The 112,936-nt window shown below is 60.9% G+C and carries 112 protein-coding genes, 2 tRNA genes and 1 riboswitch (2 of these 115 only partly in view); of the genes, 54 read left to right on the forward strand and 60 right to left on the reverse strand.

The annotated features are described in order from the left end of the window. A protein-coding gene (gene cysK / locus ACQKKX_RS13710; RefSeq protein ID WP_427571281.1) for a cysteine synthase A crosses the window boundary here: on the forward strand, positions 1–755 show its 3' portion. Its footprint begins 211 nt before the window's first position; the window shows 755 of its 966 coding nt (coding positions 212–966); the start codon falls outside the window, past its left edge; its stop codon occupies positions 753–755. 56 nt (positions 756–811) lie between these two features. On the opposite strand, the gene ACQKKX_RS13715 is transcribed toward cysK, so the two are convergent. The 10 genes from ACQKKX_RS13715 to rsmI form a co-directional block, all read right to left on the reverse strand. Then, a complete protein-coding gene (locus ACQKKX_RS13715) occupies positions 812–1,405 on the reverse strand; it encodes a YdeI/OmpD-associated family protein (protein WP_427571283.1) in 594 nt (197 codons plus the stop codon). A 158-nt stretch (positions 1,406–1,563) separates the two neighbouring features. Continuing rightward, positions 1,564–3,102 carry a YifB family Mg chelatase-like AAA ATPase gene (locus tag ACQKKX_RS13720; protein ID WP_427571284.1) on the reverse strand — a complete coding sequence of 513 codons (1,539 nt, stop codon included), beginning with the start codon at positions 3,100–3,102 and terminating at the stop codon, positions 1,564–1,566. Positions 3,103–3,372: 270 nt separating this feature from the next. Continuing rightward, entirely contained in the window at positions 3,373–4,326 is a 954-nt protein-coding gene (gshB, locus tag ACQKKX_RS13725; RefSeq protein ID WP_427571286.1) for a glutathione synthase, read from the reverse strand. A gap of 85 nt (positions 4,327–4,411) precedes the next feature. Beyond that, entirely contained in the window at positions 4,412–4,921 is a 510-nt protein-coding gene (locus ACQKKX_RS13730; RefSeq protein WP_427571287.1) for a cupin domain-containing protein, read from the reverse strand. A gap of 104 nt (positions 4,922–5,025) precedes the next feature. Further along, complete coding sequence (locus ACQKKX_RS13735) at positions 5,026–6,129, reverse strand: sn-glycerol-3-phosphate import ATP-binding protein UgpC (protein WP_427571289.1); 1,104 nt, start codon at positions 6,127–6,129, stop codon at positions 5,026–5,028. A gap of 1 nt (position 6,130) precedes the next feature. Beyond that, positions 6,131–6,979, reverse strand: coding sequence for a sn-glycerol-3-phosphate ABC transporter permease UgpE (gene ugpE, locus ACQKKX_RS13740; RefSeq protein ID WP_427571291.1), 849 nt, complete (start codon positions 6,977–6,979; stop codon positions 6,131–6,133). A gap of 9 nt (positions 6,980–6,988) precedes the next feature. After that, the gene (gene ugpA / locus ACQKKX_RS13745; RefSeq protein WP_427571293.1) at positions 6,989–7,873 is read right to left on the reverse strand and encodes a sn-glycerol-3-phosphate ABC transporter permease UgpA; all 885 of its coding nucleotides are present in this window, start codon (positions 7,871–7,873) and stop codon (positions 6,989–6,991) included. A 99-nt stretch (positions 7,874–7,972) separates the two neighbouring features. Next, positions 7,973–9,286, reverse strand: coding sequence for a sn-glycerol-3-phosphate ABC transporter substrate-binding protein UgpB (ugpB, locus tag ACQKKX_RS13750; protein WP_427571599.1), 1,314 nt, complete (start codon positions 9,284–9,286; stop codon positions 7,973–7,975). Between the two features lie 129 nt (positions 9,287–9,415). Further along, positions 9,416–9,796, reverse strand: a complete 381-nt coding sequence (locus ACQKKX_RS13755; RefSeq protein ID WP_427571295.1) for a YraN family protein — start codon at positions 9,794–9,796, stop codon at positions 9,416–9,418. Continuing rightward, positions 9,771–10,700 (reverse strand): 16S rRNA (cytidine(1402)-2'-O)-methyltransferase, encoded by a 930-nt coding sequence (gene rsmI, locus ACQKKX_RS13760; protein ID WP_427571296.1) that lies wholly within the window; start codon positions 10,698–10,700, stop codon positions 9,771–9,773. Before rsmI ends, ACQKKX_RS13755 begins: the two co-directional genes overlap by 26 nt. 253 nt (positions 10,701–10,953) lie before the next feature. Between rsmI and dnaN the strand changes: the two genes are divergently transcribed. The 20 genes from dnaN to ACQKKX_RS13860 all read left to right on the forward strand — a co-directional run bounded on the left by dnaN (position 10,954) and on the right by ACQKKX_RS13860 (position 29,216). Beyond that, a complete protein-coding gene (gene dnaN / locus ACQKKX_RS13765) occupies positions 10,954–12,072 on the forward strand; it encodes a DNA polymerase III subunit beta (protein ID WP_427571297.1) in 1,119 nt (372 codons plus the stop codon). Between the two features lie 139 nt (positions 12,073–12,211). Beyond that, positions 12,212–12,805 (forward strand): phospholipid N-methyltransferase PmtA, encoded by a 594-nt coding sequence (pmtA, locus tag ACQKKX_RS13770; RefSeq protein ID WP_427571298.1) that lies wholly within the window; start codon positions 12,212–12,214, stop codon positions 12,803–12,805. A gap of 5 nt (positions 12,806–12,810) precedes the next feature. Further along, on the forward strand, positions 12,811–13,404 hold the full coding sequence (locus ACQKKX_RS13775) for a histidine phosphatase family protein (RefSeq protein WP_427571300.1): 594 nt from the start codon (positions 12,811–12,813) through the stop codon (positions 13,402–13,404). Then, complete coding sequence (gene pyrF, locus ACQKKX_RS13780) at positions 13,401–14,111, forward strand: orotidine-5'-phosphate decarboxylase (RefSeq protein ID WP_427571302.1); 711 nt, start codon at positions 13,401–13,403, stop codon at positions 14,109–14,111. The genes ACQKKX_RS13775 and pyrF overlap by 4 nt, the downstream gene beginning before the upstream one ends. 26 nt (positions 14,112–14,137) lie before the next feature. Then, positions 14,138–14,425: a DUF1330 domain-containing protein gene (locus ACQKKX_RS13785; protein WP_427571304.1), complete on the forward strand. Its 288-nt coding sequence runs from the start codon at positions 14,138–14,140 to the stop codon at positions 14,423–14,425. A gap of 188 nt (positions 14,426–14,613) precedes the next feature. Continuing rightward, positions 14,614–15,594 (forward strand): complex I NDUFA9 subunit family protein, encoded by a 981-nt coding sequence (locus ACQKKX_RS13790; protein ID WP_427571306.1) that lies wholly within the window; start codon positions 14,614–14,616, stop codon positions 15,592–15,594. Positions 15,595–16,251: 657 nt separating this feature from the next. After that, positions 16,252–16,944, forward strand: a complete 693-nt coding sequence (locus tag ACQKKX_RS13795) for a glutathione S-transferase family protein (protein ID WP_427571307.1) — start codon at positions 16,252–16,254, stop codon at positions 16,942–16,944. Next, positions 16,925–18,136, forward strand: coding sequence for a tRNA epoxyqueuosine(34) reductase QueG (gene queG, locus ACQKKX_RS13800; protein ID WP_427571309.1), 1,212 nt, complete (start codon positions 16,925–16,927; stop codon positions 18,134–18,136). The genes ACQKKX_RS13795 and queG overlap by 20 nt, the downstream gene beginning before the upstream one ends. Then, on the forward strand, positions 18,136–19,008 hold the full coding sequence (locus ACQKKX_RS13805) for an SDR family oxidoreductase (protein WP_427571310.1): 873 nt from the start codon (positions 18,136–18,138) through the stop codon (positions 19,006–19,008). Before queG ends, ACQKKX_RS13805 begins: the two co-directional genes overlap by 1 nt. 395 nt (positions 19,009–19,403) lie before the next feature. Next, a complete protein-coding gene (locus ACQKKX_RS13810; RefSeq protein WP_427571312.1) occupies positions 19,404–19,808 on the forward strand; it encodes a septal ring lytic transglycosylase RlpA family protein in 405 nt (134 codons plus the stop codon). A gap of 155 nt (positions 19,809–19,963) precedes the next feature. Then, the gene (locus tag ACQKKX_RS13815) at positions 19,964–21,241 is read left to right on the forward strand and encodes an RsmB/NOP family class I SAM-dependent RNA methyltransferase (RefSeq protein ID WP_427571313.1); all 1,278 of its coding nucleotides are present in this window, start codon (positions 19,964–19,966) and stop codon (positions 21,239–21,241) included. A 150-nt stretch (positions 21,242–21,391) separates the two neighbouring features. Continuing rightward, complete coding sequence (locus ACQKKX_RS13820) at positions 21,392–21,847, forward strand: TspO/MBR family protein (RefSeq protein WP_427571315.1); 456 nt, start codon at positions 21,392–21,394, stop codon at positions 21,845–21,847. 113 nt (positions 21,848–21,960) lie between these two features. Continuing rightward, positions 21,961–22,410 (forward strand): PaaI family thioesterase, encoded by a 450-nt coding sequence (locus ACQKKX_RS13825; RefSeq protein WP_427571317.1) that lies wholly within the window; start codon positions 21,961–21,963, stop codon positions 22,408–22,410. Next, positions 22,407–23,060 (forward strand): 5'-methylthioadenosine/S-adenosylhomocysteine nucleosidase, encoded by a 654-nt coding sequence (locus ACQKKX_RS13830; protein WP_427571319.1) that lies wholly within the window; start codon positions 22,407–22,409, stop codon positions 23,058–23,060. The genes ACQKKX_RS13825 and ACQKKX_RS13830 overlap by 4 nt, the downstream gene beginning before the upstream one ends. An 83-nt stretch (positions 23,061–23,143) precedes the next feature. After that, positions 23,144–24,721, forward strand: a complete 1,578-nt coding sequence (gene guaA, locus ACQKKX_RS13835; RefSeq protein ID WP_427571321.1) for a glutamine-hydrolyzing GMP synthase — start codon at positions 23,144–23,146, stop codon at positions 24,719–24,721. A 244-nt stretch (positions 24,722–24,965) separates the two neighbouring features. Continuing rightward, positions 24,966–25,077: riboswitch (TPP riboswitch) on the forward strand. Continuing rightward, positions 25,069–25,677: a YkoF family thiamine/hydroxymethylpyrimidine-binding protein gene (locus ACQKKX_RS13840; RefSeq protein WP_427571322.1), complete on the forward strand. Its 609-nt coding sequence runs from the start codon at positions 25,069–25,071 to the stop codon at positions 25,675–25,677. (Overlaps the previous riboswitch by 9 nt.) Before the next feature lie 36 nt (positions 25,678–25,713). Next, a complete protein-coding gene (locus tag ACQKKX_RS13845; RefSeq protein ID WP_427571324.1) occupies positions 25,714–26,532 on the forward strand; it encodes an ABC transporter permease in 819 nt (272 codons plus the stop codon). Next, a complete protein-coding gene (locus tag ACQKKX_RS13850; protein WP_427571325.1) occupies positions 26,529–27,320 on the forward strand; it encodes an ABC transporter ATP-binding protein in 792 nt (263 codons plus the stop codon). Before ACQKKX_RS13845 ends, ACQKKX_RS13850 begins: the two co-directional genes overlap by 4 nt. Before the next feature lie 204 nt (positions 27,321–27,524). Further along, positions 27,525–28,478, forward strand: a complete 954-nt coding sequence (locus tag ACQKKX_RS13855; RefSeq protein ID WP_427571600.1) for an ABC transporter substrate-binding protein — start codon at positions 27,525–27,527, stop codon at positions 28,476–28,478. Positions 28,479–28,625: 147 nt separating this feature from the next. After that, the gene (locus ACQKKX_RS13860) at positions 28,626–29,216 is read left to right on the forward strand and encodes a YqaA family protein (protein ID WP_427571327.1); all 591 of its coding nucleotides are present in this window, start codon (positions 28,626–28,628) and stop codon (positions 29,214–29,216) included. A gap of 75 nt (positions 29,217–29,291) precedes the next feature. Here the strand turns inward: ACQKKX_RS13860 and ACQKKX_RS13865 are convergent, their stop codons facing one another. Beyond that, positions 29,292–29,462 (reverse strand): hypothetical protein, encoded by a 171-nt coding sequence (locus ACQKKX_RS13865; protein ID WP_209018569.1) that lies wholly within the window; start codon positions 29,460–29,462, stop codon positions 29,292–29,294. Between the two features lie 167 nt (positions 29,463–29,629). On the opposite strand from ACQKKX_RS13865, the gene ACQKKX_RS13870 reads away from it, so the two are divergent. From ACQKKX_RS13870 to ACQKKX_RS13880, 3 genes are all read left to right on the forward strand, one after another. Beyond that, positions 29,630–29,989, forward strand: a complete 360-nt coding sequence (locus tag ACQKKX_RS13870; RefSeq protein WP_427571328.1) for an ArsC family reductase — start codon at positions 29,630–29,632, stop codon at positions 29,987–29,989. A gap of 3 nt (positions 29,990–29,992) precedes the next feature. Continuing rightward, entirely contained in the window at positions 29,993–30,469 is a 477-nt protein-coding gene (ybaK, locus tag ACQKKX_RS13875) for a Cys-tRNA(Pro) deacylase (RefSeq protein ID WP_427571329.1), read from the forward strand. Positions 30,470–30,536: 67 nt separating this feature from the next. Beyond that, positions 30,537–31,787, forward strand: coding sequence for an aminopeptidase (locus ACQKKX_RS13880; protein ID WP_427571331.1), 1,251 nt, complete (start codon positions 30,537–30,539; stop codon positions 31,785–31,787). Positions 31,788–31,870: 83 nt separating this feature from the next. On the opposite strand, the gene ACQKKX_RS13885 is transcribed toward ACQKKX_RS13880, so the two are convergent. Beyond that, a complete protein-coding gene (locus ACQKKX_RS13885; protein WP_427571332.1) occupies positions 31,871–33,160 on the reverse strand; it encodes a sugar MFS transporter in 1,290 nt (429 codons plus the stop codon). A gap of 274 nt (positions 33,161–33,434) precedes the next feature. Here ACQKKX_RS13885 and ACQKKX_RS13890 point away from each other — a divergent pair, with 274 nt between their 5' ends. Beyond that, positions 33,435–34,586, forward strand: coding sequence for a GH25 family lysozyme (locus tag ACQKKX_RS13890; RefSeq protein WP_427571333.1), 1,152 nt, complete (start codon positions 33,435–33,437; stop codon positions 34,584–34,586). 266 nt (positions 34,587–34,852) lie between these two features. Here the strand turns inward: ACQKKX_RS13890 and ACQKKX_RS13895 are convergent, their stop codons facing one another. After that, positions 34,853–38,020 carry a PAS domain S-box protein gene (locus ACQKKX_RS13895; protein WP_427571335.1) on the reverse strand — a complete coding sequence of 1,056 codons (3,168 nt, stop codon included), beginning with the start codon at positions 38,018–38,020 and terminating at the stop codon, positions 34,853–34,855. 308 nt (positions 38,021–38,328) lie between these two features. Between ACQKKX_RS13895 and ACQKKX_RS13900 the strand changes: the two genes are divergently transcribed. After that, on the forward strand, positions 38,329–39,222 hold the full coding sequence (locus ACQKKX_RS13900; RefSeq protein WP_427571336.1) for a DMT family transporter: 894 nt from the start codon (positions 38,329–38,331) through the stop codon (positions 39,220–39,222). Positions 39,223–39,258: 36 nt separating this feature from the next. Here the strand turns inward: ACQKKX_RS13900 and lepA are convergent, their stop codons facing one another. Further along, positions 39,259–41,085 (reverse strand): translation elongation factor 4, encoded by a 1,827-nt coding sequence (gene lepA, locus ACQKKX_RS13905; protein ID WP_427571338.1) that lies wholly within the window; start codon positions 41,083–41,085, stop codon positions 39,259–39,261. Between the two features lie 81 nt (positions 41,086–41,166). Beyond that, positions 41,167–42,432: an MFS transporter gene (locus tag ACQKKX_RS13910; protein WP_427571339.1), complete on the reverse strand. Its 1,266-nt coding sequence runs from the start codon at positions 42,430–42,432 to the stop codon at positions 41,167–41,169. 279 nt (positions 42,433–42,711) lie between these two features. On the opposite strand from ACQKKX_RS13910, the gene ACQKKX_RS13915 reads away from it, so the two are divergent. Beyond that, complete coding sequence (locus ACQKKX_RS13915) at positions 42,712–43,230, forward strand: N-acetyltransferase family protein (RefSeq protein WP_427571340.1); 519 nt, start codon at positions 42,712–42,714, stop codon at positions 43,228–43,230. A gap of 33 nt (positions 43,231–43,263) precedes the next feature. On the opposite strand, the gene ACQKKX_RS13920 is transcribed toward ACQKKX_RS13915, so the two are convergent. Then, on the reverse strand, positions 43,264–44,343 hold the full coding sequence (locus ACQKKX_RS13920) for an alpha/beta hydrolase family protein (protein WP_427571341.1): 1,080 nt from the start codon (positions 44,341–44,343) through the stop codon (positions 43,264–43,266). A 203-nt stretch (positions 44,344–44,546) separates the two neighbouring features. Here ACQKKX_RS13920 and ACQKKX_RS13925 point away from each other — a divergent pair, with 203 nt between their 5' ends. Next, entirely contained in the window at positions 44,547–45,770 is a 1,224-nt protein-coding gene (locus ACQKKX_RS13925) for an MFS transporter (protein ID WP_427571343.1), read from the forward strand. Positions 45,771–45,776: 6 nt separating this feature from the next. Here ACQKKX_RS13925 and ACQKKX_RS13930 read toward each other — a convergent pair whose 3' ends face one another. After that, the gene (locus ACQKKX_RS13930) at positions 45,777–47,012 is read right to left on the reverse strand and encodes an MFS transporter (protein ID WP_427571345.1); all 1,236 of its coding nucleotides are present in this window, start codon (positions 47,010–47,012) and stop codon (positions 45,777–45,779) included. A gap of 29 nt (positions 47,013–47,041) precedes the next feature. Then, the gene (locus ACQKKX_RS13935) at positions 47,042–47,674 is read right to left on the reverse strand and encodes a TetR/AcrR family transcriptional regulator (RefSeq protein ID WP_427571347.1); all 633 of its coding nucleotides are present in this window, start codon (positions 47,672–47,674) and stop codon (positions 47,042–47,044) included. Between the two features lie 544 nt (positions 47,675–48,218). Here ACQKKX_RS13935 and ACQKKX_RS13940 point away from each other — a divergent pair. Continuing rightward, a complete protein-coding gene (locus tag ACQKKX_RS13940; protein WP_427571348.1) occupies positions 48,219–48,800 on the forward strand; it encodes a J domain-containing protein in 582 nt (193 codons plus the stop codon). Between the two features lie 85 nt (positions 48,801–48,885). Here ACQKKX_RS13940 and pheT read toward each other — a convergent pair whose 3' ends face one another. The 7 genes from pheT to infC form a co-directional block, all read right to left on the reverse strand. After that, positions 48,886–51,321, reverse strand: coding sequence for a phenylalanine--tRNA ligase subunit beta (gene pheT / locus ACQKKX_RS13945; protein WP_427571350.1), 2,436 nt, complete (start codon positions 51,319–51,321; stop codon positions 48,886–48,888). Positions 51,322–51,359: 38 nt separating this feature from the next. Continuing rightward, positions 51,360–51,635, reverse strand: a complete 276-nt coding sequence (locus tag ACQKKX_RS13950) for a DUF2442 domain-containing protein (RefSeq protein ID WP_427571352.1) — start codon at positions 51,633–51,635, stop codon at positions 51,360–51,362. Further along, positions 51,616–51,852, reverse strand: coding sequence for a DUF4160 domain-containing protein (locus ACQKKX_RS13955; protein ID WP_427571354.1), 237 nt, complete (start codon positions 51,850–51,852; stop codon positions 51,616–51,618). The genes ACQKKX_RS13950 and ACQKKX_RS13955 overlap by 20 nt, the downstream gene beginning before the upstream one ends. Before the next feature lie 2 nt (positions 51,853–51,854). Further along, positions 51,855–52,937: a phenylalanine--tRNA ligase subunit alpha gene (pheS, locus tag ACQKKX_RS13960; protein WP_427571356.1), complete on the reverse strand. Its 1,083-nt coding sequence runs from the start codon at positions 52,935–52,937 to the stop codon at positions 51,855–51,857. A gap of 129 nt (positions 52,938–53,066) precedes the next feature. Continuing rightward, positions 53,067–53,471: a 50S ribosomal protein L20 gene (gene rplT / locus ACQKKX_RS13965; RefSeq protein WP_112729594.1), complete on the reverse strand. Its 405-nt coding sequence runs from the start codon at positions 53,469–53,471 to the stop codon at positions 53,067–53,069. Positions 53,472–53,512: 41 nt separating this feature from the next. Continuing rightward, on the reverse strand, positions 53,513–53,716 hold the full coding sequence (rpmI, locus tag ACQKKX_RS13970) for a 50S ribosomal protein L35 (protein WP_112729593.1): 204 nt from the start codon (positions 53,714–53,716) through the stop codon (positions 53,513–53,515). A 210-nt stretch (positions 53,717–53,926) separates the two neighbouring features. Continuing rightward, a complete protein-coding gene (gene infC, locus ACQKKX_RS13975) occupies positions 53,927–54,463 on the reverse strand; it encodes a translation initiation factor IF-3 (protein ID WP_427571602.1) in 537 nt (178 codons plus the stop codon). A gap of 209 nt (positions 54,464–54,672) precedes the next feature. Between infC and ACQKKX_RS13980 the strand changes: the two genes are divergently transcribed. The 4 genes from ACQKKX_RS13980 to ACQKKX_RS13995 all read left to right on the forward strand — a co-directional run bounded on the left by ACQKKX_RS13980 (position 54,673) and on the right by ACQKKX_RS13995 (position 58,398). Continuing rightward, positions 54,673–55,521, forward strand: a complete 849-nt coding sequence (locus ACQKKX_RS13980) for an alpha/beta hydrolase (protein WP_427571358.1) — start codon at positions 54,673–54,675, stop codon at positions 55,519–55,521. A 120-nt stretch (positions 55,522–55,641) separates the two neighbouring features. Beyond that, a complete protein-coding gene (locus tag ACQKKX_RS13985; RefSeq protein WP_427571359.1) occupies positions 55,642–56,256 on the forward strand; it encodes a transglutaminase-like cysteine peptidase in 615 nt (204 codons plus the stop codon). 274 nt (positions 56,257–56,530) lie between these two features. Next, entirely contained in the window at positions 56,531–57,664 is a 1,134-nt protein-coding gene (locus ACQKKX_RS13990) for a TRAP transporter substrate-binding protein (protein ID WP_427571361.1), read from the forward strand. A 98-nt stretch (positions 57,665–57,762) separates the two neighbouring features. Then, entirely contained in the window at positions 57,763–58,398 is a 636-nt protein-coding gene (locus tag ACQKKX_RS13995; RefSeq protein WP_427571363.1) for a hypothetical protein, read from the forward strand. On the opposite strand, the gene ACQKKX_RS14000 is transcribed toward ACQKKX_RS13995, so the two are convergent. The 3 genes from ACQKKX_RS14000 to ACQKKX_RS14010 form a co-directional block, all read right to left on the reverse strand. Then, positions 58,395–58,619, reverse strand: coding sequence for a DUF3072 domain-containing protein (locus tag ACQKKX_RS14000; protein ID WP_427571364.1), 225 nt, complete (start codon positions 58,617–58,619; stop codon positions 58,395–58,397). The two genes, ACQKKX_RS13995 and ACQKKX_RS14000, sit on opposite strands and share 4 nt — an antisense overlap. 63 nt (positions 58,620–58,682) lie before the next feature. Continuing rightward, a complete protein-coding gene (locus ACQKKX_RS14005; protein WP_427571366.1) occupies positions 58,683–59,681 on the reverse strand; it encodes an aldo/keto reductase in 999 nt (332 codons plus the stop codon). 65 nt (positions 59,682–59,746) lie between these two features. After that, on the reverse strand, positions 59,747–60,706 hold the full coding sequence (locus ACQKKX_RS14010; RefSeq protein WP_427571367.1) for an aldo/keto reductase: 960 nt from the start codon (positions 60,704–60,706) through the stop codon (positions 59,747–59,749). 177 nt (positions 60,707–60,883) lie between these two features. Between ACQKKX_RS14010 and ACQKKX_RS14015 the strand changes: the two genes are divergently transcribed. Further along, the gene (locus ACQKKX_RS14015; protein ID WP_427571368.1) at positions 60,884–61,870 is read left to right on the forward strand and encodes a Gfo/Idh/MocA family protein; all 987 of its coding nucleotides are present in this window, start codon (positions 60,884–60,886) and stop codon (positions 61,868–61,870) included. Between the two features lie 8 nt (positions 61,871–61,878). Here the strand turns inward: ACQKKX_RS14015 and ACQKKX_RS14020 are convergent, their stop codons facing one another. Together ACQKKX_RS14020 and ACQKKX_RS14025 are read right to left on the reverse strand one after the other, a co-directional pair. Then, positions 61,879–62,259: a GtrA family protein gene (locus ACQKKX_RS14020; protein ID WP_427571370.1), complete on the reverse strand. Its 381-nt coding sequence runs from the start codon at positions 62,257–62,259 to the stop codon at positions 61,879–61,881. Then, positions 62,256–63,293, reverse strand: a complete 1,038-nt coding sequence (locus ACQKKX_RS14025) for a glycosyltransferase (protein ID WP_427571371.1) — start codon at positions 63,291–63,293, stop codon at positions 62,256–62,258. Before ACQKKX_RS14025 ends, ACQKKX_RS14020 begins: the two co-directional genes overlap by 4 nt. Positions 63,294–63,421: 128 nt before the next feature. Here ACQKKX_RS14025 and ACQKKX_RS14030 point away from each other — a divergent pair, with 128 nt between their 5' ends. Then, positions 63,422–65,248 carry a hypothetical protein gene (locus ACQKKX_RS14030; RefSeq protein WP_427571373.1) on the forward strand — a complete coding sequence of 609 codons (1,827 nt, stop codon included), beginning with the start codon at positions 63,422–63,424 and terminating at the stop codon, positions 65,246–65,248. A 91-nt stretch (positions 65,249–65,339) separates the two neighbouring features. On the opposite strand, the gene ACQKKX_RS14035 is transcribed toward ACQKKX_RS14030, so the two are convergent. Next, positions 65,340–65,567 (reverse strand): hypothetical protein, encoded by a 228-nt coding sequence (locus ACQKKX_RS14035; protein WP_427571374.1) that lies wholly within the window; start codon positions 65,565–65,567, stop codon positions 65,340–65,342. Between the two features lie 248 nt (positions 65,568–65,815). On the opposite strand from ACQKKX_RS14035, the gene xseA reads away from it, so the two are divergent. From xseA to ACQKKX_RS14050, 3 genes are all read left to right on the forward strand, one after another. Continuing rightward, positions 65,816–67,435 carry an exodeoxyribonuclease VII large subunit gene (gene xseA / locus ACQKKX_RS14040; RefSeq protein WP_427571376.1) on the forward strand — a complete coding sequence of 540 codons (1,620 nt, stop codon included), beginning with the start codon at positions 65,816–65,818 and terminating at the stop codon, positions 67,433–67,435. A 23-nt stretch (positions 67,436–67,458) separates the two neighbouring features. After that, a complete protein-coding gene (locus ACQKKX_RS14045) occupies positions 67,459–67,809 on the forward strand; it encodes a SelT/SelW/SelH family protein (protein ID WP_427571378.1) in 351 nt (116 codons plus the stop codon). Between the two features lie 89 nt (positions 67,810–67,898). Continuing rightward, positions 67,899–67,985 (forward strand) — tRNA-Leu (locus ACQKKX_RS14050). Positions 67,986–68,206: 221 nt separating this feature from the next. On the opposite strand, the gene ACQKKX_RS14055 is transcribed toward ACQKKX_RS14050, so the two are convergent. From ACQKKX_RS14055 to ACQKKX_RS14070, 4 genes are all read right to left on the reverse strand, one after another. Next, complete coding sequence (locus ACQKKX_RS14055) at positions 68,207–68,554, reverse strand: hypothetical protein (protein ID WP_427571380.1); 348 nt, start codon at positions 68,552–68,554, stop codon at positions 68,207–68,209. 98 nt (positions 68,555–68,652) lie between these two features. Next, positions 68,653–69,501: an NlpC/P60 family protein gene (locus tag ACQKKX_RS14060; RefSeq protein WP_427571382.1), complete on the reverse strand. Its 849-nt coding sequence runs from the start codon at positions 69,499–69,501 to the stop codon at positions 68,653–68,655. A gap of 6 nt (positions 69,502–69,507) precedes the next feature. Continuing rightward, positions 69,508–69,858 (reverse strand): MarR family transcriptional regulator, encoded by a 351-nt coding sequence (locus ACQKKX_RS14065; RefSeq protein ID WP_427571603.1) that lies wholly within the window; start codon positions 69,856–69,858, stop codon positions 69,508–69,510. A 97-nt stretch (positions 69,859–69,955) separates the two neighbouring features. Continuing rightward, on the reverse strand, positions 69,956–71,344 hold the full coding sequence (locus ACQKKX_RS14070) for a leucyl aminopeptidase family protein (protein ID WP_427571384.1): 1,389 nt from the start codon (positions 71,342–71,344) through the stop codon (positions 69,956–69,958). A 124-nt stretch (positions 71,345–71,468) separates the two neighbouring features. Between ACQKKX_RS14070 and ACQKKX_RS14075 the strand changes: the two genes are divergently transcribed. Then, positions 71,469–72,308, forward strand: coding sequence for a tetratricopeptide repeat protein (locus tag ACQKKX_RS14075; protein WP_427571386.1), 840 nt, complete (start codon positions 71,469–71,471; stop codon positions 72,306–72,308). A gap of 99 nt (positions 72,309–72,407) precedes the next feature. On the opposite strand, the gene ACQKKX_RS14080 is transcribed toward ACQKKX_RS14075, so the two are convergent. From ACQKKX_RS14080 to ACQKKX_RS14120, 9 genes are all read right to left on the reverse strand, one after another. Continuing rightward, positions 72,408–73,388 (reverse strand): type II secretion system F family protein, encoded by a 981-nt coding sequence (locus tag ACQKKX_RS14080; protein WP_427571388.1) that lies wholly within the window; start codon positions 73,386–73,388, stop codon positions 72,408–72,410. A gap of 10 nt (positions 73,389–73,398) precedes the next feature. Beyond that, complete coding sequence (locus ACQKKX_RS14085; protein ID WP_427571390.1) at positions 73,399–74,412, reverse strand: type II secretion system F family protein; 1,014 nt, start codon at positions 74,410–74,412, stop codon at positions 73,399–73,401. A gap of 1 nt (position 74,413) precedes the next feature. Then, positions 74,414–75,910, reverse strand: a complete 1,497-nt coding sequence (locus ACQKKX_RS14090) for a CpaF family protein (protein WP_427571392.1) — start codon at positions 75,908–75,910, stop codon at positions 74,414–74,416. A gap of 32 nt (positions 75,911–75,942) precedes the next feature. Further along, positions 75,943–77,226, reverse strand: a complete 1,284-nt coding sequence (locus tag ACQKKX_RS14095; protein WP_427571605.1) for an AAA family ATPase — start codon at positions 77,224–77,226, stop codon at positions 75,943–75,945. A gap of 34 nt (positions 77,227–77,260) precedes the next feature. Beyond that, a complete protein-coding gene (locus ACQKKX_RS14100) occupies positions 77,261–77,950 on the reverse strand; it encodes a CpaD family pilus assembly protein (protein WP_427571394.1) in 690 nt (229 codons plus the stop codon). 59 nt (positions 77,951–78,009) lie between these two features. Continuing rightward, positions 78,010–79,410 carry a type II and III secretion system protein family protein gene (locus tag ACQKKX_RS14105; RefSeq protein ID WP_427571606.1) on the reverse strand — a complete coding sequence of 467 codons (1,401 nt, stop codon included), beginning with the start codon at positions 79,408–79,410 and terminating at the stop codon, positions 78,010–78,012. 71 nt (positions 79,411–79,481) lie between these two features. Further along, a complete protein-coding gene (cpaB, locus tag ACQKKX_RS14110) occupies positions 79,482–80,270 on the reverse strand; it encodes a Flp pilus assembly protein CpaB (RefSeq protein ID WP_427571395.1) in 789 nt (262 codons plus the stop codon). Positions 80,271–80,388: 118 nt separating this feature from the next. After that, complete coding sequence (locus ACQKKX_RS14115) at positions 80,389–80,901, reverse strand: A24 family peptidase (protein WP_427571397.1); 513 nt, start codon at positions 80,899–80,901, stop codon at positions 80,389–80,391. A gap of 116 nt (positions 80,902–81,017) precedes the next feature. Further along, on the reverse strand, positions 81,018–81,194 hold the full coding sequence (locus tag ACQKKX_RS14120) for a Flp family type IVb pilin (RefSeq protein WP_427571399.1): 177 nt from the start codon (positions 81,192–81,194) through the stop codon (positions 81,018–81,020). Positions 81,195–81,639: 445 nt separating this feature from the next. Between ACQKKX_RS14120 and ACQKKX_RS14125 the strand changes: the two genes are divergently transcribed. From ACQKKX_RS14125 to upp, 6 genes are all read left to right on the forward strand, one after another. Next, a complete protein-coding gene (locus tag ACQKKX_RS14125) occupies positions 81,640–82,014 on the forward strand; it encodes a pilus assembly protein N-terminal domain-containing protein (RefSeq protein ID WP_427571607.1) in 375 nt (124 codons plus the stop codon). 215 nt (positions 82,015–82,229) lie between these two features. Next, on the forward strand, positions 82,230–82,856 hold the full coding sequence (locus ACQKKX_RS14130; RefSeq protein WP_427571608.1) for a TadE/TadG family type IV pilus assembly protein: 627 nt from the start codon (positions 82,230–82,232) through the stop codon (positions 82,854–82,856). After that, complete coding sequence (locus tag ACQKKX_RS14135; protein ID WP_427571400.1) at positions 82,853–83,500, forward strand: TadE/TadG family type IV pilus assembly protein; 648 nt, start codon at positions 82,853–82,855, stop codon at positions 83,498–83,500. The genes ACQKKX_RS14130 and ACQKKX_RS14135 overlap by 4 nt, the downstream gene beginning before the upstream one ends. Before the next feature lie 107 nt (positions 83,501–83,607). After that, positions 83,608–84,828: a phosphopentomutase gene (locus ACQKKX_RS14140; protein WP_427571402.1), complete on the forward strand. Its 1,221-nt coding sequence runs from the start codon at positions 83,608–83,610 to the stop codon at positions 84,826–84,828. Continuing rightward, positions 84,828–85,850 carry an adenosine deaminase gene (locus tag ACQKKX_RS14145; protein ID WP_427571403.1) on the forward strand — a complete coding sequence of 341 codons (1,023 nt, stop codon included), beginning with the start codon at positions 84,828–84,830 and terminating at the stop codon, positions 85,848–85,850. Before ACQKKX_RS14140 ends, ACQKKX_RS14145 begins: the two co-directional genes overlap by 1 nt. 66 nt (positions 85,851–85,916) lie before the next feature. Beyond that, positions 85,917–86,546, forward strand: a complete 630-nt coding sequence (gene upp / locus ACQKKX_RS14150; protein ID WP_427571405.1) for a uracil phosphoribosyltransferase — start codon at positions 85,917–85,919, stop codon at positions 86,544–86,546. 148 nt (positions 86,547–86,694) lie between these two features. Here the strand turns inward: upp and deoA are convergent, their stop codons facing one another. The 9 genes from deoA to ACQKKX_RS14195 all read right to left on the reverse strand — a co-directional run bounded on the left by deoA (position 86,695) and on the right by ACQKKX_RS14195 (position 95,421). Beyond that, a complete protein-coding gene (deoA, locus tag ACQKKX_RS14155; protein ID WP_427571407.1) occupies positions 86,695–88,002 on the reverse strand; it encodes a thymidine phosphorylase in 1,308 nt (435 codons plus the stop codon). 6 nt (positions 88,003–88,008) lie between these two features. Further along, a complete protein-coding gene (deoC, locus tag ACQKKX_RS14160; RefSeq protein WP_427571408.1) occupies positions 88,009–88,779 on the reverse strand; it encodes a deoxyribose-phosphate aldolase in 771 nt (256 codons plus the stop codon). A gap of 184 nt (positions 88,780–88,963) precedes the next feature. After that, entirely contained in the window at positions 88,964–89,779 is an 816-nt protein-coding gene (locus ACQKKX_RS14165) for a purine-nucleoside phosphorylase (RefSeq protein WP_427571410.1), read from the reverse strand. Positions 89,780–89,790: 11 nt separating this feature from the next. Continuing rightward, positions 89,791–90,183, reverse strand: a complete 393-nt coding sequence (locus tag ACQKKX_RS14170; protein ID WP_427571411.1) for a cytidine deaminase — start codon at positions 90,181–90,183, stop codon at positions 89,791–89,793. 1 nt (position 90,184) lies between these two features. Further along, positions 90,185–91,156 (reverse strand): ABC transporter permease, encoded by a 972-nt coding sequence (locus ACQKKX_RS14175; protein WP_427571413.1) that lies wholly within the window; start codon positions 91,154–91,156, stop codon positions 90,185–90,187. Between the two features lie 5 nt (positions 91,157–91,161). After that, entirely contained in the window at positions 91,162–92,280 is a 1,119-nt protein-coding gene (locus ACQKKX_RS14180) for an ABC transporter permease (RefSeq protein WP_427571415.1), read from the reverse strand. A gap of 7 nt (positions 92,281–92,287) precedes the next feature. Next, positions 92,288–93,814: an ABC transporter ATP-binding protein gene (locus tag ACQKKX_RS14185; protein WP_427571417.1), complete on the reverse strand. Its 1,527-nt coding sequence runs from the start codon at positions 93,812–93,814 to the stop codon at positions 92,288–92,290. Positions 93,815–93,898: 84 nt separating this feature from the next. Continuing rightward, positions 93,899–94,891: a BMP family lipoprotein gene (locus tag ACQKKX_RS14190; RefSeq protein ID WP_427571419.1), complete on the reverse strand. Its 993-nt coding sequence runs from the start codon at positions 94,889–94,891 to the stop codon at positions 93,899–93,901. 176 nt (positions 94,892–95,067) lie between these two features. Then, positions 95,068–95,421, reverse strand: coding sequence for a hypothetical protein (locus ACQKKX_RS14195; RefSeq protein WP_427571421.1), 354 nt, complete (start codon positions 95,419–95,421; stop codon positions 95,068–95,070). A 186-nt stretch (positions 95,422–95,607) separates the two neighbouring features. Here ACQKKX_RS14195 and ACQKKX_RS14200 point away from each other — a divergent pair. Next, a tRNA-Ser gene (locus ACQKKX_RS14200) sits at positions 95,608–95,697 on the forward strand. Between the two features lie 93 nt (positions 95,698–95,790). Here ACQKKX_RS14200 and ACQKKX_RS14205 read toward each other — a convergent pair. Both ACQKKX_RS14205 and ACQKKX_RS14210 read right to left on the reverse strand, forming a co-directional pair. Beyond that, positions 95,791–96,051, reverse strand: a complete 261-nt coding sequence (locus ACQKKX_RS14205; RefSeq protein WP_427571423.1) for a hypothetical protein — start codon at positions 96,049–96,051, stop codon at positions 95,791–95,793. A gap of 164 nt (positions 96,052–96,215) precedes the next feature. After that, positions 96,216–96,470, reverse strand: a complete 255-nt coding sequence (locus ACQKKX_RS14210) for a DUF6074 family protein (RefSeq protein ID WP_427571424.1) — start codon at positions 96,468–96,470, stop codon at positions 96,216–96,218. A gap of 240 nt (positions 96,471–96,710) precedes the next feature. On the opposite strand from ACQKKX_RS14210, the gene ACQKKX_RS14215 reads away from it, so the two are divergent. The 4 genes from ACQKKX_RS14215 (at position 96,711) to glgB (ending at position 105,849) form a co-directional block, all read left to right on the forward strand. Next, positions 96,711–96,932 carry a DUF982 domain-containing protein gene (locus ACQKKX_RS14215; RefSeq protein ID WP_427571426.1) on the forward strand — a complete coding sequence of 74 codons (222 nt, stop codon included), beginning with the start codon at positions 96,711–96,713 and terminating at the stop codon, positions 96,930–96,932. A 105-nt stretch (positions 96,933–97,037) separates the two neighbouring features. After that, positions 97,038–100,280 (forward strand): alpha-1,4-glucan--maltose-1-phosphate maltosyltransferase, encoded by a 3,243-nt coding sequence (locus ACQKKX_RS14220; RefSeq protein ID WP_427571427.1) that lies wholly within the window; start codon positions 97,038–97,040, stop codon positions 100,278–100,280. A 54-nt stretch (positions 100,281–100,334) separates the two neighbouring features. Continuing rightward, positions 100,335–103,649, forward strand: a complete 3,315-nt coding sequence (gene treS, locus ACQKKX_RS14225) for a maltose alpha-D-glucosyltransferase (RefSeq protein WP_427571429.1) — start codon at positions 100,335–100,337, stop codon at positions 103,647–103,649. Further along, on the forward strand, positions 103,639–105,849 hold the full coding sequence (glgB, locus tag ACQKKX_RS14230) for a 1,4-alpha-glucan branching protein GlgB (RefSeq protein WP_427571431.1): 2,211 nt from the start codon (positions 103,639–103,641) through the stop codon (positions 105,847–105,849). The genes treS and glgB overlap by 11 nt, the downstream gene beginning before the upstream one ends. Positions 105,850–105,862: 13 nt before the next feature. On the opposite strand, the gene ACQKKX_RS14235 is transcribed toward glgB, so the two are convergent. After that, entirely contained in the window at positions 105,863–106,258 is a 396-nt protein-coding gene (locus ACQKKX_RS14235; protein ID WP_427571432.1) for a response regulator, read from the reverse strand. Positions 106,259–106,617: 359 nt separating this feature from the next. On the opposite strand from ACQKKX_RS14235, the gene ACQKKX_RS14240 reads away from it, so the two are divergent. Next, the gene (locus ACQKKX_RS14240; protein ID WP_427571434.1) at positions 106,618–106,827 is read left to right on the forward strand and encodes a hypothetical protein; all 210 of its coding nucleotides are present in this window, start codon (positions 106,618–106,620) and stop codon (positions 106,825–106,827) included. Between the two features lie 16 nt (positions 106,828–106,843). On the opposite strand, the gene ACQKKX_RS14245 is transcribed toward ACQKKX_RS14240, so the two are convergent. Together ACQKKX_RS14245 and ACQKKX_RS14250 are read right to left on the reverse strand one after the other, a co-directional pair. After that, on the reverse strand, positions 106,844–107,944 hold the full coding sequence (locus tag ACQKKX_RS14245; protein WP_427571436.1) for an NADH:flavin oxidoreductase/NADH oxidase: 1,101 nt from the start codon (positions 107,942–107,944) through the stop codon (positions 106,844–106,846). A 128-nt stretch (positions 107,945–108,072) separates the two neighbouring features. Then, positions 108,073–108,591, reverse strand: coding sequence for a Dps family protein (locus ACQKKX_RS14250; RefSeq protein ID WP_427571438.1), 519 nt, complete (start codon positions 108,589–108,591; stop codon positions 108,073–108,075). Between the two features lie 500 nt (positions 108,592–109,091). On the opposite strand from ACQKKX_RS14250, the gene ACQKKX_RS14255 reads away from it, so the two are divergent. Beyond that, positions 109,092–109,412 (forward strand): hypothetical protein, encoded by a 321-nt coding sequence (locus tag ACQKKX_RS14255; protein ID WP_427571440.1) that lies wholly within the window; start codon positions 109,092–109,094, stop codon positions 109,410–109,412. Positions 109,413–109,579: 167 nt separating this feature from the next. Here the strand turns inward: ACQKKX_RS14255 and ACQKKX_RS14260 are convergent, their stop codons facing one another. Further along, complete coding sequence (locus ACQKKX_RS14260; RefSeq protein ID WP_427571441.1) at positions 109,580–110,575, reverse strand: MDR family oxidoreductase; 996 nt, start codon at positions 110,573–110,575, stop codon at positions 109,580–109,582. A 184-nt stretch (positions 110,576–110,759) separates the two neighbouring features. Here ACQKKX_RS14260 and ACQKKX_RS14265 point away from each other — a divergent pair, with 184 nt between their 5' ends. After that, positions 110,760–111,698, forward strand: a complete 939-nt coding sequence (locus ACQKKX_RS14265) for a nucleoside hydrolase (RefSeq protein ID WP_427571443.1) — start codon at positions 110,760–110,762, stop codon at positions 111,696–111,698. 185 nt (positions 111,699–111,883) lie between these two features. Beyond that, entirely contained in the window at positions 111,884–112,279 is a 396-nt protein-coding gene (locus ACQKKX_RS14270; protein ID WP_427571445.1) for a DUF1236 domain-containing protein, read from the forward strand. A gap of 74 nt (positions 112,280–112,353) precedes the next feature. On the opposite strand, the gene pncB is transcribed toward ACQKKX_RS14270, so the two are convergent. After that, on the reverse strand, positions 112,354–112,936 hold the final stretch of the coding sequence (gene pncB / locus ACQKKX_RS14275) for a nicotinate phosphoribosyltransferase (protein ID WP_427571446.1). 722 nt of this gene lie beyond the right edge of the window; the window shows 583 of its 1,305 coding nt (coding positions 723–1,305); its start codon lies off the right edge, out of view; the stop codon is at positions 112,354–112,356.

The following is a 112,936-nucleotide window of genomic DNA, read 5'->3' on the forward strand; positions in this document are numbered from 1 at the left end:
TTGCGCCCGAAAGGACGGTTCTGATCGAGCCGACCTCGGGTAATACCGGCATCGCGCTGGCCTTTGCCGCCGCGGCCAAGGGCTACAGGCTGATCCTTACCATGCCGGAAACCATGTCGATCGAACGGCGCAAGATGCTAGCGCTTCTGGGCGCCGAACTGGTGCTGACCGAAGGCGCCAAGGGCATGAAGGGCGCCATCGCCAGGGCCGAGGAACTGGCCGCATCAACGCCGGATGCCATCATTCCGCAACAGTTTGAAAACCCTGCCAATCCCGAAATCCATCGCAAGACGACGGCGGAAGAGATCTGGAACGATACCGAGGGCCAGGTTGACATCTTTGTCGCCGGCATTGGCACGGGCGGCACGATCACCGGGGTTGGCCAGGTGCTGAAGGCGCGCAAACCTGACGTGAAGGTGATTGCCGTCGAGCCGACGGAATCGCCGGTACTTTCGGGTGGCGAACCGGGCCCGCACAAGATCCAGGGCATCGGTGCCGGCTTTGCGCCGAAAATTCTCGACACGGAGATCTATGACGAAATCGTCACCGTAACCAGCGCCCATGCGATGAAGACGGCGCGGCATGTGGCGCGCCTGGAAGGCGTGCCAGTCGGCATTTCGTCCGGCGCGGCGCTCAAGGCCGCAATCGAGATCGGCAAGCGGCCGGAAAATGCGGGCAAGACGATCGTGGTGATCATTCCATCCTTTGCCGAGCGCTATCTTTCGACGGCCCTGTTCGAAGGTCTCGGCGGCTGACCAATGCCGGGAGGCCGACCCGGTTGACGGTCGCGTCGTAACAAGCGGCGACACCGTCAGTCGTTCAGCCCCTTGCCTTCAAGGATACGCGGCACGGCCTTGTCGATCCGAGCCTGCCGGGTCTTCGACTGTTTTGGTGCTGCGAAATTGAGAAGATAGGCGCGCTGCCGGCCCGGCGTCAGCGCTTCGAAGGCAGTCTTGAGTTCGGGCGCCGCTTCGAGCCGTGCCTGAAACTCCTGCGGCACCGGAAACTCTTCCGTCTTGCGGTACGCGACCTTCAGCCCCGCCTTCTCCACCGTTACCGCCTCCTGCACATAGGCGATCAAGACATCGCGCATCCGCGCGATTTCAACAGCTTGGGTGAAACGGATCTGACGGGTGGCCTGAACGTTCTTGGTCTGCTGGATGAGGATGTTTTGCGGATCCTTCATCAGCACGCCCTTGAAGAACAACAGCGCGCAATAATCATTGAAACCGTGGATGATGATCGCGTTCGCGCCCTCCACGGTATAGCAGGGCTCGCCCCATTTCAGCTGCTCCACCAGCCCGCATTCCAGCACGATCTCGCGCAGAACCTCAAGTTCCTCGCGCCAATGCGTCTGCCGCTCGAAATAGGCATCGACGTCCGGGTTCGTTGCTGCCTTGACCATCACCCCTCCCGTGCCCTGTCCATGCCCCGCCCAAGCTTCGATCGGGTCCTTGCCTGCCTCCCGTAAGACCTGCGCCTCCATGGCCGTGCGGCCCACCGCGTGCCCCTCGATAGTATGACTGCAGTGTTTGCGCCGGTACCGGCAGGATGCGAATGCTTTCAAGCGGGAGCTGGTGCCGGACGCTCTCCAGCCATGCGATAGGAAATGGCCTCGGCAAGGTGAATGCGACCAACCGTATCATGATCGTCAAGATCGGCAAGGGTGCGCGCGACCTTCAATACCCGGTGATAGCCGCGCGCGGAAAATTTCAACTTTTCGGCGGCATCGCGCAGCAATTGCAGCCCTGCCGGATCCGGCGCGGCAAATGTTTCGATCATGGCTGTCGAGCAGTGGGCGTTGGTGCTGGTGACGCCGCCCTGCCCGGCCGCCGCGTAACGTTCCTGCTGGCGGGCCCGGGCGCGGGCGACCCGACGCGCGACGTCGGCGCTACGCTCGGCCGGCACCGGACGGATCAGATCGACAGCGGAAACCGCCGGCACTTCGATACGGATATCGATCCGGTCCATCAGCGGTCCTGAAATGCGCGCCTGATAATCGGCGGCGCAGCGCGGACCGCGGGCGCAGGTGTGGCCCGGTTCACCTGCCATGCCGCAACGGCAGGGGTTCATCGCGGCGATCAGCTGTATGGCCGCCGGATAGGACACCCGGTGATTGGCCCGGGCGATGACGCATTCGGCCGTTTCCAGTGGTTGGCGCAGCGCATCCAGCACTTGCGGCGAAAATTCCGGAAACTCGTCGAGAAACAGCACGCCGTGATGGGCAAGCGACGCCTCACCCGGCCTTGCCCGCAGACCGCCACCGACAAGGGCCGCCATGGTGGCCGAATGATGAGGAGCACGATACGGCCGCCGATCCGACAGCTTGCCGCCCGACAGCTGGCCTGCAATCGAGTGGATCATCGAAACTTCAAGGAGTTCGGCCGCGGCAAGCGGCGGCAGGATGGAGGGCAGGCGTGCCGCCAGCATGGATTTTCCCGAACCCGGCGGGCCGATCATCAAGAGGTTGTGCCCGCCGGCGGCGGCAACCTCAAGCGCCCGCTTGGCGCTCTCCTGGCCTTTGATATCGGCCAGGTCCGGCAGATCGGCGGCCGGTGCCCGGATCGCCGGCTGCGGACGCGACAGAACCTGGGTGCCGCGAAAATGGTTGGCAAGCGCGACCAGGCTGCGAGGTGCGAGGATATCGATCTCATCGCCTGCCCAGGCGGCTTCCGCGCCGCTCTCGGCCGGGCAGATCAGCCCCTTGCCGAGCGCGTTCGCGCCGATCGCTGCCGGCAACGCGCCAGCTACCGGCGCCAGCGTGCCGTCAAGATTGAGTTCGCCAAGAACGGTATAGCCGGCCAGCGCATCGGCCGGGATGGCGCCGAGCACGGCCATCAGGCCGAGCGCGATCGGAAGATCGAAATGCGAGCCTTCCTTGGGCAGGTCGGCCGGGGCGAGATTGATGGTGATCTTCTTGGGCGGCAAGGCAAGCCCGGAAGCATGAAGCGCCGCCTGCACCCGCTCGCGGCTTTCGGCGACGGCCTTGTCCGGCAGGCCGACGATATGCATGTTGATCTTGCCCGGCCCGATCATGACCTGCACATCGACCGGAACGCCTTCAATGCCCTGAAACGCCACAGTACCGACACGCGCCACCATTGCCCAGTTCCCTCTTGCCGGCAGGGCGACACACGCCTGACGCGACCCCGGTTGCAATCAAGCATAGAATGAGGTCGCAGACAAGAACATCAAAGGAACAAATACTCTCTTTACGTTCATTCTGGTTGCATCTGGTTGCAAACCGCGAACAAAGGCGAGAGAAGACGGGAACGAACCGGGACGGCCCATCATCGGCGATCGCTCATCCCTTTCACAACCCGGCACCAGACGCGTTTTCGGCCAAATGTTCCACTGGGAATGAGCGCAGGGTCAGGCGTTGCGCTTGGCTTCGATCGCATCCCAAAGCAGGCTGGCGACATCAGCGCCGCCAAACTTCTTCACCTCGCGAATGCCCGTGGGCGACGTGACGTTGATCTCGGTCATGTAATCGCCGATCACATCGATACCCACGAAGAGAAAACCGCGCTCGCGCAGGGCAGGTCCGATGCGGGCGCAGATTTCCCGCTCGCGCGCCGTCAGCTCGGTGGGTTCGGCGCGGCCGCCGACATGCATGTTGGAGCGGCTGTCGGTTTCGGCCGGCACACGGTTGATGGCGCCAACCGGTTCACCATCCACCAGCAGGATGCGCTTGTCGCCCTTGCGAACTTCCTTGAGGTAGCCCTGGGCGATATAGGGTTCGCCGCGATACATCTGGCCGAACATTTCGAGAAGCGAAGTGAAGTTGCGGTCGTCGCGGGCCGAGTGGAACACGCCGGCGCCGCCATTGCCATAGAGCGGTTTGAGAATGATATCGCCCAGTTCCTGGCGGAAGGCGGCGATTTCGGCCGGATCACGCGAGATCAGTGTCGGCGGCATCAGGTCGGCGAATTCGGTAACGAAAATCTTTTCAGGCGAGTTGCGCACCCAGGCTGGATCATTGACGACCAGCGTCTTGGGATGAATGCGCTCAAGCAGGTGGGTCGAGGTGATATAGCCCATGTCGAAAGGCGGATCCTGGCGCAGGTGGACCACGTCGATGGTTGACAGATCGACCCGCTCCTTGTCACCGAGCGTATAGTGATCGCCCTTGACGTCGCGCAACTGCATCGGCTCGAGCGCGGCGAAGATGCGGCCGTCGCGCATGGTCAGCCGGTCCGGCGTATAATGGAAGACCTGATAGCCGCGCGTCTGCGCTTCCAGTGCCATCGCGAATGTTGAATCACCGGCAATATTGATGCCGGAGACATGATCCATCTGGAACGCGACTGTCTTGATCTTCGCCATAGGCCACCCTTTGAAAATGCCCGCCTGATGTAAGACGACGGGGCAAGGATGGCAACCGCTTCGGCAGCCTTATCGTTACCGGTCTTCAGGCCGCCAGAGCAGCCTTTTTCTTCGGCATGAACTTTGCCCACGCGCGAAAAGCGTAAGACAGCGGCATGGGCAGCGGCTTGCGCACGAAGGCGATCTTTTTCACGTAAGTGTCGATATGCCAGGTGGCCCAGGTGCCGCCGCGGAAATAGCCGACATCGCCGGGCCCGAGCGTGCGCTCGCTACCGTCTTCGGCGCGGATATGCACTTCGCCTTCCAGAATGACGACGGTCTCGTCCCAGCCGAAATACCAGCGGAAGGTGCCGGCCGTGCAATCCCACACACCGGTGGCGGCGAATTTGTCAACGGCTTGCGAGTGGGCGCAGTAGCGCGCCTGCGGATCGCCGGCGATCACCCAGTCGGGCTCGATCGGAAGCGGCGTCATCTCCGCCGTGGCCGAGCTGCCGCCGACGAAGGGCGACGGCGCGGCAGCAAAGGTCGGCCGGCCCTGCCCCTTGTAACGAATACCGACGGCAGCGACTGCAAGGCCAAGATAATGCAATGCCATATCAATCCCCCTGATCCTGATCGGGGACAATGATAGGGCAGGAGCGTCTATCGGCGGTTGCGCAAATCGTTAAAATTGCAGCAACCGCGCCAAGTTTGTCTGGCTTAGCCGACCGGGGCCGGGCTCGGCATGTCGATCACGGCCTTGGGCTGGCCGGACACGGCAATCCGCCTGCCATCTTCGGCCGAGAAGAAGTGCAGTCTTGCCGGATCGACGCCGATGCGCATCGTTGCCGGAATATCCGTTTCGCCCGACAGGGTGATCGTCAGCGGCTGATCGCCGACCAAGCCGTGGACGAGGCGCTGCGAGCCGAGTTCCTCGACATATTCTACCCCAAAGGGCATGCCTTCCTCGCCGGAAACCACGCGCAGATCTTCGGCGCGCAGACCGACGGTGACGGGGCCGGAGGTCGGCGCATAGCCGGCGAGCGAAATCATCGCCGGGCCGATCGCCAGCCGGTCGCCTTGGCACTCGCCCTTGACCAGGTTCATGGCCGGCGAGCCGATGAAACTGGCGACGAAGGTGGAGGCCGGCGTGTGATAGACTTCGAGCGGCGAACCCACCTGTTCGATCCGCCCGCCATTCAGAACCACCAGCCGGTCAGCCAGCGTCATCGCTTCCAGCTGGTCGTGGGTGACGTAGATCGAGGTCGTTCCGAGACGGCGCTGCAGGCGCTTGATCTCGCCGCGCATCGATACGCGCAGCTTGGCATCGAGGTTGGAGAGCGGCTCGTCGAACAGGAAGACCGAGGGCTTGCGCACGATGGCGCGCCCCATGGCGACACGCTGGCGCTGTCCGCCGGACAAGGCACGCGGTTTGCGATCCAGATACTGGGTGATTTCCAGCATGCGGGCGGCCTCGGTCACGCGCGCGTCGATCTCGGCCTTCGGTGTCTTGCGGTTTTTCAGGCCGTATTCGAGGTTCTGGCGCACCGTCATATGCGGGTAGAGCGCATAGTTCTGGAACACCATGGCGATGTCACGATCGGCCGGTTCGACCCGGTTGACGACACGCGAACCGATCTTAACCTCGCCTTCGGAAATGGTCTCAAGGCCTGCCAGCATGCGCAGAAGCGTGGACTTGCCGCAGCCGGAGGGGCCGACCAGAACGATGAACTCCCCGTCCTTGATCGCAAGGTTGATATCGGTGACAGCCCTAACGCCGCCGGTATAGATCTTTCCGACTTTTTCGACGTCGATGGATGCCATTTTACTTCTCCGTTTCTGTCAGGCCGCGGATGAAAAGCCGCTGCATGAAAATGACGATCAGGATGGGGGGCAGCATGGCCAGAACCGAGCCCGCCATCACGTAATTCCAGGCGATCACGCCGTCCTGCGCCGTGACCATGCGCTTCATGCCCATCATCAGCGTGTAGTAGCTGGTGTCGGTGGTCACCAGGAGCGGCCACAGATACTGCACCCAGCCATAGATGAAGAGGATGACGCAGAGCGCGCCGATATTGGTGCGCGACAGGGGAAGCAGGATGTCCCAGAAGAACTTCATCGCGCCGGCACCGTCTACCCGCGCCGCTTCCAGGATCTCATCCGGGACGGTCATGAAAAACTGGCGAAACAGGAATGTCGCGGTGGCGGATGCGATCAGCGGAATGGTAAGGCCGGCCCAGGAGTTCAGCATGCCGAGATCGGCGACGATCTTGTAGGTGGGCATGATGCGCACTTCGACGGGCAGCATCAGCGTCACGAAGATGATCCAGAAGGCGAGCACCCGGAAGGGAAAGCGGAAATAGACGATCGCGAAGGCCGAGGTGATCGAGATCAGGATCTTTCCGACGGTGATGACCACCGCCATTACCAGCGAGTTCAGCGCCATATGCGAATAGTTCGGCAGGCCATGGGCGGCCGAGACATTGGTCAGGATGGCCGAATAGTTCTCGATGAAATGCGATCCCGGCAGCAGCGGAACGGAGCCGGTCAGCAGGGTCTGCAGGTCATGCGTGGAAGCGACGAACGCGACATAGACCGGCAGCGCCACGACGGCAAAGCCGAGGATCAGGAACGCATGGGTGAGAAAGGTCAGGAATGGGCGGTTTTCAACCATGGTCGATCCTCAATATTGCACGCGGCGTTCGACATAGCGAAACTGCACGAAGGTCAGCACCATGACGATCAGCATCAAGAGAACCGATTGGGCCGAGGACGAACCGAGATTGAGGCCGATGAAGCCATCCTGATAGACCTTGTAGACCATGATGTTGGTCGACTGGGCGGGGCCGCCATTGGTGGTCGCATCGACGATCGGAAACGTGTCGAACATGGCGTAGTTCACATTGATGATGAACAGGAAGAATGTGGTGGGCGATAGCAGCGGCAGGGCGATGGTGAAGAAGCGCTTGACCGGACCGGCACCATCGATCGCGCCCGCCTCCATCAGCGCATGCGGCACCGATTGCAGGCCGGCGAGGAAAAACAGGAAATTGTAGGAGATCTGCTTCCAGGCGGCGGCGATGATGATGAGAATCATCGCATGCGTGCCGTTGAGATCATGGTTCCAGTTGATGCCGAACCGTGACAGGAAAAAGGGCATGATGCCGGTCGAGGTGTTGAACAGGAACCACCAGAGCACGCCGGCAATGACCGGGGCGACAGCGTAAGGCCAGACGAGCAATGTCGTGTAGATGCGCGACGTGCGCGTGAGCCGGTCTACGGCGGCGGCAAAGGCGAGGCCAAGCCCCATCGATAGGATCGTGACGGCAACCGCGAAAACGCTGGTGCGCAGCAGGCTGTCGAGATAGTTCGGATCGGCAAGAAGCCGCTTGTAATGGGTCAGCCCGACAAAGACCGTCGAGAAACCAAAGGGGTCCTCGCGCTCGACGGAGGATTTGACCGCCTGCGCGGCCGGCCAGATGAAGAACACCAGGGTGATGATCAGCTGTGGTGCCAGAAGAAGATAAGGCAGCAGCTTGTTGTTGAATGTCGTTCGTTTGGTATCCATGCGTCCGTCCGCTCGAGCCTGCATCGTCAGGTTGCGATGTCCCGCAAACAAGGAGAGGACCGGCCAGGCCGGTCCCCTCCCTCATGTCAAAGCCAATGATCAGTTGGCGGCCTGGAACTCGCGCAGGATGGTGTTGCCACGCTCGACGGCACTGTCGAGAGCCTGCTTGGCGTCCTTCTTGCCCGACAGGAGCGACTGGAACTCTTCATCCACGACGGTGCGGACCTGAGCGAAGTTGCCGAAGCGAACGCCCTTGGAATTTGCCGTCGGCGTGCCGCGCATGATCTGCTTGATCGAGACGTCCGAACCCGGGTTCTTTTCGTAATAGCCTTGGCTCTTGCCAAGCTCGTAGGCAGCGTTGGTGATCGGCAGGTAACCGGTGAACTGGTGCCAGTCGGCCTGGACTTCCGGCTTCGACAGGTAGGAGAAGAACTTTGCAACGCCCTTGTAGGTCGCATCGTCCTTGCCGTTCAGGACCCAGAGGGTGGCGCCGCCGATGATGGAGTTTTTCGGCTCCTTGGTCTCATCGTCATAGTAAGGCAGCGGCGCGAAGCCCGGCGTGAAGTTCTTGGCGTTGTTGATGACGCCGGCGCGACCCGCCGACGAGTTCATCGTGATGGCACATTCCTGGGCGTAGAACATGGTGGCTGCCTGGTCGCCGCCGACCGGGCCGCCGTACTTGAACAGGCCTTCGTCCTGCCACTTCTTCAGGTTGGCCCAGTGCTTGACCTGCAGGTCGCCATTGAATTCGAACTTGGTGTCGAAGCCGCCAAAGCCGTTTTCAAGCGTGCCGAACGGCTTGTCGTGAATGGCCGAGAGGTTTTCGGTCTGAACCCAGGTGATCCAGGCGGAGGTGAAGCCGCACTTGGCAGCGCCGGAGGACACGATTTTCTTGGAGAATTCCGCGACTTCGGCCCAGGTCTTCGGAGCGACTTCCGGATCGAGGCCAGCCTTCTTGAAGACGTCCTTGTTGTAATACATGATCGGGGTCGAGGAGTTGAAGGGCAGCGACAAAATGTTGCCCTCGGTATCCGAGTAGTAACCAGTGACCGGCGCCAGGAAGGACTTGGTGTCGAAGGCTTCGCCCTGATCGGCCATCAGCTTGTAGACCGGGTAGACGGCGCCCTTGGCGGCCATCATCGTGCCGGTGCCGACTTCGAAAACCTGCACGATGGCCGGCTGCTGCTTGGCGCGGAAGGCGGCGATCGCTGCGTTCAGGGTTTCCGGATAGGTGCCCTTGTAGGTCGGAACGACTTTGTATTCGGACTGGCTTTCGTTGAACTTCTGGGCAACTTCTTCCAGCTTCTTGCCAAGCTCGCCACCCATGGCGTGCCACCAGGTGACTTCGGTCGCTGCCAGCGACGTGGTTGCAGACAGCGCGACTGCGGCAGCAGTCAGAACAAGCTTCTTCATCATGGGAAAGACCCCTCTCCGCCGGTTAATGGTGAGGGAGGGATAGTGGCCTTGTGTGACGGCAAAGCTACGAATTCATGACAGAAAGATTACAAGACCTCGAGCCCCTTGCACAGCAGTGCATTTCTTTCAGAAAGCATCTTGAAAGTGCTGCGGAAAACGGCCGGGCAGCACGGCGATCACGTCGTAGCGCAGGGTGAGACGATGGGTGTCCTGCCTGCGCGATAGCCACTGATGGGAGGCGGAACGGATGCGGTTCTGCGTCTCGTAACCCACCGCATCGATCGCAAGGCCTGCCTGTCGGCGCGCCTTGACCTCGACGAAGACAACGAGATTGCGGCTGCGGACGATGAGATCGATCTCGCCGCCCCGGGTCCTGTAGCGCATGGCCAGGACCCTGTAACCCTTAAGCACGAGGAAAAGCGCCGCCAGATATTCGGCCCAATGGCCGCGGCGTTCGGCGCGACGGCGATCCTGCCGTCGATCAGGTTTCCGACTGGCCCGGACCATCCTCTCCCTTCAGGGCGATCAGGCGCCCATAGAGATCCTTTTTCGACAGGCCGGTGAGACGCGCCGCCTCGGCCGCCGCCTTCGATGTTTGCATGGTGGTGGCGAGCTCGCGCAGCAGAACGTCCACTTCAACGGCACCCGGTACGTCGTCGTAATCCGGCGGACCGATGACGAGGACGATCTCGCCCTTCACCGTGCGGTCGTCGTCATTATAATAGTCGGCCAGTTCGCCAAGCGTGCCGCGGCGAAACTCCTCGAATGTCTTGGTCAGCTCACGGCAGACGCAGGCCTCGCGGTCGCGGCCCAGAACGTCGGCGGCCGAAGCAAGCGTTGCAGCGATGCGGTGCGGGCTTTCAAAGAAGATCAGCGTCGAAGGGATCTTCGACAGTTCGGCAAGACGGTCGCGACGGCCCTTTTCCTTGACCGGCAGGAAGCCGGCAAACAGAAACGCATCCGAGGGCTGGCCTGAGCCGACCAGTGCCGCGAGCGGCGCAGACGCGCCAGGGATGGGGACAACGCGAAAACCGGCCGCAATCGCCAGCTGCCCCAGCCGATAACCGGGATCGGAGACCAGTGGCGTGCCGGCATCCGAAACCAGCGCCACCGACCTGCCGCCTTCCAGCGCCGCCAGCAGTTTTGGTCCCGCCTCGTCGGCATTGTGCTCGTGATAGGCATAGGGCTTGTTGACGATGCCGAAACGGTCGAGCAGCACGCGGGTGACACGCGTATCCTCGCAGGCAAGAACATCGGCTCCGGCCAGGGTTTCGAGCGCGCGTAGCGTGATATCGCCAAGATTGCCGATCGGGGTTGCGACCAGATAGAGCGCGGGCTCCAGCGGCCGGGCGGGCACGAATGTGTTTGCGACCCGGTAACCGCGCGTTGCCGTCTTCGTCTCTTCCGTCAATTTCGTCTCGCTTTCATGCTGTCTTTCCGCCTTTATGGGCGAGCCGCCGTGGTTCGGCAAGCCGGGGCTGGCGCCGGTTTTCTGTGCGCATCATCCGCCCCGGCGTCGAATTGGCACGGCCGGTGCCGCCACCCTCTTGCGTTTGCGCGCCAATGTCTGCCATTTTGCCCCTCCACATCCATCCGCCGACCGGCGGACGACAATAACATGCGGTCCGGTTCCCGGTCCGGCACGGTCGAAAGCGATAGCGTCCATGCGTATTACTCTTGAGCGGTCCAACCTTCTGAAGTCGCTGAACCACGTTCACCGCGTGGTCGAGCGCCGGAACACGATCCCGATCCTGTCGAACGTGCTGATGCGCGCATCCGGCGCCAATCTCGAACTGAAAGCCACCGACCTCGATCTCGAAATCACCGAGGGCGTCCCGGCGATGGTGGAACAGGCGGGCGCAACCACCGTGCCGGCGCATCTTCTTTACGAAATCGTGCGCAAACTGCCGGACGGTTCGGAAGTCATGCTGGCAACGACGCCGGATGGCGGCTCGATGACGGTGCAGTCCGGCCGTTCGAAATTCTCGCTGCAGTGCCTGCCGGAATCCGATTTCCCCGATCTGACTGCCGGGACTTTCAGCCACACGTTCAAGCTGAAGGCGACCGATCTGAAGATGCTGATCGAGCGCACCCAGTTCGCGATCTCGACGGAGGAGACCCGCTATTACCTGAACGGCATCTTCTTCCACACGATCGAGGCTGCGGGTGCACTCAAGTTGCGCGCGGTCGCGACCGATGGCCACCGTCTGGCACGCGCCGACGTCGAGGCTCCGTCCGGGTCGGAAGGCATGCCTGGCATCATCATTCCGCGCAAGACCGTCGGCGAACTTCAGAAGCTTGTCGACAACCCGGAAATCGTCGTCACCGTCGAACTGTCGGATGCAAAGATCCGCCTGACGATCGGCGAGATCATCATGACCTCGAAGCTCATCGATGGCACGTTCCCGGATTACCAGCGCGTTATCCCGACCGGCAACGACAAGGAAATGCGCGTCGATTGCCAGAGCTTTACCCGCGCCGTCGATCGCGTTTCGACCATCTCGTCGGAGCGCGGTCGTGCCGTCAAACTGGCACTGACCGAAGGCCAGTTGACACTGACCGTCAATAATCCGGATTCGGGCAGCGCCACGGAAGAAGTTGCTGTCGGCTATGAAAACGATCCGATGGAAATCGGCTTCAACGCCAAATACCTGCTTGACATCACCGCCCAGCTGTCCGGCGAGGACGCCATCTTCATGCTCGCCGATGCGGGTTCACCGACGCTGGTGCGCGATACGGCGGGCGACGATGCGCTCTATGTCCTGATGCCGATGCGCGTCTAGGATCCTTCAAAGGCGGCTTTGACAGCCGCCTTTTTCGCGCCGTTTTCTTCCCCCTTCGTACGGCCGGTCGCTTCGCGCCTTGTTTTGGCGACATTTGCGCCCACATAAAACACTGCGAAACAGCGAGGAGACAGCCGGGATGGAACTGCGTTTGAAGGAACGGCTCGGCCGCAGGTTTGACGAGGAAATCCGTTTCTTCAAGGGCTGGATGGATGGTCCGAAAAGCGTTGGCGCGATCTGCCCGACCTCGTCCGTCACCGCTCGGCGCATGGCCAGCGTCATCACCCCCTCCTCCGGCCTGCCCGTTCTCGAACTCGGGCCCGGCACCGGCGTCATCACCAAGGCGATCCTCGAGCGCGGTATCGCGCCTGAAAACCTGGTGTCGATCGAGTTCTCGACCGATTTCTACCAGAACCTGGTCAAGGAATATGACCGGGTCCACTTCATCAATGGCGACGCGTTCGATCTCAGCAAGACCTTGGGCGACAAGAACGGGGTGATCTTCGACAGCGTCATCTCCGCAATCCCGCTTCTGAGCTTTCCGATGGAGCGCCGCATCGCCCTGATCGAGGATCTTCTCGACCGCATGCCGGCGGGCCGGCCGGTGATCCAGATTACCTACGGCCCGGTTTCGCCGGTCATAGCCAAGCCAAGCAGCTACAAGATCAAGCATTACGATTTCGTCGTGCGCAACATTCCGCCGGCGCAGCTCTGGGTCTATAGCCGCGACTGAACGCGTTGAGTTTCGCGCTTTACATCACGCACCCGCAGGTACGGATCGATCCGACCGTGCCGGTGCCCCTTTGGGGCCTTTCCGATCTCGGACGGGCGCGGGCCGAACAGGCCGCCCGTTGTGGCTGGGCAAGACAGCTGGGCCGGGTCATTTCCAGCGACGAAACGAAAGCCATCGAAACCGCCGCGATCCTGGCTGCCGCCGCCAATGTCGCGACGATGATCGTTCCCGACACCCGTGAGAACGACCGCTCCGCAACCGGCTTCCTTTCGCCGCCGGAGTTCGAAAAGGCCGCCGACCTGTTCTTCGCCCATCCGAACGACAGCTTTAGGGGATGGGAACGGGCAATCGATGCACAGGCGCGGATCGTGTCCGCCCTCGAGCGTATCCTTTCCGATCACGATCCGGACGTCCCGATCGCCTTCGTGGGCCATGGCGGCGTCGGAACGCTTTTGAAATGTTATTTGGCCGCCAAGCCCATTTCCCGCGACGGTGACCAGCCTGCCGGCGGCGGCAATCTGTTCTGCTTTGATCTTGCGAACCGCGCCATCTCGTGCGACTGGACCCCAATCGAAAGCTGGCAGGGAGTTAGGCCATGAGCGCGCGTGACCGATTGATCGTAGGCCTGGACATTCCCACGATCGCCGAAGCCGAAGCGATGGTTGTGACCCTCGGCGACGCCGTTTCCTTCTACAAGATCGGACATCAGCTGGCCTTTATCGGAGGTCTGGAACTGGCCCGCGATCTTGCCAAGGACGGCAAGAAAGTCTTTCTCGACATGAAACTGCTCGACATCGACAACACGGTGGCGAAGGGTGTCGAGGCGATTGCCGGCATGGGCATGACCATGCTGACGCTGCACGCCTATCCGAAGGCGATGCGCGCCGCCGTCGAGGGTGCCAAGGGCTCCGATCTCTGCCTTCTCGGCGTCACCGTGTTGACCTCGATGGATGCTGGCGACCTGACCGAAGCCGGTTATGCGCATACGCCGCAGGAACTGGTTCGCATCCGTGCGACGCAGGCTCGCGAAGCCGGCATGGGCGGCGTTGTCTGTTCGGCAGAGGAATCCGCGATCGTGCGCGGCATTGTCGGCCCGGACATGGCGATCGTCACGCCCGGCATTCGCCCCAAGGGCGCCGAAGCTGGCGACCAGAAGCGTGTCGTAACCCCCTACGACGCCCTGAAAGCGGGTTCGACCCATCTCGTCGTGGCCCGCCCGATCGTCAAGGCCGCCGAGCCGAAGCAGGCGGCCCAAGCCATTCTGGAAGAGATGCAGCAGGCGCTTCAGCCTGCGAACGGCGCCTGAGCGCCAGACCGAGCGAGGAGAAGGCAATGCCGAAAGGATACTGGATTGCCCGCGTCGATGTGCGCGATGCCGAACGCTACAAGGATTATGTCGCAACCGCCAGGCCTGCCTTCGAGCGGTTCGGGGCGGTCTTCCTTGCCCGCGGCGGTCCGGTCAGCCATCTCGAGGGCGAGGCCCGCAGCCGCAATGTGGTCATCGAGTTTCCCTCCGTTCAGGCGGCGATCGACTGCTACAATTCGCCGGAATACCAGGCGGCCGCGAAAATCCGCCAGGAGGTCGCCGACGCCGACATGCTGGTCGTCGAAGGCGTCTGACGCGCGAGCCATTGCGCTCGAGCGCCGCCGGCATTGGGGCGCTGCATCAAGGCGCATGACCTTCAGCCGCGCATCTTCACGAATGCCTGACATTGCATTCGCAGGCGCCACGCAACCACTTCACCTGTCGTCGCGTTTCCGCTAAGAGAATGCGACAACCCGCCACAGGCCCATTCCCGGAGCATGCCATGACCGTGTCCAATCTTCCGCCGCTCGTCACCGTTTTTGGAGGTTCGGGCTTTGTCGGGCGTTATGTCGTGCGGGCTCTGGCGAAGCGCGGCTACCGTATTCGCGTGGCAGTGCGCCGTCCCGATCTTGCGGGCTTTCTGCGTCCCGATGGCTATGCCGGCCAGATCGCGCTGATGCAGGCCAATCTGCGCAATCGTCAATCGGTGGAGCGTGCCGTCGCCGGCGCCTCGCATGTCGTCAACTGCGTTGGCATCCTGTTCGAAAGCGGAAAGAACGGGTTTGATGCGGTTCAGGATCTGGGCGCCAAAACCATTGCCGAAGCAGCAGCGTCCGCCGGTGCCAGGCTTACCCATATTTCCGCCATCGGCGCCGATGTAAAATCCGCCTCATCCTATGCCCGCACGAAGGCCCGCGGCGAGCTGGCCATTCTGGAAGCGTTGCCGGAGGCGGTGATCCTGCGTCCGTCGATCATCTTCGGCAAGGAAGACAATTTCTTCAACAAATTTGCCGCCATGGCCCGCAACCTGCCGTTCCTGCCACTGATCGGCGGCGGAAACACGAAATTCCAGCCGGTCTTCGTCGGCGATGTCGCGGAAGCCGTGGCCCGGACGGTCGACGGCACGGTCGCGTCCGGCCTGACCTACGAGCTCGGTGGACCGGAAGTGATGACCTTCCGCCAGTGTCTTGAGACGATCTTGCGCGTCACCTGCCGCAAGCGCGGTTTCGTGTCGCTGCCGTTCGGCATCGCTTCGCTGATCGGCGGCGTCGCTTCGAAAATCCCGTTGATCACGCCACCGCTGACGGCAGATCAGGTCACGCTGCTGAAGACCGACACCATCGTTTCCGAGGCGGCCCGAAGCGAAGGCCGTACGCTTGCCGACATGGGCATCCAGCCGACGCTGCTTGGCAATGTGCTTCCCCATTACGTGGTGCATTACCGCCCGCAGGGCCAGTTCACCAATACCGGCAAGGCGGCTTGACGCGCCATTCGATCACGGCGGCAGAATCTAGAGCGCAGGCAAACCATGCCTGCGCTTTGTGCGTTCTACGCGGGACAGTGTGATAGAAACAACGCTTAGAGAAATAGGATCGCCTTAACCATCGATTCAGTAGAATTCCCTATTGTGTGTTTGAAATCCGGGCAATAAACCGCAGGCTCCCGGATTTCAGGAAAGCCATTCTTACCGTGACAGACGTACCTTCCTCCGAAAGGCAAAATTCCATGGGCAAGTCCATCGCACTGTTTTTTGCGTGTGCGGCATTGATCATTCTCGCAGGCTCTTTCATGGCGCCCGGCACGGTTGCCGCCGGAAAGGGTTCCTGCGCACCCGCCTATGGTGTAGACCCCTGCAGTACGGGGTCGATCGCGCGCTGAACGCGCTGACAGCACGATTTCGATCAAAAAGGGTAAGCGGTGTGCCGCTTGCCCTTTTCTTTTGGCTGCCGACTGCATGATTATTAACGCCACCATATTTATCTTGACCATTTTTTTGAAAAATTAACTTAAAGCCGCGACACTTGCTCCTTACGGCCGCTGGTCTGGTAATTGGGCACAGTCGCCTTATGTCAGCCACATTGGGGATCTGGAGCTGTTCTCCCGCTTCCACTGATAATTGCAGTCCAACAACCGAGTCCCGATGCCCACGCTCTACCATCACCCCATGTCGTCTGCGTCCCGGTTCGTACGGCTTATCCTCGCCGAATACGGTTTTCAGACCGACCTCGTGGAAGAGCAGACCTGGGAAAAGCGACGGGAATTTTTGGCGCTTAATCCGGCCGGTACGCTTCCTGTTTATGTCGATGACAATATGCGGGTCCTGAGCGGTCCGAACGTGCTGCTTGAATTTCTCGATGAGACCCACGGCGTTCTGAAGCGCGAGCGTCGGCTGCTCGCCGAAGATCCTTTTCAGCGCGCGGAGATCCGCCGCCTGACCGAATGGTTCCTGTTGAAAATGGAACGCGACGTGACGCTGCCGCTGACCCGCGAACGGGCCTACAAGCTGCAGATGACGGCCGCGCAGGGTGGCGGTGCACCGGATTCGAAAGTGCTGCGCACCTCGCGGGCCAATATTCGCCAGCATATGAAATACCTGTCCTGGCTGGCCGGCTCCAGGCCTTGGCTTGCTGGCGAACGGCTGTCCTATGCCGATCTTGCCGCAGCCGCCTCGCTCTCGGTTCTCGATTATCTCGGCGAGATCGATTGGCAGGAGACACCGATCGCCAAGGAATGGTATCAGAGGCTGAAATCGCGGCCGTCCTTCCGGCCGCTTCTTGCGGAACGTGTCCGCGGCCTAACCCCGGTGTCCCATTATGCGGATCTCGACTTCTGAGACGAAACAGCAGGCCGCGCGGGCAGAGGCTCCGCCGCGGCAGGATGTTCGCTCGGAAAAGGATCGACTGTACGCCAGCCGGCTAACCGCCCTTATCCGCGCCGAGGCGCAGGCGCAGGGTTTTGACCTCTGCCGCGTCACCGCACCCGACAGCATTCCGCAGGCCCCTGCCCGCCTTGTCGAATTCGTCGACGCCGGCCGGCATGGCACGATGAGCTGGATGGAGGAAACAAGCGAACGTCGCGGCGATCCCAAGGTTCTGTGGAGCGATGTGCGCTCGATCGTGATGTTCGGCATGAATTATGGTCCGGACGAGGACCCGCGCGCACTTCTGTCCAGGCCCGACCGGGGCAATATCTCCGTCTATGCCCGCAATCGGGATTACCACGACGTCATCAAGGGACGCTTGAAGGAAATCGCCACACGCTTTGCCGCTCGCGCCGGTGTGGATGTGAAAGTGTTCGTTGACACGGCGCCGGTCATGGAAAAGCCGCTGGCGGCTGCCGCCGGGCTTGGTTGGCAGGGCAAGCACACCAATCTCGTTAGCCGCACGCATGGCTCATGGCTGTTTCTCGGCAGTCTTTTCACCACTGCCGATCTCGATTTCGACGAGCCCGAGCGCGATCACTGCGGCTCCTGCCGCGCCTGTCTCGATGCCTGCCCGACGAACGCCTTTCCCGCCCCATACCAAATCGACGCCCGGCGCTGCATTTCCTATCTGACGATCGAGCATAAGGGCTCGATTTCCCCGGACCTTCGGCCGCTGATCGGCAACCGCATCTATGGCTGCGACGACTGCCTGGCCGCCTGTCCGTGGAACAAATTTGCTGCCAGTGCCAGCGAGATGAAGCTGCGGGCCCGCGAGGACCTGAAGGAACCCTCTCTGGCCTTTCTGCTGACCCTCGATGATCCGCAGTTCCGCAGCTTCTTCAGTGGCTCGCCGGTCAAGCGCATAGGCCGCGCCAGATTTGTGCGCAATGCGCTGATCGCCGCCGGCAATTCGGGCGAGCGCAGCTTCATCGACATCTGCATCGCGTTGTCCCGCGACCCTTCAGCGACCGTGCGCGGCATGGCCGTCTGGGCATTATCGCGATTGATGACGCGTGACGAATTCGAACGGTTCGCCGCTGCCCGCGTTATCGACGAGGATGCCGAAGTCGAAGCGGAATGGGCGATCGCAGGAGCGGCGTGATGCAGGTCATGATCTTTGGGGCGGGTTATTCCGGGCAGGCGATAGGCGCGGCAACCCTTGCCCGAGGCAAGGCCGCGGCAGGCACCACCCGCGGCCCTGACAGACTGGCGCATCTCGGCAGCCGCGGCATCATTCCTTATCTCTATGATGGCGAGCATTTGTCGCCCGTGTTGCGCGGCGCCATGCTTACCACTACGCATCTCGTCCAGTCGATCCCGCCAGGATCCGGGGGTGACAGCCTGCTGCGGCTGACCGAAGGCGATCTCAAGCGGTGGTTTCCGGCTTTGACCTGGGTCGCTTACCTCTCGACCGTCGGCGTCTACGGCAACCACGATGGAGCCTGGGTCGACGAGACGACGCCCTGCCAGCCCAAATCCGCACGTGCGGTGGAGCGGGTTAGGGCCGAAGCGGCATGGCGTGAGGCTGGACGAGCAGCCGGCATCCCCGTTGCCATCCTGCGGCTTGCCGGCATTTACGGTCCCGGCCGCAACGCGCTGGTCAATCTCCATCGCGGCACGGCGCATCGCATCATCAAGAAGGATCAGGTCTTCAACCGCATCCGGGTGGAAGACATCGCCAACGCGACGATGTTCTTGGCCTCTTCCAACCGGGCAGGCATTTTCAATGTCACCGACGACGAACCGGCCCCGCCACAGGATGTGGTGAGTGAAGCTGCTCGCCTGATGGGCGTGCAGCCGCCCCCGGAACAGGACTTCGAGACCGCCGACATGCGGCCTATTGCGCGCTCCTTCTACGGCGATAACAAACGCATCTCCAACGCGGCTTTGCGCAACCTTGGATTTCAATTTGCTTTCCCGAATTACCGCTCGTCGCTGGCCGAGCTATGGTCGTCCGGTCGCTGGTTTGGGTGATTGTTGCGGCCATGCTGCCCGTGGTAAAATCGCAGGGACTGGATGGATTTTCTCCCCAAAGCCTTCGCCGCGGTCATAAATTCTTAAAGATCTGGGCGGTCTCCCACAGAAAATCCATAAGTGGGGCAGTTTGAAACGGCCTTACGCAAAATTTTTTTCAGCGTTTTCTGTGAACGGCGGCGGCGGCGGGATCCGAGTGAATGGTTTTGCGATATCTACTGATTTTACTGCGATTCTGGCGGGTCCGTTCATAATTCATCAACCATAAAGGACATCACGATTGTTACAACGTGTAATGTTCCGTGAATGGATTGCCCACTTTTTCGCCTTTTTTGACCCCGCTTTACCGTCGCCGCCCGCTTTTGCGGCTCTTCGACCACAGGGGACAATACGATTTGAATTTCTTCCGACGCTCACTTTCCATCGCAGCTGCCGTGGCTGCTCTCAGCAGTTTCGGTGCCGCGCAGGCAAATGCTGCGCCCGGTTGTGGCCATGCTTCCTGGTATGCGCTCACATCCAAAACCGCCTCCGGTGAACGCATGAATGCCAGCCTCATGACGGCGGCACATCGTTCGCTTCCCTTCGGCACCAAGATTTTGGTGACCAACAAGAAGAATGGCAAAAGCGTCGTCGTGCGCATCAACGACCGTGGCCCGTTCATCCGCGGCCGGATTATCGATGTCTCCAAGGCCGCTGCCCGCAATATCGGCATGGTCAATTCCGGCACCGCACAGGTCTGCTACCAGATCGTAGACGGCGGCAGCCAGAAGAGCGCAGGCAAGGGCCTCAAGGAAGGCTGATCTTCAGCCCCGAAGGCTGCCGCTTCCGGAGCGCAACTGGTCGCATTCGGTCTCGCACCTGCCAGCCATCGGCGATTGCGGTTCCGCCTCTTGCCCTGACACCAAAACCTCGGTACGACCCCGGCCATACGGGTTCAACCGATACGGAGTGTGACATGCGACTGGGCGGACGAGTAGCCGGAGCCATCGAGGTTCTGACCGACATAGAGGCGCGCAAGCGCCCTGTCGCAGACGCCCTCAAGGACTGGGGCCTGTCCCATCGGTTTGCCGGATCCGGCGACCGCGCAGCCATCGGCAACATCGTCTATGACGCTTTGCGCATGCGCCTGTCGCATGCCTGGCTGATGGAAGACGACAGCCCGGCTGCACTGGCCTTCGCCGTTCTGGTACGCCAATGGGCGTATTCGCGCGACACGCTCCAGGCCGAACTGCTGGACGACAAGTTCGCGCCCGATCTCCCATCTTTCGCACCGCTTCTGAGCCGCGACCTTGCTGACGCTCCTCTTCACGTCCAGGGCGATATTCCGGACTGGCTGCAGCCGTCCTTCGAAGCCGGTTTCGGCGAGGACTGGCTGGCCCAGGCCCAGGCGCTCGCCGGGCGACCGACGCTCGATCTGCGCGCCAATACCCTGAAGGCGACCCGCGACAAGGTCGTCAAGTCGCTTGATCGCTCCGCAGCTGCGGCCTCACCGATTGCCAGAAACGGTGTCCGGATTGCCGCCGGGGAAGGTCCTTCCCGCCTGCCCAACGTCACCGCAGAACTTTCGTTCCAGAAGGGCTGGTTCGAAGTGCAGGACGAAGGGTCGCAGATCGTCGCGGATCTGGTCATGCCTTCGGAAGGCGCGCAGGTTCTTGACTATTGCGCCGGTGGCGGCGGCAAGACGCTGGCGATGGCAGCCGCGATGCACAACAAGGGGCAGATCCATGCCTATGACACGGACCGCAAGCGTCTCGCGCCGATTATCGAGCGGCTGAAACGCGCAGGTGTGCGCAATGCGCAGGTACATGATGATGTACGCCGCATGGAAAGCCTCAAGGGCCGTCTCGATACCGTCCTGGTCGATGCACCCTGCACCGGCACCGGCACATGGCGTCGCCGTCCCGATACCAAATGGCGGCTGACCCCCCGGAATATCGAGGAACGGATCGAGCAGCAGCAGGCAGCGCTGGCCGAGGCAGCCACCTATGTGAGGCCGGGCGGCACGCTGGTCTATGTCACCTGTTCGGTTCTGCCGGAGGAAAACGATCTGCAGGCGAGACGCTTCGTTAAGAGCGATCCCCGGTTTTCGATCGAACCTGCAGGTCCGGCATGGACCTCCCTGTTCGGCGACACAGCTTTGCGGCCGCATTCGCGCGATGGCGCGACGTTGACGCTCACGCCCGCCCTGACAGACACCGACGGCTTCTTCTTCTGCCGCATGCGTCGCAATTGACCGCGACGGATTGATCTGGGTTTGGCGCTTGCAGGAGTTTTCAGGACCCCTCTGTGCCGTTTCGCGGCAACGGAAGCCGCTACTCAGCGGTATATATCATTTCGCTAAAGTGAGCCTTTACTCGCGTGCGCATGGCCCTATGTCAGCCAGATGCGAAAACTGATTACCTATATTTTATTCGTTGCAGCATGTGTGGCCATCGGCGTTTTGAGCGGTATCGCCAACATGCCGGGTGAGTGGTATCAGAACCTGCAGAAGCCACCGCTCAATCCGCCGAACTGGATTTTCGGACCTGTCTGGGCGGCCCTCTACGTCATGATTGGCACGGCGCTTGCTGAAACCTGGTTCGATCGAAACAATCGCAGCCGGCTGGTCATCTTCGGTTTGCAGGGTATTCTTAACCTCGGCTGGTCGCCCGCCTTTTTCGGCTTGCAGAACGCGCCCCTCGGACTGGCCATCATCGTGCCCATGCTGTTCTTCATCCTGCTGTTTATCGCAGCCAGCTGGAATGCCAACCGCAAGGCGGCGCTGCTCTTCGTGCCCTATGCCGCATGGGTCGCCTTTGCCACCTACCTCAACCTCGCCATCGTGCTGCTGAACCCCTGAACCCTGTCTTTCTTTTCCCGTGCAGACCCTCGGCAATGACCGACGCGGCACAAGGCGCGCTTGCGGGCGGGGCCTGCCTTGTGCAAATCTCGCGGCGGCCAACAGGAGCAGACATGACGGTGATCGATCCCGGCGACTTTGAAAGACGCATCAAGAAAAGCTTTGCAGGCCAGCCGACCATGGCCATGCTCGGCGCCGAACTGACACGCGTCGAGCGTGCCATTGTCGAAATCGAAATGCCGTTCGACGTGAAACTGACGCAGCAGCACGGGTTCCTGCATGCCGGCGTCATTGCGGCCGGACTCGATTCGGCCTGCGGCTATGCCGCCTATACGCTGATCGAGCCCGAAGCCTCGATCCTTACCATCGAATTCAAGATCAACCTAATGTCGCCGGGCCGCGGCGAGCGTTTTCTGTTTCGCGGCGAAATCACCAAGCCGGGCTCTACCATCATCGTGGCCGATGGACGCGCCTATGCGGTGGGTGACGGGCCGGCCAAACTGATCGCCTCAATGAGCGGCAGCATGATGGTGATCCGTGGTCGCGAGGACCTTGTCGAATGATCCGCCCGCTTGCGCTTGCTCCGACAATACGGATTGCCGGAAAGTCGGTGCTGTTCGTCATGGCGGTGGATGCCGAATATGGGCCGCATCTCAAAAGCCGCATCACGCCGCTGATGACCGGTGTCGGCCCCGTGGAAGCCGCAGCCGTCCTGTCACGCGAACTGGCGCTGCTCGAAACCGCCGGTGGTCTGCCGGATCTCGTCGTCTCACTCGGATCCGCCGGTTCGCGCAGCCTCGAACAGACCGGCATCTATCAGGTCTCTTCCGTCGCCTATCGCGACATGGATGCCTCACCGCTCGGTTTCGAAAAGGGTGCGACCCCGTTTCTCGATCACCCCGCCATCCTGCCACTGCCATTGAAAATCCCCGGCCTTGCACAGGCCTCGCTGTCCACCGGCGGCAATATCGTATCGGGCTCCGCTTACGATCTGATCGCCGCCGATATGGTGGACATGGAGACATTCGCCGTCATGCGCTGCTGCCAGCTGTTCGGCGTCCAACTGATCGGCCTGCGCGGCATTTCCGATGGAAAGGAGGAGCTGAAACATGTCGGAGACTGGACGGAATACCTGGCCGTGATCGACGAAAAGCTGGCCGACGCCGTCGACAAGCTGACGGGCGCCATCGAAAGCGGCCACCTTTCGCTATGAGGCCAGTGCGAATCCGCTATGCAGCGGTCATTTTCGGCGTTTGTCCGGTTGCCAGAAATGCCAGTTTTCTCTAAAGGCTCGCCATGACCCAGATAGCGCATCCCGACAGCATCCTCATCATCGATTTCGGCAGCCAGGTAACGCAGCTGATTGCGCGCCGCGTCCGCGAAGCGGGCGTCTATTGCGAAATCCATCCTTTCCAGAGTGCCGCCGAAGCCTTCGACAGGCTCGCGCCGAAAGGCGTGATCTTTTCCGGCGGCCCGGCTTCGGTCACGACCGAAGGCAGCCCGCGCGCACCGCAGGCGGTTTTCGACAGTGGCGTGCCGATTCTCGGCATCTGCTATGGCCAGCAGACGCTCTGCACCCAGCTCGGCGGCGTCGTCGAAGGTGGCCATGCCGCCGAATTCGGTCGCGCAGATGTCGAGATCAAGAAGGCCAGCCCGCTGTTCGACGGTTTCTGGGCTGAGGGTGGCCGTTATCCGGTCTGGATGAGCCACGGCGACCGCGTAACGCAGCTGCCGGACGGTTTCGAGGTCATTGCGACATCGGAAAACGCGCCCTTCGCCATCGCCGCCGACGAGAGCCGTCATTACTACACGACGATGTTCCACCCGGAAGTGGTGCATACGCCGGATGGCGCCAAGCTTCTCTCCAACTTCGTGCACAAGATCGTCGGCCTGAAATCCGACTGGACCATGGCCGCCTACCGCGCCGAAATGATCCGCAAGATCAAGGACCAGGTCGGCACCGAGCGCGTCATCTGCGGCCTGTCCGGCGGCGTCGACTCCTCTGTTGCCGCCATCCTGATCCATGAAGCGATCGGCGACCAGCTGACCTGCATCTATGTCGATCACGGCCTGATGCGTCAGGGTGAGACCGAACAGGTCGTCGGCATGTTCCGAGACCATTACAACATTCCGCTCGTGGCCGTGGATGCCTCCGACCTGTTCCTGACCCAGCTTGCCGGCGAAAGCGACCCTGAAGTCAAGCGCAAGACGATCGGCCGCCTGTTCATCGAGGTTTTCGAGGCGGAAGCGGCAAAGATCGCTGCCGACGGCAAGGGCGAACCGCGCTTCCTCGCGCAGGGAACGCTTTATCCGGACGTTATTGAAAGCGTTTCGTTCTCCGGCGGCCCGTCGGTCACGATCAAGAGCCACCACAATGTCGGTGGCCTGCCCGAGCGCATGAACATGCAGCTCGTCGAGCCCTTGCGCGAACTGTTCAAGGACGAAGTTCGCGCGCTTGGCCGAGAACTCGGCCTGCCGGAAAGCTTCATCGGCCGCCACCCCTTCCCGGGTCCGGGCCTCGCCATCCGCTGCCCAGGCGGCGTCACTCGCGAAAAGCTCGATATCCTGCGCAAGGCCGATGCGATCTATCTCGACGAAATCCGCAAGGCCGGTCTCTATGACACGATCTGGCAGGCCTTTGCCGTGCTGCTGCCGGTGCAGACTGTCGGCGTCATGGGCGATTACCGGACCTATGATTTCGTTTGCGCCCTTCGTGCCGTCACCTCGGTCGACGGCATGACGGCGGATTTCTATCCCTACGACATGAACTTCCTCGGCCGCACCGCGACCCGCATCATCAACGAGGTCCGCGGCATCAACCGCGTCGTTTATGATGTTACCTCCAAGCCGCCGGGCACGATCGAGTGGGAATGAACCGGAGCGGTCCGTAGACGCGACAATGGGAAGGAGGGCGAAAGCCCTCCTTTTTCGTTGCCGGGTTGCTGAACTCTCGGATTCCATTTTGCGGTAATCGCCGTGAGGTACCAGTGCCATGGCCCAAGAGAGGCTGACGTGATGGCTTTGCCAATATTGATGAAGCCTGAATGGGCTTGCGATCCGCCTCGCCATTTTTCTCGACAACCCACCTTGCCATCCGTCCCCAATCCGGTCTAACTAGCCGCGATTACAGGGGTGCTCCGTAAGGCCGGGGCTGAGATATGGTCGCATGACCGTGGACCCTTCAGCTGATCTGGATAATGCCAGCGGAGCGAGGTAGAGCGATGTTTTCCGGCGCGCAGATTTCTTTGTATCCGATGACCGACGATTTCGTCGGCGTCATCACAGACGCGCTGTCGGCGCTCGAGCCCTATCGCGAAAAGCTGCGGATCGAGACGGACGATATCTCCACGCTGCTCGTCGGCACACCTGATATCGTGTTCGCCGCCATGCGCGACCTGTTCGCGGCAGCGTCGAAGAGTGGCAAGCATTGCGTCCTGCATGCGACGATCTCGCGCGGATGCCCGGGCGAGCCGGACGACCCGATCTGCCAGACACCGGAATTTTCCGGACCGCTGGCGCCGCTTGCCGAGCGCAAGCTGAAGGCGCATCTGGCGGTCGGCGATGCACCGGTGATCGGTCAGGAGGCGGCGGCGCAGTTCTCGCTATACACGCTCGGCATCGACGGCCACATGGATGAGATCTATGGCTGCATCGATTTCGTGAAGAATTCCGGCACGTTTGAGAAATCCAAGAATTTCTGCACCAAGCTGCGCGGCGACACCGGTGCGGTCTTCTCCACCGTGCATGAGGCGCTGGTGCGTTTCGGGCCACCGGCCGGACATGTGACGATCGACCTGACGGTCTCCGCCAACAGCCCCTCCGCGCGCTGATTTTCCACGCGTCCTGCGAACGGCCGAGGCATGTTCATGTTGTTTTCGCACCCCGTGCGCGGGCGGCCCGCCGTCTCGATATGGCTTCATCTCCGTAATGCCCTGCCGGCTGTTATGGCTGTCGGCGGTCTGGCGTTGATCTTTGAAACCTATGCACTCTTTTCCGGCGTCTCGCCCACGACCTTGCCGGCGCCGTCGCGGGTTCTCGCGCAAGCCTATCAATACCGGCAGGCTCTGCTCGACAACGCCATCCCCACGCTCAGCGCCACGCTTGCGGGTTTTTCGTTATCGCTTGTCGCAGCCTTCCTTCTGTCCGTCATCGTCGATTTCGTGCCGGCGCTGAAGCGGGCGCTTTTTCCCGTCTTCATCGTCAGCCAGACCTTGCCGCTTGTGGCGATCGCGCCCCTGGTCGTGCTGTGGTTCGGCTTCGGGCTTTTGCCAAAAATCCTGCTGGTGGCGCTGGTCACCTTCTTTCCCATGCTGGTCGCGCTTTCGCGCGGTTATGAGGCGACCGAACCTGAACTCGAACAATTGCTGACCTCGATGGGCGCCGGGCGTTTCAAACTTTTCCGTGTCGCCCGCCTGCCCTCTTCCCTGCCCTTCTTCTTCGCAGGCCTGCGAATCTCGATCACCTATGCCGTCGTCGGCGCGATCTTTTCCGAGTATGCCGGTGCCGCCAAAGGTCTCGGCATTTATATGCTGAATGCCAAGAACAATTTCCGACCCGACCTCGTGCTGGCCGCGGTGCTGGTAAGCGCCGTGCTGACGCTCTGCCTGTTCGGGCTTGCCGTTCTTGCGGAAAGGCTCTCGATGCCGTGGACGCGCCGGGGTTCCGTCGGAGGTCAGGAACGATGAACGTACCGCGTCTGAAACTCGATGCCGTCAGTTGCCGTTACGGCGACCTTCCGGTGCTTGCCGCTATTTCCATGACGGTGCAGCCCGGGGAATTCGTCTCCATTCTCGGCCCCTCCGGTTGCGGGAAATCCACGCTTTTCAAGCTGTTGACCGGGGGCATCGACGCGGATGCGGGTGCGATCGAATTCGATGGGCAGCCGCTTGCGGCAGCCGGACGTCCGTTCGCCTTCATGCCACAACGCGATGCGCTGATGCCGTGGCGCAGGATTCTCGACAACACGACGCTCGGCCTTGAAGTGCAGGGCATGCGCCGCAGGCATGCGCGCGAGCGTGTGGCGCCGCTGTTTGCCGAGTTCGGCCTTTCCGGCTTCGAAGAGAATTATCCCGCCGAACTGTCCGGCGGCATGCGCCAGCGCGCAGCCCTGCTGCGCACCGTCGTACAGGACAAGCCGATGCTTCTGCTCGACGAGCCGTTTGGCGCGCTTGATGCCCTCACACGCGCCGGTATGCAGCGTTGGCTCGAGCAAATGTGGAAAAAACACCGCTGGACGGCCATGCTGGTGACCCATGATGTGCGCGAAGCCGTGCATCTGTCCGACCGCATCTATGTGCTCTCGCCTCGCCCGGCTCGGGTGATCCGCGAAATCGAGGTCGACCTGCCGCGTCCGCGCGGCCGCGATGCCGCAACCCAAACCCGCGCGGCGGCGATCGAAGCCGACCTTCTCGAAACGCTGCTCGACCCCGGCCAGCCGGGCAGCCGTACCCATCCGGCCTTTGCGGCGAAATAGCCGCATGTTTCCGCAGGATTGAATGCCATGACGCAACCCCTACTCTCGCCTCAGTCCCCAACCCTTCCCAGTGCTTCGGATCACGAGGATCGCTTGGCGGCCTCCCTGTCTCAGCCTTCAGCCTTAACGGTAGTGCCAACCGCCACCCTGCTGACGCGCCGCAGCGCCCTTGCAGCGGCTGCCGGTCTGGCGCTGTTGCCGCTTATGAGCCGCCCGGCCCGCGCTGCCGATCGGATAGTGAAGGTTGCACTCGACTGGACGCCGAACACCAATCATATCGGCCTGTTCGTTGCACGCGACAAAGGCTTTTATGCCGAAGCGGGTCTTCAGGTCGAAATCTTGCCCTATACCGACACCTCGGCCGGTACGCTGGTGGCCAACAGGGTCGCCGATTTCGGCGTCATCGGCTCGATCGGCCTTTTCACTCAGCATTCGGCCGGCGCCGACCTGATCGGCGTTTACGCGATCGTCCAGCACGAGACAGGTCGCGTCGTGTTCAAGGCCGACCGCGACGACATCAAAAGCCCGAAGGATCTCGACGGCAAGACCTATGGTGGGTTCGGAAGCGACTGGGAAAACGCGCTGCTCGGCGCAATGATCCGCCACGATGGTGGCAAAGGTGAATTCCAGACCGTGACGCTCGGCACCTCCGCTTATCAGGCCTTGGCCAATGGTTCCGTTGATTTCACGCTGGAAGTCTACACCTGGGAGGGCGTACAGGCCGAACTGGAAGGCTTGAAACAGAAGGCTTTCCGATATGCCGATTACGGTGTGCCGGACGAACATACCGCGCTGCTCGGCTCCAACCGCGCCTTTCTGGATGCCAATCCGGATACGGCCCGGGCATTCCTACAGGCAACCCGCCGGGGCTATGCCTTTGCCGTCGACCATCCGGACGAGGCGACCGATCTTCTGATTGCCGCCAACCGCGATGCGCTGACAGACCGCCCGCTGGTCCGCGCCTCGCTACAGGCGCTGATCGACGGGTACTACTTGCGACGGCAAGATGGGGTCGTGGGGACGATGGAAGCGGCCAAGATGGAGGCGATCGGCGACTACCTCTTCAACGCGAAGATCCTGAAGGACGGCAATGGCGGGACGCTCGAAGCCCGGCCAGATGCGACACGCTATTTCACCAATGAGATCCTTGGCGACTAACGGTCGCCCAAGGCCTCTGCGAATGCCCGTCACCCCTCGGGCATTCGCTTTCATCAAACCGGAACGGTCATTTTGCATTGCAGCAAGTTTACAAGCCGGTCCGGCGCCGATAGACCTCGCAGCAAGACTGATCGGGAAACCTCTTGCATGCTGCGCAGACTGTACGACTGGACGATGGCGCTGAGCGCCCGCAAGGCCGCATCCGCTTGGCTTGCCCTCATTGCTTTTGTGGAGAGTTCGGTCTTTCTGGTGCCGGCAGACGTGCTTTTCCTGCCCATGGCACTGGCGCGCCCGCAACGCGCATGGCGCTACGCGCTGATCGCCACCGTGGCTTCGGTTCTCGGTGGCATTGCCGGATGGTGGATCGGCTATTACGCCTTCGATGCGATCGCAAAACCCATTCTGGAATTTTATGGCAAGCTCGACACGTTCGAGGACCTACGCTCGGGTATCAGCTTCGAAATGGTCATCCTGTTCCTGGTGACGTCGGGTCTGGCGCATCTGCCGCCGATCAAGGTCGTGACCATTCTGGCTGGCGCGGCACATGTGAACATCTGGCTGTTCATCGGCTCCGCTATCATTGCCCGCGGCGCACGCTTCTACCTGTTGGCCTGGCTGCTGCGGCGCTATGGCGAGAGCATCCGCCACTTCATCGAACACCGTCTGGGGCTAATCACAGCCATCGGCGCCGGTATCGTGCTCGTCGGCTATGTGGCCTACAAGTTCCTGACGCATTGATAGTCTGAACCTGGCCTTTTCACAGCCCCGGACTGCCCCTATCCGATACGGGGCAGCCGATCATCAAATCGGTGTTTAGAACTGGACGCGGTCGAAAGCCTTCGGGTCGATTCCCAGCGTTGCAAGGTCTCGCGCCTGCGGCTTGCGACCGCCTTCAACGGCGGCGGAAGCGGCGGTGGCAGCACCGAAAACAGCGATGGCACGGCCAATGAAACCACCGCGCATGTTCTTGAGGTTCGTGGACATGTGCATCTCCTTTTGTTGATTAGAATATGCTCCCGAGCCCGTCTGCATACAATGCACAAGGGCGGATGGGAGCCATGCAGAACGATGCGACCTGCCGGTGTTTGCGCTTGTCCGCTGCCGAAATTGAAGGCATTCCAATAGCCGAGTTTCTACACGGGAGAGATCAGATGAGCGTTACCATCTTCGGTATCAAGAACTGCGACACGATGAAAAAGGCGCGTACCTGGCTGGACCAGAACGGCATCGATCACACATTCCACGATTACAAGGCATCCGGCATCGATCTGGCGCATCTTGAGGTTTGGACGGACAAGGCGGGATGGGAAACGCTTCTCAACCGGGCCGGCACGACCTTCCGCAAACTCCCCGACGAGGCGAAGGCAGACCTGGACCGGGACAAGGCGATCGGCCTGATGCTTGAGCATCCATCGATGATCAAGCGTCCGGTGCTGGAAAAGGACGGCACGGTCGTTGTCGGTTTCAAGCCTGATGTCTACGCCAGGAGCTTCGGCAAAGGGGACGAGTGACAGATGTCGAAGACGACGCGCGCCACCCAGACGCTGTCGAAAGCCGGCATCCGTTTCGAGACCGTGACCTATGATTACGACCCCCATGCCGAACGTATCGGGCTACAGGCGGCGGCCGCGGTCGGCGAGGCACCGCATCGCGTTCTCAAGACGCTGATGGCCGAACTCGATGGGAAACCGGTCTGCGTGGTCGTTCCCTCCGACCGGGAGGTGTCGATGAAGAAGCTGGCAGCCGCTTTCGGTGGCAAGTCGGCGCAGATGATGAAGCCCGCCGATGCCGAGCGCCTGACCGGTTATCACGTCGGCGGCATCAGCCCTTTCGGCCAGAGGAAGCTTGTACCGACGGCGATAGAGATCGCCGCTATGGATGAGGATATGGTCTATATGAACGGCGGCCAGCGTGGACTGCAGGTACGGCTGCCGCCTAAGGATGCGCAACGCGTTCTGAAGGCGATTGTCGCGGCCTTGGTGGCGGACTGAGCTTCAAATCCGGTGCCTTCGGGGCTATGTCTGTTCCATCGTGTTTTGAAAACAGGCAGGCATCTTCATGAATATCCATTCCGATATCGCCACGGTCGATCCCAAGAAACTGGAAAAGCTGGCCGAAGTGGCCGTGAAGGTAGGCTTGCGGCTCGAAGCAGGACAGGATCTGGTGATGACGGCGCCGCTCGCCGCCATCCCGCTGGTCAGGATGATCACCCGCCATGCCTATATGGCCGGCGCCGGACTGGTGACGACCTTCTATTCCGACGAGGATACCACGCTCTCCCGATACCGCCATGCGCAGGATACGAGCTTCGATAGGGCGTCCGGCTGGCTTTACGAGGGCATGGCCAAGGCTTTTGCCGGCAACGCTGCGCGTCTGGCGATCGCCGGCGACAACCCCATGATGCTGGCCGGCCAGGACCCGTCAAAGGTCGCGCGTGCAAACAAGGCGAATTCGATGGCCTACAAGCCGGCGCTCGAAAAGATCTCCAATTTCGATATCAACTGGAACATCATCTCCTACCCCAATCCGGCCTGGGCAGCACAGGTCTTTCCTGAGCTCGGCGAGCAGGAAGCCATCAAGAAACTGGCCGATGCGATCTTTGCAGCCTCGCGTGTCGATCTCGACGATCCGGTCGCAGCGTGGGCGGATCACAACGCCAATCTGCGCAAGCGCTCTACATGGCTGAACGGTCAGCGTTTTTCGGCACTGAAATTTACTGGCCCCGGAACGGATGTGACGATCGGGCTGGCTGACGACCACGAATGGCATGGCGGCGAATCCACTGCCAAGAACGGCATCACCTGCAACCCGAACATTCCGACCGAGGAAGTGTTCACGACTCCGCATGCATTGAAAGTCGAGGGTTATGTCTCGAGCACCAAGCCGCTCTCGCACCAGGGCACGCTGATCGACGGCATTCAGGTCAAATTCGAGGGCGGTCGCATCGTCGAGGCCAAGGCGACCAAGGGCGAAGAAGTGCTCAACAAGGTTCTGGATACGGATGAAGGCGCGCGGCGTCTCGGCGAAGTGGCGCTGGTGCCGCACTCCTCGCCGATCTCTGCCAGCGGCATCCTGTTCTACAACACGCTGTTTGACGAAAATGCCTCCTGCCACATCGCGCTTGGTCAGTGCTATTCGAAATGTTTCCTCGATGGCGCTTCGCTTACCCAGGACCAGATCGCAGCCAAGGGCGGCAATTCCAGCCTGATCCACATCGACTGGATGATCGGTTCCGACAAGGTCGATATCGATGGTGTGCGGGGCGATGGCTCGATCACGCCGGTCATGCGAAAGGGCGAATGGGCCTGATCCAGGGTGACTGCTGAATAGGCAAAGGGCCGGTCTGCTTGCGCCGACCGGCCCTTCCTTTCACTGGGATCGAACTGGCTACATCAGGCCGGCTTGTGGCCCTTCAGACCGTAATAGGCGATGTAGACGTAGCAGACGATCGGCATGATGAAGGCCATCTGGATGCCGATCGTATCGGCAAGCGCGCCCTGCACGAGGGGCAGAATGGCACCGCCGACGATGGCAAGGCACAGAATGCCGGACCCCTGGCTCGTGTGACGGCCAAGGCCGTGCAGCGCCAGCGAGAAGATCGTCGGGAACATGATCGAGTTGAACAGGCCGATGGCGAGGACCGCCCACATGGCAACAGCACCGCTCGACATGATGGTGACGACCAGGAGAATGATCGAGGCCGCCGCATTGAAGGCAAGCGCCTTGCCATCGTCGACGTAGCGCATCGCGGCTGCACCGATGAAGCGGCCAACCATCGCGCCGCCCCAGAAATAGGCGACGTAATGCGCGGCGTCGGTTTCCGGAATGTTGCCAATCGTCGGCTCTGCCAGGAAGTTGACAAGGAAACTGCCGATCGAGACTTCCGCGCCTACATAGACGAACAGGCCGACGGCGCCGAGCACCAGGTGACGATAGCTCCAGGCCGATCCCTCAGCATGACCGGCGATCGCGGTCGGCTCTTCCTCCTGAACCTGCGGCAGCTTCAGTGCGGCGAAGATGGCGGCAAGAACCAGGAAGGCGACTGCGAGCAGCATATAGGGAAACTGCACCGCATTGGCTTCGGTCACGCGCAAAGCCTCGACCTGCTCGGGCGTGGCATTTTCCATGCCGGCGGTCGCCGCCGAGAGGATGAGGACCGCACCGAACAGCGGGGCGAGCGTGGTACCGAGAGAGTTGAAGGCCTGTGTCAGCGTCAGTCGGCTGGCCGCCGTTTCAGGCTTGCCGAGAACCGTGACGTAAGGATTTGCGGCAACCTGAAGGACGGTGACGCCTGCGGCAAGCACGAACAGCGCCCCCAGGAAGAGCGCGTAGACGCGGTAGCTTGCAGCAGGAATGAACAGCGCGCAGCCGATGGCGGCGATCACCAGACCAACGACGATGCCCCATTTATAGCTGATCCGCTTGACCAGCGCGCCGGCCGGCAGCGAGACGATGAAATAGGCGCCGAAGAAGCACAGCTGAATTAGCATGGACTGCGTGTAATTCAGCGAGAAAACGCTCTTCAAATGCGGAATGAGGATGTCGTTCAGGCATGTGATGAAACCCCACATGAAGAACAACGAAGTGAGAGCGACAAGCGCAAAACCATAATTTTCGGTGCTCGAAACGCCGGAGGAGCGTGCTCCTGCGAGATCGGCGCCGTTGCCTGTATAACCAGCCACTTGGCAGAACCTTTCAAACACATTCAGACAGCCGGACGCGACAGGATGTCGTGCTGCACTGCGGGAGAAATCCCATCGCCGCTATATGCTGCAGCTGCGCGATTTTGGAAGTGACTTCGAATTAAAACAGTTGGCAATACACCTGAATTTTGCGCGTGCTCATCGCCAGGCTGTAAAGATTGCATTCAGTCTTTTCCGGTAATCTTCCATTAGCACTGTTTCCAATGGTTCCGGCAGGCCGATGGCTCCGGACATGTGATGCGTATGGACGCCGATGCACAAAGCGATCAGACCAGCATTTATGTTGACCACGATGTTCCTCGGTGGTTGTTCGTCCGGCATGACGCCAGAGGGGTTGGTGCCCGCCCGTCCGTCGCGCGAAATCACCAGTTCGGTCCAGCAGAGCCCGGCGCCTGTTCCGACCGTCGGTGTCGGCACCTCTGGCATGGTGGCTGCGGCGTCCGGCCCAGCGCCACGCCCGCAAGCGTTGTCCTGGGCGGGTCCGACGCCGGGCGACCATGGCGCTTCCCCCATCGCTGCGCCACTCGCCGTCCCGAACGATGTCATGCCGGCGTCCCGTCCGTCCGGTCTTTCCGCTGCCCAAACTACGGTCGGCATGCCGGCGCAACCCCTGCCGATCGCGCGTCCCGCCGGTCTTACGCAAACCGCAGCCTTGTCCACCGGCACGATGAGCAGCGCGGCCCGCTCGCGCATCTACAGCCGCCAGTTTCGTGATGCAAAGCCGATCAATTTCGGCAAGGTTCAGCCCCGCCATTATGCCGTTCACGGCGTCGACGTCTCCCGCTGGCAGGGCGAGATCGACTGGCCCAAACTGAGAAGCCAGGGCGCCAATTTTGCCTATATCAAAGCGACCGACGGCGGCGACCATCTCGACCCGATGTTTGCGACCAACTGGCGCCGCGCCAAGGACGCCGGCATTCGCCGTGGCGCCTACCATTTCTTCTACTGGTGCCGCACCGCAGGCGAACAGGCCGACTGGTTCATCCGTAACGTGCCGCGCGATCCCGACGCCCTGCCGCCGGTAATCGACGTCGAATATAACGGGGAATCTGCATGCAAGATGCGGCTTTCAAAGGCCCGCGTCGTCGAAAAGATGCAGGTATTCATGGACAAGCTGGAGCGCCATTACGGCCAGCGTCCGGTCATTTATACCGCCCCTGATTTCTACAAGGACAACCTGCGCGGCGAGTTCGAGAACTACCCGTTCTGGCTGCGTGCCGTCGCCCAGCATCCATCGGTCGTCTATCCCGGCCGCAAATGGGCCTTCTGGCAGTATTCGGGGTCCGGCCTGTCGCATGGCGTGACCGGCAAGATCGACCTCAATGTCTTCAACGGCAGCGAGGAGCAATGGCATAACTGGCTGAACCGCCAGCGCGGTGGTGCTGGCACGATGGCGAGCCGTTGATCGCCGCTGTTCAGTAAGAGGGCTTCTTGAGGGGGAGCCGGCAGCCCAGGGACGGCCGGCATGGGACGCCGAACCCAACACTATAGCCGGCGCCGGAAGGCCAGTCCCCTGCTCTGCACCTGAACCCCCGCCCGGACCACCCGGGGACCGCCTATCAAGATGACGGATAAACGCACACACTGAACCCTGCGGGGTCAGAAAACATCGCGCTAGGCGTATCTGCGGCCTTTGTCTTGACGCGCGTCGATGTACGGCGGCTTTGCGGCTCAGCTGGCCAGTCGTCTTGGCCTGTTGCGGACCGAAAGTTCGGGGATTTCCTGCAAGAGCTCGCTCACCTGCTCTGCCCTGAGCGGCCGCGCCAGAAGAAAACCCTGCACTTCATTGCACTGGTCGGCCGTCAAAATGGCCAATTGTTCGTTGGTTTCCACACCTTCGGCAGTCACGGAAATGCCAAGCGCACGGCCCAGCCCGAGAATGGCCTGCACGATCGGGCGCGCGCTTTCCTTGCGATCGAGGTCCGAAATGAAGCTGCGATCGATCTTGATGACGTCGAAGGGATAGTTGCGCAGATAGCTCAGCGACGAATACCCAGTACCGAAATCGTCCATGGCAAGGGTCACCCCGGCCTTCTTCAGCTCCTTGAGCAATTCGATGGCGCGGTCGGCGTCTTCCAGCAGAATGCCTTCGGTCACTTCCAGCTCGAGCAGCGAGGGTTCCAGACCCGTCTCCGCCAGGCAGTCGCGCACCTTCTGCACGAAATTGGCGTCGCGGAACTGCACCGGCGACACGTTCACGGACACGCCGATACCATGCCAGTGCTTGGCCGTTTCGCAGGCGGTGCGCAGGATCCAGTCGCCGAGCGGCACGATCAGCCCGTTCTGCTCCGCCAGCGGGATGAATTCCGCCGGGCTGATACGGCCGCGTTCCGGATGCGCCCAGCGCACCAGCGCCTCGACGCTGCGGATATGCCTTGCCCGCGCGTCAAAACGTGGCTGGTATTCGAGATAGAATTCGCCAGCGGCAAGGCTGTTGCGCATGCCTTCCGTCATCTTGCGCTGCACTGCGACCTTGCAGTTCATGTCGGTCGAAAAGAAACTGTATTGCCCGCGGCCGTTTTCCTTCGACTTGTAGAGCGCAGCATCAGCAGCGCGCAGCAATTCGTCCGGGGTGGTGCCGTCGGAAGGCGAAATCGCCACGCCGATCGATACGCCGACGGACAGTTCGACACCCTCGTGGCGGATCGGTTCGGTGACAATTGCGTGGATATGCGCGCAGAACCGTTCGATCGCCTCGGTCGGCATGCCGGGTGCGGCAATCACGAACTCGTCGCCGCCGACGCGTGCGACGATCTGGTCATCGCGCAGGGCTCGTCGCATGCGGTCGGCCACTTCGCCAAGCACCCGGTCTCCCACGTGATGGCCGTAGGTATCGTTGATCGGCTTGAAGCGGTCGAGATCCAGATAGAAGACGACCATGCTGCCAGCGGGTCCGGCGAGGCAGTTTTCCATGAAGGCCGAGAGCTTGATCCGGTTCGGCAGCGACGTGGCGGAATCATGCTGTGCCTGGCGCCGGGCATCGTCGAACGCCGCCGCCAGTTCCACGTTCGAACTGACATCGGTAGCGTATTTGATGACCTTGGTCGGCTTGCCGTTCAGATCGAAGATCGGGTTGTAGCTCGCCTGGATCCAGATTTCCCGACCGTCCTTGCCCACGCGCTTGTACATGCCGGAATGATAGCTTCCCGAGCGCAGCTTGTCCCAGAAGCCGACATAATCAAGGCTTGCGGCTTCGTCGCGGGCGATGAGGACCGAATGGTGGCGGCCCTTGATCTCATCGAGCTGATAGCCGAGCATGGACAGGAAATTCGGGTTGAGATCGATGACGGTGCCATCGAGATCGAAGACTGCGACGCCTTGCGACTTGTGGATCGCCTCGATCTGACCCTGGTAATCCGCCTGGCGCAGTTTCGCTTCGGTCACGTCGGTCGCGTATTTGACGACCTTGAACGGCCGTCCATTGAGGTCCTTGATCGGATTATAGGTGGCCTGCAGCCAGACCTCATGGCCATTCTTGCCGATGCGCTTGTATTCACCCGCACGGAAATGGCCTTTGGCAAGATCCTCCCAGAAAGTCCGGTATTCCTCGCTTTCGGCCTCTTCCGGCTCAACGAACATGCTATGATGACGCCCGCGCACGTCGACGAACTTGTAGCCGGTCGCGGCGAGGAAATTTTCGTTGGCCTCGATGATGGAGCCGTCAAGATTGAAGGACACGACGCATTGGGCGTTGTGAATAGCGGCGATCTGGCCTTCGTGCTCGGCCTGCACGAGGCGCTCGTCGGTGACGACGGAAGCATATTTGACCACCTTGACCGGTTTGCCATTGGCATCGAAGATCGGGTTGTAGGTGGCCTGAAGCCAGATTTCCGAACCATCCTTGGCAAACCGCTTGAACAGACCGGAACGATGCCGACCCTTGCGCAGGTCGTTCCAGAAGGCGGCATATTGCGTGCCATGCGCGTGCGACCGCTCGACGAACATCTTGTGATGACGGCCCAGAATCTCGTCAAGCGAATAGCCGACGGCCTCAAGGAACTGTTCGTTGGCATCGAGAATCGTGCCGTGCATGTCGAAAGTAATGACGCTGTTCGACTTGTGGATGGCGTTGATCTGCCATTCGTAATCGGCCTGGCGCAGCTTCTGGCTGGTCACATCGGTGGCGTATTTCACGATTTTCATCGGACGCCCGGCAGGATCGAAGATCGGGCTGTAGACGGCCTGTAGCCACACATCCTCGCCATCCTTGCGGCGACGGCGGAATTCGCCACTCTTGTGGTCCCCTCGCGCCAGCGAACGCCAGAATTCCCGGTATTCGACCGTGTCCGGCTCATGCACGAACATCGAGTGGTGATGCCCCAGGATTTCGTTCAGCGTATAGCCGGTAACATCGAGGAAGCGCGCATTGGCATCGAGCACCGTGCCGTCGAGCGAGAAGTGGACGACCGCCTGATTGGCATTGATGGCGGCAATCTGGCCGCGCTCATCGGCCTCGCGCGCCTTTTCGCGGGTCACGTCGGTGACGATCTGCAGGATTTCCTTAACCGTCCCGTCTTCCGACAGGATCGGGACATAGCGCGACTGCAGCCACAGCTCCGCCCCGAGCTTGGCAATCCACAACGAGATGGTCTCGTGTTGTTCGCCGGAGCGCAGCCTGTCCCACAGATCCTTCTGGCGCCTGCGGTCGCCGGACTTCGACAGAAAGACGGAATCGGTACTGCCCAGCAATTCGATGAGATCGTAGCCCAGCATGCGCAGGAAATGCGGATTGGCCGCAGTTATCTTGCCATGGACGTCATATTTTACCGTGGCGAAAAGCTGATTGAGGGCCCGAACCTCAGTCGAAAGGTTCAGATAATCTGCGACGGGCTGCGGCATCTGCGAATACACTGAGCTGTTGAACTGCCGGCAAATTACACCACCGCCTCTAAAGGTAGCGTAAACAATTGAAATCATTATTCTTATAAGTAATAGTCAGATTTCCCTATGCTTAGGGTGGAGCGTTGGCCGCAAAGCGCGCTCCGGTTGCCGCCCTTATCTCTCTTCACGACAGATAGTCCCGTCCAAAGAAACCCAGCCCGGATAGACAGGTCTTCCCCCAATCAGGCCTCGCCAGCGCTGAATGCCGGTAGACATGGCACCGATCAAAGGCCCATAGCTGATGCAAAGGGATGGAGGTCTCAGAAATGACGGCAGACAACAGACTCACCGCGACCGGTGGAGGACGCGCTGAATTCGGCCAGGGCCTGTTATGGATGGCCGGCAGCATGGCATCCTTTATTGGCATGTCGATCGGCTCGCGCGAAATGGCGCAAACGATGTCGATCCAGCAGGTGATGTTTTTTCGCGCGCTGGTCGGCCTCTTGGTCATCCTCGTGGTGGCGCGAAACCTGTTTCCGCAGGTGCGGCAGATGACGATGGTGAAACTGCATCTGTTGCGCAATGTCGTGCATTTCACCGCGCAATATCTCTGGACGGTCGGCATCGTTTTCCTGCCGCTTGCCTCGGTCTTCGCGCTGGAATTCACCATGCCGATCTGGGCCGCCTTCTTTGCCTGGATCTTTCTGAAGGAAAAGCTGACCACGCCGCGTATCATTGCAACGATCGGCGGCTTTATCGGGGTGCTGGTCATCGTGCGGCCGGGTCTGGGTCTGATCCATCCCGCCGCCGGACTTGTGCTGATCGCTGCTGCGGGTTTTGCCATCGCGCTGATCGTGGTGAAGGAACTGACGCGACACTGCTCGCCGGGCGTCATCGTCGTCTGGATGATCCTGATCCAGCTGCCGCTCGGCTTTGTCACGGCACTGACCGACTGGCAACCGGTGCAGATGGTCTCCGTGCCATGGATGTTCGTATCGGGCATTGGCGGACTGACCGCGCATTATTGTCTGGCACAGGCGCTGAAACGGCTGGAGGCCTCAATCGTCATGCCGGTCGACTTTCTGCGCGTGCCGCTGGCGGCGATCGTCGGGTATTACGCCTATGCGGAAGCAATCGACCTGTTTGTCTTCTTAGGCGCTGCCATCATCGTTCTGTCGAACTATCAGGTGGTGATGACGGAGCGCAGACGGGCGCGGTGACGAAAAAGGCGGGCTCCGAGGCCCGCCTTACTTGGATCAATCGTCTTTCATCTTCAGTGCGGCGATGAACGCTTCCTGCGGAATGTCCACCTTGCCGAACTGTCGCATGCGCTTCTTGCCTTCCTTCTGCTTGTCGAGCAGTTTGCGCTTACGCGTGGCGTCGCCACCGTAACATTTGGCCGTCACGTCCTTGCGCATGGCCGAGATCGTCTCGCGGGCGATGACGTTGCCGCCGATCGCTGCCTGGATCGGGATCTTGAACATGTGCCGAGGGATCAGATCCTTGAGCTTCTCGCACATGTCGCGACCGCGCTTTTCGGCTGCCGTGCGGTGCACCAGCATGGACAGCGCATCGACGGGTTCGCCATTGACCATGATCGACATCTTCACGAGGTTGCCCTCGCGATAGGCGTCGAGATGATAGTCGAACGAGGCGTAACCCTTGGAAATCGACTTCAGGCGATCGTAGAAATCGAACACGACTTCGTTGAGCGGCAGCTCATAGGTCAGCATGGCGCGCTTGCCGACATAGGTCAGTTCCGTCTGGATACCGCGACGATCCTGGCAAAGCTTCAGGATACCGCCGAGATAGTCGTCCGGCGTCAGGATGGTCGCCTTGATCCACGGTTCGCGAATTTCGGCGATTTTCACCACGTCCGGCATGTCGGCCGGGTTGTGCAGCTCGCGCTCCGATCCATCGGTCATGGTTAACTGATAGACGACCGAAGGGGCGGTTGCGATAAGATCGAGATCGAATTCGCGCTCCAGGCGCTCCTGGATGATTTCCAGATGCAGAAGGCCGAGAAACCCGCAGCGGAAACCGAAGCCGAGCGCGGCGGACGATTCCATCTCGAAGGAAAAGGACGCGTCGTTCAGGCGCAGCTTGCCCATGGCGGCGCGCAGGTCCTCGAAATCGGCGGCATCGACGGGGAAGAGACCGCAGAACACGACGGGCTGAGCCGGCTTGAAGCCCGGCAACGCCTTTGCCGTGGGCTTCTTGTCTTCGGTAATGGTGTCGCCGACGCGGGTATCGGCTACTTCCTTGATCGAACCGGTGATGAAACCGATTTCGCCCGGACCAAGGCTATCGACCGCCAGCATTTTTGGCGTGAGCACGCCGACGCGCTCGACCTGGTATTTCGCGTCCGTGCCCATCATGCGGATGGTCATGCCCTTGGACAGGACGCCATCGATGACGCGTACCAGAACCATGACGCCGAGATAGGTATCGTACCAGCTGTCGACCAGCAGTGCCTTGAGCGGGCCCTTGTCCCCTACTTCGCTTTTCGGCGGCGGCAATTGCGTGACGATGGCTTCGAGAACATCGGGAATACCAAGTCCGGTCTTGGCCGAGATCAGCACGGCCTGGGACGCATCGATGCCGATGACTTCCTCGATCTGTTCCTTGATGCGATCGGGTTCGGCCGCCGGCAGGTCGATCTTGTTGAGGACCGTCACCAGTTCGTGATTGTTGTCGATCGCCTGATAGACATTGGCAAGCGTCTGGGCTTCCACACCCTGACTTGCATCGACGACGAGCAGCGAGCCTTCGCAGGCGCTGAGCGAACGCGACACTTCATAGGCGAAGTCGACATGGCCGGGCGTGTCGATGAGGTTGAGCACATAGGTCTCGCCGTCATTCGCCTTGTAATGCAGGCGGACGGTCTGGGCCTTGATGGTGATGCCGCGCTCGCGCTCGATATCCATCGAATCAAGGACCTGCTCGGACATGTCGCGTTCGGCAAGGCCGCCGGTCGTCTGGATCAGACGGTCGGCCAGTGTCGACTTGCCGTGGTCGATATGCGCCACGATCGAGAAGTTGCGGATATGGTCAAGCGGCGTGCGCGGAGAATTGGTGCTCATGGTTCGCGCATATATCAGCGGGCTTCGTGCTCGCAAAGGGGGAAGATAACCTTTCGTTGAGTATGTCGGTCGCTTTTGGCACTAGTAAAGCTTGGTCTCCGGCGTGATGCCGCCTTCCGGATCGGTGATGATCGAGGCATTCGGCATCTGCGCGGTTTTCATGCCGAAATTTTCGCGCTCGTCCGGCGGCACCGGATCGCGCTCCTTGAGGCGCCAGATGACGTAAGCTCCATAGGCCGAGGCGACGAGGATGATGGCATAAATGAAGGTCTGCTGGCCGAGAACGGGGGCAAGGAAGGTGATGCCGAGCGGCACGATGGTGGCCGCCGTCGACCAGGCAACGAGAAGCGTCGAGGACAGCGGCACGAAATCGCCGGGGTCGGCACGATCGTTGGCATGCGCGTTGGCGACCGAATAGACGGTTTCCACCGCGCCGCCGAAGATGAGAAAGACGACCATCAGCAGGACGAATGTGTCGAAGGAAACCATCAGCGCCGCAACACCCGAGACAATGATCAACCCGCAGGTCAGTAAAAGGATGACGCGGCGGTCGATACGGTCGGATACGAGGCCGAGCGGATACTGGATGAACAGCAGTCCTGTCTGCATGACCAGCATGAGTAGCGCCACCTCGCCTTGCGTGACGCCGTTGAGGGTCGCATAGATCGGCGTGAAACCCTGCACCACCATGGACAGACCGCCGGAGGCGAGGACGCCAACAAGGCCGACCGGCGAGATACGCCACGCCATCTTGACATCGACGCTGACGCTGGCCGGTGGCGGCGGCGTGGGCAGACGCGTCAGGCCGATCGGAATGATGGCGAGCGCGGTGACGAACACGACGATGAGCGGTGCCAGATTGCCTTCAGCCGGTACCTGCCCGAACAGCCACGCGCCGAACCCCAGCCCGAGAATGTAGCACATGTAGAAGAAGGACATGGCCCGGCCGCGCCACGCATTTGACGAAGCGTGATTGAGCCAGCTCTGGGCAATGATGAAATTGACGTTGGAAGCCGCACCGTAAAGCGCGCGCGCAAGGACCCACCATGCGGCCGGCAAGCCCGCCGCCACCAGCACGGCGCCGATGATGACAATGGCCATGGAGCAGGCGAACAGACGCGCATGCCCGACGCGGCGAATAAGCGGGCCTGCCAGCACACAGCCGAGCAGGCCGCCGAAAGCGAGCGCCGGCACCGCCAGTCTCGCTGCCCAGGTTTCGCCCTGACTGGTCAGCACAAAGGGCACATAGGTGGCCATGATACCACTGCCAATGGCGGCAATCGTCATCGACAGGACGATGCTGGCGATCGATACGGGTGAAGCGGCAAGGGCAGGCGTTCCGGTCATATTCATCCTCGAAGGCAGGCGAAAAGCCACAGCCGCATTGACGGTCGACCGCGACAGCGACCCCCATGCGCTCCGCACTTCTGTTGAGCCGGACGGCGCGGCCATCTTGCGGTGAAGTCAGATTAGCCCGTGCCCGTGACGGAACGCTATCCGGGAAGCGGCATCGCAGCATCGATTTTCCACCGCGGCCAATACGTTCTTTGTCCCCTTGATCGCCCGATCAGCCGAGATCATAAAAGGGCAGCCGCCCTTCCCCCATCTTTGCCCAAGGATTTGAAAGTGACCGTGATCCGCATTCTTGATGCCGAGGCCGCCTGCGCTGCCATACCCGATCTCTGCGAGGTTTTGTCCGACTGCATCAATGGCGGCGCGTCCGTCGGCTTCATGCTGCCCTTCACGCCTGATGATGCCGTCCCGTACTGGGAAGACACGGTCCGGGCGGTTGAAGCCGGGGACATCATTCTTGCGGTGGCCGAGCTCGACGGGCGGGTGGTGGGCACGGTGCAGGTCGGCTTGGCTTCAAAGCCCAATCAGCCGCATCGCGCCGACATCATGAAGCTTCTGGTGCATCGCTGCGCACGCGGTCTTGGCCTTTCGCGCAAGCTGATGGCGGCAGTGGAAGATGAAGCCGCGCAGCAGGGTCGGACGCTGCTGGTGCTGGACACCGCGACCGGCAGCGAGGCGGAGGGGATCTATCCGCGTTTCGGCTGGGAACGCGTGGGCGTCATCCCGGATTACGCATTGTGGCCGCAAGGCGGGTATTGCAGCACGACATTGTTCTACAAGCGCATCGGTTAGCATGACGGGAGGCTTTCGCCTCCCGTCGGCATCTCAGTTGCCCCGCTTCAGGTCATGTTCGAAAGCGGCGACAATGAGCCGGCTCAGTTCTTCATGGATTTTGCCGCGCGGACGCGCGGTTTCCTCGCAGATCGGATCGTCTTCCCCCAAAGATCTCAAGAATGCTGCAGCGCCTGGCTGGCAGACCGGCAGAAAACTGTAGTGATCGGAATTCTCCACACGATGGAACGTCGCGCGAGGCAAATCCTTTGACAATTGTTCCGCCTCGACCGCCAGCGGCACCTTGCCCTTGCTGCCCAGATTGATGACCGTGACCGGCACCTCTACCTTGGCAACGCTTTCAGGCTTCATCAGCGTGCCAAGCCCTGGATCGACCGCGACCACGGCGGTAATGCGGGGATCATGGTTGGATTGTTCGAAAAGCTTACGGTCGATCTCTCGCATGTCAAAAGGCTCGACCTTGACGAAGGCGCCGTCGGCATAACCGCGACCACCACGGAACCAGCTGCAATCCAGCGCGCCCGGCGGATGTTCGTCACAATAGCGGATGAAGCCATCGAGATCGGGGCGGGCACCGGCCAGTTCCAGCGCCGTGCTGCCACCAAGGGAAAATCCGAGAATACCGACACGGTTTTGATCGATGGAGGACTGCCAACGCTTATTGGTGGAAAGGGCCGTGATGAGGACCGACATGTCCTGCGCCCGCTCCCAGATTTTCGGCGTGGCAGCAGGGGTTGAATCGCCGCTGGTCGTGCCGGGATGGTTTGGCGCAGCGACGATGTAGCCGGCTTTGGCCAGTTCGACGCCGATCCAGGCCATGCCCTCGGCACGAGAACCGGAACCGTGGGACATCAGGATCAAAGGAAACCGCCCTTCTCTGACGGTTGCACCCGTATTGGCGGACGATGGCTGAAAAACCTTGTCGCTCCCGGGGGCAGCCGGCTGGCCATCACCGCTTGACGGATACCAGACCGTGACCGCCAGCGGCCGCGGATAATCCTGTGTCACCACGCTGATCTTCTGGACGCCGACCGGTTCAGCGGCGTGCAGGGCTGTGGCGGAAGAACCCAAAGAAAGGGCAAGAGAGGCAAGAAAAAATGCGATCGGCTTCATGGAAAACCTCATTCGGTTGGAGAACGAGGCAAGGATGATGCCCAAAGAAAGCGGCTTCGACCTCGAACATGATCGAGGTCCTCTCCGGCCAACTTTCATCTGGGAAACGTGTGAGTTCCGGGCTGCCCACCTCGCCGTCGCGCGTCCTTGTGAAAAGGGACAACGTGGAGTAGCGTGACGCTATGGTGCTGCGGGAGGTCTGCATGGCAACATCCTATCAATGGGTGATCGTGGCGGTCGGCGGCACCATGGGCTGTGTGGCGGCTGGCGCCATGTTCTCGCTCGCCGTGTTCCTCGAACCGATCGTCTCCACGACCGGTTGGTCACATGCCGGCGTCTCGCTGGCGATGACGCTTAACTTCATCGTGATGGGGATCGGCGGTTTCATGTGGGGCATGGCCAGCGACCGGTTCGGCGCACGCATCGTCACTCTGATCGGCAGCGTGCTTTTGGGTCTTGCGCTCGTTCTAGGATCCGCGGCAACCAGTCTTCCGGCCTTTCAGCTGGTCTATGGCGGTATGCTGGGATTGGCGACGAGCGCGTTTTTCGCACCGATGATCGCGCTCACCATGGCGTGGTTCGACAAACATCGCAGCATCGCCGTGTCGCTGGTATCCGCCGGCATCGGCATCGCCCCGATGACGATTTCGCCGCTCGCGCGCTTTCTCGTTACCTATTATGGTGACTGGCGCCCGGCCATGCTGGCGATCGGCATCGGCTGCTGGATCATCCTGCCGCCCCTTGCCTTGTTGATGCGACCGGCGCCGAAAGGCACGGCCGAGCAGACGGCGGCGACGGCGGATACGGCACAAGGCGGTGAGGACTGGTCGCTCGGTGCCATCATCCGATCACCGAAATTTCTGGTTCTGGGTTGCACCTATTTCGCCTGCTGCGCCGCCCATTCCGGGCCGATCTTTCACATGGTCAGCTATGCCATGACCTGCGGCATCGCGCCGATGGCGGCCGTCAGCATTTACAGCGTCGAAGGCGCGGCGGGGCTTGGCGGGCGTGTCCTGCTCGGGCTTCTCGGTGATCGATTCGGCGCCAAGCCGGTTTTGATCGGCGGGCTTCTGGTGCAGGCATTGGTGATTTCAGCCTATACGCAGGCGAGCTCGCTTCCCGGCTTTTACGCCTTGGCGATCATTTTTGGCGCGGCCTATGGCGGGGTCATGCCGCTCTATGCGGTTCTGGCGCATGACTATTTTCCGCCGCATCTGATGGGAACCGTGCTTGGCGGCATCACGCTTCTGTCTTCCGCCGGCATGGCGCTCGGACCGGTCGCCGGCGGCTGGGCTTTCGATCATTTTGCCGGTTACGAATGGATGTTCATCGGCTCTTCGCTGATGGGGCTGGCGGCCGTGGCGATTGCCTTGGCTTTTCCCAAGCCGAACGGAGCGCAGCCGCCGGGGGTTGCAGCGGCCGCGTGAACGGCATCAGGCGATTTTCGATCTTTCCGTGAGGAAATACAGGAAGGCTGCGGTCGGCAAGGCAATGCCGATCGCGGAGGCCACCGACCAACCGCCTGTCGCATAGGCCCATGCACCTATCGCGGAACCCATTGCGCCACCGACGAAAAACGAGGCCATGAACAGGCCGTTGAGACGGCTACGCAGGCTGGCATCTAGGCTATAGATCGCGCGCTGGCTGATGACCAGCGTCGTCGATACGCCGAAATCGATAAGGATTGCGGCAAGCGTGAGCAGGCCGAGTGCCAGTACGGATCCTTCCGGCGCGACATGTGTGATGAGATAGCCGACAACCAGCGCCGCGATCCCAAGCGCGGTGGCCGGGCGCCCAAGGTTGCGATCGGCGAGACGGCCCGCAATCGGCGATGCGATCGCTCCCGCCACCCCGGCCAATGCGAAGAGCGCGATACCGGCCTGGCTGATACCGAAGGCAGGTCCGGCCAGCAGAAGCGGCGTCACTGTCCAGAACAGGCTGAAACTGGCGAATTGGAAGAACTGGTAGGCCGCGCGGCGACGCAGAACCGGCTGGGTCAGGACCAGCGACCCCATGGACCCGAGCAGGGACAAGTAGCTCAGACGGGTTTGCGGGCGGCGTTTCGGCAGTTTTGCAGCAAGCACAAGGCCGAGAACCACCATAACCGCGGCGGAGAGATAAAACACGGTGTGCCACGAGGAAAACTCGGCAATGAAGCTGGAGACCGGCCTTGCAAGCATGATGCCGAGCATCAGTCCGCTGACGACATTGCCGACGACGCGACCGCGGCTTTCCTCGGGCGCAAGGCTTGCGGCAAAGGGTACGATCATTTGCACGGCAACGGAACCGAGGCCGATCATCAGCGAGGCGGCGAGGAAGGGAGCCGGCGTTGCGGACACGGCAGCCGCCAGCAGCGCCAATGTGACGATGGCCAGCATCGTGACGATCAGCCGACGGTTTTCAACGAGATCACCGAGCGGCACGATGAAAAGCAAGCCGAGACCATAGCCTATCTGGGTAAGCGTGACGATCAGGCCGGTTGCCTCCGTGGGCAGGCCAATGGAAGCGGCGATCGGCCCCGCCAGCGGCTGGGCATAATAGATGTTGGCACAGATGAGGCCGGCGGCAGCGGCCATCAGGAAGGTCATGGCCGTGGAAATGCCGGAGGTCTGCTGTTGTGCATCTGTCGCTGCAAATGCGGTGTCTTCTTCGGCAGCTTGGAGGGTCATGGGAACTCCGGGAGGTCATGAAAGTGGTGTTAATCGAGAATCTTGAGGGCAGTCTCAGCGGCGGCCATGGCGTGAGCGCAGTCCTGTCCGCTCTTTCCCACCACACGAAGACCCTGGAGGACGACGTAAAGGAGATGGGCTGTCACGGACGGATCGACATGCCCGCCGATGGAGCCATCCGCGTGGCCCTCGCGGACCAGGCGCTCGAGCAGGTCCTGAAAGCCGGCCTGCGACTGCGAGACGCGAGCGTCGGTTTCGGCATCGAAGAGAGCAAGTTCGACAGCGGCGCCGACGACAAGGCAACCGCGTCGACCCATTTGGCCATGGGCGTAGGCCGCCTGATATTCGAGCAGCAGGCGAATACGCTCGCGACCCGTTTTGCCCGGTGCAATCGCCTCGTCCCGCGCTGCGTTGCGCACCGTCTTGTAGCGATCGAAAGCGGCAAGAAAGATGGCCTTCTTGTCCGTAAAAGCCTTGTACAGGCTGCCGGCGGTGACCCCCAGGGCGGCGCTGAGATCGCCGATCGAAGTGCCGTGGTAGCCGCGCTCGGTGAAGACGACGATCGCCTTGTCGAGCGCTTCATCCATATCGAAGGCACGCGGACGTCCGGCCGGCCGTGTGGCCGCGCTTGGCAACGCGACAGTCGAAATTGACCCAGGCATGACGAACGCCCCTATTTGGAAATGATCGTTCCCAAATAGGCCGGATGGCGACTGGCGTCAACCCAGAAACTGGCGAAAGGAACATATGTCGCGGTATCCAGCGTGCGAACACCGGGTGGGGTTACGAGCGGCGGCTGTTATCTCGCCAGCACCTTTGCGTTCAGGGCGGCAACGGCCAACAGTCTGGACGAACGGCGGTGGCGGTTACAAGCGATCCGGAATCGGAACCCCGGCTGCGGAACAGCTAATTCGGATGTATATCGAGAGAAATACACGTCAGCAGGTTGTATCTGCATACAATTTATTCAGTACTTTTACCTTTGAAACGGTGGGAAGTGCTTGTTTCACGGACGAGGCGGAAGCCCCGCGCGGGCACGGGGCTTTTTTTTAACGTTCTTTGGCTACCACAGCCGTGGTTTGTGCGCATTGCGCCACAGAATCGCCCAGCCTGCCTGCTTGACGGATAGGCGAGCGGTTTCGCCGGGGGGCAACCCACAGATTAATATTAGGACTTTGAGACGTCGCGACCAAGAGATGTGAACTGATGATCGACCCTTACGACATTCTTGGCGTGACGCGTGACGCCGATGGCGCTGCGATCAAGGGCGCCTATCGCAAGCAGGCCAAAACCTCACATCCTGATGCGGGCGGCGATGTCGAGACCTTCAGCAAGCTGACCAATTCCTATGAACTGCTGATCGATCCGATCAGGCGCAAGGTCTACGACGACACCGGTTACGATCCTGCTCTGGCCGACAGCAAGGATCTCGAAAGCGTTCTGGTTCTCGAAACGCTGATGAATGAACTTATTCTCGACGAGCGCGAACCCGGCAGTTTCGACCCCGTGGCCGCCATGCGTCGCAAGCTGACCGACCAGATCGTCAGCGCTCGCTTTCACATTCTCGAAATGGAGCGACATCGCGGCCGCATCCGCAACCATCTCGACCGCATCGGCAAACGCCCGGAAGCCGACATTCTCGGCCGCATGTTCCGCGCCCGCACCGATACGATCGGCGAAGCCATCACCAAGTCCGAGGCGCAGATCGAAGCGATCGAGCGCGCCTATGCGATGCTGGAAGGCTATTCCTATGAGATGGTGGAAATCGTCCAGAACGCTGCGGAATAACGGTATCATCGGCCGCCCTTCACGAAGAAAGCCCGCCGTTTCATCAACGGCGGGCTTTCTTCATTCAATCATCGGCGATCAGTGATCAGGCGCGCAGAATGCCGCCCGTGGTCTTTTCGACATTGGCGACGATCTTTTTCGTCAGCGCGTCAAAATCCTCGTCGGTCAGGGTCTTGTCGACCGGCTGGATCAGCACTTCAATCGCCACCGACTTCTTGTCCTCGCCAAGCGATGCGCCGGCAAAGACGTCAAAGACGTTGACGCCGGTGATCAGCTTGCGATCGGCGGTCTGGGCCGCCTTGATGATCGCACCGGCTTCGATCTCAGAACCGACCACGAAGGCGAAGTCGCGCTTGACCATCTGGAAGGGTGACAGATCGAGGCCCGGCTTGGTGCGGGTGGCCTTCTTCTTCGGCTCTGCCATGGCATCGAGATAAATCTCGAAACCGCAGAGCGCGCCCGAGACGTCGAGCGCGTCGAGCGTCTTCGGGTGGAATTCGCCGAACGTGCCGAGAATGATTTTCGGGCCTATCTTGATCGTGCCGCAACGGCCCGGATGGTACCATGCGGGACCACCCTGCTCGATCTGCACATTGCCCATCGGCAGGCCACAGGCTTCGATCACGGCCAGCGCATCGGCCTTGGCGTCATAAACGTCGACCGGCTTGCCGCCGCCCTTGGCGGTGTTCGACCACATGCGGCCGGTACCGTTGATGGAAGCGGTGCCACGACGGATGCCGCCAGCGACACGACGCTGGCCTTCCGGCGTATCGGTCTCGTAAGTGCCCGAGACTTCAAAGATCGCCACATCGCCAAAACCCTTGTCGGCATTGCGCTGGGCAGCCGTGAGCAGGCCCGGCAGTAGCGACGGGCGCATGTCGGACATGTCGGCCGCAATCGGGTTGGCGAGCTTCAGCGACGGCGAACCGCCGCCGAACAGCTTTGCCTGATCTTCCGGGATGAAGGACCAGGTGACGGCTTCCAGCATGCCGCGCGAGGCAAGCGCGCGTTTGGCCGTGCGGGTGCGGATCTGCAATGTCGTCAGGATACGGCTGTTGACGGCGGAGAGCTTTTCCAGCGGCTCCGGCTTGATCTGGTCGACGCCGTGGATACGCATCACCTCTTCAACGAGATCGGCCTTGCCATCAACGTCCGGGCGCCAGGAGGGCACCTTGACGGACACGCGCTCGCCGGAACCTTCGACCGTGAAACCGAGGCGGGTGAGGATGTCGCGGCTCTCATCAATGGAAATGTCGAGACCGGTCAGACGCTTGACTTCGGAGTAAGGGAAATCGACTGTCTTGGCCTCGTATCCCTTGTAACCGACGATCTTTTCCTTGGCCGGCGTACCGCCACAAAGCTCCAGCACCAGCTGTGTGGTGCGGTCCAGGCCGGGAACCATGTATTCCGGATCGACACCGCGTTCGAAACGATAACGGGCGTCGGTGATGATGCCGAGCGTGCGGCCAGACTTGGCGATGTTGATCGGATCCCACAGAGCCGATTCGATCAGCACGTCCACGGTGTTTTCATCACAGCCGGAATGTTCGCCACCCATGATGCCGCCGATGGATTCGACGCCATTGTCATCGGAAATGACAACGTTGTTCGGACCGAGCTTGTATTCGCGGGTATCGAGCGCGAGCACCGTTTCGCCTTCCTCGGCGCGACGGACAACGAGATCGCCCTTGACCTTGGCAGCGTCGAAGACGTGCATCGGGCGGCCCTGGTCGAAAGTCATGTAATTGGTGATATCGACCAGCGCATTGATCGGCCGAAGACCGATCGCCTTGAGACGCGTCTGCATCCAGGCCGGGCTGGGGCCATTCTTCACGCCGCGCACGAGACGTAGGCCGAAACCGGGGCAAAGCTTTTCGTCATCGAGATCGATCGAGAGGCCAACCGAAGTCTCGCCTTCGAGCTTCAACGCGGGTGCCGCCGGCACCTTCAGCGTGCCGAGGCCGGAAGCGGCCAAATCGCGGGCGATGCCAAAGATCGATGTGCAGTCCGGACGGTTAGGTGTCAGGTTGATCTCGATCATCGGATCGTCGAGACCGGCATAGGTCGCGAAAGACGTCCCGATCGGTGCGTCTTCGGGAAGGTCGATGATGCCGTTATGATCTTCCGACATGTTCAGCTCTTTTTCCGAGCACATCATGCCGTGGCTTTCGACACCGCGGATTTTGCCGACCGACAGAGTGACATCGATACCAGGAACATAATCGCCCGGCCGCGCCAAGGCGCCAACCAGACCGGCGCGGGCATTCGGCGCACCGCAGACGATTTGCAGCGGCTTGCCGCCGTTGACATCAGGCCCGGCATCGACCGACAGAACCTTGAGGCGGTCGGCCTCCGGATGTTTTTCCGCCGACAGAACTTTTGCGATGACAAAAGGCTTGTAGGCAGCCTTGTCATCGACATTCTCGACCTCGAGACCGATCGCTGTCAGGCGTTCGCAGATCTGTTCCAGCGTGGCGTCGGTCTCAAGATGATCCTTGAGCCAGGAAAGCGTGAATTTCATTGTCTTTTGTCTCGTCTCAAAAATCATCAATCGGTTGGTCAGGCTGCTTTTTCCGGAGCTTTGGCACCGGGTGCCTTTAAGCCCAAAAACATGCTCTTGACCGAAATGCCTTCATCAATGGCGGTCCACCAAATCCCCTCATACATCAGCTCGATGTCGTTCAACTGGGTATCATCGAGCGCGGACAGAAAGGGATACCACCAAAGAGGGGTTGATATGGCTCGGCCATCGGCGAGGGCGACATGGACCTCACCCTCCGCGCACCAGGCCCGGACCGGTTGCATTTCATCGGTTTCAAAGATCAAAGAACTCATTCCAAGTGCCTATCCATTGATCGCGATGTTCCGTCGCCACTTGCAGCAACCTGGCGACTTCCTGCTCACTATACCCCTTGTTCTGCGCGACTTCCAAATTCTTCAACCAGAGCTTCAGGGACTTTGCATCCTTGACGATATGGACATGTGGCGGCTCGCCGACGTCCAAGGCGTAGAACCGGAATTTGTAGCCGTGCCAGATGAGCAGCGTCGGCATCGTTACTGGCTCAAACCGCCGAACAGCGTCGGCATGTCGAGCGGGCGAAAACCGTAATGGTTCATCCAGCGCACGTCGGCGTTGAAGAAGTCGCGCAGGTCCGGCATGCCGTATTTCAGCATGGCGATACGGTCGAGACCCATGCCCCAGGCAAAGCCCTGATATTCGTCCGGATCGAGACCGCCGGAACGCAGCACGTTCGGATGCACCATGCCGCATCCCAGAATTTCCATCCAGTCGGTGCCTTCACCGAACTTCACGATCGGGCCGGAACGGTCGCACTGGATGTCCACTTCGAAGGACGGTTCGGTGAACGGGAAGAAGGAGGGGCGGAAACGCATGACGACGCTGTCGACCTCGAAGAAGGTCTTGCAGAATTCTTCTAAAACCCAGCGCAGATTGCCGACATGCGCCTTCTTGTCGATAACGAGGCCTTCGACCTGATGGAACATCGGCGAGTGCGTGGCGTCGCTGTCCTGACGATAGGTTTTGCCCGGAATGACGATGCGGATCGGCGGCTCCTGCGCTTCCATCGTGCGCACCTGAACGGGCGACGTATGGGTGCGCAGAACCTTGCGCTCACCCTTTTCGTCCGGCTGGAAGAAGAAGGTGTCGTGCATTTCGCGGGCCGGGTGGCCTTCTGGAAAATTCAGGGCGGTGAAATTGTAATAGTCGGTTTCGACATCCGGGCCTTCGGCAATGGAAAAACCCATATCGGCGAAGATGGCGGTGATTTCGTCGGTGATCTGGCTGATCGGATGGATACGGCCACGTTCGGCCGGCGACGAGCGCACTGGCAGCGATACGTCCAGCGTTTCAGCCTTCAGGCGCGCATCGATCGCTGCATCCTTCAGAACCGTCTTGCGCGTCGTGATGGCGTCGGTGATTTCGGTCTTCAGCGCGTTGATGGCAGCACCACGGCTTTGACGCTCTTCCGGCGTCATCGAACCCAGCGTCTTGAGGAGTTCGGAGACCGACCCCTTCTTGCCGAGCGCCGAAACGCGGACAGCTTCGATCGCCGCTTCGTCGGAAGCTGCGGCGATTTCGGCCAGAAGCGTGATTTTGAGGTTTTCCAGATCGGACATGGTTTCTTCCGTTTATGCTCGCAGAGACAAGCTATTACGACGAGATGACGGGCAAAAGAAAAACCCGCGCTAGCCCTACCAGCGCGGGTTTCCCAAAATCAATAAAGCAATAAGCTTGGGAAGCGCTGGTTACTTAACCGCGCTTTCAAACTCGTTCTTCGTGCCGGCGTCCTTGAGGTAGGACAGAGCCTTCTTGGAGGCTTCAACCAGCGCGCCGAATGCTTCCGGCTCGTGGATTGCCATGTCGGACAGAACCTTGCGGTCGACTTCGATGCCAGCCTTGTTGAGGCCATCGATGAAGCGGCCGTAGGTCAGGCCGGATTCGCGGACAGCAGCGTTGATACGCTGGATCCACAGAGCGCGGAAATTACGCTTCTTGACCTTGCGGTCGCGGGTCGCGAACTGACGCGAACGATCAACAGCAGCCTTTGCGGCGCGGATCGTGTTCTTGCGGCGGCCGTAGAAGCCCTTGGCTGCCTTGAGGGTCTTGGTGTGCTTGGCGCGGGAAGTTACGCCACGTTTTACGCGTGCCATGTCATGATCTCCTTAAAACTGTTCCAGGTCGTCGATTAGTCTTAGAGACCGTTCGGCAGGTAGTTCTTGATGACCTTCTTGCCGTCAGCTTCAGCAAGAACCATCGTGCCGCGTGCATCGCGGATGAACTTGTTGGAACGCTTGATCATGCCGTGGCGCTTGCCGGCGGCAGCTGCGAGGACCTTGCCGGTCGCCGTAACCTTGAACCGCTTCTTGGCAGCGGATTTCGTCTTCATCTTGGGCATTTTGCTACTCCAGTTTTGTATCGAACCAGCAGACGAGGCTGATCCAAGCATTAGCAACGGCCACGGCATGCCCTGCCGGACCGTTCGGACGGGCGCTTATAATCATAGTCCGATCGAAAGCGCAATGGGAAAAAGTGCCGAAAAGCCCGCATTCGCAGGCCTGCGGCGCGCCACATGCGGCCGGTATCGGCAATAGGCAGTGGCGGCGCCTTAACGCGGCGCCAGCACCATCATCATCTGGCGGCCTTCGAGCTTGGGCTCGGCTTCCACCTTGGCGATCTCCGCCGTATCGTCCTTGACCTGAAGCAGCAGCTTCATGCCGAGTTCCTGGTGCGCCATTTCGCGACCGCGGAAACGCAGCGTCACACGAACCTTGTCGCCGTCTTCGAAGAAACGCAGGATTGCCTTCATCTTCACCTCATAGTCATGGGTGTCGATGTTCGGGCGCATCTTGATTTCTTTGATCTCGACGATCTTCTGCTTCTTGCGCGCTTCGGCCGCCTTCTTCTGGTTGGCGTATTTCAGCTTGCCGAGATCGAGGATCTTGCATACCGGCGGATCGTTGTTGGGCGAGATCTCTACGAGGTCGAGCCCGGCTTCCTCGGCCATCTTGAGGGCCTGGTCGGTGGGTATGTTACCGAGATTCTGGCCTTCGGCATCGATAAGCTGGACCCTGGGAACGCGGATTTCCCGGTTGGAGCGCGGGCCCTCTTTGACTGGGGCATCGGCTTTGAAAGGTCTGCGAATGGTCGTGTTCTCCTGAATTTTTTCAAGTTTGCGGCGGCGATATGGAGCCTCGCATCTGTGATTGCGGGCCAATGTCGTCATCGACGCGGCGAAGTCAATAGCATATTGCGCGGGAAAGATCACCTGCCGTCGGCACGTCAGCTATATGTTTTGTGACGGCGCGACTATAAGCGGCACCGACAAGATAGGAACGAGGAAGGAAGCCGACAATGGACGGGACCAGGGAACAGGCAGCCGAACAGCTTCGGGACACATCGACCTCGGACGGGCTCGGACGATTGACGGTCGGCAAGGGCAGCGAGGCCCGCGAGATTGCCTATATCCATCGTCCTTCGGCGCTCGGCACCGGCCCGACCTTCGTCTGGCTTGGCGGATACCGATCCGATATGAACGGCACCAAGGCGCTGCAAATGGATCGGCTTGCCGCCGAACATGGTGCAGCCGCGCTGCGTTTCGACTATTCCGGTCATGGCCAGTCGGGCGGCAATTTCAGCGACGGCACGATTTCCCGCTGGCTGGAGGAATCGATTGCCGTCGTCGATCACCTCGCCCCGGCGCGCATCATCCTTGTCGGCTCCTCAATGGGCGGCTGGATTGCGCTGCGCATGCTGCAGGAACTGAGGACACGCGGCAGAGGACCGGAGGTCGCGGGTCTCGCGCTGATTGCCCCGGCGCCGGATTTCACCTGCGAGCTGATCGAGCCGGCCTTGACCGACTTGGAACGCCGGTCGCTGGCCGAACGCGGCTATTTCGAGGAAATATCGCAATACAGCGCCGAGCCGAATATCTTCACCCGCGCCCTGCTGGAGGATGGAACACGCAACCGCGTGCTTACCGGCATTATCGAGACTGGTTGCCCGGTTCATATTCTGCAGGGCATGAGGGATGAGGACGTGCCTTACCAGCATGCCTTGAAGCTGGTCGAATTCTTGCCGGCGGACGATGTGGTGCTGACCCTCATCCGTGATGGCGATCACCGGCTGTCGCGCCCGCGGGACCTTGAGAAACTGCAATCGGTCCTCGTGGCCTTGAGGGATCACGACCATAAAATAAGCTGATACTGAAATGCACCAATCTTAACCATAAGCGCCGATAGTTACATGTTTACGGATTGGTAATAATTGACTCTGTGCCCGTCGCAATCTTAACCTTTCGTTAAGAATGTGAAGGACGGGCATATGACGCTTGCAGTGAAAATACGGCTCCTCGCCTTGATCATCGGGGTTTCGCTTGCATCGGCAACCTCTGCAGTTCCGGCTCCAAGAGCGCTGGTCAGCATGGTCACCGGCTCCATCACCTCACAGCCGATCGGTCACTACGAATTCTGCCAGCGGCATGCAGACGAATGCGGTATTCGCTCGCGCACCGCTCCGGCTCCCAAGGTTACGGATTACGGCTGGAACGCCATCCACGACGTAAATTCTTCCGTCAACGATCGCATTACAGCACGCACCGACATGCAGGTTTACGGGCGCGAGGAATACTGGGAATATCCGGTCGATGCGGGCGACTGCGAAGACTATGCGCTGGAAAAGCGCAAGGAATTGGCCGAGCGTGGTTTTGCCCTTTCCGACCTCCTGATCACCGTCGTGCGCAAGTCCGACGGCGAAGGCCATGCCGTCTTGACCGTGCGCACCTCACAGGGCGACTTCATCCTTGACAACCTGAACTCGGATGTGAAATTGTGGTCCGATACCGACTATACTTTCCTCAAGCGCCAGGCATCTTTCGATACGGGCCGCTGGGTGACGATCGAGGATGGCCGCGACGTCGTGGTCGGCGCCTTGCGCTGACATGTCGGTAGACCATATGACGACGGCCCGCCCGGATATCCGCGGCGGGTCTTTTTTTGCGAAGTACGTTCACTTTCGTTGCCTAACCAATCCATTTCCGTTCAGTTCGTCACGTCGGGAGCAGACCCGGGGCAGCAAATGATCGCGATCGGTTACCGCGGCGCAATTTTTGGAAACAAAATCTGTCCCGGCGAGCAAGTTAAGGAACGTGCAGCTTGCATCTCGCACAACAAACCGTTATGGCGCGAACAGCATCTGGAGGATATGCGAACCCATGACTAACTCGACCGAAAACCAAATTCTCAATCGTCGCGGGTTTTTCCGCAAGGCCGGTAGCGCAGGTGCCGGCATGGCCGCAGCCGCGACTTTGGCTGCCCCTGCCCTTGCGCAGGAAAGCCCGCAAGTAACCTGGCGGCTGGCCTCCTCCTTCCCGAAGAGTCTGGACATCATTTACGGCGCCGCGACCGAGATTGCGACAAGTGTCAACGAGGCCTCAGACGGCAAGTTCAAGATCGAGAGCTATGCTGCGGGGGAAATCGTGCCCGCCCTGCAGGCTGCGGATGCCGTGGCCGCCGGCACGGTAGAGATGGCGCATACCTGCTCCTATTATTATGTCGGCAAGGACCCGACATTTGCGCTTGGCACCGCCATTCCCTTCGGCCTCAATGCACGCCTGACCAATTCCTGGTTCACGGTCGGCGGCGGCAACGACCTTCTGAATGAGTTCCTGTCCGGCCATGGGCTCTACGCCCTGCCGGCCGGCAATACCGGTGCCCAGATGGGCGGCTGGTTCCGCAAGGAGATCAAGACGATCGACGATCTCAAGGGCCTCAAGATGCGCATTGCCGGGCTGACCGGCCAGGTGATGAGCAAGCTTGGCGTCACCCCGCAGCAGATTGCCGGCGGCGATGTCTACGCGGCCCTCGAAAAGGGCACGATCGATGCCACCGAATTCGTCGGTCCCTATGACGACCAGAAACTTGGCTTCGTGAAGGTCGCCAAATATTATTATTATCCGGCATGGTGGGAAGGCGGCCCGACGGTCCATGCGTTCTTCAACCTCGCCAAGTTCAACGGCCTGCCAAAAGCCTACCAGCGCATGCTGAAGGATGCCTGCGCAAACGCCAACATGAACATGCTGGCAAAGTACGATGCACATAATGCCAAGGCTCTGAAGCAGCTCGTCGCCGAAGGCGCTGTGCTCAAACCGTTCAGTCAGGATATTCTTGATGCCAGCTACAAGGCGGCTCAGGATACCTATGCGGAAATCTCGGCAAAAAACCCGGCTTTCAAGAAAATCTTCGACAGCCAGCAGGCATTTAAACGCGACGGTTATCTCTGGGCCCAGATCGCCGAATATAGCTACGATACGTTCATGATGATCCAGCAGCGCAACGGCAAACTCTGAGATTTCGCCCGCATGTCTCATGGCCCGGCGGTCGCTTGGACGCGCCGGGCCTCTCCATTGGGCGATCGGCTGAGGCGGCCGGTTTTGTAGGAGACGTCATGCGCAAGCCGAATTCGATGAAGGGGCTGGAGGATCTCGGACGGACGCGCCTGTCGGAAAACTTCCTTTTACGAGATTTTCTGCATTCCGAGATCGCTGAATTTTATCGCCTCCCGAACATTCCCGAGGACCCAGATCTCGCCGTCGAGGCCGGAAAACACCTGTGCAAGGAATTGCTGGAACCACTGCAGGCCACGTTCGGGCGGCTGCATATCCGCTCGGGTTACCGCTCTCCGCAAGTCAACGAATTCGGCAACCGCAACAACCTTAACTGCTCGACCAATGCTGCAACCGCTGCCGACCATATCTGGGACCGGCGCGATGCCGAGGGCTTTATGGGTGCCACGGCTTGTATTGTCGTCCCGTGGCTGATCGACACGCATGACAGTGAAGGTGACTGGCAGAAAATGGCGTGGTGGATCCACGACCACCTGCCCTATGCCTCGCTGTGCTTCTTCCCCAAACTTTGGGCTTTCAACATTCAGTGGCACGAACGTCCGGCGCGGCGGATCATGAGCTATGTAGCACCGCGCGGCGTGCTGACCAAAGGCGGAATGGCCAACCACGAGGGTGACCATTCCAGCTGGTATGGCGGCTTTCCGCAGCTCAGCTCGTCCCATACGGAACGGCTTTAGAGCTTCAGCTTGCTCCGGAGGGCGTCAATCCGCTGCGATGCCTCCGCCTTGGTCAGTTCCTCGGCGAAAGCGTCAGGTTCGTGAGCCTGCTCGCTCAACGTCTTGAGATAGGATTTCTGCGCTCCGGTCATCGGTTCGTCGCCCGTCACCCAGTCTGCCGGATCTTTTTCCGTGTTGGACTGCGGATCGGGATCGGCCTTGGGGTTGTGTTGGTCGGTCATGTGGGTCCTCGTTCTGATCTTTGTTCTCAAAACGTTCTCACGGCGACGAGGTTCCCGGATGGCTCAGCGTTTCGGTGTCCAGGCCATGGCCTGTGCCGCATAACGGGTGCCAGCAATCTTTTCCGGCGCCAGCATGTCGTCGAGTTTCTTCACCTCGTCAGCGCTCAGCACCACATCGGCGGCCGCCACGTTCTGCTCCAGATTGGGAATTTTGCGTGCGCCCGGGATCGGCACGATGAAATCACCCTTGGAGAGAACCCAGGCGAGCGCCAGTTGCGCGGCGGTGACGCCCTTCTCTTCGGCCATCTGCTCCACCAGCCGCACCAGGGTCAGGTTGGCCTCCATGTTCTCGGCCTCGAAACGAGGCAGACCGCGCCGCATGTCGCCTTCGGCCATATCGGCGGTGCTCTTGATCTTGCCGGTCAGGAAGCCGCGTCCGAGTGGGCTGAAGGGCACGAAGCCGATGCCGAGTTCGCGGCAGGTGTCGAGGATGTCGCCTTCGGGATCACGCGTCCAGAGCGAATATTCGCTTTGAAGCGCCGAAATCGGATGCACGGCATGGGCACGCCGGACGATGTCGCTGCCTGCTTCGGATAGACCAAGCGCGCGCACCTTGCCCTGCTTCACCAGATCCGCCATCGCCCCGACCGTCTCCTCGATCGGCACGTCGGGATCGACACGGTGCTGGTAGAACAGGTCGATGACCTCGACACCGAGGCGTTTCAGCGAGGCTTCGGCAACCTCGCGAACATGTTCGGGACGGCTGTCGAGGCCCGACATCGCACCGGCATCGCGTTTGTCGCGGTCGATCCTGAAGCCGAATTTCGTGGCGATGACGACCTTGTCCCGATAGGGCTTCAGCGCCCTGCCGACCAGTTCCTCGTTGACGAACGGGCCATAGACTTCCGCCGTATCAAAGAAATTGACGCCGAGCTCGACCGCGCGGTGCAGCGTCTTGATCGACGTTGCCTCGTCCTGACCGCCATAAGCATGGCTCATGCCCATGCAGCCGAGGCCGATCGCCGATACCGTCAGGTCTTTTCCAAGTTTCCGCATGCGCATGATGTTTCTCCGAACCTGAGGAAAAGGGGGCGGGCCGAACGACCCGTCCCGTGCCACCGGGGCGATCAGGCGCTGGCGTCGTCGAGCTGCTTCATCTGATCGCTCGACAGTTTCAGATTGCCGGCAGCGATCATCGCATCCAACTGCCGTTTGCTGGTGGCGCTGGCGATAGGTGCGGTCACGCCCGGACGCTGCGCAATCCAAGCCAGAGCGACGGATGCCGGCTGCGAATGCGTTTCGGCGGCCACCTCGTCGAGCGCGGAAAGAATGCGCGTCCCGCGTTCGTCGAAATACTTTGCGACCTTGCCGCCACGATTTTGATTGGCCTCCGCGTCGGCTTTGCTCTTGTATTTGCCGGTCAGGAAGCCGGCGGCGAGGCTGAAATAAGTGATGACGCCGATATCCTTCGCCTTGCAAAGATCGGCAAGCGCACCATCGAAACCAGCGCGATCGTAAAGATTATATTCAGGCTCCAGCACGTCGTAACGCGGCAGGCCGGCCTTGTCGGCGGCGTCGAGCGACGCCTGCAATTGTGCGACGTCGAAATTCGAGCAGCCAATGGAGCGGATCTTGCCCTGTTCCTTGAGCGTCGCGAAAGCCGACAGCGTTTCCTCATGCGGCGTCTTGGGGTCCGGCCAGTGAGAGAGATAAAGATCAATATAGTCCGTCTGCAGACGACGCAGCGATTGTTCGACCGCTTCGACCACCCGTGCCTTGGAAAGACCGCCCTCCATGGCCGAGCCCTGCGGGGTCGAGCCGACCTTGGTGACAATGATCGCCGTATCGCGCGACCGGCCGGATCGCTTCAACCACTTGCCGATGATGGTTTCGGATTCGCCGCCTGCATTGCCGGGTGCCCAGCCGGAATAGCAGTCCGCGGTGTCGATCGTGTTGAACCCGGCATCGAAAAACGTGTCGAGCAGGTCGAACGAGCTATTTTCGTCCGCCGTCCAGCCGAACACGTTGCCGCCGAAAACGACGGGCGAAATGGAAAGGCCGGTGCGGCCAAGCTGGCGGTTATCCATGAGAGTCTCCAATATCGATGACGTGAAACAAGGTCCGACGAATGCCGATCATGTCAAACTAGGACGACGGGCCTGCCAGTCAAACGATCCGTCGTCGTCAATATTCCCAGACGGCCTCGGGTTGCGCAAGGACAAGCGCTCTGGTTAGTTTCGCGCGTCAAGCCAGAGGAGCCATGCATGCTGCGTTTCGGTATTCTATCCACCGCCAAGATCGGCCGCGATGCCGTCGTTCCAGCCATTCAAGATGCCGAAAACTGCGTGGTGACCGCCGTTGCCAGCCGCGACCTTTCGCGTGCCCGCCAGATGGCGGACCGCTTCTCCGTGCCGCACGCCTTCGGCTCCTACGAGGACATGCTTTCCTCCGACACCATAGATGCGGTCTACATACCCTTGCCGACCAGCCAGCATGTGGAATGGTCGATCAAGGCCGCGCAGGCGGGAAAACATGTCCTGTGCGAAAAGCCGATCGCATTGAAGGCGCAAGAGATCGAGCAGCTGATCGCAGCCCGCGATGCCGGTCAGGTGCTGATCTGCGAAGCCTTGATGATCGCCTATGCGCCGGTCTGGCACAAGGTTCGCGCGCTGCTGTCGGAAGGCGCGATCGGCACGCTGAAACACGTGCAGGGCGCCTTCACCTACTTCAATCGCGACGCCGCGAACATGCGCAACATCCCTGAACTGGGTGGCGGCGGATTGCCGGATATCGGCGTCTACCCGGCCATGGCAACCCGGATGGTGACCGGCATGGAGCCGGTCCGGGTGCAGGCGAGGACAGACCGCGACCCCGAATTCGGCACCGACATCTATTCCAGCGTGAAGGCCGATTTCGGGTCGTTCGAGATGAGCTTCTACGTCGCGACCCAGATGGCCAATCGCCAGGTCATGGTGTTTCACGGCACGGAAGGTTTCATCGAGGTCCGGTCCCCCTTCAACGCCGATCGCTGGGGCGCGGAGGAGATCGAGCTCACCAACCAGAAGCACACGGTTTCGCAGATTTTCCGTTATCAGGACAGCCGGCAGTATCGCCGCCAGGCTGAAAGCTTCGCGCGCGCAGCGCTTGGCCAAGAGGCAGAAGTGGTGACGCTTGAAAACTCCCTCGGCAACCAGCGCTTCATCGATGCCATTTACCGCGCAAGCGACAGGGACGGCTGGGAAGCGGTCTGAACCGCCGCCTAATGACGACGGTGGAAGACGAAGCGGGCGTAGCCGAAATAGCTGTACAAGGTCGCACCCGCCGAGGCGAGAACAAGCGCGAAGATCGGCCGCAACATCGGGAAACTGATGAGCAACGCCGAATAGATGGCGTAGTTCAGGAGTGCCGAGGTAATGCCGACCGAGCCATACAGCACGCCTTCGCGAAGGACGTGACGGCCGGACTTGCCGAACGTGAAATTGCGATTGCAGAACCAGGTGCACGAGAGCGCCAGCGCAATGGCGACCGCGCGCGCGGAAAACGGCCCGAACAGGCCCGTCGCCAACAGCCCGAGCGTGGCGCCGGCATCGACCATAAAGCCGATGCCGCCCACCACCATGAAACGCAGAAACCGTTTCATGCCGCCGAAGCGCCCGAACGGCCGCGCCGTTTCGGTTGTGTGTTCGCCGGTACCTCCGGCGCTTTCCCGGACGACTGCGCCTCCCGGTAAAAGCGCGGCGGGCGCGCATGCAGACCCATATAATGGATGCGCAGTTGCTCCGCGCGGCCGCGCGAGACGGAATCAAGGATCAGGCCCGCGGTAAAGACCAGTAGCGACACCATCAGCAGCGACATCGACAGCATCCAGGTCGGCATGCGGGTGACGAGGCCGGTCTCGAAATATTCGGCCAGAACGGGTGCCATGAAGGCCAGGCTGACGGTAAAGATCGCAGCACTGATGATCCCGAAAAATGCGAAAGGCCGCGTTTCCTTCATCAGCATGGCGAACATCCACAGGATCTTCGCGCCATCACGATAGGTCGATAGTTTTGAATGCGAGCCTTCGGGCCGGCGGCCGTAATCCAGTTCCAACTCGGTCACGGGGAGTTTCAGGCGCGAGGCATGAACCGACATTTCCGTCTCGATTTCAAAACCGCCGGAAACGGCCGGGAAACTCTTGACGAAGCGCCGCGAAAAGGCGCGGTAACCAGAAAAGATGTCGGTGAAATCGCGACCGAACATGGAGCGATAGAGAATGTTGAACAGGCGGTTGCCGGTGGCGTGGCCCTGGCGCCCCGCATCGTCGTGGACGCCGCGGCGCGTGCCCACCACCATGTCGGCCCGTTCGCTCAGCATGGTGCGGATCAGTTCCTCGGCATCGGCTGCGGCATAGGTGCCGTCGCCATCGGCCATGATGTAGATATCCGCCTCGATATCGGCAAACATGCGCCGCACGACATAGCCCTTGCCCTGGCGACGTTCGCGCATGACGTGGGCGCCCGCGAGCATGGCCTGCAGCGCCGTGCCATCGGTCGAATTGTTGTCGTAGACATAGATCCTTGCATTCGGCAGCGTCTCGCGAAAACCGCGGACGACCGATGCGATCGTGGTTGCCTCATTGTAGCACGGCAGGAGAACAGCGATCTCAAGGTCGCTGCTTTTTGTTTCGTCCATGATTTGCACTCGATACACGGTAAATCATCGGAAAAACGCTCCGACGGCGAGGATTTTACTATTTCTTGAGAAGGTTAAATCTAGGTTTCGCCAGACGAAAAACATGCGGGACGACAATGGCAACTTCGATGGCGAACAGCAACGGCAGTGACCTCATAGGCCAGCCGGGGCAACCAGGGCTTTTGCGTCCCCTTGTGTTCTACTGCCTTGCTGTCGTTATCGCCATCGTTGTCACGATCATGCCGAATGCCGTCGACTATGTCGGGCAGGACAATGACGACATTATGCGGCTGGTGGTTATCCGCGACTGGCTGGCCGGTCAGGGCTGGTTCGACACGCACCAGTACCGTCTCGGTCTCGACGGCGGCACCCTGATGCACTGGTCGCGCTTCATCGACCTGCCGATCGGCGCGATGATCCGTCTCCTTTCGCTGTTTCTGGAGGACCGGCAGGCAGAAGCCGGGGCGCTTGCGCTCTGGCCGCTTGCCTTGGCGGTGTTGTTTCTGACCGCTGTCGGTATCGCTGCGCGCCGTATCGGCGACAGCGCGACGGTTCACATCGCGCTTGGGCTCGCCTCCCTCTACGCCTATACGTCCGTTCGCTTTCAACCAGGTTCGATCGATCATCACAACGTGCAGCTCGTGCTGGTCATGACGATCGCCGCCATGCTGGTCGATCCGCGCTATCGGGCGACGAGCTATGCGGTGGCTGGCATCGCCACTGCGCTTGCGATCGCGATCGGTGCGGAGACGGTTCCGATCACGGCCGTCGTCTGCTTCTGCGTGACCGTGCAATGGGTCTGGCACGGGCACCGCTTTCGCCATGCCGCGCGCGCCTTCGGCCTGTCGCTTGCCTTGGGTGTGACAGCGGCTTTCCTTGCCACCGTGCCGCCCCAGCTTTATTCGACCGTCACCTGCGACAGCCTCTCACTTGGTTTCCAGGCACCCACGGCGATCGGCGGCGCGGGCCTGTTTCTATGCACCCTGCTGCCGGCGGGCGCCGGCCGCTGGCAACGGATTGGCGCCATGCTGGCGCTTGGCATCGTCGTTCTAGGCGCTACCACACTGATTGCCCCCCAATGTTTGGGAAGCCCGCTTGCCGATCTCGATCCGATGCTGGTCGAACTGTGGCTCAACAACGTCACCGAAGCGCAGTCGATCTTCGCCACCATCCATAACGAACCCTACATGGTCGGTGCGTTTTATGCAGTGGGGCTTTTCGCGCTTGCCGTTTGCGGCTTCGAGATCATGCGCGGCGAACGCATGGAATTCCACCTTATTCTGCTCGCGCTGATCGGCACGGCCTGGGGCATTGCCCTGATCCAGCTGCGGTCCTCCTTCTTTGCCAATGCGCTCAGCATCCTGCCGCTGGCGGTGGTGATTACGGGATTGCGCCGCCATTCCGGCAAGGAGCCCGAAAATATCAATGCCGGCCTGGCCTATATAGTCGGCGTTCTGGCATCGGTACCGGTAATCTGGGGGTTCGTGGGGATCGTGGCGCAGGAAGGCCTGCGCAATTCCTTCAATCTGACCGCCATCTCGAAATCCGGAACGCCGAGCGCCGAGATCGGCGAATGCGGCAGCCCGGGCCAATGGCAAGCACTGGCGGCCCTGCCGGCAGGGCTCGTCACCTCGCCTTCGAACAGCGGCGCGGAAATCCTTCGTTTCACGCATCACCGGGCCGTTTCGGCCCCCTATCACCGCAATCAGGGCGGCATGCTGACCGATCTGCATATCGGCCTCGCGACCCCCGTGGAAGCGGAGGCATTCTTCCGGGGCGCCGGCATTTCCCTCCTCGCCTTTTGCAAAAGCGATCCACAGACCATCAATCTGATGAGGATGAAGCCGGATGGCCTTTATACGGCCCTCGCCAAGGGGCAGGTACCGCCCTATCTCGAGCGGCTGCCTGCACCGACGGAAGGCGGCTTCGAATTCTTCCGGTTCAACGGCCGCTGACAAGAACGCAAAAAGCCCGCGGCCCAAAAATGGTCGCGGCGTTCGACAGGATCAAAGCGCACGACGACGCGCGCGTAAAACGGCCTGACGATCAGGCCGCGACAGTTTTGCGGGAAAAGACCACCATACCGACGACCATCCCGAAAATGCCGAGATTGTAGCCGACAAGCCCAATCGCGAGATCGAGGAGGGACACCGGTCCCATCAGTGCGGCAGCGCCAAACGCTGCCATGACCAGAACGGCGACAAGTGCCATGGCGAAGGCCGATCGCAGCATCGCGGCAGTCAGGCCCAGAGTGACAGCGGTCAGGAACAGCACCCGATAATCTCCTGCAAGGTTCTTCTTATGCAACCAAGGTAAGGCGTAGTTGCTAAGAAAGATTACCGAGCATGCCTCTCATTTCCTGGAGGTTGGAACTAGGTTTAATCATTGCTGAACGGCGCCATTCAGTTTCGAACCATTGCTGCCACGTCTTTCCGAAGCGCTAATGCGTATGCGCCCTCAGCGAAGCTCAAATCCCGTCCGCACAGATTTGATTTGCGCCGAAAACCTTCTAATTTCGCCGCATGAACACGTTTTCAGCTTCCGATTCGCCCTCCAATCTTACCGAATTCTCGGTTTCCGAACTCTCCGGCTCGATCAAGCGGACGGTAGAGACCGCTTTCGACCATGTTCGCGTCCGTGGTGAGATTTCCGGTTATCGCGGGCCGCATTCTTCCGGTCATGCGTATTTTTCACTGAAGGATGACCGCGCGCGTATCGATGCAGTGATCTGGAAAGGATCCTTCTCGCGGATAAAGTTCCGGCCCGAGGAAGGTATGGAAGTGATCGCCACGGGCAAGATCACCACGTTTCCGGGATCGTCCAAATATCAGATCGTCATCGAGGCGATGGAGCCGGCCGGGGCTGGAGCACTAATGGCGCTTCTGGAGGAGCGCAAACGCAGGCTGGGCGCCGAAGGCCTGTTCGACCCGGCCCGCAAGCGCCCGCTGCCCTTCCTGCCGCAGGTGATCGGGGTGGTCACCTCGCCGACCGGTGCCGTCATCCGCGACATTCTCCACCGCATATCGGATCGCTTTCCGGTGCATGTGATCGTCTGGCCGGTCAAGGTGCAGGGCGAAGGATCGGGCCAGGAAGTCGCCAATGCCATTCGCGGCTTCAATGCGATTGAGGAAAACGGCGCCGGCGGCTTGAGCCGCAGGCCGGATGTGCTGATCGTGGCGCGCGGCGGCGGCAGTCTGGAAGATCTGTGGAGCTTTAACGACGAAGCTGTGGTGCGCGCGGCGGCCGAAAGCCGGATCCCGCTGATTTCCGCCGTCGGCCACGAGACCGACTGGACGCTGATCGACTATGCCGCCGATATCCGCGCGCCGACACCGACCGGCGCTGCCGAGATGGCGGTGCCGGTGAAAGCCGACCTTCAGGCGCAACTTGCAGGACTGGATGCGCGTCTTCGCGGCAGTGCTTCCCGGCAGATGGACAACCGCCGCCAGTCGCTGCGCGCGCTGATGCGTGCCCTTCCCTCCCTCGACCAGCTTCTGGCGCTGCCACGAAGGCGTTTCGATGAGGCCGCCGCGGGTCTCGGTCGCGGGCTCGAGCGCACCGCGATTGCCAAGCGCCGCAGCTTCGAGCGGGCCGGCCTTGGGCTGCGTCTCGATATCCTCACCAACCGGATCGCCACGCATCGCCGTCAGCTGGCCGAAAACGTGCTGCGCAGCGACAACATGCTGGAACGCCGTCTGTTGATGGAACACAACCGTATTCAGCGGGCTTCGGCTTCTCTTACGGCCCTGCCTGCGCGACTGAACGGCCAGCTACACCGCGAGGGCCAGCGGGTGGCGACGCTTTCACAACGGGCGAGTTCGGCCGTCACCCATGCCATGGCGCGGCGGCATTCGGCCATTGCCGCCCAGAACCGCGTGCTTCAGTCGCTGTCCTACAAGAACGTACTCAAGCGCGGTTACGCGGTCATCCGCGGCGAGGACGACGCGCCCCTGACGCGCGCTGCAGGCATTTCCGCGGGTCAGGCGATTTCGGTGGAATTTGCCGACGGCCGCATTGGCGCGGTCGCCGGCGAGGCCGGTCCTGCAGATATTGCCTCGCCGACCCCGCGAAAGCGGGCCTCCCAGAAATCTGCGGCAACGGAGGCGCCGCCGACGCCGCCCAAACAGGGAAGCCTGTTCTGACCGCCAGCACACAAGGATCCGCCATGACCGACGAGACCGCCGCTGCCGCGCCGCGACCGCGCATCACCATTCTATATTGCACCCAGTGCAACTGGCTGCTGCGGGCCGGATGGATGGCGCAGGAGCTCTTGCAGACATTCGGCCAGGAAATCGGCGAAGTGGCGCTTCTTCCTGGCACCGGCGGCCATTTCGAGATCCGCTGCAATGACGATCTTATCTGGGAGCGCAAACGCGATGGTGGCTTTCCAGGACCGAAGGAATTGAAACAGCGGCTGCGCGATATCATCTGGCCGGACCGTGATCTGGGCCATACCGACCGCGCCGGAACGAGCGAAGGCAGTGCTGAACAAGGTGATGCGCCAGGGCCCGTTTGATGCGTCGCACAATTTTTTCGACGACTGACACAGAAACTTCAAAAACCCTGTTGACTTAACCCGCCCGCCCCCGTACATCGCTCTCCGTCGCCCAGATGGCGGAATTGGTAGACGCGCCAGCTTCAGGTGCTGGTACCCGAAAGGGTGTGGAGGTTCGAGTCCTCTTCTGGGCACCATTCCCATTTAAGAACAGAGAGTTATCGGCCGCCTGGCCGGTACGCGGATGGCTTCGCAAGGAGCCTCGATCGTCATCTCCGCTCGCCTTTTCACTTCATCGCCTTGGACAAAGCAGAACGGGCATCCCCCCTGGTGGATCGTCGCGTGTCGGCGCGCAAAAGGGCATCGGCGCCGCCTTGGACTGGGGCACGGCCCGACGCCTTTGATTAGTGCAGACTGCTCAGTTCTGCGGCAGGAAATGCGGATTGAGGCCCGGCACCCAAGGGCGGTTGGGCGGCAGGTCCGTCCCCGTATAGGTCACGCCATTGCTTTCGCAACGATAGACCTGGGTCGGGAAATCCCGCCCGAAACCATCCTGGCGCCAGCCGCGGTAATTGCGGACATAACCGACCCCGGATTCGCATCGCGTCGTACCGTCCTCGCCCGCCTGGTCGGTAGTGACACGGCTTTTCTCCGGAACGACACCGGGCAGATCCTTGAAGACGGGGGCATGGTCCTGCGCAGACGCGACCGCGGGCCCAAGAACTAGCAGCATTGCAAACGGCAATTTCCACGCACGCATCGACATCATCACGCTCCCTGCATGCCCCACAGATAAGGGTCGATCGCGCCGGACGCCAGAGCGGCAGTGCCACGTTCGCGTGATTGTCTTACCCCGACAACGCTTCAAAGGATCCGGCGATAGCCGTTGGGCTGTTCGTAAAGCCAGCCGATCCGCTTGACGGCGGCGGCGAAATTCTCCCGTGCCACCGTCATGGTGTGACCATTGGCATGCAGCAGGGTTTCGCTGTCTTCCATGATGCCGACATGACCCTTCCAGAAGACCAGGTCGCCGCGGCGGAGATCGGCGGGGGCGATCTCGGTGCCGCATGTTGCCTGCATGTCGGTATCGCGCGGAAATGCGCGGCCCGTCATCATCAGCGCCAGCTGGATGAGACCGGAACAATCAATGCCGAAGCCGGAGCGGCCACCCCAGAGGTAGGGCGTTTCGACAAACCGCCCGGCAACCGCGACATAGTCTTCCAGACTTTCTGAAATCGGGCGGCAGTGGCTGGAGATGACCGCCGTGCCATCCGCCAGAACATGATAATGATTGCCGCGGGTTTCGGCCTCGCCGACGATCTTCACGCGGCTTCCCATCGAAAGCATGGCCACGTAGGGTTTGCGCAGTTCCGGTTCGGGGTAAAGGAAGGTACGGGGAACGACGATGCGATGGGTCGGCTTGTCCAAGGGCCCGATCTGCGCTTCAAGCAGATAACCGACATACCCGTCCCCGCTCGCCTGGACCCAGGCCCAGCCGCCGGCGCGATCGAACACGCGCAAGGGTTCGCCGAACAGGAGCTCGGTATCGATGCCACGGGCCAGATCGGGGGCGGGTCGCAGCGCGGCCACGGGAACGGTCACCTGTGCCGGTTCACCGCGGGCGAAGCGGTCGGCCTCTACCCTGTCCTGCAGGGCCTCGTCTGCGAGATCAGGCCGGAAAGCGTGAAGGCGACGGTCGAGATTGGTGGTCATGCTGCCTCAGAAAGTGAGCTTGCGGCCCTCATCGATGACGAGGTCGCCGAATTTTTCCAGATAGAGCGCACCTGCCAGTGTGCGCTTGATGACGACATTGCGGCGATCTCTGTCATCGCGGGTTCGATCGATCAGCGCCATCGCACCCATCGTATCGAGTGCGCGGGTAATGACCGGCTTGGTCACACCGAGCGTCGCCGCCAATCCACGCACCGTATGCGGCGGCGGCACCAGATAGACATGCAGAAGAATGGACATCTGCCGGATTGTCAGGTCGGGACCTTCGCGGCGGACCTGTTCGATCGTTACCTTCTGCCACAGACCCAGTGCCTCGCTGGCCGTCATTTCCACCGGCATGTCTACTCCGAACGTCACTTTACCGCCAGTTACGGTGCCGGTGCAAACGGGCGCAAGATCGCACCCGTCCGCCGTTTTTTCAAACCGGATGAGACGGTCAAATGATGGCGCGTATATGGCGGTACAGTGCACGAATGGTCTGCGCTTCACCGCCGATCGGCGCATGCGGGCGCTCCGTCGGGCACCAGCCATAGATATCGAGATGGACCCAGCGCGCCGTCTGCGAGACGAAGCGCTTGAGGAACAGCGCGGCGGTGATCGATCCCGCCATGCCGCCGCCTGGCGCATTGGTGATGTCGGCGCCACGCGAACGGATATCCTTCTCGTAGCCCTTGAAGAGCGGCAGGCGCCACATCGGGTCGTCGGCCGCGACGCTGGCCGCATGAAGGTCGCGCGCCAGCGTCTCGTCATCGGTGAAGAAGGGCGGCACATCGGCGCCAAGCGCCACGCGGGCTGCACCCGTCAGCGTCGCCATGTCGATCATCAGATCGGGCGTCTCCTCATCGGCGTGAGCGAGTGCATCGGCCAGGACCAGACGACCCTCGGCATCCGTATTGTCGATCTGAACGGTGATGCCCTTGCGGCTGCGATAGATGTCACCGGGACGGAAGGCGTTGGCCGAGATCGAATTTTCCACCGCCGGCACCAGTACCCGCAACTCGACGTCGAGCGCCGCATCCATGATCATCAGCGCCAGCCCCAGCACGTTGGCGGCGCCCCCCATGTCCTTTTTCATAAGCAGCATGGAGGCGGCCGGCTTGATGTCGAGACCGCCGGTATCGAAGCATACCCCCTTGCCGACAAGCGTGATCTTCTTTGCACCCTTGCGGCCCCAGCGCATGTCAAGAAGCCGCGGCGCCTGAGCGCTCGCCCGACCTACCGTGTGGATCAGCGGAAAATTCCGGACAATAAGATCGTCGCCGACGATCGATGAAACCGCAGCGCCATAATGCGCGCCAAGCGCGCGAAAGGCGGCTTCAAGATCTTCGGGGCCCATGTCATTGGTCGGTGTGTTGATGAGATCGCGGGCAAGATAGACGGCGGCGAGCTGGCGGCCGAGATCGTCGGCGTCGATCCCGTCGCCGAGCGCAAGCCGCACGTCCTGCGACCGGTCCTTACGGTAACGATTGAAAGTATAGGCGCCGAGGCCAAAACCGAGCGCAAGCTTTTCGGCATCGAGCGCACTCGACTGGAAATGCCAGTCGCCAGCCGGCAGGCTGCGAGCCAGCTTGCCGGTGCTGAAAGGCGCGTCGGCCGGTTCGCTTCCAAGCCCGAAAATTGCGCATTGGAGCTCCCCGGATGTGCCGGGTACCAGCAGCAGCTCACCCGGCTCACCCCTGAAGCCGGTCGCCGCCGCCCATTCCCTTGCCCCTGACGGCAGGGAGCCGGCCTCAATCTCGCCGGGCGTTACCGCGTGGACGGGGCGGGAGGCAGACGATTGGCGGGTGAACGGCGAGGAACGTTCGATCAACTGGTAGGGGGACATGACGGCCTTCATCAATGAATTAACGGTCTGTTAGGGTTAACAGACTATTGCTTGCGAGAAGATTGCGCCACCCGTGTCCGACCACATAGGGCATCGTGACGCCGGTTCGTCGAAAGATAACGTCATGCCCGCTCGCACAGCTCACACCAACCACCTGGCCCGCACCGCCGCACTTCTGCTCGTGACGCTGGCCCTTGCCGGCTGCAACAGCAGCAGCCGCAATGCCGACCGGCTGACGACCGGCTCGATCTCGAGCCAGAGCACGGCCAGGACCGAAACCTTTGACGGCATGAATGCGGCGCAGTTGGCGAGCACCGAGCAACGGATCGGGGCGGCCTATGAGAAGAACCCTAAGGATCGCAATACCGGCCTGAACTATGCCAACATCCTGCGCATGACCGGCAAGAACACCCAGTCGCTGGCAGTCATGCAACAGGTTGTCATTGCCCATCCCTCCGACCGCGATGTGTTGGCAGCCTATGGCAAGGCCCAGGCTGCGGCCGGCCAGCTGGAACAGGCGCTCGACACACTTGCAAGGGCCCAGACGCCGGATCGCCCCGACTGGCGGCTTTATTCCGCCGAGGGTGCGGTCCTCGATCAGCTGGGTCGGTCGGACGAAGCCCGCGCAAAATATCGCCAGGCGCTTGGCACCCAGCCGAACGAGCCCAGCGTGGTTTCCAACATGGGCATGTCCTACGTCTTGTCCGGCGACCTGAAGACGGCAGAAAACTATCTGCGAACTGCCTCGGACCGGCCGACCGCAGACAGCCGCGTGCGGCAGAACCTGGCCCTGGTCGTCGGGTTGCAGGGCCGGTTCTCCGAGGCTGAGGACATTGCCCGCAAGGAACTTTCGCAGAGCCAGGCCGATGCCAATGTCGCCTATCTGCGCACCATGCTTTCCCAGCAAAATTCCTGGGCCAAGCTGGCCGACAAGGACGGTAAGCCAAAACTGCGGACAAACTGATCGTCCCTCCCCCGCCTTCCACGAAATTGGAACGCCGGCTCCGTCGTGACGGGCCGGCGTTTTCGTTTCCCCGGAACGGCCGGGTGCGTGGCAAAGGGATCAGAAGCGGTCGGAGACCTGGATGATGGCGGGTCCGAGGATGACGGCGATCAGCACTGGCAGGAAGAACAGGATCATCGGCACGGTCAGCTTGGGCGGCAGCGCGGATGCCTTCTTTTCAGCAGCGTTCATGCGTTCGTCGCGGCCCTCCTGGGCCAGAACCCGCAGCGCCTGGGAAAGCGGCGTTCCGTAGCGCTCGGCCTGGATCAACGCGGTGGTGACCGCCTTGACGATATCGAGCTGGGTGCGGATGCCCAGGTTTTCGAGCGCGACCCGACGATCCGGCAGGAAGGAGAGTTCGGCCGTGGTCAGCACCATTTCCTCCGCCAGTTCCGGCGACTGGCTGGCCATTTCCTCGGCAACGCGGCGCATGGCCGCCTCGATGGATGTGCCCGACTCCACGCAGATCAGCATCAGATCGAGCGCATCCGGCCAGGCGCGCTTGATGGAGGCCTGGCGTTTGCCCACCCTGTTGCTGACATAGATATTGGGCGCATAGAAGCCGATATAGCCGACGACGATCGCCGCCAGCATGCGAATTGCGAAAGAGTAGTCCGACAGATTGCCGAGCACGAAGATGTAGACGCAGGCGAGCGCCAGGAACAGAAAAGGCAACAGAAAGCGCGCAAGCAGAAACATGTTGAGCGAATTCTGCGAACGCAGGCCCGCGGCACGCAGGCGGTTGACGGTATTGTCATCGACCAGCGCCTTGCGCAGGTTGAACCGCTCGACGATCTGACGCACCGGCTGGTTGTTCTGAGCGCGCAGGCTGCCGCGCGACTGCTCGTTCGCCATCCGTGAGCGTTCGCGGGCGCGGATCAGTTCCCGCTCCGTCGATACAGCCTTCATGCGCTTGTTCAGATTGTCGCCTTCAAGATAAGGCGCCGCCAGCGAATAAAAGGTCGCAAAGACCGCCACCGCCACGAGAAGCGCGATCAGCATGGTCGGATCGGTGAGGGTGGATGCAAATTGCGATGACATGAACCGCCCCTCAGATATCGAAATTGATCATATTGCGCATGACAAGAATGCCCATCGACATCCAGATGCCGGAACCGAGCATGATGAGATGGCCGCGCGGGTCGGTGAACAGGATCGACATGTATTGCGGCGAGGTGATCGACACGAGCGTCGCGACGATGAACGGAAGCGCGCCGATGATGACCGCAGAAGCCTTGGCTTCCATCGACAGAGCGCTGACCTTGGCCTTCATTTTGCGGCGTTCACGCAGCACCTTGGAAAGATTGCCGATCGCTTCGGAAAGATTGCCGCCGGCTTGGCTCTGAAGCGCGATGACGATGGCGAAGAAGTTGATCTCGGGCAGGGGCATGGTCTGCATCATGCGGGCACAGGCTTCGGGAATGCTCAGACCGACCTGCTGAGATTCGATGACGCGACGAAACTCGCTCTTGACCGGCTCCTGTCCGTCGCTGGCGATCAGTCGCATCGCGTCGTTGAGGGGCAGACCCGACTTGATGGAACGCACCATGACATCGAGCGCGTTCGGAAACTCTTCGAGAAACTTGTTCTGGCGGCGCTTGACGAGGAAGCCGACAATCCAGCGCGGCAAGCCGGCGCCGGCCACGAAGCCGCCCCCGAGCGCGGCATAGATCGGCAGGCCGAAGACGAAGAGGATCAACGTCATGAACAGGCCGACAGCGGCGCTCATCATGTAGAACTGAGTAAGACTGAGCCCAAGGCCGGATTGCGCGAGCCGGCTCTTGACGCTCTTGTCGCCGGTCTTGCGGAATTGTTCCTGCTGCTTCTTTTCCAGTTCCTTAAGGCTGTCCTGCACGGACTTGCGTCGCTTGGACATTTCCTGGACCCGGTCGCGCGCGGCCTTTACCCGGCCCATGTCGGTTTCGGCCGCCTTGACGCGGTTGAGACGACTTGCGGTCTTCTTTTCGGTTTCGAGACGTCCGAAGAGAACGCCGTATGCGACGGCGCCGGCTGCGATAGCCGCAAGCGCGATGACACCGAGCAGAGTGGGATCCAGACCGAACATATCAAGCCGACTTCTTTTCCATCTCGTCCAGCGCTGCTGCCAGACGACGATCCTCGTTGAAATAGCGGGCGCGATCCCAGAAATGCGGTTTGACGATGCCGGTCGACATGTGGCGACCGATCAGGCGGCCGTTGGCATCCTCGCCCTCGATCTCGTAGCGCATGAGGTCCTGGGTGATGATGACGTCACCTTCCATGCCGATGACTTCGGTAATGTGGGTGATGCGACGCGAACCGTCGCGCAGACGGGCTGCCTGGACGATCACATCGATCGAGCCGGCGATGATCTCGCGCACGGTCTTGGCCGGCAGGGTGAAGCCGCCCATGGCGATCATCGATTCCATACGGCTGAGGCATTCGCGCGGCGTGTTGGCGTGGATCGTGCCCATTGAGCCGTCGTGACCGGTGTTCATGGCCTGCAATAGGTCAAAAACCTCCGGTCCGCGCACCTCACCGACGATGATGCGTTCGGGGCGCATACGCAGGCAGTTCTTGACGAGATCGCGCATGGTGACCTCGCCTTCGCCTTCAATGTTCGGCGGACGGGTTTCGAGACGCACCACATGCGGCTGCTGCAATTGCAGTTCGGCCGTATCCTCGCAGGTAATGACGCGCTCATCGGCATCGATATAGCCGGTGAGGCAGTTCAGAAGCGTGGTCTTGCCCGAACCGGTACCGCCGGAAATGACGACGTTGCAGCGGACGCGGCCGATGATCTGCAGCACGGTCGCGCCTTCCGGGCTGATCGAGCCGAACTTGACCAACTGGTCGAGCTTGAGCTTGTCCTTCTTGAACTTACGAATGGTAAGCGCCGGCCCATCGATGGCGAGCGGCGGCGCAATCACGTTGACACGCGAACCGTCCGGCAGGCGGGCATCGCAGATGGGGGAACTTTCATCTACGCGACGGCCGACCTGGCTGACGATCCGCTGGCAGATCGAAAGGAGCTGCTGATTGTCGCGAAAACGGATATCGGATTCGATCGTCTTGCCGGCGACTTCGATAAAGGTCTGGCCCGACCCGTTGACCATGATGTCGGCGATGTCGTCTCGTGCCAGAAGCGGTTCGAGCGGACCGTAGCCGAGAACGTCGTTGCAGATATCCTCGAGCAGTTCCTCCTGCTCGGAGATCGACATCGCGAAGTTCTTGATCGTGATGATATCGTTGACGATATCGCGGATTTCTTCGCGCGCGCTTTCACCATCGAGCTTGGCCAGCTGCGACAGATCGATCGTGTCGATCAGCGCCGAAAAGACCTGACTCTTGGTATCGTAATAACCCTCGGTGCGGGAAGGACGCTTGCGTGCGGCCGGGGCCGGCGGCGGCGGAGCAACCGGTTGGCGCGTCACCGTCTTGACCGGCGTTTCAGCCAGAACTTCCGGAGCGGCGGAGCGCACCGTCGTCGGTTCCGCCTGAGTGCCGGCAGCGGGTGCCGGCATTACGGGCGGCGGGCTCATGCCAGCCTTGCCAAAGCCTTCGTTTCCGCGTTTTCCAAACATTCTACGATCCAGTCATGACGACGTGTTACAGATCAGCCGCGACGCAGACGGCCGAGCACATTTCCAAGACCGCCCTTCTTGGCGCGCTTGACAGCCGCCCGCCCGGTGACGATGTGCGAAATCTGCGAGAAGGTTTCCGCCGCCGCCGACTTCGGGTCGACCTCGGCGATCATGCGACCGCTATTGGCAGCATTGCCGAAAAGCTGGGCATCGAACGGAAGGATGGCGATCGGTTGCACTTCCAGCGGCTCGACAAAATCCGCAGGCGCGATTTCCGGGCGCTTGACCATGCCGACCTGGTTGAGGACCAGATGCGGCGGACGATCGTTCGGCCGCAGCTTCCGCAGGGCGTCCAGCATGTTTTTGGTATTGCGAAGGTTGGCGAGATCCGGCACCGCGGTAATGACGACCTCGTCGACTTCCGCGAGAACCGAGCGCGTCCATTCCGACCACGAATGCGGCACGTCGAGCACGGCAACCGGCGCCGTGCGCTGCAGGACTTCCATGACCGGCCTGAAGGCACCACCATCGAAATCGTAGGCGCGGTCGAGCAGCGAAGGCGCCGACAGAAGCGAAAGATGCTGCGAGCATTTGGTCAACAGGCGATCGAGAAAGACCTCATCAAGGCGCTCAGGCGCGAAGACCGCTTCGGCGATGCCCTGCGCCGGGTCCTGGTCGAAATCGATATTCGCGGTGCCATAGGCCAGGTCGAGGTCGGCCAGAATGGTTTCGGTCGAAAACAGCGACGAAATGCCGAAGGCGCAATTGTGGGCGATGGTCGAGGACCCGGTGCCGCCTTTGGCGCCGATGAAGGCGATCGACTTGCCGAGCGGTTCCGCTTCCGGATCGACGAAGATGGCCGACACGGCACCCAGCAGATCGCCCATCGATACAGGCGCCACCATGTATTCGGAAATGCCGTTGCGGATCAGCTCCCTGTAAAGCCCAATGTCGTTGTAGCGGCCGATCAGAATCACCCGGGTCGAGGGATCGCAGACCTGGGCGAGCGGATGCAGTTCGGCCAGAAGGTTGCGCGGTTCCGCCTGGGTTTCCAGAATGATCAGGTTGGGGGTCGGCGCCTGCGAGAACATCTGCGCGGCCGCTTCGACGCCCCCGCTTGTGATGCGCAGGTTCACCTTTGCCATGCGTCGGTCATTGGCCAGCCGCTCCATGACGCGGTGCAGACCATCGCTTTCGCAAAAGACATGTACGGAAATGCGCGGCAGCGGCCGCGTGTTCTCTAATTCAGACTCACGCGCGACGTCGTCCTCCGCCGGGGAAGATCCAGAATTGACGCGATATTCCACGGACCCGATCATTGTTTGCTCTCCCTCGTGACGATCGTCATGATCAATCGTCCATGTCTTTCAGTTCGGTATAGGCGCCGCGGTAACGTTCCATCACCTTGCCCCGCTGTTCGGCATCCGGCGGCGTCATGCGACGCGGACCGAGAAGGTCGTGCGGATTGGCGATCTGAGCGGCGAGGTTACGCTGGCTGGCGCAGCCGAAATTGTAATAGTTGTCGTTCTGTGTGGTGTTGAGCGTCATGTCGGCTGGCCATTCGCCGCAGGCGCTGGTCTGGGCAGTGACCGCGTTGAAGGTCAGGCGCAGCGGCGCGGGATCGCTGGAGCTGGCCGCGAAATGCGAATGCAGGATCCTGTTCTTCGGCACGCCCAGGCGCACCATCAGGCGGCGGACGTCGCTCGCCGCCGCAGCTGCCGCACCATCATTGATCGAGCCCTTCGGTGTCAGGATCTGGATGATGCCCGTCGATGCGCGGCGATATTCGTCGACAAAACCAGCAATGACTTCGCTCTGCCCGCGCGTCAGTCCCTGATCACCCATAGCGACGGGAATATCGATAGACTTCTGCCCTTCTGCGACCACGATCGGGTGGCGGGTGCGATAATCATCGGGAACGGAGCCGGTGACGACACGATCGGCACAGCCCGAGACGAGCACCGCCATGCCGAGAACAGTTGCGATGGCAGGAAGACGGCGCGCGGTGGCTGCGGGTGCGGATGTTCTGGCCTTGGTCATGGGTCGGCGTCTTTCCTGTGCGCTGCCTGCCGGGAGGATGGGGGTGAAGAGAGGTGCCGTCATTTGTAGATGAACCCGACATTGCCATGATAAGGTTCGCTCGGCGGCGCGCTCTCGCGCCGGCCATAGATCTTGTTCACGTGGCCGAGAAACACGCTTGCCGCGTCGCTTGCCGGATTGAAATTGTCATCCGGACGCGAAAGATCGTTGCGCGCGACCGGGCGCACGAGATAGGGCGTCGCGATGATGACCAGTTCCGTCTCGGTGCGCTCCAGGCGTTTGTTGCGGAAGGCCGCACCCAGAACCGGTATCTTGGAAGCACCCGGGGTGCCGTTCATGGTCTGCTGCACATCATCACGGATAAGGCCGGCAAGCGCGATGGAGCCGCCGGAGGGCAGTTCCAGCACGGTTTCAGCGCGGCGCTTGCGATATTCCGCACCGTTCGTGGTCGCAATCGGCTCCGAAACCGTTGTCTGGATGCGCAGGCTGATGCGCCCGGAGGACAGGACCGTCGGGGTAAAGCCGAGACCGATACCATATTCGTAAGGCGTTACAGTGGTCACGCCATCCACGCCGGTCGTGGTATAAAGGCGTTCGCCGCCGGAATTGAACGTGGCCGACTGACCCGAAATGGCAGTCAGCGTCGGTTCCGCCAGGGTACGGATGGCATTGGCCTGTTCCAGAGCGCTCAGCACCATCTGGATGCTCAGCTTGCCGATATTACCGCTGACGCCACCGACGATGCCGTCCGCATCGGTCACCGCCTGAAGCACGTTGATACCCGACCCGGATGCCGCGGCATTGCGCCGGAAAATGTTCTCGAAGCCGAGCTGCTTGACCACTTCACGGCGGATTTCGGCAACGGTGATCTTTAGCGTGACCTGATCCTCGCCTTCCACCGAAAGCATGTTCTGGATCTGCGAGACCTGACGGCCTTCCCTCAAGAGGGACGTGCTCTCGCGCGTCGTCGCTTCGCCGCCCTTCAGGAAGATCTGCGCCAGCTGTTCCGCCTTTGCTGAGTCCTGCGGCGTCCTGACATTGCCGGTCAGCACGATGTTGTCCGAGATGATCTCCACCCGAATGTTGGAATCGGGCAGGAATCGGCGCAGGTTCTGTTCGAGACCTGCGATATCGCGTTCGATTTCGAGATCGAGACTGACGACTTCTTCGCCATTGGGGCCAAAAATGAAGATATTCGTCTGGCCTACCTTCTTGCCGAACAGATAGATGCGCCGCGAGGTGCGGGTCACTGCATCGGCAATGCTTGGATCGGCAACCAGAATGTCGTGTGCATCCTTGGGAAGATCGACGACGACCGCCTTGTTGAGACCGACCTTGAGGCGACGACGGACGCCGATGCCGGCCTCGCCAATGCGCACGATGTTTTCCTGCGCGGCCTGAGCGGCCGGCAGCGCAAAGCCGGACATGCCGACGCCGATCGGAAAACCCGTAAAAACCATGGAGAATGACAGGCCCGCGGCTGCGGATGTGCGGAGTCTGTTCTTGAAGCTAACCACCTGAGCGTTCCTGTTCATTGTTGTACCGCCTGCGCGCCGGTGACGATCTGACCTGACTTGATTACCTGCACCTGGCCCTTGTCTCCGCCAGCAAGCAGGTAGTCGGGAACAGTGGTGTCGGGTTCGCGGGCATCGGCAACTGAGCGCAGCGCAAGCGTCAGTCGGCTGGCCATCTGCTGTGCGACGGCAATGACCTTGGCCTGATCCGGCGTCAATTCCAGCGTCGCGGTCGTTCCGACGGCCACCTTGGAGCCGTCTTCGTTTTCCTGGATCTGCTGATCGATGGCCAAAACGCGGATATTGGTAAGAATGTCTTCGGTGCGGAACGTGGCGTCGTCGCCCTTGCGCACCATGATGACATCGACACGATCATTCGGAAGGACGAAGCCACCGGCACCCGTGGCGACCGTTATTTCCGTAGCGACCGCACGTTTGCCCGCCGGAAGAAGCGAAGACATGATGCGACCCGACGCATCGGCGACCTTTTCAGGACGGACCGGCTCGCCTTCGAACAGCGGCAGGCGGACCACGGAGCCGCTGAGTTCGGTGATGGCCTGCGGGCGCTCGCGATCGGTAATCAGTCCCTGAACGACCCCGCTTTCGGGCCACCCTACCCAGCGCAGCGATTCATCATTGAGCCGGCTGCCCACGGGAAGGTTGGCGGCGGAGACCAGGACGTTGACGGTCGGCGCCTGCCGGACGACTTCCTGAACGGTATTACCGCCCATCTGCATGGCCAGGAGGCCGGCCAGGCCGGCCGCGACAACGGCAACTGTAAGAATGATGATACGGGCGGGTTTCATGGCGGCTTCCTGAAGGACTCTGTAAGTCTTCCGGGAGAATGGCTGCCAATGGTGTAATTATGGTTAATGAGGCGCTTACTTTTTGGGTTAACACCGTCTTCATCAAGTAAAGACGAAGTTACCCTGCAGCCCGCATTGCGAGATTGATGACCGGAGCATGTTCATATGTCATGAAACCGGCAATGGCGATGGCAATGCCGTACGGGATCTTGCGCGCCGTGGTCAGCGACTGCGGCAGTGCCAGCCCCATGGCCAGAACCGTGTTGGAATGGGCACGTATCATCAGGATGGCGATGGTCAATACACCACCCAGAAAGGCAGTCGTGACCAGAAAGATTGCCAGGGACTGGCTGAAGCCGAACCAGCATGCAGCAGCGGTCAAAAGCTTGGCATCGCCGCCGCCCATGACATTGGCGGCAAAGAGGGAAAAGCAGACGGCAAAAACGACGAGACCGGCGAGGAAGGCCATGCCGAAATCGTACCAGCCGAGACCCACAAGCGGGGCGAGGACGATAAAGCCGACGACCAGGGCGGCCGGCAACTTGTTGGGGATCGTCATGGTGCACAGATCGCTCACCGCGGCGAGCGCTAAACAGATGGGCATGATCATGATGGCGGCGTAAGCGATCATGAGCCAGCAATCCTCATTGTTAGTCCGCGACGGGCGCGGCACTCGGGTCGTTCCTTACGGAATCAACGAGCCGCCTCTTGCCGAGGCGGCTCGTATGGATCAGCTACCGCCAATGATTAGCGGCCGGCGTTGCTCAGCTTGTTCGACAGGTTGGTGAACTGGTTGTTCAGCGCGCCGCCGAGGGTGGTTGCGCCGGCGATCAGGGCGACGGAAATCAGGGCTGCGATCAGGCCATATTCGATGGCGGTCGCACCAGATTCGTCCTTCATGAAACGAGCAAAAATCTTCGACATTCTTCTCTCCTAAATTCTACGTTGTTCTTCAGCACTACCGACAACTGTTGTCCGCTGTTCGGATGAGCAGAACCTACCGGGAGCCGATTTCAATCCGCTTAACGAAGGCGGTTAGCGAAGGGTAAAAGCCCGAATGCCCAGCCGTTGGTAAACAACGCGGAAATATAAAAGGGAAAAAACCGCATTCCCTGCAGGATGAGTTTGGCCGCACGGAAGTACTTATCCGAGATGGAATTATATTTGGCATATGCCGCAGCATTGATCATGAATATTCAATATCTCGCATATTAATCGCACCTATACTGAAATTTCCTGACCGTCGGCAAGTTAACCGCGCATTCACCATTCACGCGCATGCTTGCGTCAATTCGCACGCGTAAAGGCGGTTTGGAACATGTCGCGCATCAACAACTTCATCCTATCGATTGCCGCCCCGGCACTGGCCATGACTGCGCTGCTGGCGCCGGCCTCTGCTGTTCAGGCGGAGCAAGACGGTGACATGTTGCGCGTCCATATGAATCACGCGCGGGTGCTGAAACTCGACCGGCCGGTGGCAAAGGTGATCATCGGCAACGCTTCCGTCGCCGACGCAACCGTATCCGATCCGACGACCATCGTGTTGACGGGGCGCAGCTACGGCACGACCAACCTTGTGCTTCTCGACAAGGAAGGCAATGCGATCGCCGACGAACGCATTCTCGTCTCTATCGACGAAGGCAATACGGTTCGCGTCTTCCGCCAGACGGAGCGCTCGGTCCTGTCCTGCACCCCCAATTGCGAGCAGCATTCCGACCTCAAGGCTGAAGGCGCCGACAAGTGACGCCTGCACGCTGCAAAGGTTTCACGCCTTGCAGTGTGTCATTATGGTGCTTCTTCTGCTGACCGCTCGTCGTGGCTCAAAGCCACCGCGTGGCAGGGATTTGTTAACACCGAGTCGCGGCGGCACACATCGCTCTAAGTGTCTGTAAACCCGCAACCAAATCTCAACACAACAATCTTACCATCACGCGCATTCCAATGACGTCGCGTATGGATATGTGCACAGATCATTTCGCTGAAAAAGAAGGTCACGTCCGGGTGCGCCCCAGGCTTTCGCTCCTGCGCCGCTTCACCCGCTCGAAGGACGGCGCCGCCGCTGTCGAGTTCGCAATTCTGTCTGTGCCCTACTTCCTCATCGTCTTCGCCATTCTCGAGACATTCATTGCCTTCATAGGCGAACAGGTCGTCTCGAACGCCGTGGAAGTGATGGCGAGAAAGGTGCGCACCGGCGAGGTCAAGTCGACAGCGCCCAACGATCCCGCCTTCAAGACTGCCTTCCGCACCGCCTTCTGCAACGAGATATCGTTCATGATTTCGTGCTCCGCGGCCGAGATCGCCACGCCAACCCGGCTTTTCATCGATCTGCGCTCGTTCAGCACCTATGCCGATATTCCAACCGGCATCCCGCGCCAGTCGTCCGCGCAGAATGCCGATCTCAAGACCACCGATTTCGCCTATTCGCCAGGCGGCGCCAAAAGCATCAACATGCTGCGCGCCTATTATCGCTGGCCGGTGCTGATCGACCTGGTCCGCCCGATGCTCACTAATGTGCGGTCTGCGGATGGCAAGGCGGATTTCCTGATCGTGGCGACCGCGACATTTCAGAACGAGGATTATCCGTGAGCCATATCCATCCCTCGTTTTTCGCCGGCGCGGAAAAGCCGGAGAACCCGCAGCCGGCGCATCGCGGCTTCCTGCTGCGGCTGCGCGCCTATCTGTGCGATCGCCGTGGCATTGGTGGTGTCGAATTCGCGATCATCGCGCCGATCCTGATCGCGGCCTACTTTACCTGTTTCGAACTGACGGTGGGCTTCAGTTTCGGCAAGCGCGCCACCCGCGCCGCCGGAACGGTGGGTGATCTGGTCGCCCAGCAATCCTCCGTGAACAAGGCGTTTCTGGCAACGATGACAAACGCCGCCAAAAGCATTTTCGCGCCCTATGATGTCGACGGCTTGACGACATCGGCCAACAATCCGCTCAACATCAAGATCACCGGCATCCAGATCGATGATGCGGGTGTCGCCAAGACCCTGTGGTCCTGGCAGCGCACCGGCGGCGTGCCTTATGCTGTCAATTCTCTGGTCACGGTACCGAAGGAAATGCGCATCAAGGACACGTTTCTGGTCCGCACGGAACTGACGGCCTCCTATCCGCTCATGCTGTTCCTGCCGACAAATTTTTCCTCCCAGAACCGCGCCATCCCAATGAACCGTGAGATTTTCTACCAGCAGAGAACGGGCGACAAGGTCAGCTGCACCGACTGCTGAAGCACGGATGCACAACCTTTGCCAATCCAGCCGACTGCCTGTATGAAGCAGCGACCCCGCGTCGGAAGGCATCCATCCTCACGGCGCTGAAGCTGCCGGAGGCTCGATTGGCGCGTGCTTTTCTCTTCGTTCTGGACTCGTTTGGTGTCGGTGGCGCCCGTGACGCCGACGTATACGGCGATGAGGGTGCAAACACGCTCGGCCATATCGCGCAATTCTGCGCGGCCGGAGCAGGCGATCGTGCAGGCCTGCGCGAAGGTCCGCTGAAACTACCGAACATGTCGTCGCTTGGCCTGTTGCACATCGCGAAAATGGCGAGCGGAGAATTCCCTCCGGGCATGGCCGTGCCGGAGCGCGTCTTTGGTCTGCATGGCGCTGCAAACGAGGTGTCACGCGGCAAGGATACGCCATCGGGCCACTGGGAAATTGCCGGGGCGCCGGTCATGTTCGATTGGGGCGTCTTTCCAGGCGCAGGCGATGCCTTTCCGCCCCAGCTTGTCGATAGGATCTGCCGGGAAGGAAAACTGCCGGGTATTCTCGGCAACTGCCACGCTTCGGGAACCGACGTTATCCGGACACATGGGCTGGACCATATCCGCACCGGGAAACCGATCTGCTACACGTCCACCGATTCCGTTTTCCAGATTGCCGCGCATGAACAGCATTTCGGCCTCGAGCGCTTGTTGGAACTCGGCGGGATCGTTCGAAAACTTCTCGATCCGCTCAATATCGGCCGGGTGATTGTCCGCCCCTTTGTCGGCGAAACGCCGGCAAGTTTCGAGCGCACCGGCAATCGGCGCGACTTTTCCGTGCCGCCACCGGAAGACACCCTGCTCGACCGGCTGGTCGCCACTGGGCGCTCGGTGCTTGCCGTCGGCAAGATCGGTGACATCTTTGCCCATCGCGGCGTCAGCCGTGTCATTAAGGCCAACGGCAATGCGGCGCTGATGGACCGAACGCTCGACGCCATTGACCAGGCCGCCGACGGGGATCTTGTCTTCACCAACTTCGTCGATTTCGACATGCTTTACGGGCATCGTCGCGATGTTGCCGGCTATGCCGCAGCCCTTGAGGAATTCGACCGCCGGCTACCGGAAGTGCACGCCCGAATGAAACCAGGCGACCTTCTCGTTCTGACCGCCGATCACGGCTGCGACCCGACCTGGCGCGGCACGGACCACACCCGCGAGCGGGTGCCGGTCATGGCGCTCGGTCCCGGCATTCGTGCCCGCGACATCGGCATTCGCCAGTCCTATGCGGATATCAGTGCAACAATCGCCACCCATCTGGGCATTGCGGCAGGTCGATATGGAAGGAGTTTCCTGTGATGGCGCTCGACACGACCGACATGATGAAAGCGGAAATCCATTGCCACATCGAGGGCGCGGCGCCGCCCGAACTGGCGCTGCGACAAGCACGGAAATACGGCATCGACATCAGCAATATCCTGCATGACGGCCGCTACCTCTGGTCGGATTTTTCGCAGTTCATCCTCTGCTATGATGCGGTTGCCTCGCTGTTCCGCACGCAGGCGGATTACGCGCTTCTGACGGAAACCTATCTGAGCGAGCTCGCCGCGGTTCACACGATCTACAGTGAGATCATCGTGTCGCCCGATCACGGCGATCGCATCGGCCTTGGCGCCGACGCCTATATTGCCGGAATCTGCGACGGCATTGCCGCAGAGAGGGAAAAGACCGACATCGAGGCGCGCATCATCATCACCGGCGAGCGCCATTTCGGGGTCGATCGCGTCATCGGCGCTGCCGAATATGCCATGCGCGCGAAAAATCCGCTGGTGACCGGCTTCAACATGGCTGGCGACGAGCGGATAGGCAGGGTTGTCGATTATGCGCGCGCCTTCGACATTGCCCGCGACGCGGGGCTCGGCCTGACCATTCATGCCGGCGAAGTCTGTGGCGCGTTCAGCGTCGCTGATGCACTGGATATCGTCAGGCCGTCCCGGATTGGCCATGGTGTCCGTGCGATCGAGGATGCAACCCTGGTGCAACGATTGGCCGCCGAAGGCATCGTGCTGGAAGTCTGCCCGGGCTCGAACATCGCGCTCGGCGTCTATCCCAATTTTACGGCGCACCCTTTGCGCGACCTGACACAGGCGGGGGTGAGAGTCACGCTAAACGCTGATGACCCGCCTTTCTTTCGGACGTCCCTGGCGCGGGAATACCGCATCGCTGCGGATGATTTCGGATTTGGCCGCGACGAAATCAATGCGATGACCCGCACTGCGCTCGAAGCCGCCTTTGTGGACGAGGACACGCGCGCGCGGCTGCTGGCACGGTTCGACGCCCATGCGCATGGCGGTACGAAAGCGGTTGCAAAAGACGCCTGAACGCTTGGCTTCCGACGCCGTCCATGACAGAAGGGGAAAACACCAACATCCCCGGAAGGCATCCCCATGAACGGCGTCACCGTCATTGACCATCCGCTCGTCCAGCACAAGCTTACCATCATGCGCAAGAAGGAAACCTCGACGGCCGGTTTCCGCCGCCTGCTGCGCGAAATTTCCATGCTCCTGTGTTACGAGGTTACCCGTGATCTCGACCTGACGCTGGAAACGATCGAGACGCCGATCATCGAAATGCAGGCACCGATCGTCGAAGGCAAGAAGCTGGTCTTCGTTTCTATCCTGCGTGCCGGCAACGGTCTTCTGGAAGGCATGCTCGAGCTCGTGCCGTCGGCCCGCGTTTCGCATATCGGTCTTTACCGCGATCACGACACGCTGCAACCCGTCGAATATTACTTCAAGGCGCCCGATGGTCTCGACGAACGGCTGATGATCGTCGTCGATCCGATGCTGGCGACAGGCAATTCGGCGATCGCGGCCATTCAGAAGCTCAAGGAGCGGGGCGCAAAAAATATCCGTTTCCTCTGCCTTCTCGCGGCTCCCGAAGGCATCCGCAATTTCCAGGATGCTCATCCCGACGTGAAGATCTACACGGCATCGGTCGACAGCCACTTGAACGAGAAGGGTTATATCGTGCCCGGTCTCGGCGATGCCGGCGACCGCATGTACGGCACCAAGTAACGGCCTGCTTTCGCGGCCTCGTCAGCGCTTTCGCTCCCGAGGGTACGCGATGGCTCCGTATGCGGCGGGACTGCGCAGGCTAAACGGTTGGCAGACCTCCAAGGCCGCACGCGCCGCAGGGGGCGCTCGGCGACCGATGGCACAGCTCTTAGCCGATGTGTTGCAGGATCACCGGGTTCGTCACCGGCGCATCCGCCGATATGGAAAACAGCGAGGCTATCCTTGCCGCCATCCGGGCGGCCTCGTCACGATCGGCGGCATGCACGATGGCCAGCGGTTGACCTTTTGCTACCCGCGAACCAATCGGCAGAAAACCGCTCAGGCCGACGCTATGGTCGATCGAATCGGAAGCGCGGCGGCGGCCGCCGCCGAGTTCCACGACCGCCATGCCGAGCGCGCGGGTATCGCAGGCGGCAAGATAGCCATCGCTGTCGGCCGGCACGGCAACCGTGACCGGTGCGGCGTCCAGGTATCTTTCAGGTCTCTCCATGAAATCGGAGGGCCCACCCAGTGCATGCACCATGCGGCCGAATATCTCCGCCGCCCTGCCGTTTTCGAGCGCCGCTCTCGCCTGTTCCTCGCCGTCTGCCAGGCGCACGACCGTACCCGCCTGGACCAGCATTTCCGCGACAAGGGCGAGGACGAGGGCCTTCGGCCTTGCGGTTGCCCCGCCGGTCAGGAAATCGACGCAGTCGGCTATTTCGAGCGTATTGCCTGCGGCGGTCGCGAGCGGCTGGTTCATATCGGTGATCAGGGCTGCGGTTTGCAGGCCGGCGCCATTGGCAACCTCCACCAGAGAATGCGCCAGGGTTTGCGCCTCTCCCAGATCGTTCATGAATGCACCATTCCCGACCTTCACGTCCATCACCAGGCTTTGCAGACCCGCCGCCAGTTTCTTGGAGAGAATGGAGGCGGTGATCAGGGGGACGGATTCGACCGTCGCCGTCACGTCGCGAATGGCGTAGAGCTGGCGGTCGGCAGGGGCAAGGTTCGACGTCTGCCCGATGATGGCGCAGCCGATCTCATCCACCGTTCGGCGAAAGAGGGCCTCGTCCGGCATGATCGTGTATCCCGGGATGGCTTCCAGCTTGTCCAGCGTACCGCCGGTATGGCCAAGGCCGCGCCCGGAAATCATCGGAACGGCCAGACCGCAGGCAGCCGCGATCGGGGCCAGCATCAGGGACACGTTGTCGCCGACGCCGCCGGTCGAATGCTTGTCGGCGATCGGTCGATCGAGATGCCGCCAGGAGAGCACCTTACCGCTGTCACGCATGGCAAGCGTGAGCGCGATGACCTCTTCACGCGTCATGCCGCGCAGATAGACGGCCATGGCGAAAGCCGCCACCTGCCCTTCGGAGATGCGGTGTTCGCCCATGGCACGGATGAAGAGCGCAATTTCGTCGGCCGAAAGCACTTCGCCGTCGCGCTTGCGGCGAATGATCTCCTGCGGGATCATCACCGGTCAATAGCCGCCGGAGGCGCGCGCCGATCCATTGCCGGACAAGACCGCCAGAATATCGTCAAGCAGGCCGGACGCGCCGAAGCGGAAGGTGGAGGGCATGATCCAGTTGGCACCCATGATGGTTTCGGCCGCCCGCAGATAAAGATCGGCATCTGCCACCGTGGAAACGCCGCCGGCAGGCTTGAAGCCGACACGTTTCTTCGAATCGCGGATTACCTGCAGCATGATATCCGCCGCCTCCAGCGTGGCATTGACCGCGACCTTGCCGGTCGACGTCTTGATGAAATCGGCGCCGGCGTCGATGGCAAGCTCGGAGGCACGTCGGATCAGCGCGCGCTCCCTCAATTCGCCTGTTTCGATAATGACCTTCAGAACGGCACTCGGGCATGCCGCGCGCACGGCTTCGACCATGGTGGTCAGGGAGGCTTCGTCACCGGCCAGAAAAGCCCGGTAAGGGATGACGAGATCGATCTCGTCGGCACCATCCGCCACCGCCTGCTGCGTTTCCTTCACCACTTCGGCGGCCGGCAGATCGCCTGAGGGGAAATTCACGACGGTGGCGATGCGCACACCATGTCCGTCTCCCAGAACCGAACGGGCATGCGCGACGAACCGGGGCCAGATGCAGATGGCGGCACTGTTGCCAAAGGGCGTCTGCGCGCGCGTGCAGAGGGTCTCGATCGCCGCATCGTCGCAATCATCGCGCAGATTGGTCAGGTCGAGAAGCGAAAGCGCAAACGACGCTGCCTCGCGCGGGCTCATCAGCTCCATGGTCAGTTCCTCCAAAATACGGGCCGCGTCCGAAATCGAAAACGGTGTCGCGCGGCAGGTCAGGTCGATTCCAGACCCTTACCGCGACGGTGCTGCGGTTGTTGTGACGCCCGCTGGGGCGCGAGGGAAATCTGTTGCAACCATATTTACCAACCGGGCGTCAGGTGGCAACCCGGCCGGCTGTTCAGGGCTGGTCCGGCTGGCGAAACATGTCACAGAGGATGGCCGCCAGACGGGCACCGCCCACCGGTGCCATATCCTTGGTTTCCTCATGGCTGAGTTCGGCACCGGTCATGCCGGCCGCGAAATTGGTAACGACCGAGGCGGCAGCGATCTTGAGCCCGAAATAGCGCGCCAAGATGACTTCCGGCACCGTTGACATGCCGACCGCGTCGGCGCCCAGAAGACGCGCCATGCGGATCTCCGCCGGCGTTTCGAAGCTTGGGCCGGAAAACCACATATAGACGCCGGAAAAAAGCGGCACGCTTTGGCGCGCTGCTGCATCCCGCATGGCCGCTGCCAGATCTGCGTCATAGGCATTGGTCAGGCCGACGAAACGGCGGTCGCTCGTCTCGCCGATCAGCGGATTCATGCCGGAATAGTTGATATGGTCGGTGATCTGCATGACCGAGCCGGGCGGCATGTCCTGGCGCACCGAGCCTGCAGAATTGGTAACGATCAACGCCTGCACGCCAAGCCCGGCAAGGATTTCGATGGGTGCGCGCATGGCATCGGCATGGCCGTGCTCATAATAATGCGTGCGGCCGGACAACATGATGACGGGCTCGCGGCCAAGGTAACCGGCCACGAGTTCGCCGGCATGTCCGCTGACGCCGCCCTTGGGAAAACCGGCGAGATCCTCATAGGGGATGCGGATCGCATCGGTCACTTCATTGACGATCGATCCCAGCCCCGAGCCTAGTACGATCGCGTGGCGCGGCATGAGGCCGTTCAGGCGCTCAACGAGAAGATCGATCACGTCATGGAGGTTTTCGGTCATCCCCTGCCCTTTTAACCGATGACGTCGGTCTTGAAGGAGAAAGGCAGAAGTTCCTCCATCGTCATCGTCTTTTGTACGCCCTGCTCGTCGCAGAGATAGACGCGGGTATCGGGATCGGCAAATTCGGCGATCTTCTGACGGCAACCGCCGCAGGGCGGGCAGAGCGCCAGCTTTTGCGCGATCACCGCGATCTCTCTGATCCGGCGGCCGCCGCCCATGACCATGGCCCCGATCGCCGTCGGTTCCGCACACCACCCTTGGGGAAAGGACAGGTTTTCGATATTGGCGCCGACATAGACCTCTCCGTCATCGGCACGGATGGCCGCACCGACGGGAAATTTCGAATAGGGAGCGTAGGCGCGGCCCATCGCTTCGCGGGCGGCTTCGAACAGGTCATGCGCCATATCAACGCTCCTTCACATAAGGGACACCCCCGGCCTTGGGCGGGTGGGCAATGCCGATGAAACCGGCGAGCAGAATACAGGTGAGGACATAGGGCATGACCTGGAAAATCTGTACCGGCACCTCGCCGACCAGCGGCATCGATTTGCCCTGCATGAAGTTTGCAAGTGCATCGAGGAAACCGAACAGAAGGCAGGCGAACATCACCGGAACCGGTTTCCATTTGGCGAAGATCAGTGCCGCCAGCGCCATATAGCCCTTGCCGGCCGACATGTTGTTGATGAAAGCGGCCGATTGCGCAATGGACAGGTAAGCGCCGGCGAAACCGCCGAGAAAGCCAGTGACGATCAAGGCGCGGTAACGCAGCCAGGCCACTGAAATGCCCGCAGTATCGACGGCAGCCGGGTTTTCACCGACAGCGCGCAGACGCAAGCCGAAACGCGTCCGGTAAAGCACCCACCAGGACAGCGGCACGGCGGCAAATGCCAGATAGGTCAGGATGTTGTTGCCGGAAATGACGTTGGCATAAAGGGGCCCGACAATGGGAACCTCACGCATGAAATCCGCGCCGGGGAGAATAATCGGCAGAAAACGGGCGTCACCACTGAGGCCCGGCGTGCGGCCGCCCTGGTTGAACCAGGCCTGCGCGAGCACCACGGTCAGGCCGGCTGCTACAAAATTGAGGGCGACGCCGGACACGATCTGGTTGCCGCGATTGGTGATCGAGGCGAAACCATGGATCATCGAAAACGCGATCGATACGCCGATGCCTCCGACAAGGCCGATCCAGGCATTGCCGCTGACATAGGCGAAACAGGCAGCAGCGAAGGCGGCTGCCAGCATTTTACCCTCGAGGCCGATATCGAACACGCCGGCGCGTTCCGAGAACAAGCCGGCCAGCGCCGTGAAGATCAGCGGAATGGCAAGCCGGATCGTGGATCCGAGGATACTGACGAAAATGTCGAAATAATTCATTGCGGTCAGTTCCCCTTCGACTGCGGACCGGCGAACCGCTGATAGATGCGCACCATGGCCGGGCGCAGCATATGTTCCAGCGCGCCGGCAAACAGGATGACGAGCCCCTGGATCACGACGATCATTTCGCGGGTGATGTTGGGCATTTCGAACGAGAGATCGCCACCACCCTGATAAAGAATGCCGAACAGCAGGGCGGAAAAGATGATGCCGAGCGGATGGCTGCGTCCCATCAGGGATACGGCGATACCGACAAAACCGGCGCCGGCAACGAACTCGACCTGCAAACGTGCGGACGCCCCCATGACCGGATTGAGCGCCATCATGCCGGCAAGCGCGCCGGACAGAAGCATGGCGATGATGACGGTGCGAGCATAGGGAATGCCGGCATAAACGGCAGCAGAAGGAGAAATGCCGAGCGTGCGCATTTCATAGCCCAGCTTGCTGCGCCAGATCAGCAGCCAGACCAGCAAGCACATGAGCAAGGCGATCAGGAAGGAAACGTTGAGCGGCGCCGGACCGAGCTTGGCTCCGAAGGTGGCGATCAACCAATCCAGCTTGGGAAGCTGACCACCGGCCAGAAACGTCCGGGTTTCAGATGCCATCTTGCCCTGAACGATGAACACGTTGGACAGGAGATAGACCATCAAGCCGGCAGCGATGAAATTGAACATGATGGTCGTGATGACCACGTGGCTGCCGCGCTTGGCCTGAAGCCAGGCTGGAATGAAGGCCCAGGCGGCACCGAACAAGGCCGCGCCGATCACCGCGAAGGGCATGGTGACATACCACGGTACGTAGCGATCAAGCGCCAGCGCCACCAGGGCCGCACCAAGACCGCCGATATAGGCCTGGCCTTCTGAGCCGATATTGAACAGGCCGGCGTGAAAGGCAACGGCGACCGACAGACCGGTGAAGATGAAGCTCGTGGTATAGAACAGGGTAAAGCCGATGGCTTCACCACGGCCGAGCGCGCCCTCGATCAGCAGGCGCAGCGCCTCAAACGGATTTTCGCCGATCGACCAGACGACAAGGCCGGACACGAAAAACGCCAGCAGAAGGTTGAGCACCGGCAAAATGCCATAGGTGATCCAATTGGGCAGTGACACGGACGCTGTACTCATGGTTTCCTCATGCCGCATTTTCCCGCGTGGCGATCCCGGCCATCATCAGGCCGAGCGTCTGCTCATCGGCATCCGGGGTTTGCTCACCAACCACCTTGCCGGCAAACATGACGATGATGCGATCCGAAAGGGAGCGGATTTCGTCCAGTTCGACTGAGACCAGCAGCACGGCTTTTTGCGCATCTCGCATCTCGACGATGCGGCGATGAATGAATTCGATGGCGCCGATATCGACGCCACGGGTCGGCTGGCCGATGATCAGCATCTTTGGATCGCGCTCGATTTCGCGGGCGACCACGATCTTCTGCTGGTTACCACCGGAAAAATTGGCGGTCTTCAGCCGCGGGTTCGGCGGGCGGATATCATACTTCGCGATCTTGTCCTCTGCTTCCTTGCGGATGGCATTGAGATCGAGCAAGGCGCCGCGGCCGTATCGCGGCTCGCGATGATACCCGAGCACCGCATTCTCATATTCCTCGAACTTGAGGACGAGACCCATGTGATGGCGGTCTTCCGGGATATGCGCCAAACCGATCTGGCGCAGACGGGCCGGATCGAGACCGGCAACCGGCTGACCGTCGATGTGGATTTCGCCCGAGGCCGGCTTGCGAATACCGGCAATAGCTTCCAGCAGTTCCGACTGGCCGTTGCCCGCGACGCCGGCGAGGCCGAGGATTTCCCCTTCTCGGACATCGAACGAGACATTATCGACCATGGTGACGCCGCGGCTGTCCTTGACCGTCAGGTTCTTGACCGACAGCATGATTCTTCCCGGCTTCGCCTCGTCCTTTTCGACGCGCAGAAGAACGCGGCGACCAACCATCAGTTCGGCCAGCTCCTCGACGGTTGTTTGCGCCGTCTTGCGGGTGGCGACCATTTCGCCACGACGCATGACCGAGACCTCATCGGTGATTGCCATGATTTCCCGCAGCTTGTGGGTGATCAGGAGGATGGTCTTTCCCTGGTCCCGCAGCACTTTCAGGATGCGGAACAGGTGATCGGCTTCGGCCGGGGTCAAAACGCCGGTCGGTTCGTCAAGAATGAGGATTTCAGCGCCACGATAAAGCGCCTTCAGGATTTCGACACGCTGCTGCTTGCCAACCGGCAATTCCTCGATAATCGCATCCGGATCGACATCAAGCCCGTATTCGGTCTCCAGACGCTTCAATTCCCGGCGTGCGCCGGTGACGCCCTTGGCCAGCAACTGACCGCCCTCGGCACCCAGCATGACGTTTTCCAGCACGGTGAAATTCTCGACCAGCATGAAATGCTGGTGCACCATGCCGATGCCGGAGGCGATTGCCGTCTGGCTGTCGCGGATCGTCACAGGCGTGCCATCGATGCGGATTTCACCGCGATCGGCCTGGTAAAAACCGTAGAGGATCGACATCAGCGTCGACTTCCCGGCACCGTTTTCGCCGATAATGCCGTGGATCGAGCCTTTGGCGACGGTCAGGTTGATGTTCTTGTTGGCATGGACGGCACCGAAACTCTTGTCGATGCCCGCCAGTTCGATCGCGGGATGCGGGTTCAAACGCAGCCTCTCCTTCGCACGGTCGGCGGATGGAAGATATGATTGGGGCGCATGGTGTCTCCCCCATACGCCCCTAAAGTCAGATTACAACGGGCACTTGTTGTCCGTCATGTAGTCGTGAACCTTGACGGTTCCGGCGACGATGTCGGCCGTGGCCTTGTCGGCTGCAGCCTTCATTTCCGGTGTGATCAGCGCCTTGTTGTTGTCGTCGACGGCGTAAACCACGCCACCATCCTTGATGCCGTTGGACTGGACGCCGGCAGTGAACTTGTCAGCAGCAGTATCCTTGTAGGCATTGTAGACGGCGAGATCGACGCGCTTGACCATCGAGGTCAGGACCGAACCCGGATGGACATGGTTCTGGTTCGAATCGACGCCGATCGAGAACTTCTTGTTGTCGGCAGCCGTCTGCAACACGCCGAGACCGGAGGCGCCGGCAGCCGCATAGATGACGTCAGCGCCCTGGTCGATCTGGTTCTTGGTGAGTTCGCCGGCGCGAACCGGGTCATTCCAGGCCGCACCTGTCGTGCCGACCATGTTCTGGAAGACCTGAATATCGGATTTCGCAGCCTTCGCACCCTGGGCGTAACCGCAGCCGAACTTGCGGATCAGCGGAATATCCATGCCGCCGACGAAGCCGAGCTTGCCAGTCTTGGATGCCATGCCGGCGAGAAGGCCGACCAGATAGGACCCTTCTGCCTCATTATAGACGACGGAGCGGACGTTCGGCAGCTCAACGACGGAATCGACGATCACGAACTTGGTATCCGGATATTCGGCGGCCACCTTTTCCATGGCGGAGGTCCAGGCAAAGGATACGGCGACGACGGGGCTGAAACCCTTGCTGGCGAAATTGCGGATCGCCTGTTCGCCCTGCGTATCGCTCGTCGGCTCGAAATCGCGATATTCGGTGCCGGTTTCCTTCTTGTACATTTCAGCGCCGTTATAGGCAGCTTCGTTGAAGGATTTGTCGAACTTGCCGCCCGTACCGTAGACCAGTGCCGGCTTGATGTCTGCCGCAATCGCAGTGCTCGACAGCATGGCCGTTGCCATGAGGGAGAGAAGGGTTTTCGTCATCGTTCGCCTGTTTTCTTAGATTTGATTTTGGTTCCCCCCGCATTTCCGGCCGGTTCGATCCGGCGGGCGGTCTGCGGCACCGACGCCTCGTCTTCGGGCTTGCGGCGATTTATCCTTGCACGCCCGCTTCGAAATTTCACGGGAAATCTTCAGCCCGTCAGAGCCTGACCCCCTTTTTATATCCGGAGGCTTTTGCGAGCCCGCTTCGGAATCTCAGGCCATGACACGGCCGACCGTCGCGGGCGCCGATAGCCGGCAATCCACAGGGTGAGCGACAGAACCAGGAAAACGGCACAGGCCGGCTGCGCCAGCACGAAGGCCGCGCCCTGCAGCCAGACCTGGGGATGGATATAGCGTTGTGTGGCATCCTCTGCCGCGACCAGCGTTCCCGGACTGATTCCGATCCACAGATCGCCCAGGCTCGCCAGCATGACGGAGGACGATGCGACAGACTGTATGGCATCGACCGTGCCGGCCGCTATCGCGGCTACCAGGGCAAGCAGGGCGAAGAAATGGAAGAATAAGGACATGACAGCCCCAAAGCGCATGAAAACGGGTCGGCGCGAACCTACCGGCAGCTTGACCGCTTGGCAACGGAACATAGTTTCCGCAAACCGTCATCCGCCTGTCAGATTTCGGTTGATCCTGAAAAAATCATTGGTATATATCGCGCCGACCGCTGCTTCGGAGGCATCTCCAGCAGCCCTTTCCCAAAAGGACAGGTGGCCGAGTGGTTGAAGGCGCACGCCTGGAACGCGTGTGTGCGTGAAAGCGTACCGTGGGTTCGAATCCCACCCTGTCCGCCATTCCCTTTCGTCCGAATTCCAGGATTACTTACCCAGCGTACGGCAACGCGTCATGCTTGCGCGCCTTCTCGCTGCAGCATCAGGGACGAACGCTCAGGCGTAGAAGTCGTCTTCGGCGGTTCGATTGGAGAAATAGGCCAGAAGCGAAAGTGGTAGGGCGACGCATAGAACAAGCGCCGTCTTCAAGGACGCCAGAAAAGATGGATTCGAAGCCAGGGCCTCAGTCTCGCCGGCGGAGGTCTGCAGGCTGACCCTGTTCTGCCATAGCAGTTCGGTCAGCTGACGCTCATCTTCCGTCTTGGTGCCATCGGCATCGGACGAATACACGGACGTGTTCTTGCTGAGGTCAGGCATGCAATGCTCCAGGCAGCCGGTCGATCGCACTTTATTCAATATTGACGGTAGATGTTAAGGCTAGCCAATTCAAGTCGGAGGCCGGATGCCGCCTTCGGTCGGCAGGCGCCGCACGCGTCCCCAACCCTTCCCTGCGCGTTTCATGCGTGAAAAAGGCGGTGGCGTCAGCCCAGCGCGCCGGCCTCTTCCTGTGCTGCGAAGGCCGCCTGCAATTCCATCTGGACGGCATTCATGAACAGCGCCGCTTGGTGGGAAATTTCGGTGTCTTCAACGCCCTGCGCCCGCAGACGAGCCGCAAAACCAGCCATTTCCTGACGCCAGAAGCGATTTGCCTCTTCACCATGGAGATTGGCGAGGGCTTCGCTGCAACGGCGGATATCGGAGGTGCGGCGGTCGGCAGGAAATTGGACGATGGTCATGCGGTCTCCACTCAACGCGGGCGAATCGCCCCTAGAACTTCCGCCAGCATCAGTCCTAGTCCTTCACAAATATTGAACGGCCGAGCACGACGGCGCAGCCGCGATGATTTTAACGAATTGCCAAGGAAACAAATTGCTGTGACAGCCGTTAGACTGCCAACGCCCTGTGACGCGAATAGCGCGCTCCCGTGCCGTGCCGGCGCTGGAGCGCACGTCTCGTCGCCGCGATGGAGGAACGCGATGCAGAAGCCTGTATGGAACAGTGCCGTCACAATCGGTGCAGTGCAGATTGCAGGACCATTCGAGGCCCTGTCCTTCCTCGACCATGAATGGCCGAACCGCAAGGGTCCGCGCTTCGTGAATGCCCGTTACGCCTGCCTTGCCGCGCTTGACGAGCGCGCCGACCCCGAGGATGCGAAGAAGCTTTTTTCGCAGGCCCTTGATGAAGCGCAACTGCACTGAGCCGAGCGGCCCTGCCGGCCGGAAGACGATTTTGCATGCCGATGGGCGCCGTGCCTGCACAGGTTCGGTCGCTGAGCCGATACCGTCGACACGTCAGGATTTGCCATGAACGTCCATTCGCGTTTCACCGATTCCGCCGCCGCCCTGCCCCCAGCGCGCATCTATTACGTCCATCCGCTCATGCTTTCAGGACCTGCGGCTTGGCAGGAGGTCTTCGAACACGCCCGTGCTCTGGGCTTCGATACCGTCCTCACCGCGCCACTGTTTCGTGCGGCAGCAGGCGGCAGCATTTTCGTTTCGGAAAGCTACGACCATGCCGATCCCAGGCTTGGGCTGGGCGAGACGATCGATGAGGCTGTCGGCGCCCTGGCGCGCATGGCGGAGGAACACGGTGTCTCACTGATGATGGACATCGTCCCCGGACGGCCACGAGACGAGGAAACGGGCGCGAACGCAGCGTTCGACCCGCGCCGTCCCCCGTGGTTGCGAGGCGCCCGCCGCATCGCGATCGGCGGCGACGGAGAGGAAGATCTGCGGGAATGGCAACAGCGGCTCGTCCATCTCGCGACGCTCGGCCTGTCGGGTTTTCGCTGCCTGGAACTGGAAACCCTGCCACCAACGGCCTGGCGCATGCTGATTGCCGGCGTCCGGCGAGAAAAATCCGATCTGCGTTTCCTGGCCTGGACACCCGGCACCGCGTTCGAAAGCCGCAGGGCGCTGGTCGGCACGGGGTTCGACGGCAGTTTCTCCTCGCTTGCCTGGTGGAATCTGCAGGAAAGCTGGTTTGCCGAAGAACACGAGACCCAGATCGGTATCGGTCGCGAGATCGCCTTTCCCGAAGCGCCGTTTTTCAAACGGGTCGCCCATGGCACGGAAAATGCCGAAGTGCTCGAACGTCGGGCTGAACGGGCGGTAAAGCTTGCCGCCTCGCTCGGCGGTGGACTGATGGTACCGATGGGCTTCGAATATGGCGTCGCAACGCCGCTTGATCCCACCCACGGCAGCGGCGGCGGACTGCGCATCCTGCGCGAGCGCCCCTGCTTTGATCTTTCCGGGACGATCAGGGCGATCAACGAGACGCTCCGGCGTGACGACGGTTTTGACCGACAACCGTTCGGTTTCATCGCGGGCAGCAATTCCCCGGCGGCCGCCATCATCCGGGGCGATCGCGGCGACCTGCGAATCTCGAACAGCGTGCGGGTTGTCGTCTTCAATCGCGATCTGCGTCGCAGCGCCGCGCCGCCGTTGCGTGCCATCAGCGAGGCAGCCTCGGCTTTCCTGCCGCTTACCGATGTCGCGGCACGAAACGTGCCGCTGACAGAGGAGTTGCGCCTCCAGCCCGGCGAGATCCGGGTGTTCGAAGGTCAGATTTCCGATCCCATTGTGCCGATTACCCCACCCGAACCGGTGTCCAAGGCGGCGCAGTCCCCCAGACTGGCAATCGAGGCCGTGACGCCATGCGTGGATGGCGGGAGGTTCGTGGTCAAACGCGTGGTGGGCGAGACCGTGATCGTGGAGGCGGACGTGTTCGGTGACGGTCACGATCCGCTATCAGCCGCGCTCCTTTGGCGGACGGCAGACAGCGAAAGCTGGACCGAGACCCCCATGGCCTTTGTCATCAACGATCGCTGGCGCGCGGAATTTCCGCTGAGACGCATGGGACGCCACGAGTTTCTGATAGAGGCATGGCGCAATCCTTTCCAGATCTTCCGTTACGAATTTACGAAAAAGCACGAAGCTCGCCTCGACCTGACACTGGAAGTGCAGGAGGGCATCAACCTCGTGCTTGCGGCATTCGACAACGCGTCCGGCGATCTGAAAACCGAGTTGAAAGTGCTCTTCGACAGGTTGACGGCGCAACAATACGACGAGCGCATCGCCACATTGCTGGCTTCGGAAACCATGGAACTGATGGCGGAGGCCGATCAGCGACCGCATCGCTTGCGATCCCAGGTCATTCCGGTCGACGCGGAACGCACGGCCGCAGGTTTCGCCAGCTGGTACCAGATATTCCCGCGTTCGCAGAGCGGCGACCCGAACCGGCATGGCACGTTTGACGACGTTATCGGACGTCTGCCGGCCATTCGTGCCATGGGGTTCGACGTTCTCTACTTTCCCCCGATCCACCCGATCGGCATGACCAACCGCAAAGGCAAGAACAATACGCTGACGCCTGGCCCCGATGATCCCGGCAGCCCCTATGCGATCGGCTCGGAGGACGGCGGCCACGATGCCATCCATCCGCAACTTGGAACATTCGACGATTTCGACCGACTGGTCGAGGCGGCAGCCCAGAACGGGCTGGAACTCGCCCTCGATCTTGCGATCCAGGCCTCTCCGGACCATCCCTGGCTCAAACAGCATCCGGGCTGGTTCGACTGGCGACCGGACGGCACCATTCGCTACGCGGAAAACCCGCCCAAGAAATACGAGGACATCGTCAACGTCGATTTCTACGCCCGCGAGGCGGTGCCGTCACTGTGGACGGAATTGCGTGACGTCGTTCAGAAATGGGTCGATCACGGCGTCAAGCTCTTCCGGGTCGACAACCCGCATACGAAACCGTTTCCTTTCTGGGAATGGTTGATCGCCGACATCCGCTCGCGTCATCCGGATGTGGTGTTCCTGTCGGAGGCCTTTACCAAACCCAAGGTCATGTACCGCCTGGCCAAGGTCGGCTTCTCGCAATCCTACACCTATTTCACCTGGCGCAATGCCAAGTGGGAACTTGAAGAATACATGCGCGAGATCACCACACAGGCGCCGAGGGATTTCTTCCGTCCGCATTTCTTCGTCAATACGCATGACATCAATCCGGACTTCCTGCAGAACGCCCCGCGCCCGGCCTATCTAATCCGCGCAGCGCTTGCGGCCACACTTTCAGGTCTCTGGGGCGCCTATAACGGTTTCGAACTGTGCGAAGGCCGACCTGACGCCAAGCGAAAGGAATATGCGGATTCGGAGAAATACGAAATTCGCGCCTGGGATTACGACCGGCCCGGCAACATCAAGGCCGAGATCACCCAGCTCAACCGCATCCGGCGGGAAAATCCGGCGCTTCATTCGCATCTCGGTCTGCAACTTTTAGCCGCGGATAACGACAACATCCTGTTCTTCGAAAAATCGAGCCCAGGGCATGAAAACGTCGTTCTGGTCGCGATCAGCCTCGATCCCCACAACGCGCAGGAAGCCAATGTCGAGATCCCGCTCTGGACCTTCGGTCGTTCCGACCACGGAACGCTCGAGGCGGAAGACCTGATCACCGGCCAGTCCTTCGGTTGGAGCGGGAAATGGCAGCGCCTTCGGCTTGAGCCCGGACGGCCCTTCGCCATCTGGCGCGTGCGCTAGGCCGACGCGATGGGAGGAGGAACAACAATGGACATTTCAGGCACGCAGGCAAAAATGAAAAATCAAGCACAACCAGAAGCCGAAACCGTGTCGTCGGATCCCTTGTGGTACAAGGATGCCGTTATCTACCAGTTGCACATCAAGTCCTTCTTTGATGGAAATGGCGACGGCATCGGGGATTTTCCCGGTCTGCATGAAAAGCTCGACCATATCGCCTCGCTGGGCGTGACGGCCATCTGGCTTCTCCCCTTCTTCCCCTCCCCGCGCCGAGACGATGGCTACGATATTGCCGATTACGGCAATGTCAGCCCCGATTACGGCACGATGGACGATTTCCGAAGCTTCGTCGATGCGGCCCATGCGCGCGGCATTAAGGTCATCATCGAACTCGTCATCAATCACACGTCCGACCAGCATCCGTGGTTCCAGCGCGCGCGACACGCCCCTGCCGGCTCGCCGGAAAGGGACTTTTACGTATGGTCCGACACCGACCAGAAATTTCCCGAAACCCGGATCATCTTCATCGATACGGAAAAATCCAACTGGACGTGGGATCCGGTGGCCGGCGCCTATTACTGGCACCGCTTCTATTCCCACCAGCCGGATCTCAACTTCGACAATCCGGAAGTGATGAATGAACTTCTGGAGGTGATGCGGTTCTGGCTGGAAACCGGCATTGACGGTTTCAGGCTCGATGCCATTCCCTACCTGATCGAGCGGGAAGGCACGAATAACGAAAATCTGCCGGAAACGCACGACATCCTCAAACGTATCCGCGCTGCGCTCGATGAGACTCATCCGGGCAAGATGCTGCTGGCCGAGGCCAATCAATGGCCGGAGGATACGCGCGACTATTTCGGCGATGGCGACGAATGCAACATGGCGTTCCATTTCCCACTAATGCCGCGCATGTATATGGCGATCGCCAAGGAAGACCGGTTTCCGATCACCGACATCATGCGGCAGACACCGGATATTCCGGAAAACTGCCAGTGGGCAATCTTTCTGCGCAATCACGATGAACTGACACTGGAAATGGTGACGGACGAGGAGCGTGACTACCTCTGGAACACCTATGCCGCCGATCGCCGGGCCCGCATCAATCTCGGCATCCGCCGTCGCTTAGCACCGCTGATGGAGCGGGACCGCCGGCGGGTCGAACTGATGAACGGCCTGCTTCTGTCCATGCCCGGTACGCCGGTTCTCTATTACGGCGACGAGATCGGCATGGGCGATAATATCTATCTCGGGGACCGCGACGGCGTGCGCACGCCGATGCAATGGTCGCCCGATCGCAACGGCGGGTTTTCCAAGGCCGATCCGGCGCGTCTGGTTCTGCCGCCGATCATGGACCCGCTTTACGGATACGAGGCGCTCAACGTCGAGGCGCAGGGCGCCGATGCGCATTCGCTTCTGAACTGGACGCGCCGCATGCTGGCGCTGCGCAACAAGCATCCTGCCTTTGGGCGCGGCTCTCAGCGTTTCCTGACGCCGGGCAACCGCAAGATCCTCGCTTATCTGCGCGAATATCAGGGCGAGACGCTGCTTTGCGTCTTCAATCTGTCGCGCCTGCCACAGGCGGTCGAGCTCGATCTTGCGGAATTCAACGGACGCGTCCCGATCGAACTGACCGGCATGTCACCTTTCCCGCCGATCGGCCAGCTAACCTATCTTCTGACCCTGCCGCCCTACGGCTTCTTCTGGTTCCAGCTCGCCCCGGAATCGGACGGGCCGGCTTGGCGCACCGCGCCGCCCGAGCATATGCAGGACATGATCACCATGGTTCTGCGCAATGATCTGCAGGAACTGATCGATCAGCCGCGACTGGCGACGGCGCTCTCGAACGATGTGCTTCCCTCCTATCTCGGCAAACGTCGCTGGTTCGGGTCCAAGGGAGCGGTGCTGAACGCGGCGCAATTGGTGACCGCAACGCCGGTCGCCTTTGCCGAAAACGTCGTGCTGGGCGAGCTGGAAGTGGATCTCGATGGCCGCAAGGATACCTATCTTCTGCCGCTTTCCATCGCCTGGGACGATACGCAGCCTAGCGCCCTTGCCCAACAGCTCGCCCTTGCGCGCATTCGGCAAGGCCGCCGGGTCGGCTTCCTGACCGACGGATTTGCGGCCGAAGGACTGGGGCGCGGCATCATTCGCGGCCTGTGCGAACGCACCACCATTTCCGGCCGCACCGGCACGCTGGAATTTGTCGGCACGGACCGGCTGGACTGCATGGCCTTCAGCGACGAACTGCCGATCCACTGGTTATCGGCGGAACAATCGAACAGTTCGCTGATCCTGGGCGACCTTGCGATGATCAAACTCATCCGCCACGTCTTTTCGGGCGTTCATCCCGAAGTGGAGATGACGCGTTACCTGACGAAGGTTGGTTACGCCAACACCGCGCAGCTTCTGGGCGAAGTTGCCCGCATCGACCCCGACGGCAATCGTTTCACGCTGATCATCGTGCAAAGCGCCATTCGCAACCAGGGCGAGGCCTGGACGTGGATGCTTTCCAATCTGCGCCGCGTCATCGATCAGGTTGTCGTCACCGACCTTGATGGCGATGCGGCGGACGACCAGTTCCGGCCGCTGGTGGATTTCGTGGCGACCGTCGGTCAGCGGCTGGGCGAATTGCATGTGGCGCTTGCACGCCCGACGGATGATCGCGACTTCGCGCCGGTCCGGGCGGATGCAACGGACGCGGCCCGCTGGCGTGATGCCACGGTGAAGCAGATCAGCGACAGCCTGAACATCCTCGAAACCGGCATTGACGAATTCAGCGAGGATATTGCCGGCGAAGTCAGAAACCTCCTTGTCCATCGCGACGCACTTCTTCGCCTCACCGGCGACCTTGCCGACGCCGTCGATGGGACGCTGATGACCCGCAATCACGGGGATTTCCATCTCGGGCAGATCCTCGTCTCGGAATCCGATGCCTATATCATCGACTTTGAGGGCGAGCCGACGCGCAAGCTGGAGGATCGCCGTGCCAAGAGCAATCCGTTACGCGACGTGGCCGGCTTCCTGCGATCCTTGAGCTATCTCGGCGCCTCCGCCGATCTGGACCGCGAGATCGTTAGCGAGGTGGATGATGCACGTCACCGCGAACTGATCGATCGCTTCATGAAGATGGCTGAACCGGCCTTCCTGAAGGCCTACCTGGCCGCGGCCGAGCAATCACCGGATCTGCGCATGCCCGAAAGTCAGCGGGAGCGCATACTCGACCTCTTCCTTCTGGAAAAGGCCGCCTACGAGATTGCTTATGAAGTGCGCAGCCGACCGCATTGGCTGCCGCTACCGCTGGCCGGTTTCTCGGCCATCGCCACCCGTCTCCTCAAAACATCCGAGCGGAGAGAAACCGATGAGATATGAGCGCACCGACCTGATCATCGGCACCGTGACCGAGGGCTTGAACGCGCTCGTCGACGGTCGGCATGGCGACCCGTTTTCAATCCTCGGCCGTCATCACTATGGCGAGTTGACCGTGGTTCGGGCGTTTCTGCCCGGTGCCGTTTCGGTAGAGGCGGTCGAGCGCGACAGTGGTCGCATACTGGCGACGCTGGAAAGCATTCATGCCGGCGGCCTGTATGCAGGCGTTATCGGTTCGACCACGCCGTATCTCTATCGGATCCAGTGGCCGGATGCGGTTCAGGAGACAGAAGATCCCTATTCCTTCGGGCCGCTTCTGGGCGATCTGGATCTTCATCTCATCAGCCAGGGCACGCATTATGATCTCGGTCGTACGCTGGGCGCCATTCCCATGCAGGTCGATGGCGTATCGGGCGTGCGCTTTGCCGTCTGGGCTCCAAATGCGAGGCGGGTTTCGGTGGTTGGCGATTTCAACGCCTGGGACGGTCGCCGGCATCCGATGCGTCAGCGGCCGCAGGCCGGCGTGTGGGAAATCTTCGTGCCGCGGCTGACGCAGGGCGAGCGCTACAAGTTCGAGATCATAGACCGCGACGGCAATGTGCTTCCCCAGAAAGCCGATCCGGTGGCACGTGCTTCGGAAGCCGCGCCTTCGACGGCATCGGTCGTGGCATCCTCGCGGACCTTTCCCTGGACAGACGACGCATGGATGCGCGCGCGTCGCGAAAACCGCCAGGAGGATGGCGCCATTTCGGTTTACGAGGTGCATCTCGGCTCATGGCTGCGCATTGCCGAAGAGGGCAATCGGCCGCTCGATTGGGTCGAGCTCAGCCAGCGACTGGTGCCCTATGTGAAAAGCCTCGGCTTCACCCATATCGAGATGCTGCCGATCATGGAACATCCGTTCGGCGGCTCCTGGGGGTACCAGCCGCTCGGCCTGTTCGCGCCTACCGGACGCTACGGCACGCCGGAGGATTTCGCTTATTTCATCGATCGCTGCCACGCGTCCGGTATCGGCGTCATTCTCGACTGGGTGCCGGCGCATTTTCCGACCGATGTCTGGGGGCTTGCCCGTTTCGATGGCACTGCACTCTACGAACACGAGGATCCACGTGAAGGTTTTCACAAGGATTGGAACACGCTGATCTACAATCTCGGACGCAACGAGGTGAAAGGCTTTCTCATTGCCTCGGCGTTGGAATGGCTGGAGCATTTCCATATCGATGCGCTGCGCGTCGATGCCGTCGCTTCGATGCTTTACCGCGATTACAGCCGCAATGAGGGCGAATGGATCCCCAACCAGTATGGTGGGCGGGAGAACTGGGAAGCGGTCGAGTTTTTCAAGCACCTGAACAGCATCATTCATGAACGCTGCCCGCATGCCTTCACCGTCGCGGAGGAATCCACCGCATGGCCGGGCGTCACCAGGAAGCCGGAGGAAGGCGGACTTGGGTTCGACTTCAAATGGAACATGGGCTGGATGCACGACACGCTGCATTACATGGCCGACGATCCGGTGTATCGCAAATACCATCATGGCATGATGACCTTCGGAATGGTCTACGCCTATTCCGAACGCTTCATGCTGCCGCTCTCTCATGACGAGGTGGTTCACGGCAAGGGATCGCTTCTCGGCAAGATGCCGGGAGACCGCTGGCAGAAGCTCGCCAATCTGCGCGCCTATTTCGGCTTCATGTGGGCGCATCCCGGCAAGAAACTGCTGTTCATGGGCGGCGAGATTGCTCAGGAAAGCGAGTGGAACCATGATGGATCGATCGTCTGGGATCTTCTCGACCAACCCGAACATTCGGGCATGCAGCGCCTGATCAGCGATCTCAATCGTCTTTATGGGGCCGAACCGGCGCTGCAGTTCGGCGACCTTGATCCGGCCGGTTTCGAATGGGCCGTATCGGACGACGCGGAAAGTTCGGTACTTGCCATGCTGCGCAAATCGGACGATGGCTCCTCCACCATTCTGGCGGTGTCGAACCTGACGCCGCTGCCGCGCCACGGCTATCGGATCGGCGTTGCGAACGCCGGGCGCTGGGCAGAGATCCTCAATACCGATGCCGGCGTCTACGGCGGATCGAATATCGGCAATATCGAGGCTTGGACGGAGGACGAACCGGCACATGGACGCCCACAATCCGTCTCGCTTAGCCTGCCACCGCTGGCGACGATCTACCTGAAATGGTCGGCTGGCTGATCCCGCAGGCGACTCAACTGAACAGTTTCAATCTGGCCGGCGGCGTACCAGGGCGACCGCTGCGGCGGTCCACGGCGAACTGGATAAGGTCGCGGGATGTCTGATCGGTCAGCGGTTTCGCCATGACCCCGACCACGCCCGGGACCCCCTGGACGACAACGCCGGGATTGCCGGTGATCATGATAACCACGATGCCGGAATCAGCAAGGATCCGGGCAATTTCCGGTCCCGTTTCGCCATCCGCCAGTCGTACATCGACAAAGGCGATGTCGGCGTCGCGGCTGTAATTCAACGCCACTTTCATATCCGGCGCGATGCCGGTCACCCTATGGCCGCTGCGCTGGACGGCATCTTCGATATCCATGGCAACCAGTAAGCTGTCTTCTACGATCAGAAAACGATATTCCAAGGCAAACCCTCCGTGCTTGCAACGAAGATAGGATCGAAGCACCTGCCGGCAATAGAGCCTTTGCCGGACAAAAGGAAGCAGCCATGCTGGCTGTTCTCGAAAAGGGGGACCGGGTGGAAAAGTCCCCCACCCTGAACTTTTTCCCCCTTTCGGAAAGAAACCGAGATATTGTCGTGAATCACACGCCTTGCCGCGCGAGCGGTTGGGTATTGACGGCTCGACCTGCGCCGTTTCGGTAAAGCCGAACGCGCAACCGTGGTCGGCAGACAGCCCAAAGCTCGCCCGGTTTCCGGACGTAGGTTTCCCATTTTGCCATGCCGGTCTCGCTGACTGTCATGCCCCGAGGAGCTCATGTTTATATGACACCCGAAGCCCGACAGGCGCTTGCCGATCGAATCTTCGACAAGGCGCGCAGAAGCGGCCAGACGATCGACAATGATCCGCTATTCGTCCGTTGGATGGAGGAGTGGATCTCGGGCGATATCGATATGGCCGTGTTGCGGGAAAGGTATCGAACCCTTCTGGTCTCACGCAGGCGGCAGCACTCGCAAGAGAACGAGCCTTCCTGATGGACAGAACCCTCCGCTACCCGAATAGCGACTTGAACTGACGCGGCTGGCAGCGCAGATACTGCGGCGCGGCACGCACTGTTTCGCCGAAATGCGCCGCCGCATGCCAGGGCCAGCGCGGATCGTAGAGGGCCGCCCGGGCAATCGCCACCATATCGGCGTCGCCGGTCACAAGAATGGCTTCGGCCTGCTCGAACTCGGTGATCAGGCCGACGGCGATGACGGGGATCGACGTTTCGGCCTTGATCGCACGCGCGAACGGCACCTGGTAATTCGGGCCGAGCGTGATGTTCTGATGCGCCGCGAGGCCTCCGCTGGAAACGTGAATGGCGCTACATCCACGTTTCTCCAACTCTTTGCTGAAGGCGATCGTCTGTTCCACATCCCATCCGCCTTCGGCCCAGTCTGTCGCGGACACGCGCACGGTTACCGGACGGTCGGCCGAGAATTCTTCACGCACCGCATCGAAGACTTCCAGCGGAAAACGCATGCGGTTTTCGAGCGAGCCGCCATAGTTATCGGTGCGCTGATTGGAAAGCGGCGACAGGAACTGGTGGAGAAGATAGCCATGGGCGGCGTGGATTTGCACCGCATCGATCCCGAGGCGGGCGGCGCGACGCGCCGCATCGACGAAGGCCTCGCGGATGCGGACAAGGCTTTGAGCGTCAAGCGCGGTCGGGGGATCGTAGGATCCACGAAAGGGGATGGCGCTGGGCGCCACGGTTTTCCAGCCGCCTTCGGCATCCGGTGCGATCTGCGCGCCACCCTTCCAGGGAACCTCCGTCGAAGCCTTTCGGCCCGCATGCGCGAGCTGGATGGCGATCGGCATGTCGGACATGTCGCGGATACCCTCCAGCACGCGACCCATGGCCCGTTCGGCATCGTCAGAATAAAGGCCGACATCGGCGTAGGAAATCCGTCCCTCGGAAGACACGGCCGTCGCCTCGATGGTCAGAATGCCTGCACCCGACGTGGCGAGCATGCCGAGATGCATCATGTGCCAGTCGGTCATGCGGCCCTCTTCGGCAGAATAGGTGCACATTGGGGCAATGACGATGCGGTTGTCGAGCGTCAGCTTACCGAGCGTGACGGGCGAAAACAGTCTTGTTGCGCTCACGGGAATTTTCTCCAGACGGAAACGGGCGCAGCATCATGCTGCCGCAAGGCGGGATGGCGCAAGCATGCACCGATCCGGCCCCAATGGCAAAATGCCGCCTTAAGACGCGTTGCGGCCAATGGCCGTTTTCAGCGATTGGTGTTGCGGGTGATCTCGAACAGGAACCAGACGCGGCGCTCGCTCTCATCGATCCAGTTTTCCAGCAGGCTCGCTGTCGCCACGTCATCGTATTGATCGCAAAGATCGTGCAATTCGCGCATGCTGGCGATAAGGGCACTGTTGTCGTCGCGCAATTCGGCGAGCATTTCGTGCGGATGCACGAAATCGGCATCGTTATCGGAAATGCGCTGCAGGCGGGAAATCTCTCCGATCGACCGTAGCGTACCGCCGCCGATCTTGCGAGCGCGCTCCGCCAGTGGGTCGGTCATGGCAAACAACTGGTCGCCATGCTCGTCGAGGAGAAGATGATAATCGCGAAAATGCGGGCCCGACATGTGCCAGTGAAAATTCTTGGTCTTCAGGTAGATGGCAAAGACATCCGCAAGCAGCTTGGTGATACCGGCGGAAATGTCGCGCACACCCTCTTCGGAAATACCGCTTGGCGTCTTTAAGGGTGCCTGGCGGCCGGATTGGGTCGAATTGTCCATGAGTAGATCCATTGGGTTAGCGCCACTGGGATAAAGCCTCGGCGCCGGGGAAAATTACGTGAAAGGGGTTTCGGGCGGCGGCATAAAACCCACGTCGCCCGAGCAGGCATTGGCGGGCAAGTGTCTTCCGGGCTTTCGTCGATATCCTCTCACCGTTATGCGGTTCATGCAAATGATCGGCTGGATTCGAAGCGCTGCACAATTGGATCGGTCGGCTCGAGAGGTTTTCTGGCCGTCATGCAAATCGTTGCTTGCGGCCATCCATGCGTTTGTTAGCAGCCGTCATTGCTGAACCATAGTGCTAATGTGGTTCGCCGCGAAGGATGGACAAGATGCAAATTAATGGAGAGCCGTTGCGTTTCAAAATGAGATTTTGCTGTGGGTCGGCTCGAACGGTCGAACGCCACTTGCGTGACTGGCCTGGCCGTGACGCCGCCTATGGCGCATTGACCCGCTGGCTCTGCCGCGTATCCTGCCGCGCGATCAACCGGGGAACAACGATGCATTCAACCCTTCGCCATCTGGCAACGCTGGCCGCCCTTCTTGCCTGCGCGGCACCGGTTCTGTCGGCAGAAAACAAGGGGCGGATTCGCAATGCGACGGCTGCGGAAATTCGCGCGCATATCAACGAGTCCACGCAGGAAACCGAAACGGACCGAAGCGGCTTCACCTACCGCAAGGGATCCAAACGCGGCTACAAGATATCGACCGGAAAGATCTGTATCCGTTTCGAAAACAGGCAGACGGACTGCGCCGATATCAAGACCGACGGCACCCGATTTCACATGATCACAAGCGATGGCACCCGCACGCGATTTTAGGCGACCGTTGAGACCGCAGCACATCTTTTTGTGACTGCTTTTCCGCCAGCAGCAGCCGGGCGGTAATCGAGCGCACCCTCCCAGGCTTGTTGCTGCGTCCAGCTTCTGTCCGACATACGTGCTGCGTGGCCATAGCGGGCGTGCATAGGGCAGAACCCGAGGACAGCCTATTTCGAGACGTCGATGACCACGCGGCCGCGGATTTTTCCGGCAAGAATCTCTTCGGCCAGCTCCGGCAGTTTCGTCATCGGCTCTATCCGCATGATGCTGTCGAGTTTATCGCGATCGAAGTCACGGGCCAGACGCGCCCAGGCAGCCTCGCGCCGGGCCTGCGGCGCGAGCACCGAATCGACACCGATCAGGGCCACCGAGCGCAGGATATGCGGAAGGACCGTTCCCGGCAGGTCCGCACCGCCGGCAAGGCCGCAGGCGGCGATCGCGCCGCCACGAACCGTCTGCGAGAGTGCGTTCACCAATGTGGTGGACCCGACCGAATCGATAGCACCGGACCAGCGTTCCTTTTGTAGCGGGGCGCCTTTTTCCTGTAGGGCTTCACGCTCGATAAAATTTCGTGCGCCGAGCGAACTTAGATAACCATGGGTGTCCGGCCGGCCCGTCGAAGCCGTGACGACATAGCCCGCAGCAGAGAGCAACGCGATCGCGACCGAACCGACTCCGCCGGCCGCTCCCGTCACCAGCACCTCGCCCTCGCCCGGCTTGATCACCCCCCATTTCTCCAGGACATCGACGCAGAGCGCGGCGGTATAGCCGGCCGTTCCGATGGCCATTGCCTGCGCCGGCGAAAAGGCCTGGGGCAGGCGTGTCAGCCATTCCGGCTTCAAACGGGCAAAGCGCGCGTACCCGCCGGATTCGATTTCGGACAGACCCCAGCCATTGACCAGCACCTTGTCGCCGATATGCCAGCCCGGCGCACGGGACTGCACCACGGTGCCGCAAAGATCGACGCCGCCGATAATGGGCATGCGTCTGGCAATTTTACCTTTGCCGATTACCGCCAGTCCATCTTTGTAGTTCAGGCTCGAATAGGCGACCTCGACCAGCACGTCCTCATCCGGCAAGTCGGCAAGCGTCATCTGCCGGAAACTGCCTTTCGACTTGCCGTCGACCGTGTCGATGACCATTGCGGCGAAGCTTTCGCTCATGTCAGGCTCCTTCAGGCGCTGGCGGTCGGACGAAGGCATCGCGACCGGGATCGAATATATGGTCCTCGTCTTCCATGGCGATGGCTGCGGATCGCAATTCGCCCCACATACGGCGGGCTTGCGCCGGGACCTGGCTTCGCGTAGCCCGAGAGACAGATCATTCACGGTGCTTAAGGAGAATTCCATGGCGGAAAAGATCATCATCGATACAGATCCCGGCCAGGATGATGCCCTGGCGATCCTGCTTGCACTGGCCAGCCCCGAGATCGAAATCGTCGGCATCACGGCCGCCGCTGGCAATGTGCCGCTGACGCTGACGGAAAAGAACATCCGCAAGATCTGCGAACTGGCGGGCCGCAGCGACATCAGGGTCTATGCCGGCTGTGACCGACCGATGGAAGGCGCGTTGGTAACCGCCGAATACGTGCATGGCTGGACAGGTATAGACGGCGCCACGCTGCCCGATCCGACCATGCCGCTTCAGGACCGGCACGCCGTCGACTTCATCATAGAAACACTGATGCGCGAGCCGGAAGGCACGATAACCCTTTGTACGCTTGGACCACTCACCAATCTTGCCACGGCGCTGACCAGAGCGCCCGAGATTGCCGGCCGCATTCGCCGGATCGTTTCCATGGGCGGCGGCCTGTTCGAAGGGGGAAACATCACCCCCGCGGCGGAATTTAACATCTATGTTGATCCGAAAGCGGCCGCGATCGTCTTCGGCTGCGGCGCGCCCATTGTCATCATTCCGCTCGACGTCACCCACAAGGTGCTGACGACAAGATCGCGTGTCGCGGCATTCCGCGATTTCGGCACGGCGGTCGGCGAGGCCGTGGCCGGGTGGCTGGAATATTTCGAGCGCTTCGACGTCGCCAAATATGGTAGCGAAGGTGGACCGCTGCACGACCCGAACGTGATCGCCTATCTGCTGAAGCCCGAACTCTATGTCGGACGTCAATGCAATGTCGAAGTCGAAACCGTGTCCGAGCTGACCCGGGGGATGACCGTTGCCGACTGGTGGGGCGTGACCGACCGGCGCAAGAACGCGCTCTTCATGGGACAGGTCGATGCCGACGGCTTTTTCGCGCTGTTGACGGAGAGACTATCCCGGCTGCGATAAGGCGCAGGCCTCGCGCTTGGTAACCTTGCACGCGCCGCTTCCCCTTCATCCCGAACTCTTGACCTGCCTTGCTCCGGCCGGGCCGGTCGGTTTTACACCGTCATGATTCGTTACCGTGTAAACGGAACCGAAAATCGTCGAATGTGTTGTTTGGCCATTGGTGAACCCAGGAGAGGAGAAGACCAATGCGCAAGATCATTATGATGTCCGCCGTTTCTATGGTGGCCGTATTCGCCACTGCAGCGAACGCCCAGGAAGGCACCGTCAATGGCGCGGCTGGCGGCGCAGTCACGGGCGCCATCGTTGGCGGTCCCATCGGTGCAGCCGTCGGTGGCGTCGCGGGCGCCATTGTCGGCACCGCCATCGATCCGCCGCCGCGGGAAGTCGTGACCTATGTACGCGAGCAGCCCGCTCCGGCCCCGGTCATGGTGCAGCAGGAAGTCGTCGTGGGCAAGCGTATCCCCGAAACCGTCGTGCTGACCCCGGTGCCGAGCAATGAACGCTACGGCTATGCGGTCGTCAACGAGCGGCGTGTCATCGTCGATCCCCGCACCCATACGGTGGTCGAAGTCGTACAGTAACATCTCTACGGAATGAAAAAGGGGCTCCGGCGGCAGTCGCAGGAGCCCCTTTTTTATTGCGGAGAGGCCAGGGCTCAGACCAGCACAGCCTGTTCCACACGGTCTTCCTGACCGAAAATCTTCAGGTAGCGCTGCACCTCGGCCGGGTCGCCGGTTGCCTTGTGCGGATTGTCCGAAAGCTTGACAGCCGGACGGCCGTTGGCGTCGCTGACCTTGCAAACGACAGAAATCGGATTGAGACCATCGGTCGCGATCGGGGCACAGCCGATGAAATCATTGGTCAGATTGGTGCCCCAGCCGAAACTCATCCGCACCCGACCTTCGAAATGACGGTAGGTGTCGATAATCGCGTCGACATCCAGCCCATCGGAGAAGATCAGCAACTTGCGGCGGGGATCGCGCCCCATTTTCTGCCACCATGCAATGATCTTTTCGCCGCCTTCAATCGGTGGCGCGCTGTCGGGGCGAAACCCGGTCCAATCGGCCACCCATTCCGGCGCATCTCTGAGAAAGGCTGCGGTGCCAAAGGCATCCGGCAGGGCAATCAACAGGTTTCCGCCGTAAAGCCGGTTCCAGTCTTTCATGATATTGTAGGGAGCGGCCCGGAGTTCCTCATCGGTATCGGCCAGCGCCGCCATCACCATCGGCAGTTCGTGG

The sequence above is a fragment of the Neorhizobium sp. NPDC001467 genome, from assembly GCF_050275975.1.
Classification (GTDB): domain Bacteria; phylum Pseudomonadota; class Alphaproteobacteria; order Rhizobiales; family Rhizobiaceae; genus Neorhizobium.

Bases quoted from the DNA above. Each gene is read 5' to 3' on its own strand.
- ACQKKX_RS13715 (WP_427571283.1), bottom strand. From the start codon at position 1,405: ATGGTCAAGGCAGCAACGAACCCGGACGTCGATGCCTATTTCGAGCGG.
- ACQKKX_RS13720 (WP_427571284.1), bottom strand. From the start codon at position 3,102: ATGGTGGCGCGTGTCGGTACTGTGGCGTTTCAGGGCATTGAAGGCGTT.
- gshB (WP_427571286.1), bottom strand. From the start codon at position 4,326: ATGGCGAAGATCAAGACAGTCGCGTTCCAGATGGATCATGTCTCCGGC.
- ACQKKX_RS13730 (WP_427571287.1), bottom strand. From the start codon at position 4,921: ATGGCATTGCATTATCTTGGCCTTGCAGTCGCTGCCGTCGGTATTCGT.
- ACQKKX_RS13735 (WP_427571289.1), bottom strand. From the start codon at position 6,129: ATGGCATCCATCGACGTCGAAAAAGTCGGAAAGATCTATACCGGCGGC.
- ugpE (WP_427571291.1), bottom strand. From the start codon at position 6,979: ATGGTTGAAAACCGCCCATTCCTGACCTTTCTCACCCATGCGTTCCTG.
- ugpA (WP_427571293.1), bottom strand. From the start codon at position 7,873: ATGGATACCAAACGAACGACATTCAACAACAAGCTGCTGCCTTATCTT.
- ugpB (WP_427571599.1), bottom strand. From the start codon at position 9,286: ATGAAGAAGCTTGTTCTGACTGCTGCCGCAGTCGCGCTGTCTGCAACC.
- ACQKKX_RS13755 (WP_427571295.1), bottom strand. From the start codon at position 9,796: ATGGTCCGGGCCAGTCGGAAACCTGATCGACGGCAGGATCGCCGTCGC.
- dnaN (WP_427571297.1), top strand. From the start codon at position 10,954: ATGCGTATTACTCTTGAGCGGTCCAACCTTCTGAAGTCGCTGAACCAC.
- pmtA (WP_427571298.1), top strand. From the start codon at position 12,212: ATGGAACTGCGTTTGAAGGAACGGCTCGGCCGCAGGTTTGACGAGGAA.
- pyrF (WP_427571302.1), top strand. From the start codon at position 13,401: ATGAGCGCGCGTGACCGATTGATCGTAGGCCTGGACATTCCCACGATC.
- ACQKKX_RS13785 (WP_427571304.1), top strand. From the start codon at position 14,138: ATGCCGAAAGGATACTGGATTGCCCGCGTCGATGTGCGCGATGCCGAA.
- ACQKKX_RS13790 (WP_427571306.1), top strand. From the start codon at position 14,614: ATGACCGTGTCCAATCTTCCGCCGCTCGTCACCGTTTTTGGAGGTTCG.
- ACQKKX_RS13795 (WP_427571307.1), top strand. From the start codon at position 16,252: ATGCCCACGCTCTACCATCACCCCATGTCGTCTGCGTCCCGGTTCGTA.
- queG (WP_427571309.1), top strand. From the start codon at position 16,925: ATGCGGATCTCGACTTCTGAGACGAAACAGCAGGCCGCGCGGGCAGAG.
- ACQKKX_RS13805 (WP_427571310.1), top strand. From the start codon at position 18,136: ATGCAGGTCATGATCTTTGGGGCGGGTTATTCCGGGCAGGCGATAGGC.
- ACQKKX_RS13815 (WP_427571313.1), top strand. From the start codon at position 19,964: ATGCGACTGGGCGGACGAGTAGCCGGAGCCATCGAGGTTCTGACCGAC.
- ACQKKX_RS13820 (WP_427571315.1), top strand. From the start codon at position 21,392: ATGCGAAAACTGATTACCTATATTTTATTCGTTGCAGCATGTGTGGCC.
- ACQKKX_RS13825 (WP_427571317.1), top strand. From the start codon at position 21,961: ATGACGGTGATCGATCCCGGCGACTTTGAAAGACGCATCAAGAAAAGC.
- ACQKKX_RS13830 (WP_427571319.1), top strand. From the start codon at position 22,407: ATGATCCGCCCGCTTGCGCTTGCTCCGACAATACGGATTGCCGGAAAG.
- guaA (WP_427571321.1), top strand. From the start codon at position 23,144: ATGACCCAGATAGCGCATCCCGACAGCATCCTCATCATCGATTTCGGC.
- ACQKKX_RS13840 (WP_427571322.1), top strand. From the start codon at position 25,069: ATGTTTTCCGGCGCGCAGATTTCTTTGTATCCGATGACCGACGATTTC.
- ACQKKX_RS13845 (WP_427571324.1), top strand. From the start codon at position 25,714: ATGTTGTTTTCGCACCCCGTGCGCGGGCGGCCCGCCGTCTCGATATGG.
- ACQKKX_RS13850 (WP_427571325.1), top strand. From the start codon at position 26,529: ATGAACGTACCGCGTCTGAAACTCGATGCCGTCAGTTGCCGTTACGGC.
- ACQKKX_RS13855 (WP_427571600.1), top strand. From the start codon at position 27,525: ATGAGCCGCCCGGCCCGCGCTGCCGATCGGATAGTGAAGGTTGCACTC.
- ACQKKX_RS13860 (WP_427571327.1), top strand. From the start codon at position 28,626: ATGCTGCGCAGACTGTACGACTGGACGATGGCGCTGAGCGCCCGCAAG.
- ACQKKX_RS13865 (WP_209018569.1), bottom strand. From the start codon at position 29,462: ATGTCCACGAACCTCAAGAACATGCGCGGTGGTTTCATTGGCCGTGCC.
- ACQKKX_RS13870 (WP_427571328.1), top strand. From the start codon at position 29,630: ATGAGCGTTACCATCTTCGGTATCAAGAACTGCGACACGATGAAAAAG.
- ybaK (WP_427571329.1), top strand. From the start codon at position 29,993: ATGTCGAAGACGACGCGCGCCACCCAGACGCTGTCGAAAGCCGGCATC.
- ACQKKX_RS13880 (WP_427571331.1), top strand. From the start codon at position 30,537: ATGAATATCCATTCCGATATCGCCACGGTCGATCCCAAGAAACTGGAA.
- ACQKKX_RS13890 (WP_427571333.1), top strand. From the start codon at position 33,435: ATGCACAAAGCGATCAGACCAGCATTTATGTTGACCACGATGTTCCTC.
- ACQKKX_RS13895 (WP_427571335.1), bottom strand. From the start codon at position 38,020: ATGCCGCAGCCCGTCGCAGATTATCTGAACCTTTCGACTGAGGTTCGG.
- ACQKKX_RS13900 (WP_427571336.1), top strand. From the start codon at position 38,329: ATGACGGCAGACAACAGACTCACCGCGACCGGTGGAGGACGCGCTGAA.
- lepA (WP_427571338.1), bottom strand. From the start codon at position 41,085: ATGAGCACCAATTCTCCGCGCACGCCGCTTGACCATATCCGCAACTTC.
- ACQKKX_RS13910 (WP_427571339.1), bottom strand. From the start codon at position 42,432: ATGACCGGAACGCCTGCCCTTGCCGCTTCACCCGTATCGATCGCCAGC.
- ACQKKX_RS13920 (WP_427571341.1), bottom strand. From the start codon at position 44,343: ATGAAGCCGATCGCATTTTTTCTTGCCTCTCTTGCCCTTTCTTTGGGT.
- ACQKKX_RS13925 (WP_427571343.1), top strand. From the start codon at position 44,547: ATGGCAACATCCTATCAATGGGTGATCGTGGCGGTCGGCGGCACCATG.
- ACQKKX_RS13930 (WP_427571345.1), bottom strand. From the start codon at position 47,012: ATGACCCTCCAAGCTGCCGAAGAAGACACCGCATTTGCAGCGACAGAT.
- ACQKKX_RS13935 (WP_427571347.1), bottom strand. From the start codon at position 47,674: ATGCCTGGGTCAATTTCGACTGTCGCGTTGCCAAGCGCGGCCACACGG.
- ACQKKX_RS13940 (WP_427571348.1), top strand. From the start codon at position 48,219: ATGATCGACCCTTACGACATTCTTGGCGTGACGCGTGACGCCGATGGC.
- pheT (WP_427571350.1), bottom strand. From the start codon at position 51,321: ATGAAATTCACGCTTTCCTGGCTCAAGGATCATCTTGAGACCGACGCC.
- ACQKKX_RS13950 (WP_427571352.1), bottom strand. From the start codon at position 51,635: ATGAGTTCTTTGATCTTTGAAACCGATGAAATGCAACCGGTCCGGGCC.
- ACQKKX_RS13955 (WP_427571354.1), bottom strand. From the start codon at position 51,852: ATGCCGACGCTGCTCATCTGGCACGGCTACAAATTCCGGTTCTACGCC.
- pheS (WP_427571356.1), bottom strand. From the start codon at position 52,937: ATGTCCGATCTGGAAAACCTCAAAATCACGCTTCTGGCCGAAATCGCC.
- rplT (WP_112729594.1), bottom strand. From the start codon at position 53,471: ATGGCACGCGTAAAACGTGGCGTAACTTCCCGCGCCAAGCACACCAAG.
- rpmI (WP_112729593.1), bottom strand. From the start codon at position 53,716: ATGCCCAAGATGAAGACGAAATCCGCTGCCAAGAAGCGGTTCAAGGTT.
- ACQKKX_RS13980 (WP_427571358.1), top strand. From the start codon at position 54,673: ATGGACGGGACCAGGGAACAGGCAGCCGAACAGCTTCGGGACACATCG.
- ACQKKX_RS13985 (WP_427571359.1), top strand. From the start codon at position 55,642: ATGACGCTTGCAGTGAAAATACGGCTCCTCGCCTTGATCATCGGGGTT.
- ACQKKX_RS13990 (WP_427571361.1), top strand. From the start codon at position 56,531: ATGACTAACTCGACCGAAAACCAAATTCTCAATCGTCGCGGGTTTTTC.
- ACQKKX_RS13995 (WP_427571363.1), top strand. From the start codon at position 57,763: ATGCGCAAGCCGAATTCGATGAAGGGGCTGGAGGATCTCGGACGGACG.
- ACQKKX_RS14000 (WP_427571364.1), bottom strand. From the start codon at position 58,619: ATGACCGACCAACACAACCCCAAGGCCGATCCCGATCCGCAGTCCAAC.
- ACQKKX_RS14005 (WP_427571366.1), bottom strand. From the start codon at position 59,681: ATGCGCATGCGGAAACTTGGAAAAGACCTGACGGTATCGGCGATCGGC.
- ACQKKX_RS14010 (WP_427571367.1), bottom strand. From the start codon at position 60,706: ATGGATAACCGCCAGCTTGGCCGCACCGGCCTTTCCATTTCGCCCGTC.
- ACQKKX_RS14015 (WP_427571368.1), top strand. From the start codon at position 60,884: ATGCTGCGTTTCGGTATTCTATCCACCGCCAAGATCGGCCGCGATGCC.
- ACQKKX_RS14020 (WP_427571370.1), bottom strand. From the start codon at position 62,259: ATGAAACGGTTTCTGCGTTTCATGGTGGTGGGCGGCATCGGCTTTATG.
- ACQKKX_RS14025 (WP_427571371.1), bottom strand. From the start codon at position 63,293: ATGGACGAAACAAAAAGCAGCGACCTTGAGATCGCTGTTCTCCTGCCG.
- ACQKKX_RS14030 (WP_427571373.1), top strand. From the start codon at position 63,422: ATGGCGAACAGCAACGGCAGTGACCTCATAGGCCAGCCGGGGCAACCA.
- xseA (WP_427571376.1), top strand. From the start codon at position 65,816: ATGAACACGTTTTCAGCTTCCGATTCGCCCTCCAATCTTACCGAATTC.
- ACQKKX_RS14045 (WP_427571378.1), top strand. From the start codon at position 67,459: ATGACCGACGAGACCGCCGCTGCCGCGCCGCGACCGCGCATCACCATT.
- ACQKKX_RS14055 (WP_427571380.1), bottom strand. From the start codon at position 68,554: ATGTCGATGCGTGCGTGGAAATTGCCGTTTGCAATGCTGCTAGTTCTT.
- ACQKKX_RS14060 (WP_427571382.1), bottom strand. From the start codon at position 69,501: ATGACCACCAATCTCGACCGTCGCCTTCACGCTTTCCGGCCTGATCTC.
- ACQKKX_RS14065 (WP_427571603.1), bottom strand. From the start codon at position 69,858: ATGCCGGTGGAAATGACGGCCAGCGAGGCACTGGGTCTGTGGCAGAAG.
- ACQKKX_RS14070 (WP_427571384.1), bottom strand. From the start codon at position 71,344: ATGTCCCCCTACCAGTTGATCGAACGTTCCTCGCCGTTCACCCGCCAA.
- ACQKKX_RS14075 (WP_427571386.1), top strand. From the start codon at position 71,469: ATGCCCGCTCGCACAGCTCACACCAACCACCTGGCCCGCACCGCCGCA.
- ACQKKX_RS14080 (WP_427571388.1), bottom strand. From the start codon at position 73,388: ATGTCATCGCAATTTGCATCCACCCTCACCGATCCGACCATGCTGATC.
- ACQKKX_RS14085 (WP_427571390.1), bottom strand. From the start codon at position 74,412: ATGTTCGGTCTGGATCCCACTCTGCTCGGTGTCATCGCGCTTGCGGCT.
- ACQKKX_RS14090 (WP_427571392.1), bottom strand. From the start codon at position 75,910: ATGTTTGGAAAACGCGGAAACGAAGGCTTTGGCAAGGCTGGCATGAGC.
- ACQKKX_RS14100 (WP_427571394.1), bottom strand. From the start codon at position 77,950: ATGACCAAGGCCAGAACATCCGCACCCGCAGCCACCGCGCGCCGTCTT.
- ACQKKX_RS14105 (WP_427571606.1), bottom strand. From the start codon at position 79,410: ATGGTTTTTACGGGTTTTCCGATCGGCGTCGGCATGTCCGGCTTTGCG.
- cpaB (WP_427571395.1), bottom strand. From the start codon at position 80,270: ATGAAACCCGCCCGTATCATCATTCTTACAGTTGCCGTTGTCGCGGCC.
- ACQKKX_RS14115 (WP_427571397.1), bottom strand. From the start codon at position 80,901: ATGATCGCTTACGCCGCCATCATGATCATGCCCATCTGTTTAGCGCTC.
- ACQKKX_RS14120 (WP_427571399.1), bottom strand. From the start codon at position 81,194: ATGTCGAAGATTTTTGCTCGTTTCATGAAGGACGAATCTGGTGCGACC.
- ACQKKX_RS14125 (WP_427571607.1), top strand. From the start codon at position 81,640: ATGACTGCGCTGCTGGCGCCGGCCTCTGCTGTTCAGGCGGAGCAAGAC.
- ACQKKX_RS14130 (WP_427571608.1), top strand. From the start codon at position 82,230: ATGTGCACAGATCATTTCGCTGAAAAAGAAGGTCACGTCCGGGTGCGC.
- ACQKKX_RS14145 (WP_427571403.1), top strand. From the start codon at position 84,828: ATGGCGCTCGACACGACCGACATGATGAAAGCGGAAATCCATTGCCAC.
- upp (WP_427571405.1), top strand. From the start codon at position 85,917: ATGAACGGCGTCACCGTCATTGACCATCCGCTCGTCCAGCACAAGCTT.
- deoA (WP_427571407.1), bottom strand. From the start codon at position 88,002: ATGATCCCGCAGGAGATCATTCGCCGCAAGCGCGACGGCGAAGTGCTT.
- deoC (WP_427571408.1), bottom strand. From the start codon at position 88,779: ATGGAGCTGATGAGCCCGCGCGAGGCAGCGTCGTTTGCGCTTTCGCTT.
- ACQKKX_RS14165 (WP_427571410.1), bottom strand. From the start codon at position 89,779: ATGACCGAAAACCTCCATGACGTGATCGATCTTCTCGTTGAGCGCCTG.
- ACQKKX_RS14170 (WP_427571411.1), bottom strand. From the start codon at position 90,183: ATGGCGCATGACCTGTTCGAAGCCGCCCGCGAAGCGATGGGCCGCGCC.
- ACQKKX_RS14175 (WP_427571413.1), bottom strand. From the start codon at position 91,156: ATGAATTATTTCGACATTTTCGTCAGTATCCTCGGATCCACGATCCGG.
- ACQKKX_RS14180 (WP_427571415.1), bottom strand. From the start codon at position 92,280: ATGAGTACAGCGTCCGTGTCACTGCCCAATTGGATCACCTATGGCATT.
- ACQKKX_RS14190 (WP_427571419.1), bottom strand. From the start codon at position 94,891: ATGACGAAAACCCTTCTCTCCCTCATGGCAACGGCCATGCTGTCGAGC.
- ACQKKX_RS14195 (WP_427571421.1), bottom strand. From the start codon at position 95,421: ATGTCCTTATTCTTCCATTTCTTCGCCCTGCTTGCCCTGGTAGCCGCG.
- ACQKKX_RS14205 (WP_427571423.1), bottom strand. From the start codon at position 96,051: ATGCCTGACCTCAGCAAGAACACGTCCGTGTATTCGTCCGATGCCGAT.
- ACQKKX_RS14210 (WP_427571424.1), bottom strand. From the start codon at position 96,470: ATGACCATCGTCCAATTTCCTGCCGACCGCCGCACCTCCGATATCCGC.
- ACQKKX_RS14215 (WP_427571426.1), top strand. From the start codon at position 96,711: ATGCAGAAGCCTGTATGGAACAGTGCCGTCACAATCGGTGCAGTGCAG.
- ACQKKX_RS14220 (WP_427571427.1), top strand. From the start codon at position 97,038: ATGAACGTCCATTCGCGTTTCACCGATTCCGCCGCCGCCCTGCCCCCA.
- treS (WP_427571429.1), top strand. From the start codon at position 100,335: ATGAAAAATCAAGCACAACCAGAAGCCGAAACCGTGTCGTCGGATCCC.
- glgB (WP_427571431.1), top strand. From the start codon at position 103,639: ATGAGATATGAGCGCACCGACCTGATCATCGGCACCGTGACCGAGGGC.
- ACQKKX_RS14240 (WP_427571434.1), top strand. From the start codon at position 106,618: ATGACACCCGAAGCCCGACAGGCGCTTGCCGATCGAATCTTCGACAAG.
- ACQKKX_RS14250 (WP_427571438.1), bottom strand. From the start codon at position 108,591: ATGGACAATTCGACCCAATCCGGCCGCCAGGCACCCTTAAAGACGCCA.
- ACQKKX_RS14255 (WP_427571440.1), top strand. From the start codon at position 109,092: ATGCATTCAACCCTTCGCCATCTGGCAACGCTGGCCGCCCTTCTTGCC.
- ACQKKX_RS14260 (WP_427571441.1), bottom strand. From the start codon at position 110,575: ATGAGCGAAAGCTTCGCCGCAATGGTCATCGACACGGTCGACGGCAAG.
- ACQKKX_RS14265 (WP_427571443.1), top strand. From the start codon at position 110,760: ATGGCGGAAAAGATCATCATCGATACAGATCCCGGCCAGGATGATGCC.
- ACQKKX_RS14270 (WP_427571445.1), top strand. From the start codon at position 111,884: ATGCGCAAGATCATTATGATGTCCGCCGTTTCTATGGTGGCCGTATTC.